Source organism: Streptomyces xanthophaeus (genome assembly GCF_000725805.1).
GTDB classification, from domain to species: Bacteria; Actinomycetota; Actinomycetes; order Streptomycetales; family Streptomycetaceae; genus Streptomyces; species Streptomyces xanthophaeus.
In genome coordinates, this window is record NZ_JOFT01000033.1 from 1 (window position 1) to 81,724 (window position 81,724).

Below are 81,724 nucleotides of genomic sequence, written 5' to 3' on the forward strand. Positions count from 1 at the left end.
CAGATCATCCGACTCGTAGAGGGCGATCCCGTCCTCACGCGTCAGCCGCTCGCCGGAGCGGACCTTCTCCTCCAGCTCGCGCTTCAGCCCAGCGTCCATACCGGTGGCCCGCCTTCCTCTGTGTCCTCGTGTCCCGCAGTACGGTCCTACTGCCGCGACCGGACCAACCGTACTCTCAGCCCTCTTCGGGAAGTTCCCCGACCCGGTTCTCCCACTTCGTGGAGAGCACGATCGTGGTACGGGTGCGCGAGACGCCCTTGGTTCCCGAGAGCTTGCGGATGATCTTCTCCAGCCCGTCCACGTCGCTGGCGCGGACCTTGAGCATGAAGGAGTCGTCGCCGGCGATGAACCAGCAGTCCTCGATCTCCGCCAGGTCGCGCAGCCGCCGGGCCACGTCCTCGTGGTCCGCCGCGTCGGAGAGGGAGATGCCGATCAGCGCCGTGACGCCGAGGCCCAGCTCGGCCGCGGCCACGGTGGCCCGGTAGCCGGTGATGACGCCGGCCGTCTCCAGACGGTTGATGCGGTCGGTGACGCTGGGGCCGGAGAGGCCCACGAGACGGCCCAGTTCCGCGTACGAGGCACGGCCGTTCTCACGAAGTGCCTGGATGAGCTGCCTGTCCACCGTGTCCATTACGTGGAGCCTTCCATTATTCGGCGATCCTGCAAGTCTAGGTATAGAATCTAAGGCACACAGGGTCAACACCCTGTGAATCTTTCAACAGATCAATGACGATCTTCAGGAGTGGTTCACCGTGTACACGATCGAGATGGCCTACGCACACATGCGGCAGCTCCAGGAGCTGGCCAACCGATCCCGTGCCCACCAGCCCGCCGCCGCGCACCGCGTGGACAAGACCCGCAAGCCCGGCCGCGCCAAGAAGGCCTAGCCAACGCTGCTTGCCCCCTCGGGAGGGCGCGAGCCCTCGGGCCCGCCCTCCCTCATGGCTCCACCGAGCTCCCCGTCCCAACGGCGGTACAGCCGGTGCGGCACCCCTGCCGCGTCCAGCACCCGCCCCGCGACGAAGTCCACCAGATCCTGGATGTGCGTCGCACCCGAGTAGAACGCCGGAGAGGCGGGCAGCACGACCGCGCCCGCCTCGTCCAGCGTCACCAGGTGTTTCAGCGTCTGACCGTGCAGCGGGGTCTCCCGCACGGCCATCACCAGCGTGCGCCGCTCCTTGAGCGTCACGCTCGCCACGCGCTGGAGCAGGTCCTTCGACAGTCCGAGCGCCACCCCCGCCACGCAGGCTGTGGACGCGGGGACGACGAGCATCCCCTTGACCGGGTACGAACCCGAGCTCGGGCCCGCCGCGAGGTCACCGGCCCCCCAGTAACGGATGTCGCCCGCCGGGACGTCGAAGGTGCCCGGCTTGCCGTCGGCCCCCCGGGCCAGCCACTGCGCCAGGTCCTCCCGCCAGTGCGCGTCCCGGAAGGCGATCCCGGTCTCGTCCAGGAGGGTGAGCCGCGAGGCCCGGCTCACCACCAGGTCCACGCTTTCCCCCGCCGCCAGCAGCCCGCGGAGCACGGAAGCCGCGTACGGGGTCCCGGACGCCCCGGATACCCCGACCACCCACGGGGTGCGCTTGCGCTCAGTCATACCTCCGAGACTATCCGGCCACTGCGGGCGGGCACTCGGTAAGGTGTCCCGACGTTCCTCGGTGGGACGGTACGAGGGGGCGCAGTTGAGTACGACCACGGTTCAGAGCTGGACGCGGAGCGACCGGGCGAAGGCCGCCGGGCAGCTGATGCTCGGCTGGATAGCCCTGCTCTGGCTGCTGGAGGCGGTCGATCTCGTCACCGGTCACGCGCTGGACCCGTACGGCATCAGCCCCCGCGACCCCGACCGGCTCATCGGCATCGTCGCCCACCCGTTCCTGCACTTCGGCTTCGCCCACGTGGCGGCCAACAGCCTCCCGCTGCTGGTCCTCGGCTTCGTCACCGCGCTCAGCGGGATCCGCCGCTTCCTCGCGGTGAGCGCGCTGATCTGCCTCGCCGTCGGCGTGGGCTCCTGGCTGGTCGCCCCGCCGCACACCCTGGGGGCCGGAGCCTCGGGCCTGGTCTTCGGCCTCTTCGGCTACGTGGTGGTCCGCGGCTTCGTCGAACGCAGCGCCCTGGGCATCGCGGTGGGCCTGACGGCCGCCGCCTACTGGGGCGGCTCGTTCCTCCTCGGCGTGGTGCCGACGGACTCCGGGGTCGGCTGGTACGCCCACCTCATCGGCCTCGTCGCGGGCGTGCTGACCGCCCTGTTCTTCCGTCGGCCGGCCCGGCGGAACGCCCTTTAGGGCCTCAGGCCGCGGACCGCCAGGTCGAGCACCGCGCACACGAAGAGGGCGATCCCGATGAAGCCGTTGACCGTGAAGAACGCGCGGTTCAGGCGGGACAGGTCGTGCGGCTTCACGATGGTGTGCTCGTAGCAGAAGGCGGCCGCGACGATCACCAGGCCCGCCCAGAACAGCACCCCCGCACCCGTGGCCAGGGCGAACCAGACCAGCAGGGCCGTGGTCACGACGTGCGCGCCGCGGGCCCCCCAGAGGGCGGCCGGGACACCGAAGCGGGCCGGGACGGACCTGACGCCCTCCGCGCGGTCCGCGGCGACGTCCTGGGAGCCGAAGATCAGGTCGAATCCGCCGATCCACACCCCGACGGCGAGGCCGAGGATCACCGCGTCCCAGGACCACTCCCCGGTGACGGCGAGCCAGGCACCGATCGGCCCTATGGCCTGGGCGAGGCCCAGGATGGCGTGCGGGAAGTCCGTGAACCGCTTGCCGTACGGGTACACGACCATCGGGACGACCGCGAGGGGCGCCAGCATCAGGCAGAGCGGATTGAGCAGCGCCGCCGAGCCGAGGAAGAAGACGAGCGCGATCCCCGCCCCGGTCCACGCGGACCGGACCGACACCGCACCGGTGACCAGCTCGCGGCCCGCCGTGCGGGGATTGCGGGAGTCGATCTCGCGGTCGATGATCCGGTTGGCGGCCATCGCGAAGGTCCGCAGCCCGACCATGCAGACGGTGACGAGCCCCAGGGTGCCCCAGTGCACCGAGCGGTCGGTCTGGAACATGGCGGTGAGCGCGGCGATGTAGGCGAAGGGCAGCGCGAAGACCGAATGCTCGATCATGACGAGCCGCAGGAACGCCTTGACCTTCCCGGTCACCTGCGGCGCGGGCCCGGACCCGACCACTTCGTCGGCGGTGGTCATCATGCGAGGCTCCTGCGGAAGGCTTGGAATTCGGTGCGCAGCTCGTCGGCCGCGACGTGGTCGAGGTCGAGGTCCAGGTGGACCACTGCGTCATCGCCGTTCGGCGTGAGCTGCGCCAGGAAGGCGAACGCGTCCTCCACGGGGAGCGCGCGCACCGTCAATGGGTTGTTCCGTCCCGGCGTCAGCCTCGTGGTGAAGGCCTCGTCCCCGTCCATGCCGGCGATCAGCCGGTCGGTGAAGGCGATGACCTCGTCGGGCTCTATGCCCTCGACCTCGAAGTCCGCGGACAGCTCGCCGTACCAGTCGGCGGTCAGCCGCCAGTGGTCCTCGTGGCCGGGCACCACGGAGAGCGCCACCTCGGCGCGGCCGTAACCGAGCCGGAGCTGCGGCGTCCCGGTCTCGGTCATGCGAGGCTCCGGCGGAAGGCTTCGAGGTCGGCCAGGAGGCTCGGGCGGGAGATCGTGCCCGTCTCCAGGGAGACCGTGGGCGCGCCCTCGGGCTCGGGCGGGGTGGCGTGGACCGTGAACACGTAGCCCTCGCCCGTGCGGACGTGGGTGCTCGGGCGGCCGTCGAGCCGCAGCACCGCGCCGGCCTCGACGGTGAACGGCTCGCCGGTGCCCAGCGCGGCCTGCAGCCGCTCGGCGAAGTCGTCGGCCTCGGCGTCGCGCAGGCCGGGCAGCTCGAAGCCGCCGTCGCACTCGAAGCCGTCGTCCAGCACCAGGGCCCACACGTTGCCCGGGCCCGCGAACTCCTCGGCGGAGACGCCCGCCTGTTCGGCGGCGGCCCGGACCCCCGGGTCCGCCGGGTCGAGCCTCGGGCGCGTGAGGAGCATGAACGTCGTGTCCCCGCCGATGAACAGCGCCGGTCCGCCGAAGTCGGAACTCACAGGCCGTACTCCTTCCAGCGGCGGTCGACGAGGGCCGCGGTCGCCGGGTCGGACTCGACCATGTCGGGCCAGCCGCCGTCGCGGGTGTAGCCCTCCTCGGGGAGCTTCTTCGTGGCGTCGATGCCCGCCTTGCCGCCCCAGAACTGTTGGTACGAGGCGTGGTCCAGGTGGTCGACGGGGCCCTCGACGATCGTGAGGTCGCGGGAGTAGTCCGTGTTGCCCAGGGCCCGCCAGGAGACCTCGTGCAGGTCGTGGACGTCGCAGTCGGAGTCCACCACGATGATCAGCTTGGTCAGCGACATCATGTGCGCGCCCCAGATGGCGTGCATGACCTTCTGCGCGTGCTTGGGGTACTTCTTGTCGATCGAGACGATCGCGCAGTTGTGGAAGCCGCCCGACTCCGGCAGGTGGTAGTCCACGATGTCCGGGACGATGATCTTGAGCAGCGGCAGGAAGAAGCGTTCCGTCGCGCGGCCCAGCGGACCGTCCTCCGTCGGCGGCCGGCCGACGACGATCGACTGGAGCAGCGGACGCTTCCGCATGGTCACGCAGTCGATCTTCAGCGCGGGGAAGGGCTCCTGCGGGGTGTAGAAGCCGGTGTGGTCGCCGAAGGGGCCCTCCGGGAGCGTCTCGCCCGGCTCCAGCCAGCCCTCGATCACGACCTCCGCGTTGGCCGGGACCTGGAGCGGCACGGTCTTGCAGTCGACCATCTCGATCCGCTTGCCCGCGACGAACCCGGCGAAGAGGTACTCGTCGATGTCGCCCGGCAGCGGCGCGGTGGACGCGTACGTGACGGCCGGCGGGCAGCCGAAGGCGATCGCGACGGGCAGCCGCTCGCCGCGCTTGGCGGCGACCGCGTAGTGGTTGCGGCTGTCCTTGTGGATCTGCCAGTGCATGCCGATGGTGCGCTTGTCGTGGCGCTGGAGGCGGTAGAGCCCGAGGTTGCGGACGCCGGTCTCGGGGTGCTTGGTGTGGGTGAGGCCGAGGTTGAAGAAGGAGCCGCCGTCCTTGGGCCAGGTGAAGAGGGCCGGCAGCTGGTCGAGGTCCACGTCGTCGCCGGTGAGGACGACCTCCTGGACCGGGGCCTCGCCCTTGATCTTCTTCGGGGGCACGTGGACCATCGAGCCGAGCTTGCCGAAGGCCTCGCGGACACCGATGAAGCCCTGCGGGAGCTCCGGCTTCAGCAGCCCGCCGATCTTCTCGCTGATCTCGGCGTACGACTTGAGGCCGAGGGCCTTCAGGAGGCGGCGGTCGGTCCCGAAGACGTTCATGGCCAGCGGCATCGCCGAGCCCTTCACGTTCTCGAAGAGCAGGGCCGGGCCGCCCGCCTTGTTCACCCGGTCCACGATCTCGCCGATCTCCAGGTACGGATCGACTTCGGCCTTGATGCGCTTGAGGTCGCCCTCCCGCTCCAGAGCCCGGAGCAGCGAGCGGAGATCGTCGTAAGCCATAGGGGTCAGTATCCGTCACCAACTACGCTGGAAGCGTCACCGGGCCCCTCGTGGGCCGCCGCCACTGCCTGGGAGTCGGTCCCGCACCGTGCTGCGCTATCTGCCGTTCCTGCTGATCATCGGGCTGACGATCTATGCCTTCATCGACTGCCTGAACACCCCCGAGGAAGAGGTGAAGCACCTTCCTAAAGTCGTCTGGGTGATCATCATCTTGCTGTTCTCGATCGTCGGTCCAGTGGTCTGGCTGTTCGCGGGCAAGAAGCGCACCCTCGCCTCCGGCGGCGGGGCGGGCGGCGGGCGCGCGCGCCGGACGCAGTGGGTGGCCCCCGACGACAACCCGGAGTTCCTGAAGTCCCTCAAGGACGAGCAGGACGAGAAGGACAAGGGCAAGGGCGACCAGCCGTAGGGCACTCGCAGGGCCGCCGCGCCGCGGCCTCAGGCGCCGTCCGCCGCCTGCTGGGCCGCGCGGGCGAAGGCCCGTACCGGCCCGGTGTGGTCGGCCGCGCGCCAGACCAGCCCGAAGCCGACCGGCTCGGCGTCCGCGAAGGGGACGTAGACCACCCCGGGCCGGGCGAAGTACGTCGCCGTGTGCGCCGAGGTCAGCAGCGCGCCCCGGCCCGCCGCGACGAGCATCAGCGCCTCCTGCATGTTCGTCACCTCCGGGCCCCGGCCGATGGGACGCCCCGACGGCGTCCGGGCCGGAGCCTGGCGCTCGCGCCGGTACGGGGGCAGGTCCCCGGCCACGGACAGCAGCGGGACCCCGGCCAGCTCCTCCAGCCGGACGGACTCCAGCGCGGCCAGCGGATGCCCGGCGGCCACGGCCAGCACCCGCGCCTCGGTGAACAGCGCGGGCCCCTCCCCCAGGTCGGCCTCCCGGACCGGGAACTCCGCGAACGCCACGTCGAAGGCTCCGCTGCGCAACTGCCCGTACGGATCGGACAGCGGCACCTCGCACACCTCGACGACCAGCGCGGGGTGGCTGACCCGCAGGGCTTCGGCGGCCTTCAGGACGAGCTCCCCCGCGGGCGGGGTGGTGAAGCCGACGTGCAGCGGCCCGGCCATCGGCCCCTCGGCGCGGGCGGTGGCCGCGGCCCGCTCCAGGGCGGCGGCGATGCCCCGGTGGTGGGGTTCGAGGTCGTCGCGCAGCTGCCGGCCCAGCGCGGTGAGGGCCACGCGGCGGCTGGTGCGCAGGAACAGCGGTGCGCCGACCCGGCGCTCCAGGCGCTGGACGAGCTGGCTGACGCGGGCCCGGGAGAGCAGCATCCGCTCGGCGGTCCTGCCGAAGTGCAGTTCCCCGGCGAGGATCAGGAAGCAGTCCAGCTCGTCGCGATCGGTCAGCATGACTGAACGAACGTTGCGTTCTTCGGAGTTGTTCCCCCGAGGGCGGCGGGCGAGGGTGGTGGAGCCGGCAGCGACCCCTTCCCTTCCACCCTCCTGTGAGGACCACCATGTCCACCACCACGTCGAGTCAGATCCGCGGGCGCCGCCTGGGCGTGCTGCTCGTGCTGTGCGGCGCCATCTTCCTCGAAGGCATCGACGTCGCGATGCTGAACGTCGCCCTTCCCTCCGTACGCGCCGACCTCGGTCTGGAGACCGGCGAGCTCCAGTGGGTGATGAGCGCCTACGTCCTCGGCTACGGCGGCTTCATGCTGCTGGGCGGCCGGGCCGCCGACCTCTTCGGCCGGCGGCGGATGTTCGTCGGCTGGCTCACCGTCTTCCTCCTCTTCTCCGGCCTCGGCGGTCTCGCCACCGAGGGCTGGCAGCTGATCGCCGCCCGCTTCGTGACGGGTGTCGCCGCCGCCTTCATGACCCCCGCCGGGCTGTCCGTCATCACCACCGGCTTCGACGAGGGGCCGCAGCGGGACAAGGCCCTGCTCGTGTACTCCGGCACGGCCGCCGGCGGGTTCTCCGTCGGCCTGGTCGCGGGCGGGCTGCTGGCCTCGGTGGGCTGGCGGTGGGTGTTCTTCGCCCCGGTGGTCCTGGCCGCGCTGGTGCTGCTGGGCGCGCTGGCCCTCGTACCGAAGGAGGCCCGTACCGGGCGGACCGGGCAGCGCCTGGACCTGACGGGCGGGCTGCTGGTGACCTCCGGGGTGATCCTGCTGGTGCTGGGCGTGGAGCGGGCCGCGCACGCCGGGGCGTCCTGGACGGCTCTCACGGTGGGGGCGGGGCTGGCGCTCCTCGCGCTGTTCGCCGCCGTCGAGCGGCGGGTGGCCGACCCGCTGGTGCGGCCCGGTGTGCTGCGCTCCGGGCCGCTGCTGCGGGCCAATGCCGGGGCCCTGCTGTTCTCGGGCGGCTTCTTCGGCTTCCAGTTCCTGATGGTGCTCTACCTCCAGGAACTGCGGGGCTGGTCCACGGTCCAGACGAGCCTGGCGATGATCGTGATCGGGATCGACGCCCTGTTGTCGCCGACGCTCGTGCCGCGGCTGGTCGCGCGGTTCGGCAACGGCCGGCTGATCTTCTTCGGGCTGCTGTGCGCGGCGCTGGCCTACGGGCTCTTCCTGCCGCTCGGCGCCGACTGGAGCTACCTGGTGATGCTGCCGGGCCTGATCCTGCTGGGGCTGGCCTTCGCCCTGGTCTACGGGCCGCTGACGATCGTGGCGACCGAGGGGGTGAAGGAGGAGGACCAGGGGCTCGCCGGCGGGCTGCTGTACACCTCGTTCCAGTTCGGGGCGGCCCTCGGGCTGTCCGCGGTGACGGCGGTGTCCTCGGCGTTCGCGGCCCCGCTGGACGGGTACCGGGCGGCCCTGCTGGTCCCCTTCGCGGCGGTCCTGGCGGCCGCGGCGGTCAGTGCGCCGGGGCTGCGCGCCACCCGGGCCGGCCGGATCGCGGCGGCGTCCGCCGCGGCGCCCGAGCCGGCGCGGACCTGAGCCCCGAAGGCCGCCGCCGCGGGCCCCTGAGGGGGCCCGCGGCGGCGGCCTTCGGCCGGGTCAGACGCCCGGGTACCGGGTCAGACGCCCGAGTAGGAGTGCAGGCCGTTGAGGACCATGTTCACGCCGTAGTAGTTCCAGATCCAGCAGGCGAAGGCGAAGAGCGCCAGGTAGGCGGCCTTGCGGCCCTTCCACCCGGCGGTGGCGCGGGCGTGCAGGTAGCAGGCGTAGGCCACCCAGGTCACGAAGGACCAGACCTCCTTGGGGTCCCAGCCCCAGTAGCGGCCCCAGGCGTCGCCCGCCCAGATCGCGCCCGCGATGATCGTGAAGGTCCACAGCGGGAAGACGGCCGCGTTGATCCGGTAGGCGAACTTGTCCAGGGAGGCCGCCGAGGGCAGCCGCTCCATCACCGAGGTGCGGAACCGGCCCGGCGTGCGGCCCTGCTCCAGGTGGCTCTCGTACGCGTCCCGGAACAGGTACAGGCCCGTGGCGGCCGCGCCGATGTAGAAGACCGCGCCGCAGAAGATCGCGGTGGAGACGTGGATGTACAGCCAGTACGAGTCCAGGGCCGGGACCAGCTGGTCACTGGCGGTGTAGAGCACCTGGACGGCGATGCCGAGGTCCACCAGGACGCTCGTGACGAGGATCAGCCCGAGCCAGCGGACGTTCTTCTTCAGGGCCAGCAGCGCCAGGTACGCGCCCACGGCCACCGTGGAGAAGGTGATCGAGAACTCGTACATGTTGCCCCAGGGGGCCCGCTGCACCGACATCGCGCGGGCGACGACGCCGCCCGCCTCGATGAGGAAGCCGAGCGCGGTCAGCGAGATCGCGATCCGCCCGTACAGGTCGCCCTTGACGGTGCCGCCGGCGGCGCCGGGGCCGTCCGGGACGTCGCGGCTGCCGGCCGCGGACCGGGTCACGACCTTGGGCTTGTCGAGGACGGCGGTGCCCCCGGCCTGGCCGCGGACCTGCACGGCGGGCGCAGCGGCGGCCTTGGCCCCGGACCCGGCCGTCAGCGCGGCGGCCGTACGGCCCACCTTGCTGCGGCTGCCGAAGACCCACTCGGCGATGTGCGCGAGGAAGGCGAGCGTGTAGACCGCCATCGACGAATAGATCAGGACATTGCTGATCTCAGCCAGGTTCTCGTTGGCTGCGGCTGCGAGCGGCGTCATCCGCGCTCTCCTTCTTCAGCTTCGACAGGTTGGGGCGCCGAGGGCGCCTGCTCGTGCAACGTGGCGGCGAGCACCGCCAGCTCCTCGGGGAGCCTGGCGGACTCGCTGCGGCCGAGGCCCGCCATTTCGACGACGGTCACGCCGTCCTTGCCGGTCACCGCGCGGACCCAGATCCGGCGGCGGCGGATGAACAGGGAGGCGGCCAGTCCGGCGATCGCGGCGACCGCGCCCACGAGCGCGAGGGTGTTGCCGGGCTGCTGGGACACCTGGAAGGTGGCCCAGCGCTCGATGCCCTCGAACTTCACCGTGCCCGCGCCGTCCGGCAGCGTCATGGTCTCCCCGGGCAGCAGCTTCTGCTTGAAGAGCTGGTTGTCGGAGTCCTTGAACTCCTTCATCTTCGTGGTGGTCAGCTGGTACACGTTCTGCGGCAGGCCCGAGTCCACGCCCAGGCTGCCGTGGTAGGCGCTCAGCGCGAGGACGGGGAAGTCCAGGGCCGGGAACTGGGAGAGCATCGTGCCCTTGCCCTCGCCGGCGAAGGTCGGCACGAACATGGCGTTGAAGCCGAGCTGCTCCTTCTCCCCGCTCGGGTTGCGGTAGCCGTCGGTGACCTTGACGGCGCCGGAGGAGCTGAGGTTGTTGTCGAAGGGCAGCATCGGCACGGAGTCCTTGAAGATCACCTTGCCGGTGGGGTCGGCCACCGAGATGACCGGGGCGTAGCCGTGGCCGAGCAGGTAGACCTTGGCGCCGTCGACCTGGAGCGGGCGGTTGACCTCGATCTCCGCCTTCTTGGGGGCGCCGTGCGGGCCCTCGCTGTAGGTGACGTACGCCTTGAACTCGCGCGCGGTGCCCTTCTGGGGGCCGGTCTTCTCGTACTCCGCGTCGAACCGGTCGAGCGTGAAGGAGAAGGGCGGCAGGTCGTCGGAGTCGAAGAGGCTGCCCGACTTGAAGTCGTCGTACTGGGTGAGCGTGTTCGAGAAGCCCTTGCCGCGCAGGACGAGCTTGCCGCCCTCGGACTTGAAGAGCTGGCCGGTGGCGAAGGCCACCAGGAGCACGATCAGGGCGATGTGGAAGGCCAGGTTCCCGGCCTCGCGCAGGTAGCCCTTCTCCGCGGCGACGGCGCCCGGGCCGGTCTCGGTGCGGAAGCGGCGTCCGCGCAGGAGCGTCTTCGCGTGGGCGAGCACGTCCTCGGGGGACTCCTGCGTGCGCCACGTCGTGTACGCGGGCAGCCGGTCGAGCCGCTTGGGCGCGCCGGGCGGGCGGCCGGTGAGCTGGCCGACGAACTGCCAGGTGCGCGGGACGATGCAGCCGATCAGCGACACGAACAGCAGGATGTAGATCGCGGAGAACCACACCGAGCTGTAGACGTCGAAGAGCTGGAGCTTCTCGGCGACGGGGACCCAGAACTCGTGCTGGCCCTTCCACTCCGCCACCTTCATCGCGTCGACCTGGGTCTGCGGGATGAGGGAGCCGGGGATGGAGCCCAGGGAGAGCATGAAGAGCAGGATCAGCGCGACCCGCATGGAGGTGAGCTGCCGCCAGAACCAGCGGGCCCAGCCGATCACGCCGATGCCGACGGGCGCGGTCGGGCTGTCCTCCAGGGGGGCGGTCGAGAGCTGCGCCCCGGCTTCGGCCTCGCCGCGCGCAAGTTCCTGTTCGGCCTGGTCGGCGGCCTGGTCGGCGCTCTGGCCGGCGGCCTGGTCCTCGGACCGGTGCGGCGCCTCGGTGGGCGTCTTGTCTGTCGTACTCATGTCCGTTAAGTCCTCAGATCCCCACCGTGAAGCCTTGGGTCCAGCTCTGCATGTCCGTGACGATGCTGTCCCACAATCCTGTGACGAGCAGGAGACCCGTGAGGATCAGCATGCCGCCGCCGATGCGCATCACCCATGCATAGTGCTGCTTCACCCAGCCGAATGCGCCGAGCGCCTTGCGGAAGGCGAGCGCGGCGAGGATGAAGGGCAGCCCCAGGCCGAGGCAGTACGCCACGGTGAGCAGGGCTCCGCGGCCTGCGCTGGCCTGGTCGATGGAGAGGGTGCTGACGGCCGCGAGGGTCGGCCCCATGCAGGGGGTCCAGCCGACGCCGAAGAGGACACCGAGCACGGGCGCGCCGAGCACTCCGGCCGCCGGCTTCTTGTGGAAGCGGAACTCCCGCATCGTCAGGCCCGGGATCGCCCCCATGAAGAAGAGGCCGAGGAGGATCACGAGGCCGCCGAGGACCCGGGAGATGACCGCCTTGTTGTCCTGGAGGGTCTCGCCGAAGTAGCCGAAGAGGGCGCCCGTGGAGACGAAGACGGCCGTGAAGCCGAGGATGAACAGGCTCGCGCCCGCGAGCATCCGCCCGCGCCGGGCTTCGGCGAGGTCGGCGCCGCTGATGCCGGTCACGTAGGAGAGGTAGCCCGGGACGAGCGGGAGCACGCAGGGCGAGAAGAAGGAGACCAGTCCGGCGAGCACGGAGATGGGCAGCGCGAGCAGCAGGGCGCCGCTCATGACGGTGGTGTTCACGCCGGCCGGCTCGGCGGCGAGCAGTATCCCGGGGACTGCGGTGACCGCGGTGACCACGAGGTCACTTCTCCGCGAGGAGGGGGTCGATCATCGAGCGCAGCTGCTCCTCGTTGACCGCGACCAGGGCGCGGGCGGCGATCTTGCCCTCCTTGTCGAGGACGATCGTGGAGGGGATGGCCTTCGGGTTGAGCGTGCCCTTGGGGAAGCGGAGCATCAGCTTGCCGTCGGGGTCGTAGAGGCTCGGGTAGGTGATCCCGTAGTTCTCTTCGAAGGCGGTGGCGTTCTGCTTGCTGTTGTCGCGGGTGTTGATGCCCACGAAGGAGACGTCCTGGCCCGCGTCGGCCAGCTCCTTGGAGACCTTCGCGAAGTACTTGGCCTCGCCGCGGCACGGCGGGCACCAGGAGCCCCACACGTTGAGGACGACGACCTTGCCCTTGAGCGTGGTGGTGTCGAGGGTCTCGCCGGCGACGGTCTCGCCGTCGAGCTTGGGGGCGTCGGTGCGTTCCCCGCGGGCCACGGTCGAGATGCCGCTCGGGCCCGTCACGTAGTTGCCTCCGGCGCTGCCGTTGGGCTTGTCGCCGTCGTCCGATCCGATGCAGGACGTCAGCGTCATGGCGCCCGCAACGGTCACCGCGGTCAGCAGGAGGGCGCGGCCGCCCGTCGAGCGGCTGCTCCGACGGACTCGCGCGCGGCTAAGGCTCATGTGAAAAGTTTCGCATGGGCGATGTGCGAACTTTCCGCACCCCCCGGGGCGCTGCGAAGGCCCTGGTCAGGCCTTGATCGGATCTTGATCCGGCCTCGGTCGGGCCGCGATCAGGGCGCGCCCAGATACGTGGCCCAGCCACCGGTCGGCGCCTGGCCGGGGGCGAGGGCGCGGAGCCTGGCGAGCAGGTTGGCGTCCTGGACGTCCAGCCAGTCGGTGAACTGCCGGAAGGATACGAGCCGTACGTCCTTTTTGTCCGCCATGCCCTTGAGGGCCTCCTCGACGGCGTCCATGTAGATGCCGCCGTTCCACTCCTCGAAGTGGTTGCCGATGAACAGGGGCGCGCGGTTGGTCTCGTAGGCCCGGCGGAAGCCGCCGAGGTAGGTGGCGGTGGCCTGGGTGCGCCAGCCCGGGTAGTTGGCGGGCACGCCGCGGGTGGTGTTCTTCGACTGGTTGGCGAGGATGTTGTAGTCCATGCTCAGCACCTCGAAGGAGTGCCCGGGGAAGGGCAGGGACTGCAGGGGCAGATCCCAGATGCCCGATTTGCGCATCGGCCAGACCTGGAGGCCGCCGGGCGAGCTGGAGTCGTAGCGCCAGCCCAGGTTCTGAGCCGTCGGCAGCAGGGCGCCCTGGCCCAGCAGGCAGGGGGCGCGGGAGCCCACCAGCTCCTTGCGGTAGTCGAAGGGCAGCGGTTCGAGGTCGGTGAAGCCGGTGTTCGTGCGCCAGTTGGTGACGAACGACACGGCCTGCTCGATCTCGTCCTCCCAGTCGTCCGGGGTCCACTTGCCGACGGAGCCGGCGCCGCCGCAGAAGTGGCCGTTGAAGTGGGTCCCTATCTCGTGGCCGTCGAGCCAGGCCTCGCGGACGTAGCCGAGGGTGGCCCGGATGTTCTCGTCCTTGAGGTAGCCGATGTCCGAGGCCCCGACGGGGTTGTTCGGCGGCCGGTACAGACTCCGCTTCGACTCGGGCAGCAGGTAGATGCCGGAGAGGAAGAAGGTCATGGCCGCGCCGTGGTCCCGGGCGAGCTTGAGGAAGCGCGGGAAGAGGCCGTTGCCGACCTCCCCCGCACCGTCCCAGCTGAAGACGACGAACTGCGGCGGGGTCTCCCCGGGCTGGAGCGGCACGGGGCGGGCCGGCTGGTGCGGCTGCGGGCCCGTGTCGGCGGTGGAGCCGTCGCCGATCGCCTTGACGGGGGGCGAGCCGGGCTTCGTACGGTCCACCGGCCCGGGGTTGCCCGGACCGGAACCCCCCGTACCGGCGCCGCAGCCCGCGATCCCTGCCGCGGCCGCGGCAGCCGCGGCGGCGCCAAGTCCGAGTCCGAGCACTCCCCTTCGACTGAAGTCGCGCATGTCACCGTCCCCGTCGTTCGCTCGCCAAGCCCATGCCAATGTCCATATAAACGGACAATCCGACAGAGCTTGCGGTACTAGAACGGTGATTCCCGCACGACTTGTATTTATTTAGGTAAAGCTGTAACGGTTCGTAACAGACGGTGGATCAGGCGCCGAAAGCCTTCGACTTGCCCTTCACCGGCTTCGCCCCCGCCAGCAGGTGCGCCGGGACCAGGTCCCGGGCCGGCTCGCTGTAGCCCACCGACACCAGCTGGTCCCCCTGGTACGTGAAGGACGTCAGCGAGGCCAGCGTGCACTGCCGCCGCCGCGGGTCGTGCCACAGCCGGCGCTTCTCCGCGAAGCTGCGCACGATCCAGATCGGCAGCTGGTGGCTGACCGCCACCGCCTCGTGCCCGCGGGCCGCGTCGCGCGCCGACTCCAGCGCGCTCATCATCCGCACGACCTGCTCGACGTACGGCTCGCCCCAGGACGGCCTGAACGGGTTCGTCAGGTGCTTCCAGTTGCCCGGCTTGCGCAGGGCCCCGTCACCGACGCCGAAGGTCTTGCCCTCGAAGACGTTCTCCGCCTCCAGCAGCCGCCGGTCCGTGGCCAGGTCCAGGCCGTGGCTCTTGGCGACCGGCGCGGCCGTCTCCTGCGCCCGCTCCAGCGGGGACGACACCACGTAGGTGATGTCCCGGCCCTCCAGGTGCTCGGCGACCCGGTCGGCCATCTGCCGGCCCAGCTCGGACAGGTGGTAGCCGTCCCGGCGCCCGTACAGGACCCCGTCCGGGTTGTGCACCTCACCGTGGCGCAGCAGGTGGACGACGGTGATGTCCGGGGTTCCGGGGGTTCCGGGAGTGTCGGTGCTGCTCATGCGGTGGCCTCCGCGGCCGCTCGGGCGGCGGCCGGCAACGCCGCCGCGATCCGCTCGATCGCCCGCTCGTCGTGGGCGGTGGACACGAACCAGGACTCGAAGGCCGAGGGCGGCAGGTACACGCCCTGCGACAGCATCGAGTGGAAGAACCCGTTGAAGCGGAAGCTCTCCTGCTTCTTGGCGTCGTCGTAGTTCTTGACCTCGTCCTCGGTGAAGAAGACGGAGAACATGTTGGACGCGGTCTGCAGCCGGTGCGCCACGCCTTCCTTGCGCAGCGCCTCGGTGACCAGGCCCTGGATCTCGGCGGACACCGCGTCGACCTTCGCGTACGCCGCGTCGTCGAGCAGGCGCAGCTGCGCCAGACCGGCGGCGGTCGCGATGGGGTTACCGGAGAGCGTGCCGGCCTGGTAGACGGGGCCCGCGGGCGCGAGGTGCCCCATGACGTCGGCGCGGCCGCCGAACGCCGCGGCCGGGAAGCCGCCGCCCATGACCTTGCCGAAGGTCATCAGGTCGGGCTTGACCCCGTCGACCCCGTACCAGCCCGCGCGGGAGGTCCGGAAGCCGGTCATGACCTCGTCGGAGATGTACAGCGCGCCGTTCTCCCGGCACGCGTCGGCGAGACCCTGGTTGAAGCCGGGCGCCGGGGTCACGACGCCCATGTTGCCGGGCGCGGCCTCGGTGATCACGCAGGCGATCTCGCCGGGGTGCGCGGCGAAGGCGGCCCGTACGGCTTCGAGGTCGTTGTAGGGGAGCACGATCGTGTCGGCCGCCTGCGCCCCGGTCACCCCGGGGGTGTCGGGCAGCGCGAAGGTCGCCAGCCCGGAACCGGCGGCGGCCAGCAGCGCGTCCACGTGGCCGTGGTAGCAACCTGCGAACTTCACCACCTTGGCGCGGCCCGTGAAGCCGCGCGCCAGGCGGATCGCCGACATGGTGGCCTCCGTCCCGGACGAGACGAGCCTCACCTGCTCGACGGGCTCGATGCGCGCGACGATCTCCTCGCCGAGCGCGACCTCGCCCTCGCCGGGCGTGCCGAAGGACGTGCCGCGGGCCACGGCTGCCTGGACGGCGTCGACCACGGCGGGGTGGGCGTGGCCGAGGATCATCGGTCCCCACGAGCACACGAGGTCGACGTACTCACGACCGTCGGCATCGGTGAGGTACGGACCGGTGCCGGACACCATGAACCGGGGCGTACCGCCCACGGCACGGAAGGCACGGACCGGAGAGTTCACGCCGCCGGGGGTCACGAGGGAAGCGCGCTCGAAGAGCGTCTGCGAAACTGGGGCTTCATACGGGTACGGGTAGCTCACACCAGCCATGGTCTCAGAGGCCGCGACAGACTTGCGGACGGGCGTTTCACCGCGCCGCCGCGGGGGAGGTCACTGCCATGATGATCAGGCTGCGTGGCGGGGGCCGCGGGGCCGGGGCAGGCAAGACCAGTCGGGTGGAGATATGCAACGCGGTGGTGGACCGGGCGAGGGTACGGACGGCCTGGACCCGCAGCGCGCCCGCGAGTCCCGCCGCCGGGGCAAGCACCGTCGCCATGCCGCCGAGGCCGCCGACGCCGTACCGGCACCCGCTCAGCCGCTCGACGACGCGCCCAGGGGCCGCGGCATGGGAGTGACGTACAAGTACTTCGGCGCCCCCGACGGCGCGACGGCGGCCCGGGTCCCGGTCACGATGCGCCCGGAGGAACTCGGCGGCGACGAGCTCGGCATGGGCGGCCTCTTCACCAAGATCAAGCCGGAGACGGTGGCCGCGATGGTCCTGACCGGCATCGAGGGCATACCCCTCCACAAGGTCCCCCCGCTGGAACTGGTCGTCCTCCACCCCGACTACGCCGTGGTCAAGCTCCCCATGACGGTCGTCGACCCGCTCCGCGGCATCGGCGAGGAATCCGTGGGCGCGGCCGCCTTCATCTGGTCCACGGTCCCTGACCGCGGCGGCCCGCGCGACGCGTTCAACGTCTACCAGCTGCTCCACGAGTGGCAGGACTTCTCCAACCGCCTCCACGAGGCCGGCCACCAGCCGTACTGCCTGGTCTGGCCCTGACCTCCCGCCCACCGCGAGACATCGGCCGCATCAGCGACGCCGGGTGCTCGGGTACGGCTGGGAACGGCACCCCGGCGGCGGACCGCTCATCGGGGCGGGTGTCGCACGGGGTGGACGGGGCCACCGTGGAATCGGGGGTGGCGCAGGTCGACGGTCGCCCCAGCCGGGTCCGCCTCCACGGCGTCGACTGAGCACCAGCCGGTGAGCGCCCGTCACGCCGGGCCGCCGAGCTGAACGGGCAGCCCGTCCGCGCCCCTCCCCAGGCACGTCACTCACATAGACCTTTTTTACTGATTTACGGCCTATTGCTCTGCAATATGCGTGATTCCTCCTTTCTGACGGCGTATCACTACCTCGGGCAGAGAGTCACTCCCGGTCCCCGCCCAGGGGGCCTTCCTCGGGAGGGCCGAGACCCGAAGCAAGAGGAAAGAGGTCCTGCTGTGGCAGCACATGTCATCCGGTCGGGTCCACCCGAAAGAAAACCTCAGCGCAATGCCCTCAAACGGGCAGCCTTCGTCATGCTCCCCGCAACGCTGCTGGCAGCGTCGGCCACCCTGCCGTCGAGCCTCGCTCACGCTGCCGAAGCGCCCGTGGGGCTGGGTACCGCCACCAACTACGCGGTTCTGGCCGGTTCGACGGTCACCAACACGAACACCCCCACCATCATCAACGGCGACCTGGGGCTCGCTCCGGGCACATCGGTGACCAACTTCCCGCCGGGCATCGTCAACGGGGTGCAGCGCATCGCCCCCGACCCCGCCGCCGTCCAGGCGAAGACCGACCTCGTCACCGCCTACAACGACGCGGCGGGCCGGGGGCCCGGGACCGTGCTCGCCTCGGCCGAGATCGGCGGTCTCACGCTGGCGCCCGGCGTCTACACGGCCCCGACGACCGTGGGCATCACCGGGACGGTCACGCTCGACGGCCAGAACGACCCGGCTTCCGTCTTCATCTTCCGGATCCCGTCGACCCTGATCACGGCTCCGGCGAGCGTCGTGGCCTTCATCAACGGGGCGAACGCCTGCAACGTGTTCTGGCAGGTGGGAAGCTCCGCCACCATCGACACCACCTCCCAGTTCAAGGGCAACATCCTGGCCCTGGAATCCATCACGGTGAACACCGGCGCCGTGATCGAAGGCCGCGCCCTGGCGCGCAACGGCGCGGTCACCCTGGACAACAACACGATCACGAGGGCGGCCTGCGCCGTCGGTCCGCCCGGACCTCCCGGACCGACCGGCCCTCCCGGACCCACGGGTGAGCCCGGCCCGACCGGCAGCCCTGGCCCGACCGGCAGCCCTGGTCCGACGGGTGCGCCCGGCCCCACCGGCGCCCCCGGTCCGACCGGCAGCCCCGGTGCTCCCGGTGCTCCCGGTGAGCCCGGCCCCACCGGCGCCCCCGGCCCCACCGGTTCCGCGGGACCCGTAGGACCGGCCGGACCGGCCGGACCTGCCGGGCCCGCCGGACCTGCTGGCCCCGCTGGACCCGCTGGACCCGCCGGCCCTGCCGGGCCCAAGGGACCCCGCGGTGACAAGGGCGAGAAGGGTGACTCGGGCGATCACGACCACGATCACGACCACGGTCACGGCCACGACGGCGACGGCGACGGCGACGGCGAGCACGGTCGCGGCGACGGCCATGACGACCACGACCACGGCAAGCCCGGGCACGGCCACGACGGTCGCGACGTCCGTGACGCCCCCGACCAGGGCAAGCCCCCGTGGGCCGGCCTCCTGCCGGGCGGTCTCGACGACGCCCTCGCCGGCATGGGGCCCGGCCACGCCAAGAGCGTCAACTTCGCCCACGTGAACGCCGCCACCGACCGGCAGCCGAAGGAGGCCCCGGCCGGCCTCGCCTCGCCCGGCTCGGGCAGCGAGGCCGGCATCGCGGCCGCCGCGGCCGCGGCGCTGGCCTTCATCGGAGGGTCGGCCTTCTTCGCCATGAAGAGGACCCGCCGGGGTACGGCGACCCGACAGGACTAGCTCGCTCCCGCCCGGTCGACGAGCCCCTGGACACACCGTCCAGGGGCTCCGCCGGGCTCGCGGGTGTTCAGCCCGCGTACGCCTCGACGGCTTCCTCGATGAAATCCCGGGTACGGTCCGGGCTCAGCGCCTGGGCCTGCAAGTGCGCGTACATATCGCTGTAGCGCCGCACGTCGGATCGTTTCTCCAGATAGAGGTCGCTGGTGAACCCCTCCAGATACACCACGGTCGCATCGGCGGCGTCGGCGAACTCCAGCAGTGAGAACTGTCCCGAGACGCCCGGATGTGCACCGACACCGTGCGGGAGCACCTGCAGGGTGATGTGCGGCTGGGTGCCGAGGTGGATCAGATGGTCCAGCTGCTCGCGCATGGTCTCGGGACCGCCGACGACCCGCCGCAGCACCGATTCGTCCACCACCGCCCATAAGCGGAGCGGGTTTTCGCCCGGGGCACGAACCCGGGCCTGGCGCCGCAGCCGTACCTGGAGGCGCGTGGCGGCCTGTTCGGCGGTCGCGTGAGGGATCGTTCCTGCGATGACTGCCCGCGCGTACGCGGGAGTCTGCAGCAGGCCGGGCACCACCAGGGGCTCATAGAACCGGATCGCGGCCGCCTCGGCCTCCAGACCGATGTAGGCGCCGTACGGGATGTCGCCGTAGGCGTTCCACCAGCCCTGCTGCCCCGATTCCCTGGCCAGCTGCATCAGTTGGTCGACGCGCCGCTGGTCCCGGAGCCCGTACAGCCCGCAGAGATCCCGCACATCGCGCGGCTTGATGAGGCGGCGGCCGTTCTCCAGCAGGCTGATCTTGGGCTGGGAGATCAGCAGGTGCGCCGCCACCTGCTGCGTCGTCAGACCGCTGACCTCCCGGAGCCGGCGCAGCTCCGCCCCCAGCCGGCGTCTGCTGACGGTGGGATTGACAGTGACACCCATGGGTCTGTTACCTCCGCTCCGAACGGCTTGTGCAGGCGAGCAGATTGCCACGGCCAGGAGCAGCCGGATCCGTCCTCGCGCCGTGTCGTGCCGCGCGGTACACCTCGGGTGGAAGACAACGGGCGAAATCGAATCCTCGCAGCTCAGACCATATGTTTGCGCGAAAGGATTCCGTACGGACAAGCCGCGGCCCGGTGCAGTTTACTCCGCAATATGCCAAGGGCCGGGGACCCTGCGGTCGAACTGGAATTCGATGCCGGTGTCCGGTCACATCCGTCGCTCCCCTTCCGTCAGGGAGGCAGAACGACAGGACGGCATGAGGAGAGAAGAAGACATGACCGCACCCATCCTCGTCACCGGTGGCACGGGCACGCTCGGCAAGCACGTCGTCCCGCTCCTGCGGGCCGCCGGTCACGACGTACGCATCCTGTGCCGGACCCCGCGCGAGAACACCCCCGGCATCGAGTACTTCGCCGTCGACCTCCTCGACGGCGAGGGCATCGACCCCGCACTGGAGGGCGTCGCCACCGTGCTGCACCTCGCGGGCGGCACCAAGGGCGACGACCACGTCACCCGCAACCTCGTCGACGCCGCCCGGCGGGCCGGTGTCGGGCACCTCGTCCACATCTCCGTCATCGGCGCCGACACGATGCCCATCGGCTGGTTCAGGACCCAGCTCGACGCGGAGAAGGCCGTCACCGGCTCCGGCATCCCCTGGCCCCTGCTCCGCGCCGCCCAGTTCCACGACATCGTCCTCACCATGGGCCGGAAGATGGCCAGGATGCCCGTCGTCCCGGCCCCCGGCGGGCTGCGGTTCCAGCCCGTCGACTCCCGCGAGGTCGCCGCCCGGCTCGTCGAACTCGCCCTCGGCCGCCCCGCCGGACGCGTCGCCGACATCGCCGGCCCCACGGCCTACCCCCTCGGCGAGCTCCTGCGCACCTACCTCGCCGCCACCGGCAGGCGCCGCCCCCTCCTGCCCGTCCGCGTGCCCGGGAAGGCCGGCCGGGCCTACCGCGCCGGGGACAACCTCGCCCTCACCGGCGCCCTCGTCGGCGAGCGCACCTGGGAGGACTTCCTCGCCGAACGAGTCGGCGCAGGGGCGTGCCGCCCGTAGGTGCACGTATCGCGGGCGTATCGAAAACCGCATACGCCACGGCAACGGCGCGCCGTCTTTCATGGGGACATGAACCTCGACGCATCCCCGCCGGCACCGTCCGGCCGCACGCGCCAGGTCGTGCTCCTCGGCCTCGCAGTCCTCGCCCTGGCGGGCGGGCTGTTCGTCGTGCGGCGGCCGCTCATGATGTCCGCTCCGATGTGCATGTCCGGGCAGTGGAACGGCTGCTTCGGCACGTTCAACGGAGTGGTGCTCATGACCCTGGTCGCGCTGCCGCCGGCCCTGCTGGTGGTGTGGGCCCTGGCGCGGTGGCGGCGGGCCGCGGGCGTCCCGTCGGCGTGGCGGCTGTCGCTGGCCGAGGTGGGCATGGTCCACGGGACGGTGCCGTTCGTGTGGATGACGATGATTCCGGGCTCCGGTGCGGGCATCGTCCCCGGCCGGGTGAGCCTGGTGCCGCTGCGGGACCTGGTCACCATGGGGCCGCTGGGGACCGTCGGCAACCTGCTGGTCTTCGCGGCGCTGGGGTTCTTCGCCCCGATGCGGTGCGCTGCGCTGGCATCCCTGCCGCGGATCCTCGCGCTGGGGGCGGGCTGCTCGGTCCTGGTCGAAACCGCGCAGTACGTCCTGCGCCTGGACCGGGTGTCGTCCGTGGACGACGTACTGGTCAACGCCGCGGGCGCCGCGCTGGCGGCGCTGGCGTCGCGCCGCTGGTGGCGCACCAGGGCGCAGGCGCCCTCGGACCGCCCTCGGACCGCGCCCGCACCCGCACCCGCACCCGCACCCGCACCGGAACCGGCACGTTGAGTCGCGTGGCCGTGTCGGCGGCGTGCGGGCTGCTTAGGCTTCGACCATGCGCGTACTGATCGTGGAGGACGAGCCCTACCTGGCCGAAGCCGTCCGTGACGGTCTGCGGCTGGAGGCGATCGCCGCCGACATCGCCGCGGACGGTCACACCGCCCTGGAGCTGCTCGGCGTCAACTCCTACGACCTCGCGGTCCTCGACCGCGACATCCCCGGCCCCTCCGGCGACGAGGTCGCCCGGCGCATCGTCGCCTCCGGCAGCGGCATCCCGATCCTCATGCTGACCGCCGCCGACCGGATCGACGACAAGGCGTCCGGGTTCGGGCTGGGCGCCGACGACTACCTCACCAAGCCGTTCGAGCTGCGGGAGCTCGTCCTGCGGCTGAGGGCGCTCGACCGCAGGCGCGCGCACGCCCGGCCCCCGGTCCGCGAGATCGGGGGCCTGCGTCTCGACCCCTTCCGCCGGGAGGTCTTCCGCGACGGACGCTACGTCGCGCTCACCCGCAAGCAGTTCGCCGTGCTGGAGGTCCTCGTGGCCGCCGAGGGCGGGGTCGTCAGCGCCGAGACGCTGCTGGAACGGGCCTGGGACGAGAACGCCGACCCCCTCACCAACGCCGTCCGCATCACCGTCTCCGCCCTGCGCAAACGGCTCGGCGAACCCTGGGTCATCGCCACGGTGCCCGGCGTCGGCTACCGGATCGGCACCCGTACCGACCCTGGCCCCGCCGGCCCCGGCCCCGTCGACCCCGGTCCCGCCGGCCCCGGCCCCGTCGACCCCGGTCCCGCCGGCCCCGGCCCCGTCGACCCCGGTCCCACCGACCCTGGCCCCACCGGGCCCGGCCGTACGCATGCCTAGACGCCCGGGGCTCAGCGCCCGGCTGAAACTCACCCTCAGCTACGCCGGATTCCTCCTCCTCGCCAGCGCACTCCTGCTGGCCGTGGTGTGGATGTTCCTGCTGCGCTACGTGCCCGACAACTCCCAGGGCCTGCTCGGGATCTCGCCCAACCGCTACCTCCTCCTGCACACCTTCGTCCCCGCCGCGGCCGTGGCGCTGGCCTGCCTGCTCGTCTTCGGCCTCCTGGGGGGATGGTTCCTCGCCGGGCGGATGCTCGCGCCCCTCACACAGATCACGGACGCGGCCCGGCTGGCCGGGGACGGCTCGCTGTCCCACCGGATCCGGATGAAGGGCCGCCAGGACGAATTCCGCGAGCTCTCCGACGCGTTCGACTCGATGCTCGAACGCGTCGAGTCCCACGTCGCCGAGCAGCAGCGGTTCGCCGCGAACGCCTCCCACGAACTGCGCACCCCGCTGGCGATCTCGCGGACGCTCCTCGACGTCGCCCGCAAGGACCCCGCGCGGGACCGGGGCGAACTCGTCGAGCGCCTGTACGCCGTCAACACGCGGGCCATCGACCTCACCGAGGCCCTCCTGCTGCTCAGCCGCGGCGACCGCGGCACCTTCCGCCGCGAGGACGTCGACCTCTCCCTCCTCGCCGAGGAAGCCGCCGAGACGCTGCTCCCCCTCGCCGAACAGCGCCGGATCACCCTCGACGTCACCGGCGGGGCAGCCCCGACCGGCGGCTCCGCGGAGCTCCTGCTGCGGATGGTGACGAACCTCGTCCAGAACGCCGTCGTCCACAACCTCCCCGCCGGCGGCGTCGTGACCGTGCACACCGAGGCGTACGGGGACACGAGCGTGCTGCGGGTCGAGAACACCGGTCCCCGGCTCCCGCCGGAGCTGGTGGCGACCCTGACCGAGCCCTTCCGGCGCGGAACGGACCGCGTGCGCACCGACGAGCACGCGGGGGTCGGCCTGGGCCTGGCCATCGTGCACAGCGTCGTCCGCGCCCACGACGGGACCCTCGAACTCCGCCCCCGCCCCGCCGGCGGCCTCCTCGTCACCGTCCGGCTCCCCGGCACGCCGTAGGCCGCACGCCGTAGGCCGCGCCCCGTAGGCCGCGCCGCCGGTCCGTCGGCTCACGCCGTCAGGACGATCCGCCCCCGCACGCCCGGCTCCGCGAGCCGGGCATGGGCCTCGGACGCTCGCGCCAGCGGAAAGGCCTGCGCGGTCCGCAGGGTGAGGGCGCCCTCGTCGACCAGGGTCACCAGCCGCGCCAGGTGCGCACCGTCGGCGGCCACCTCCTGCACCACCACCCGTACGCCGCGCTCCGCGGCCGGGGCGGCGTACGGGATCAGCCCGACGTAGACACCGCCGTCGCGGACGAAGGACAGCGCCGCCTCCCCCAGTACGGCCGCGTCCACGACCCCGTCCACCGGCCCGGCCGGAGCGCCGCCGCGCGGGACGAAGGCGGCCGCGCCCAGGCTGCGTACGAGCGGCTCGTCCGCCGCGTCGGCCAGGGCCGTGACGACCAGACCGGCCCGGGCCGCGAGCTGGACCGCGAGGCCGCCGACCATCCCGGCGGCGCCGGTGACCAGCACCGAAGCGCCGACGGCGAGCTCCAGCTGCGCCACCGCGCGGGCGGCGGTCAGCCCGCTCAGCGGCAGGGCGGCCGCGGTCACCTCGTCGACGGCGACCGGCGCCGCGGCCACGGCGGAGGCGTCCAGCACCGCGTACTGCGCATGGGTGCCGAGCGGCTTGACCGTCCCGTAGTGCAGCCCGACCACCCGCTCGCCGCGGCTCCACCCGGTGACCTCCGGGCCGACCTCGTCGATCTCCCCGGCCACGTCCCAGCCGAAGCCGATCGGCTGCCCAGCCCCGCCGAAGACGCCCGTGCGCACGGCCGCGTCGACCGGGTTGACCCCGGCGGCCCTGACCCGGACGCGGACCTGGCCCGCCGCCGGGTGCGGGACGGGGACCTCGGCCAGCTCGATCCGCTCGGGCCCGCCGAACCCGTCCACCACCACGGCCCACATCGTCGCCCCGGGCCGAGCCGCCTGCTGCGCCTGCTCTGCCTGCTCTGCCTGCTCTGCCTGCTCTGCCTGACTCGCCTGCTGCGCCTGCTCGTTCATCGTCGTGCTCTCCCGTTCCGGTCGGTTCCCTCGTTCCCGATGAGCACTAACCTAGGGAGAGGTACTCTCCTTTCGTAAGTACGCACTCCGGGGTGCGTACCCGACCCGGAAGTGGGGCTCCCATGGCCACCCGTACCGCTGCGGCCCGGCGCGAAGAGGCCCGCGCCGCCTACGACGCCTTCCTCAAGGAGTGCCCCACCGGCCAGCTCCTGGCCCGCATCAGCGACAAGTGGGTGGGCCTGATCGTCAGTGCCCTGCGCGAGGCCGAGGACCACTGCCTGCGCTACAGCGACCTCGGCCGCAAGATCCCCGGCGTCAGCCAGAAGATGCTCACCCAGACCCTGCGCTCCCTCGAACGCGACGGCCTCGTCACCCGCACCGTCACCCCCTCGGTCCCCGTCCGCGTCGACTACCGCCTCACCGAGCTCGGCCACAGCCTCGGCTGCCTGCTCGCCTCCGTGAAGCTCTGGGCCGAGAACCACTTCGACGAGGTCAACGCCCATCGCGAGACCTACGACGAGGCCTCCTCCGCCCCGTAATTCGGCCGCGGCCACCACCCCCTCGATGGCATGCTGACGGGGTGACCGGACCCGCTATCCACCTCACCCTCGCCCCCGAACTGCGCCTGTTCGCCCCGCCCAGCCGGCGGACCGAACGCGTACCGACGACCACCGACGGCGCCTCCAGCCTCGGCCACGTCGTCGAATCGGCCGGCGTGCCGCTCACCGAAGTCGGCCGCCTCCTCGTCGACGGCCGGGAGGTGCCCGTCTCCTACGTGCCCCGGGACGGCCAGTCCGTCGAGGTGTTCGGCGTCGACCGGCCCCAGCAGGTCCCCGGCGCGCCACTGCGCTTCCTCCTCGACGTCCACCTCGGCACCCTCGCCCGCCGCCTGCGCCTGCTCGGCGTCGACGCCGCCTACGAGAACGAGGACATCGGCGACCCGGCCCTCGCCACCCGCTCCGCCGCCGAGCAGCGCGTGCTGCTCTCCCGCGACCGCGGACTGCTGCGCCGCCGCGAGCTGTTCGCCGGGGCCTACGTCTACAGCGACAACCCCGACGACCAGCTCCGGGACGTCCTCGGCCGCTTCGCCCCCGTCCTCGCCCCGTGGACCCGCTGCACCGCCTGCAACGGCCCGCTCCACCAGGCCGACAAGGACAGCGTCGGCGACCGCCTCGAACACGGCACGCAGCGCTCCTACGACGTCTTCGCGCAGTGCGGCGACTGCGAACGCGTCTACTGGCGCGGCGCCCACCACGCCCGCCTGGAACGCATCGTCGACGAGGCCCTCGCCGAATTCGGCACCGTCCAGGGCGGGCGCCCGGCCTAGAACCGGTCCCGGGAACGGGCCGGGGAGCCGGCCCCGGGCAGGGCCCCGGCCCCGGGCAGGGCCCCGGCCCAGACCCCCGGTTCAGAAGGCGTAGGCGTCGCCCGTGTCCAGGGCCAGCACCACGTGCTCGTTGTTCGTACGGTTGCGGTCCGTCGCGCCGCCGTTCCACCAGGTGTCGACCCGGACCACCACCTCGGTGACGGGCTCCCGCAGGTCCAGCGCCAGCCCGATGTGCCGGCCCTGTCCGTGCAGCGGCATGGGGCCCGTCTCGCACACCACCTCGCGCTGGCCGGCCCGCGCGCAGCCCTCCGCCAGGTGCTGGCGGTCCGCGAGGCCGGCCGACAGCCGCACCCGCACCGTGGCGTTCGGCAGGGCCGCGGGGCCGTCGTTCTCCGGGACCAGCCAGATCCGCAACTGCCCCTGCGACAGGGCCACCCGGCCGTGGTAAGCCACGTCCGCCTCCGGCCCGGCCCAGGCCGCCCGCGCCTGACCGCTCGCTCCCAGGACCAGGACCCCGGCCACCACCACACTTCGTACGGCACCACGGCGCACCGACACCACCTCCTCGCGCGAACGCTAGACAGGGCCGGAGGCATCCGGTCAGACCATCACACGAACGAGGGCGCGCCCTGCCCCCATCTGCGCTGCGTACCTTTGGGCCATGCTGATCGTCCGCTCCGCCGCCCTGTTCTCCCTCGCCGCGCTGCTGGAGATCGGCGGCGCCTGGCTCGTCTGGCAGGGCGTGCGGGAGCACAGGGGCTGGGCGTGGATCGGCGCCGGGGTCATCGCCCTCGGTCTCTACGGCTTCGTGGCCACCCTCCAGCCCGAGGGGGACTTCGCCCGCGTGCTCGCCGCGTACGGCGGGGTCTTCGTCGCCGGATCGCTCATCTGGGGCGCGGTCGCCGACGGCTACCGGCCCGACCGCTGGGACGTCGTCGGCGCGCTCGTCTGCCTCGCCGGGATGGCCGTGATCATGTATGCGCCGCGCGGCCGCTGACCGCCGCCGCGCCCGCCTATGCTGGCGAGGAATCGCCCGTACGAACGAACGAGGAGCCCCGCACATGATCACGGCCACCCGCACCGCCGTAGTCACCGGAGCGAGCAGCGGCATCGGCGCGGCCACGGCCCGGCAGCTCGCCGCCGCCGGCTACCACGTCGTCCTCACCGCGCGCCGCAAGGACCGCATCGAGGCCCTGGCCGCCGAGATCGCCGAGGCGGGTCACTCCGCGGCGGCCGAGGCCCTCGACGTCACCGACCGGGCCGCCGTCGACGCCTTCGCCGCCGCCCTCGGCCGGTGCGACGTGCTCGTCAACAACGCGGGCGGCGCCATCGGGGCCGAGCCCGTCGCCACCGGCGACCCCGCCGACTGGCGCACGATGTACGAGGTCAACGTCATCGGCACCCTCAACGTCACCCAGGCCCTGCTCCCGGCGCTCACCGCGTCCGGCGACGGCACCGTGGTCGTGCTGTCCTCCACCGCGGGCCACTCCACGTACGAGGGCGGGGCCGGCTACGTCGCCGCGAAGAACGGCGCCCGCGTCCTCGCGGAGACCCTCCGCCTGGAGATCGTCGGCCAGCCGGTCCGCGTCATCGAGATCGCCCCCGGCATGGTCAAGACCGAGGAGTTCGCCACCACCCGCTTCCGCGGGGACGCCGAGAAGGCCGCCAAGGTCTACGCGGGCGTCGCGGAGCCCCTGTCCGCCGACGACGTGGCCGACACGATCACCTGGGCGGTGACCCGCCCCAGCCACGTCAACATCGACCTGCTGGTGGTCCGCCCGCGCGCCCAGGCCTCGAACACGAAGGTCCACCGCGAGCTGTGATCCGCCGGACCGGGCCGCTCGGGCCGCCCGGCCCGTCAGACCAGTCCGGCCGTCTTCAGGTGCGGCATGAGGGCCGCCGGCTTCAGCCCGGCGGCCTTCGCCGCATCCAGGGCCCGCTGGAGGTCGGCCGCCAGGGTGGGCGTGAAGTGCAGCAGGACGATGTCGCCGCTCTTGAGCTGGGGCGTCGGCGGGGTCGCGCTCCAGGTGGTGAAGTCGTGGGTCCAGGTGATCAGCGCCTTCACCCCGCAGGCCTTCGCGGCGAGCCGTACGTCGTCGTTCACGGCCCCGTACGGCGGCCGCAGCAGCTTGGGCTTGCGCCCGAAGGCCTCCTCGATCTGCTCCCCGGCCCCGCACACCTCCGCGTCCTTCCCGGCGGCGTCGAGGGTGGTCAGGTCGGGGTGGTTCACGGTGTGGTTCTCCACCGTGGCCCGGCCCTGCTCGGTGAGCCCGGTGAAGTACCCGGTGTCGTACGAGGTGGCCCCCGGCAGCAGGAACAGCGCGGCGGGCACGCGCTTCTCCAGCAGGATCCGCGCGGCTTCGGGGTCGTGGTTCCAGCCGTCGTCGATGGTGATGAAGACGACCTTCTCCTGGGTCGGCACGTGCGAGACGACGGGCGGCAGCCCGACCCCCGCCTGGGCCGGACCGGCGGCCCCGAGGGCGAGCGACAACGACGCGAGCGCGGCCAGAAGCGCGCGGGATCTCCACATGGCGCACACCTTGGTCTAGACCAACTGAACCCGTCAACCCCCGCGCCACAAGCGGAAGTTGCCCTCCGCCGTCCACTCCGGGCCCGTACGGGTGAATCCGCCCGGAATGCCTGCGCGCGCGGGCCGCGCCCCGAGAGCGTGAGCCGCGAAAGGGAGGAAGTCATGGCCGTGACACAGCACCACACCACGATCGCGGAGGCCGCCGATCGACTCTCCGAGGACCTTCCCGGCCACCGGGTGGAGATCCTCCAGGGGACGCTCACCGCGACACCGCCCGCCGACGGGACACACGCCCTCGCACTGAGCTGGCTGGTCGTGGAGGCGCACAAGGCCGGAGCCATCGAGGCAGGGCTGAGATACGTGCAGGGTGTCGGGCTGCGGCTGCCGTCCACGGCGGACGACCACGCCATCCCCGACTTCGCGCTCGTCGAGGCAGGCTTCCGGGAAGCGCACGTCGAGAAGAACCGCTACGCGCCCCACGCCTTCCGGATGGTCGTGGAGGTCACCTCCTGCGACTGGTCCGACGACCCGGGGAGCAAGGCCGACTGCTACGCCCAGGCCGGCATCCCGGTCTACCTGGTGGCCGACCGGCGCCACGACGAAGCCGTGCTCCACACCGACCCCCGCGGCGGCGAGTACCGCTCCCGCAAGGCCTTCAAGCGCGGCACGGCCGTCCCCCTCCCCGAGTCCATCGGCATCACGCTCGAACTCCCCGTGGACCGGCTCCTCGACGGCGACGAGGGCTGAGGGAGCTCCGATTACACGCGCAGGGGCCCGGACCGGTCTTGACCGGTCCGGGCCCCTCCACTCCCCCGAAGGCCGTGCGCGGACGTCAGCGCGGACGTCAGCGCGGGCGTCAGCCCTTGATGCAGATGACCTGCTTCAGCTTGGCCACGACCTCGACGAGGTCGGTCTGCTGGTCGATGACCTGCTCGATCGACTTGTACGCGCCCGGGATCTCGTCCACGACGCCCGCGTCCTTGCGGCACTCCACGCCCTTGGTCTGCTCCGCCAGGTCCCGCGCCGAGAACTTCCGCTTCGCCGCCGTACGGCTCATCTTCCGGCCCGCGCCGTGCGAGGCCGAGTTGAAGGACTTGTCGTTGCCGAGGCCCTTCACGATGTACGAGCCCGTGCCCATCGAGCCCGGGATGATCCCGTAGTCGCCGCTGCCCGCGCGGATCGCGCCCTTACGCGTGACCAGCAGGTCCATGCCGTCGTACCGCTCCTCCGCCACGTAGTTGTGGTGGCAGCTGATCTCCTGGCCGAAGGAGACCTTCGCCTTGCGGAACTCCCTGCGGACGACCTCCTTGGAGACGGCCATCATCGCGGCGCGGTTGTACTTGGCGTACTCCTGCGCCCAGAAGAGGTCGCCCCGGTACGCCTCCATTTCCGGCGTGGCGGCGAGGAAGACCGCGAGGTCCCGGTCGACCAGGTTCTGGTTGTGGTCCAGCCCCCGGGCCACGGAGATGTGGTGCGCGGCGAGCTCGTTGCCGATGTTCCGGGAGCCGGAGTGCAGCATGATCCACACGGCGCCCTCGGTGTCGAGGCAGAGCTCCCAGAAGTGGTTGCCGCCGCCCAGCGTCCCGATCTGCCGGGCCGCGCGCTCGCGCCGGAACTTCACCGCGTCGGTGATGTAGTCGAAGCGCTTCCAGAGGTCGTCGTACCCCTCGGCCGAGAAGCCGTACAGCCGCGACGGGTCGACGGCCTCCTTGTGCAGGCCCATCCCGACCGGGATCGCCTGCTCGACCTTCCAGCGGAGCTTGGAGAGGTCGCCCGGCAGGTCGTTCGCCGTCAGGGAGGTCTTCACCGCCGACATGCCGCAGCCGATGTCCACGCCGACCGCCGCCGGGCAGACGGCGTCCTTCATCGCGATCACCGAGCCGACCGTGGCGCCCTTGCCGTAGTGCACGTCGGGCATGACGGCCAGGCCCTTGATCCACGGAAGGGTGGCGACGTTGTGCAGCTGCTGCATCGCACCGGCCTCGACCGACGCCGGATCCGTCCACATCCGGATGGGCACCTTCGCCCCGGGCACCTCTACGTACGACATATGGAATCAATCCCCCGAAAACTACAGAAAAGTCAGAATGCGCAAAAAGCCTCGCTCTTGATCCCAAATACGACAGGGGACCGGCGCCAGCACCAGCGTGTGCGATAGACATTGTGTCCATCCGCGCCCGAGCCGCGGCAACGCATTTTCCTGACCGGCAGGCAGCCGGCCGGTCGAAGGGAGCCATTGGACGTGCAGCGCAAGGCGGTACGGGGAGTCCTGCCGGGCATCGCGATGATCACCGCGCTCCTGACCGGTGCGGCCGGTCTGGCCGCGTGCACCGGCGGGAACGGCACCGGGAGCACCAGCGACTCGAAGGCGGGCGGCAGCACCGCCGCGCCACCGGCCCCGCCCGGGAAGTACCGCAGCCTGCCGCAGCCCTGCAAGGCCGCCGACGCCAAGAAGATCAAGGCGATGCTCCCGGCCGCCGACTCGCTCACCGAGGAGCAGCTGGAGCAGCAGTACGCGGGCACCGCGGACCCCTCCTTCGACGGCGACCGGCACGTCGGCTGCCGCTGGAGCGCGCAGACGCCCGAGGAGACCCGGCTGCTGTCGGTCGTCTTCGAGCGCGTGGTCTCCTACGACCGGGCCGTCGCCAGCGACGACGACAAGGCCCGGCAGGTGTACGTACGCCAGCTCACCGATGCGCACCTGCCCTTCCCCGGCCCGACCGGCCCCACCGGCAGCCCGCCCCCCAGCACGGGTGCGGGCACCCCGGGCGCAGGCGCCCCGGCCGCCACCCCGGCCGCCCCGGCCCCCGCCGCGACCGGGAGCCCCGCCCCCGGAGGCAGCCCGGCCACGACCCCCGTCCCCGGTGGCAGCCCCTCCGCCCAGCCCGAGCTCGGCTCGCGGGTGCTGACGGGGCTCGGGAGCGAGGCCTTCCTCGACGACAAGCTGAGCCCCGCCGGGGCCACCGCGGCCCAGGCGCGCACCGTGCGGATTGTGTTCCGCACCTCGAATGTCATCGTCACCGTCGAGTACAGCGTGCAGCCCGCGCTGCCCGGCACGGTCCCGCCGAGCCCCGAAACCCAGGACAGCACAAGGGAGTTGGCCCAGGCCCTCGTCGAGCGGTTCAACGAATGAACGGCGTCCCGCCCGTCCCGGCGTGACGGCGCGCACAGCAGGCGGACTCCGGGTCGGGCTACCGTTGCCCGGGTTCCGCGCCCGAAGAAGACCACGAAGCTACTGAAGGAAACATGCACCGATCAGCCTCGCGCCGCCTCACTCGTGTTCTCGCCTGCGCAGCCGTCCCGGTGATCCTCACCGTCGCCGGGTGCTCCTCCGATTCGGGCAAGGCCTCGGGCTCGGACAGCGGCAAGAAGTCCGATTCCGCCGCATCCGCCAAGCCGAGCGCGAAGCCGTCGCCGACGCTGGAGAAGGCCGCGTTCGCCGCCCTGCCCGACCCGTGCAAGGCGGTCCAGACGAAGACCATCGAGTCGCTCGTCCCGGAGGCCAAGGACAAGAACGGCACCGCGACCAAGTCGAACGACCTGGCCAGCCGCGCCAGCTGCTCCTGGAACGGTCTGGACGAGGACGGCCTGAAGGGCTCGCAGTACCGCTGGCTGTCGATATCCCTCTTCCGCTACGACTCGCACGCCTCGCTCGGCTCCGCCAACAAGCGCGCCGAGGAGCAGTACGGCAAGCAGGTCGAGGCCGCGAAGGGCTCCGAGGGCGCGCAGAACGTCAAGGCGGAGGACGCCGGCGGCATCGGCGACCAGGGCACCTCGGTGACGTACAGCGTGAAGAAGGACGTCGACTTCTTCAACACCACGGTCGTGGCGCGCGCCCAGAACGTGGTGGTCACGCTCGACTACAACGGCGCCGCGTACGAGGGCGCAGCCGCCCCGGACCAGGCCAAGCTGCTCCAGGACGCGATCGCCGCGGCCAAGGAGGCCGTCGGTTCGATCGACGCCGCCAACCAGCAGGCCGCGCAGCCCTCGCAGGAGGCCTCCGCCCAGCCGTCGGCGCAGCCGCAGCAGTAGCACCGCCGGAAGGGTCCCGGCCGGGGCCGGGGGCCTACCGGAGCGCTGACATCCAGTCACCCGTACGCTGTGCCTGCCGCAGCTCGGTAAAGGCTCGGTAAGGACCCGACCAGGGGAGGGGATCGCGGGTGGCCGCGATGGAGCTGACTCGTACGCACCGGATACTCATCGGCGTCGTGGTCGCGGGAGCCGTGGTCATCGCCGCGATCGGCTTCGCCGGCTCGTACTCCGCGGTGCGGGCCCTGGCCCTGCAGAAAGGGTTCGGCAACTTTTCGCTGGTGTTCCCGATCGGCATCGACGCGGGCATCTGCGTCCTGCTCGCGCTGGACCTGCTGCTGACGTGGATGCGGATCCCCTTCCCGCTGCTGCGCCAGACCGCCTGGCTGCTGACGGCCGCGACGATCGCGTTCAACGGCGCGGCGGCGTGGCCGGACCCGCTGGGCGTGGGCATGCACGCCGTCATCCCGATCCTGTTCGTGGTGACGGTCGAGGCGGCCCGGCACGCGGTCGGCCGGATCGCGGACATCACCGCGGACCGGCACATGGAGGGCGTGCGCATCACGCGCTGGCTGCTCTCCCCGGTGCCCACCTTCAAGCTGTGGCGCCGGATGAAGCTGTGGGAGCTGCGCTCCTACGAGCAGGCGGTCGGCATGGAGCAGGACCGGCTGATCTACCAGGCGCGCCTCCAGGCCCGGTACGGCCGCGCGTGGCGGCGCAAGGCCCCGGTGGAGGCCCTGATGCCGCTGCGGCTGGCCCGGATCGGCGTGCCGCTGTCGCAGACGGCCCCGGAGGGGCTGGCGGCGGCGGGCATCGACCCGGTGCTGCTGCCCCCGGCGGCCTCCGCCTCCACGGCTCCGGCCCTGGAGGCCGGGACCGCGGGGACGGGACAGCAGACGGCAGTGCAGGCGTCGGCACAGGCCACCGCCCCGCAGACGGTGCAGCCCGTGCAGGCGGCCCAGGAGGCCGGGTCCGAGGTCTTCGCGGCCGCCGGGGCCCCTGCGGTGGCGCACGGCCCCCAGCAGGCCGTACAGGCCGCCGCGCAGGCACCGCACGAGGCCGCCGGACCCGTCACCCACGCGCCGCCGCCCTTCGCGGTGGACCCCACCGCGATGCCCGCGGCCCACAACAGCGCCTGGTTCGCCGCGCCGCTGGCCCCGCAGGCCACGTACGAGGGCGGCTACAACCCCCAGTACGTCGAGGGCCTGGAGCCGATCCCGGTCATGCCCCCGGCGGGCCCGGAGGAGCAGCACGGCCCCCAGCCCGACCTGCCGCTCCCGGCGCCCCGCCAGGGCGAGGCCGCGCAGGCCGCCGAGGTCCTGGAGACCCCTGACGAGGCCGAGTTCGCCGAGGCGGCGTACAAGGTGTTCCGGGCGCTGGTCGACGAGCAGAACGACTTCCCGACCGCCGAGGCCCTCGACATACACCTCTCGGACGGTTACAACGTCACCCACCCGCGCAGCGGCTCGCTGCTGCGCCGGATGATCCCGGCCTTCAAGCAGCGCTACCAGAAGGACCTGGAGAACGAGCACATCGCGTGACCCGGACCCGGGCGGCACGGCATGCGGAAGGGCCCGCACCCCGAGGGGTGCGGGCCCTTCCGCATGTACCGGGGGACCTCAGACGGCCAGCAGCTTGCGCACCCGGTCCGCGCCCACCGCCAGCAGCAGCGTGGGCAGTCGCGGTCCGGTCTCCCGGGTCACGAGGAGCCGGTAGAGCAGCGCGAAGAACGTCCGCTGGGCGACCTTCAGCTCCGGCGTCGGCTTGGCGTCGGGCTCCAGCCCGGCCATCACCTTCGGGACGCCGTAGACGAGGGTGGTCAGCCCGTCGAGGGACCAGTGCGAGTCCAGGCCCTCCAGGAGCAGCCGCAGCGACTCGCGGCCCTCGTCGTCCAGGGAGGACAGCAGCTCCGCGTCGGGCTCCTCGCGCACGAGGGTCCGCTGGTCGGCCGGGACCTGGGTGGTGATCCAGTTCTCGGCGCGGTCCAGGCGCGGCCGCACCTCGTCGAGCGAGGTGAGCGGCTGCTCCGGGTCCAGGTCGCTCAGGATGCGCAGGGTCTGCTCGTCGTGGCCGGCGGTGATGTCGACGACGGACGCGAGCGTCCGGTACGCCATCGGGCGCGCGGTGCGCGGCAGCTCGGCGGCGGCGGTGCGCACGGCACGGGTGTGCGCGGCGGCATCGGCAGGCAGCACGGAGCCGTCGGCGACCTTGGCCTCCAGCTTGTCCCACTCGTCGTAGAGCCGCTGGATCTCCTGGTCGAAGGCGATCTTGAAGGACTGGTTCGGGCGGCGGCGGGCGTACAGCCAGCGCAGCAGCTGCGGCTCCATGATCTTCAGCGCGTCGGCCGGGGTCGGGACCCCGCCCTTGCTGGAGGACATCTTGGCCATGCCGCTGATACCGACGAACGCGTACATCGGTCCGATCGGCTGCTCGCCGCCGAAGATGTGCACGATCTGGCCGCCGACCTGGAAGGACGAGCCGGGCGAGGAGTGGTCGACGCCCGAGGGCTCGAAGATCACGCCTTCGAAGGCCCAGCGCATCGGCCAGTCGACCTTCCAGACCAGCTTGCCGCGGTTGAACTCGCTGAGCTTGACCGTCTCGGTGAACTCGTCCTCGGTGCAGACGTAGGTCAGCTCGGTGGTCTCGTCGTCGTACGAGGTGACCTTGGTGAAGTCCTTGCCGCACTCGGCGCAGTACGGCTTGTACGGGAAGTACCCGCCCTCGGCGCTGCTGCCGTCGTCCTCGGCGGCCGCGCCGGAGCCCTCGGCGGCCTCCAGCTCGGCCTCGTCGACCTGCTTCTGCTGGGGCTTCTTGCCGCCCGGCTTCTGCTTGGTGCGGTACTGGTCGAGGACGGCGTCGATGTCGCCGCGGTGCTTCATCGCGTGCAGCACCTGCTCGCGGTACACGCCGGAGGTGTACTGCTCGGTCTGGCTGATCGGGTCGTACTCCACGCCCAGCTCGGCCAGCGCCTCGGTCATGGCGGCCTTGAAGTGCTCGGCCCAGCTGGCGTACTGCGACCCGGCCGGCGCGGGGACGGCGGTCAGCGGCTTGCCGATGTGCTGACCGAAGGTCTCCTCGTCCACGCCGGGGATGCCCTTGGGCACCTTGCGGTAGCGGTCGTAGTCGTCCCACGAGATCAGGTGGCGGACCTCGATGCCGCGGCGGCGGATCTCGTCGGCGACCAGGTGCGGGGTCATGACCTCGCGGAGGTTGCCCAGGTGAATGGGGCCGGAGGGGGAGAGTCCGGACGCGACGACGACAGGTTTGCCGGGTGCTCGGCGCTCCGCCTCGGCGATGACCTCGTCCGCGAAACGGGAGACCCAGTCGGTCTCGGTGCTGCTCTGAGCCACGACACGTCCTTCTATCTCGAATGCTGGCTTCAGCCATTCTCCCAGACGGAACAGGCCGCTCCGAGGTTGCTCGGTGCGGCGGTTATCCCGGGAAGCGGACAGCCCCCGCGTGGGATACTCGGCACTTGTCGGAACAACCAAGTGCACCCACCGGCACAACCTCACAGGAACGGCAGCTCATGGCCTCGGTCCCTTCCCTCGCTTCTTCCGTCGATCAGCGCGTCGCGGACGCCCTCGCCTCCGCCCTGCCGGAGGCCGGCGCCGCCGACCCGATGCTGCGACGAAGCGACCGGGCCGACTTCCAGGCCAACGGGATCCTGGCCCTCGCGAAGAAGGCGAAGGCCAACCCGCGCGAGCTGGCGACCTCCGTGGTCGAGTCCATCCCGACCGGCGGCGACACCGACGTGATCAAGGAGATCGAGGTCTCGGGCCCCGGCTTCCTCAACATCACCGTCTCCGACAAGGCGATCATCGAGACCCTGGCCGCGCGCGCCGCGGACGACCGCCTCGGCGTGCCGCTCGCGGCGGACCCGGGCACCACGGTGATCGACTACGCCCAGCCGAACGTCGCCAAGGAGATGCACGTCGGCCACCTGCGGTCCGCCGTCATCGGCGCCGCGATGGTCGAGATCCTGGAGTTCACCGGCGAGAAGGTGATCCGCCGCCACCACATCGGCGACTGGGGCACCCAGTTCGGCATGCTCATCCAGTACCTCCTGGAGCACCCGCACGAGCTGGACCACAAGTCGGAGCAGGAGGTCTCCGGCGAGGAGGCCATGTCCAACCTGAACCGGCTCTACAAGGCCTCGCGCGCGCTCTTCGACTCCGACGAGGAGTTCAAGACGCGGGCCCGGGCGCGCGTGGTGGACCTCCAGGCCGGTGACCCGGAGACCCTCGCCCTGTGGCAGCGGTTCGTGGACGAGTCGAAGATCTACTTCTACTCCGTCTTCAACAAGCTGGACATGGACATCCAGGACCCCGACGTGGTCGGCGAGTCCGGCTACAACGACATGCTGGTCGAGACCTGCGAGCTGCTGGAGAAGTCGGGCGTCGCCGTCCGCTCCAACGGTGCGCTCTGCGTGTTCTTCGACGACGTCAAGGGCCAGGACGGCAACCCGACCCCGCTGATCGTGCAGAAGTCGGACGGCGGCTTCGGCTACGCCGCGACCGACCTCTCCGCGATCCGCAACCGGGTGGGCGAGCTGGGCGCGACCACCCTGATCTACGTCGTGGACGCGCGGCAGTCCCTGCACTTCAAGATGGTCTTCGAGACGGCGCGCCGGGCCGGCTGGCTGAACGAGGACACCAAGGCCGTGCAGCTGGCCTTCGGCACGGTGCTCGGCAAGGACGGCAAGCCGTTCAAGACCCGTGAGGGCGAGACGGTCCGGCTGGTGGACCTGCTCGACGAGGCCGTCGAGCGGGCGACGACCGTCGTGCGCGAGAAGGACGAGAACCGCGGCCTGCTCACCGAGCAGGAGATCGTGGAGAACGGCCTCCAGGTCGGCATCGGCGCGGTCAAGTACGCGGACCTGTCCACCTCGGCGGCGCGCGACTACAAGTTCGACCTCGACCAGATGGTGTCGCTGACCGGTGACACGTCCGTGTACCTCCAGTACGCGTACGCCCGTATCCGGTCGATCCTGCGCAACGCGGGCGACCGTTCCCCGGTGGCCCACCCGGAGCTGGAGCTGGCTCCGGCCGAGCGGGCGCTGGGTCTGCACCTGGACGGGTTCGGCGCGCTGATCGAGGAGGCGGCCTCGGAGTACGCCCCGCACAAGGTGGCCGCGTACCTCTACCAGCTGGCCTCGCTGTTCACGACGTTCTACACCGAGTGCCCCGTCGTGAAGCCGGAGCCGGAGCTCGTCGTCGGCGAGAACCGCCTCTTCCTGTGCGAGCTGACCGCCCGCACCCTCGGCAAGGGCATGGCCCTCCTCGGCATCCGCACGCCCGAGAAGCTCTGACGCACCACCCGACGGCCCCCGGCGCACCCGCCCCGGGGGCCGTCGCATTTCCCGGACCGGGCTGCGGCCGCACAGCTAGGGTGGAAGGCGTCCGATCCGAGGAGGAACCGGAAATGACGACCGCGACGCCCGCACCGGGAGAATCGGTGCCGCCGATGCCCGAGTACACGCCGAAGGCCCTGCGCGCCGCCATTGCCGCCCACGCCCCCGCTCTGCTGCCGGACTTCGACGCCGCCTGGCGGCGGCAGATCGCCGACGCGTACGACATCGGGCCCGTCCCGGCGTTCATGGCCCGCTGGTGGGGCGAATACGCCCTCGCGCGTGACCCCCGGCTCGACCACCACGTCACCGGCCTCGAAGCCCGGGCAGCTGATGCGACGGACGCCGAAACGGCCCGCAAGCTCCTCGAAGAAGCCTCCCGCATCCGCCACGAGCTGCGCGGCCTGGAGCCCGGCGCGTGAGCGAGGAGTTCACCGGGCCGCCGTGGGCCCTGGACTGCACCCAGGACGCCGAGAAGTACCGGCTCACCCTCGCCGGCCCGCCCCGCGAGGCCCTCTGGGAGGCACTCTTCGAGCTGCGGACGGCACACAACCCGTACCGCGGGGACGACGTCGAACCGGCACGGTCCACCGTCCCCCGGGGCCCGCACATCGCTTACTTCGACAACAACCGCGGGTGGATCCGCTTCACCTTCCTCGCCCGCGTGGCCGAGCCGCAGATCGTGGTCGAGGAAATCTTCTGGCAGTAGCCCGGGACGCACCCTCCCGGCCGGTGGCGCCTGACCGGGGCACATGCCGCCCGCAAGCGGACCACCTCTGCCCGTAGCCCGACCCTGGGTGACGGGACCGCACAGATTTCGCAATCCTGTAGCCCTCTTCAAGGCCTTCCCGTCTCACTAGCCTTGGCGCCTCCCAAGGGGTTTGGGGTGGCTCCGGACGGATGTCCGGAGCCCGGGGAGGTAAAGAGCATGCAGTTCAAGCGCATGGCCGTCGTGGCAGCAGCCGCGGTGGCCGGCCAGACGCTCCTGATGGCCGCACCCGCGATGGCCGAGGAGCCGCCGGCAGTGACCGCGCCCGACGCGGTCCCCGCGGACGCCGACGGGCCGGGCGGAGCACCGCAGCCGCCGCAGGCACCGGCGAAGGCACCGGCGAAGGAAAAGGCCAAGGGCGAGGCGCAGGAGAAGGTTCCGGAGAAGGCGCAGGACAAACCCGGGGGGAAGAAGGCGGCCGAGGACACCGCCCCGCAGGCAGAACCCGCCGCCGCGGCCGTGGCCGCACCGGCCCCGGCCGAGGCCGCGGCCCCGGCGGCAGCGCAGGTGGTGCCGGAGACGGTGCCCGAGGCTGCGGCCGAAGCTCCGGCGGACGCTCCGGCGGAGGCTGCGGCCGAGACCGCCGAGGACGACCAGGGCGACCAGGACACCGGGGCCGACCAGCTCCTGATGGGGCCCGAGGTCACGGTCCAGGGCATCCCCGCGGACGGCTTCAAGGCCGACGGCAGCTGGACCGCGCTGACGGTGACCGTCGACAACTCGGGCCACGTCGCCGTACCGGGCTACACCCCGATGCTGGGCGTCTCACAGTCCGCCGGGCGGTTCGCTCCCGCCCACATCCAGGTCGAACACCGCACCGCGGGCGGGTCGTGGACGGCCGCCGCTCTGGTCCAGGACGCGGAGTCGGCCCCCGCGCTGGGCTACGCCCTCGGCAGCGCCGCCGCGGTCCCCTCCGGCCAGGTCCAGACGATCGAGGTCCGGATCAGCTTCGCCGCGGACACCCCGGTCGTACCGTTCGACCTGACGGCGGACGGGCGCAGCCGCGTCGGCACGTCCACCGGCAGCTCCCCCACGTCCTCGTACGCGACGAGGATCGCGGGAGCCCCCGGCGGTGACGAGGACCCGCTGTTCACCGAGGGCCCCGCCCTGACCGTGAGCGGGGTGCCGGGCGCGGTCGCCGCGGGCGGCGACTGGACGGCCCTCTCGGTCCGGGTGGACAACTCGGGGAAGGGCGAGCTCGCCGCCTTCGACCTGGGACTGGTCCTGGCCCGGCCGGACTTCGTCTCCATGCAGGTCTCGCAGATCGCGGTCGAGGTCCTGCGGCCGGCCGTGGGCGGGCAGGCGGCGGCCTGGGAGTCCGTCGAGATCACCTCGGACGAGGACGGCTACTTCTTCGCGGGCGGCCTCGTGAAGGGCCCGGTCGGAGCCGGTGCGGCGTTCGACGTCCCGGTCCGCGTCCGCTTCACCGCCGACGCCCCGACCGGCGCGGTCTCCTTCTTCGCCTGGGGCACGTCCCAGGTCGACGCGGAAACGCCCCCGCCCTGGGCCGGCTCCCGCTCGAAGCCCCAACTCACCACCCTCCAGGCCCCGGGCACCGTCCCGGGCGGGGAGACCCCGGGCGGAGAAACGCCGGGAGGCGGTACGCCTGGCGGCGGCACCCCGGGCGGAGAGACCCCAGGCGGCGGAACGCCCGGCGGCGGGACCCCCAGCGGGGAAACCCCAGGAGGCGGAACCCCGGGCGGGGAGACGCCCGGCGGAGGCACCCCCGGCGGGGAGACCCCGGGCGGAGGCACCCCGGGAGGCGGCACTCCCGGCGGGGAAACCCCGGGCGGGGGCACGCCCGGAGGCGGGACCCCAGGCGGGGGCAGCCCCGGCGGGGAGACCCCAGGCGGGGGCACGCCCGGAGGCGGCACCCCCGGCGGGGAAACCCCAGGCGGAGGAACGCCCGGAGGCGGCACACCGGGCGGAGAGACCCCAGGCGGAGGCACCCCCGGCGGGGAGACCCCGGGAGGCGGCACCCCCGGAGGCGGGACCCCCGGCGGCGAAACCCCAGGCGGGGGCACGCCTGGCGGCGGCACACCGGGCGGAGAGACCCCAGGCGGAGGAACGCCCGGAGGCGGGACACCGGGCGGGGAAACCCCCGGTGGAGGCACCCCAGGCGGAGGAACGCCCGGCGGGGAGACCCCGGGCGGAGGCACCCCCGGGAGCGGGACCCCGGGAAGCGGTACGCCCGGGGGCGGGACCCCCGGCGGGGGAACCCCGGGAGGCGGGTCCGGCGGGAACGTGCCCGGGCCTGACGGTGGCGTCGGGGGGACGCCGATCGGCACCTTCCCCGGCAGCGGCAGCGGAATCGGCAGCGGAATCGGGACCGGCCAGGCCAGCGCCAGCGGCACCGGCTCGGAGCTCGCCTCCACCGGCGCCGATCCGGCCAGCAGCTGGGCCCTCGGCGGCGCCGGGACGGCCCTGGTCCTCGGTGCAGCCCTGATCGCCGGCACCGGACGCCACCGCCGCCGCACCCACTGACCGCCCGACCCGGCGGCAGCAACAGCCGGGCCCCGGAACCGTCTCCGGGCCCCGGCCCGCCCTCCCGGCCGGCGCCGGCGATGCCGCGTACCGCCCGGTTTCACCCGTACGGCCCGGTTCGGGCCGTACGGGCCGGGTAGGGGACGGCCCGTCCAATCCCCATCCCCTCTTCCCCGGAGGCCTCCGTGCCCGACATGAACGGCCCCTACAAGCCCGGCACCCCGTGCTGGATCGACCTCATGGTCCCCGACCAGCAGGCGGCCCTCGACTTCTACTGCGACCTCTTCGGCTGGCAGGGCGAGGTCGGCCCGGCGGAGCAGGGCGGCTACTCCGTCTGCACCCTCAAGGGCAAGCCGGTCGCGGGGATCATGAAGGCGATGAACCCGGACGGCAGCATCCCCGACCCGATGCCGCCGATCGTCTGGACGACGTACCTGGCCACCGACGCCATCGACGCCACCCTCAAGTCCGTGTCCGACGCGCGCGGCCAGGTCCTCATGGGCCCCATGGACGTCATGGAACTCGGCCGGATGGCCGTCATCACCGACCCGACCGGCGCCGTCGTCGGCCTGTGGGAGGCCGGCTCCTTCGACGGCGCGGGCATCGTCAACGAGCACGGCGCGCTGATCTGGAGCGAGCTGAGCACCAGCGACGTCCCCGCTGCGGCCGCGTTCTATTCGAGCGTGCTGCCCGTCACCACGGCCGCCTCCAAGATGCCGGGGGCCGAGGGGTACACGGAGTTCATGGTCGGCGGCCGCGCGGTCGGCGGAATGATGAGCCTGGACCAGCTGCCGCCGGGCACTCCCCCGAACTGGCTGGCGTACTTCCACGTGGACGACGTCGACAGCATCCAGGCCGCCGCCACCCGCTCCGGGGCCAACGTCCTCGCCCCCGCCTTCGACATGCCGGCGGGCCGCATGGCCGTCCTCTCCGACCCGCAGGGCGCCCCCTTCGCGGTGATCACGGCCTCGGAGCCGGAACAGCCCGCCTGACGCGAAGCCCCCGACCGGGCCGGCGCCCGCCCGTATGCCGCCGCGTGACACCCGGAAGCCGGCGTGTCACGCGCGCAGCCAGGCGGCCCGGCTGCGCCAGCGGGCCGCCTCCTCGGTGTCACCGGTCGAGGCGTACAGCGCCGCCGCCCGGTCCCAGGCTTCCGCCGCCTCGGCGGGGCGGTCCAGCAGGGCCAGCAGCTCTCCGTACCCCGTCGCGGCGAGGGCCTCATGGACGGGGCCCGCCACCCCGGCCAGGAGCGCACAGGCCCGTTCCTGGGCCGCCAGGGCCTCTTCCAGCCGCCCCTCTTCCCGGTCGATCTGCGCCAGGTTGTGCAGGGTCCCGCCCTCCCCGTGCCGGTCGCCCTCCGCCACGAACACGGTGAGGGCCTCCTCGTTACGGGCCCGTGCCTCCTGCAGTCGGCCATCGCCATGGAGCAACCTCGCGAGCCCGTTGAGCGCCCAGCCCTCCCGCTTGCGGTTACCCAGTTGCCGCACGCGCGCGAGGACCTCCTCCCGTACGACGAGCGCCTCCTGCCGATGGCCCTCCTTCCAGAGCGCGTCCGCGAGGAACTCCCGTGCGGAAGCCTCACGGTGCGGATCGTTGGACTCCCGGAGGAACTGAGCTGCCTCCCGGTACACGGTGACGGCCTCCCCCGTCCGTCCCAGCTTCTCGTAGACCTCGCCCAGTCCGGTCAGCGTCGCGCCCAGCGCATGTGCGATCCCCAGCTCGCTGAGGATCTCCCGCGCGCCCTCGTACGCCTCCAGGGCCTCCCCGAAGCGGTGCCCGTCCCGGTGCAGACCGCCGAGCAGGTTCAGCGCCTTGCCCTCCCCCATCGGCAGGGGCACCTCACGGAACACCACGAGGGCCTCCGTCGCCTTCTCGGTCGCCTCCTCCTGTTCGTGCCCGTGGACCAGGACGAGCGCCAGGTCGTACAGCCCCACCCCGACGTCCTCACGGCTGCCGGTTTGCCTGGCCACGTCCAGCAGCCGCCGTGCCACGGCCACTGCTTCCTCCGCGTGGCCGTAGAGCTGGAGGTACGGCATCAGCAGCTGACCCAGTCGTGTGGCGATTTCCGGCAGGCCTTCGGCCGCGGCAAGGTCGACGGCGGCAACCAGCAGGGCGCGTTCGGCATCGAGCCAGCGCAGCGTCTCCGCCACCGGAGGCAGACCAGGCCCGACGGGCGCGCGGCCGCTCATCCCCAGGGCCTGATGCGCCCTCTTCGCCTCCGAGACCAGGTTCACGAGGAGGGCCTTGACCGCCGCCTCCCTGCCGTCCTCCTGCGCGCACGCCTCCCCGCACTCCCGCGCGTACAGCCGGACCAGGTCGTGCATCCGCCAGCGCCCCGAGCCGATGGGCTGTTCGGTGAGCAGGCTGGCCCGGACGAGGGCGGCCAGTCTGGAACGCAGGCCCACGGCCTGGCCGGTGACCAGCTGGGCGTAAGGGGTGGAGCAGTCCGGCCCGGGGTTCACCGTGAGGAGGCGGAAGATCCTGGCCTGGTCGGCCGGGAGCCGCTTGTACGAGAGCTCGAAGGCCGCCCGGACCCCGACCGGGACCCCGCCGTCACCCTCGTCGAAGGTCAGCGCCTCCAGGCGGGTCCGGGTGTCGGCCAGTTGGTCCGCCAGCTCCTGCGCGGCCAACCCCGGATCACCCGCCAGCAGCGCCCCGGCCACCGTCAGGGCCAACGGGAGCCGCCCGCAGGCCTCGGCGACGGCCGCCAGGGCGGCGGGCTCCCGCGCGGGCCGGGGGTCCTTCGGCCAGGTCCGCAGCAGCGCGCCCGTCAGGAGCTGGACCGCGGGCTGCGCCTCCAGTTCGTCCAGCGCGACGAGCATGGCGGGGAAGCCGGGTGCGACGAGCCGGTGCCGGGAGGTGATCAGCAGCCGGTGGGTGTCCCCGGCGGGTACGAGGTCCCGTACCTGGGCGACGGTCCCGGCGTCGTCCGCGACGATCAGCACCCGTTGCCCGGCGCGGGCGTACGCGGCCAGGCGTCCCTGGTACAGGGCCACTTGGCCTTGTGGCGAGGACGGTAAGTCGGTGTCCCTGATGCCCAGCCGGCCGAGGAGCTCCTGCACGGCCTGGGGGCTGCTCACCCCGCCGTCGGGGGCGTAGCCGCGCAGGGAGAGGAAGAAGACCCGGTCCGCGAACCAGCCCAGTTCCACGGCCCGGTGGGCCGTCGCCACGGCCAGCGCGCTCTTGCCGACGCCCGCCAGCCCGGCCACGACGGCCACGGGGGATCCGCCCTCGGCGAGCAGGTCGGCCAGTTCCCGGGCCGGGCCGTCCCGGCCGACCAGCGCGGCGGGCGCGTCGGGCAGGCCGAGGAGGGCCTGCGGTGCGGGCCCGGCGCCGGGCTCGTACACGTACTGGTTCCCGGCGATCTGCGTGATCTGCGATCCGCCACTGGCCTCGGCCTGCTGCTCGACACCCACCCGGCCGAAGCTAGCGCTTCAGCGGAACTCGCACCACACCACTTTGCCGGGCGCTCGGGGCAGCACGCCCCAGGCGTCGGCGAGCGCGGCGACGAGGTCGAGCCCGCGCCCGCCCTCGCGCTCTTCTCGGGCCGCGATCCTGGACAGCCCGGGCCCGCTGTCGTGCACCTCGATGCGGACGGTGGCGTCCTCGAAGCCGAAGAGGCGCAGGAGGTATCCGCGGCCGGGCGGGACGCCGTGGCGCAGGGCGTTGGTGGCGAGTTCGCTCACGCAGAGCAACATGTCGTCCTGGCGCGCGGGCACCCCCCACGCCCGCAAGGTGTCACGTGTGAACTGCCGTGCAGCCGCGATCGTTCGGGGTGAGCGCAGGTAGAGACGGTCGCGCACGAGCGCCGCCTGGATAGTTGGATTCACGGGACGATCGTCGCGTTGCGTGACTAGCCTATGGCTGAGCGCGGACCCGTACTCCTCGATGAGTACGGGTCGGCACGGGGTAGTCCACGTGCACAGGCGGGGAGTTCGCTGTCATGCCACCGAGGAAGCGCACACGGCCGAACGCGACGACCATGAAGATGGTCGGCGCGATGGTGGCCGCCGCCCGCACCGCCAAGAATCTGACCCAGAAACAGTTGGGCGAGCTGATCCGCCTGGACGCGGAGAGCATCGCCTCGATCGAACAGGGGCGCCGGGCCCTGATGCCGAATGTCGCTGAGCTGATGGACCGCCATCTGGGACTGCCAGGCCTTCTGACTGTCGCAGCGAACGAGATGCCCCTGATCGATACGATCCCGCCGTGGGCCGAGGACTACATGGACCTGGAGAAGCGCGCCATCGCCCTCTCCTGGTACGAGTCCGTGCGGATCCCCGTTCTGCTGCAGACCGAGAACCATGCGCGTGCACTGTTCCGTAACCGCGTCCCCGCCCACTCCGAGGAGGAGATCGAGGCTCTGACCCTGGGGCGCGTCACTCGGCAGGAGATCCTCCACCGCGCGGTTCCGCCCAGCATCAGCTTCATCGTCTGGGAAGCCGCGTTCCAGGTACGTATCGGCGGAAGCCATATCTACCGCGAGCAGCTGCGTCATCTGCTCGCATGTATGGAGCTACCTAACATCACGCTGCAGATTCTGCCCTTCGGTCAAGCCACGCACGCTGGGCTCAATGGGCCGTTCATCCTCCTGGAAACCCAGGACCACCAGCACCTCGGTTACGCCGAAACCCAGCGCGGCAGCCTGCTGATCTCCGACCCCAATGAGGTCAGCATCCTCGCGCGCAAGTATGCGATGCTGCGAACTCAGGCCCTCAACACCGAGCAGACACAGGGCCTGTTGGGCCGCCTGCTAGGAGAGACATGAGCGCCACGACGGCATTGAAGTGGTTCAAGTCCAGCTACAGCGGTGACGAAGGCGACGCCTGTGTCGAGGTCGCCGCGAGCGCTCACGGCATCCACGTTCGTGACTCCAAGGTCCAGGACGGCCCCGTCCTGGACCTCGCCCCCGCCAGCTGGGCGGGGCTCACCGGCTGGGTCAGCGGGAGCTGATCAGCGCGGCCAGGCCGTCCAGGATGCGGTTCAGGCCGAAGCCGAACTGGAAGTCCGGCTCGCCGGAGCCCGTGAACGCGTCGGACTCCAGCAGCCGCGTCACGGCCGGGTGCGTGTCCGGGCCGGTCATCAGCCGTAGCGTGCGCACGTACTGGCCCATCACCTGGTCCGGCGCGACGCCGGACTTCACGATGGCGTCGATCATGTCGGCGGCCATGACGGCCTCGTTCCGCACCAGCCCGCCGACCAGGACGATCGTCGAGATCTTCTCGCCCTCCTCCAGCGCCGTCCCGGCCAGCGCCGCGAGACCGCGTTCCATCCAGGCGAGCTGGTTCGGGCTGACCGGTGCCGCGGTGATGGGGATGCGCAGGATCCAGGTGTTGGCCATCAGCACGGCCCGCTGCGCGTACGCCCACTGCGCGAGCAGTTCCCGCCAGCCCCAGCCCTCCGCCTCCGGCGGCAGCGGCGGCGGCGCGCCCACCCCCGCGTCCGACATCAGGATGTAGAGCTCTTCCTTCGCCGTGACGTACCGGTAGAGGGACATCGTGGAGACGCCCAGCTCCTTGGCCACCCGGCCCATGGAGACGGCCTCCATGCCCTCGGCCGCCGCCAGGGCCACGGCCGCGTCCACGATCCGGGGGAGCGTCAGCGTGGGACGCGGGCCCTTGCCGGGGCGTTCGCGCAGGCCCCAGGCCATTTCCAGGCTCGCCGGAAGTCCGGTGTCGCCCGTGGGTTCCTTCGGCATCGCCGCCTCCTCCCTCCGGAGTCGTTGACCCACATCCTAGTTCTGTGTATTACTTACACAGAAGCGCGTACGACATACGCAGAAGGGAGCGTGGTCCCCATGACCACGGACCACCTCGGCATCCACGCCACCGGTCTGACCAAGTCCTACGGGGACCTCCGCGTCCTCGACGGCATCGACCTCGCCGTCCCCCGCGGCCACGTCCTCGCCCTCCTCGGCCCCAACGGCGCGGGCAAGACCACCGCGGTGCGCATCCTGGCCACCCTCACGGCCGCCGACTCCGGCAGCGCGCGCGTCGCCGGGTACGACATCGGCTCCGCCCGCTCCCGCGTCCGCGAACGGATCAGCCTCACCGGACAGTTCGCGGCCGTCGACGACCTCCAGACGGGCGCCGAGATGCTCCGCATGACGGGCCGCCTGTCCGGGCTCTCCGCCCGCGAAGCCCGCGTACGCGCCACCGAACTGCTCGACCGCTTCGGCCTCACCGAGGCCGCCGGCCGCACGACCAAGACCTACTCGGGCGGCATGCGCCGCCGCCTCGACCTCGCCGCCAGCCTGGTCTCCCGGCCCGAGGTGATCTTCCTGGACGAGCCCACCACCGGACTCGACCCGCGCAGCCGCCAGGACCTCTGGGACCTCGTACGGGAACTGCGCTCCGACGGCACGACCGTGCTGCTCACCACCCAGTACCTGGAGGAGGCCGACCGCCTCGCCGACCACGTCGTCCTGCTCGCCGAGGGCCGGATCGCCGCCGAAGGCACCCCGGCCGCGCTCAAGGCCCGCGTCGGCGAACACCGCCTCGACCTGACCCTCGCCAGCCGGGCCGCCTACGACGCGCTCGCCGCGCGCGCCGTCCACCACGCCCCCGACGAGCTCACCCTCGGCCTGTCCACCGACGGCAGCGCCGCCCACGTCCGGGCCCTGCTCGACGAACTCGACCCCGACCGCACCGCCGTGGACCGCTTCGCGCTCCGCAGCGCCACCCTCGACGACGTCTTCCTCAGCCTCACGGGAGCCACCGCGTGAACTCCGCCGCCCTCACCCTCGCCGGACGCAGCCTGCGCATCAGCCGCCGCCAGCCGGACGCCCTGATCACCGCCCTGATGCTGCCGGTCATGCTGATGCTGATCTTCGTCTACTTCTTCGGCGGCGCCATCGACACCGGCACCGCGTACGTGACGTACGTGGTCCCCGGAGCCATGCTGCTCTGCGCCGGCTTCGGCGCGGCGAGCACCGCCGTGAGCGTCGCCGACGACATGCGCAACGGGGTCATCGACCGCCTGCGCTCCCTGGACGTCGGAGGGGTCCCGATCCTGGCCGGGCACGTGAGCGCCTCGGTCCTGCGCAACCTCGTCTCCACCACCCTGGTCCTGGCCGTCGCCCTCGCCATCGGCTTCCGCCCGCAGGGGTCGGCGTCCGCCTTCCTGGCCGCGGCCGCGCTCCTCGTCACCTACATCACGGCCATCTCCTGGCTGGCCGCCGCGCTCGGACTGCTCGCCAGGACCCCCGAGGCCGCGGGCGGGTTCACCTTCCTGATGATGTTCCTGCCCTACCCCTCCAGCGCCTTCGTCCCCATCGACACCATGCCCGGCTGGCTCCACGGCTTCGCCGAGAACCAGCCGCTCACCCCGGTGATCGAGTCCCTGCGCGCGCTGCTCCTCGACCAGCCCGCCGGGAACGCACCCTGGGTGGCCCTCGGCTGGTGCGCGGCCGTCACGGCGGTGGCGGTGGCCCTGGCGGGCCTGCTGTTCCGCCGCCGGACCGCCTGAAGCCCAGCCGGCGCAACAGCCGCCGCCAGGCCCGGCACGGGGGTCCGGGCCTGGCGGCGGCCCGAGCCAGCGTGACGTCGAGGTCGCCCCGGACGCGGGCCTCCCGGTGCTCGTCGCTCGCCTCGCGGAGCAGTTCGATGGCCTCCCGCTGGGCAGCGGCGGCCTCCTCGTACCGCTCCCTCTCGCACAGGACCAGGCCCAGCACGGCGAGGGCCTGGCCCTCGCCGTGGCGGTCGCCGAGTCCGCGGCGCAGGGCGATGCCCCGCTCGACGGCCTCGTGAGCCTCCTCCAGCCGGCCCATGGCGAGCAGGCAGAGCGCGAGGTTGCCGTAGGCATCGGCCTCACCGTTCAGGTCACCCAGGTCCCGGAACAGTCCGGCGGCCCGCCGGTGGGTCTCGGTCGCCTCGGCGAAGCGGTCCACCCCCGGCAACGTGGCTGCCAGGTTGACCAGGGCCGAAGCCTCCCCGTGGCGGTGCCCCAGCTCCCGGAACAGGTCGCGGGCCCGCTCCAGGATCTCCGCCGCCCGCGCGAAGCTCGCCTGCATCCCGAAGGCGCAACCGAGCGAGTTGAGGGCCGTGGCTTCACCGACACGGTCCCCGCACTCCCTGAAGCCGGTCACCGCCGCTTCCAGGTACTCGATGCCGCGGTCGACGGCGTGCACCTCAAGGTGCATCTTCCCCAGTTCCTGGAGCGCCGCGCTCGCGTACCCCGGTTCGTCGAGCGTGCGCGCCCCCGCCAGAGCCTGCGTACCGACCGTGAAGGCCTCCTCGAAGTGCCGCCACTCGTTCAGGTAGGGCATCAGGGCCGTCGCGACGTGGACCATCTGTTCCAGGCGGCCCTCGGCCTCGGCCAGGGCCACCAGGGCGACGACCGTGGGGCGTTCCGCGTCCAGCCAGGCCAGTGCCCGGACCCGTTCGGACTGCGTGAGCTGCGAGACCGCTTCGCCCGTGGCGCCGCGGTAGTACCCCAGCAGCCGCCCCAGCGCCGCCGCCCGGTCGTCGGTCGCGGCCTCCAGCTCGCCCTGCTCCGCCGCGTACAGGCGGACCAGGTCGTGCATGCGCCAGCGGCCCGAGCCTGCCGGCTGTTCGGTGACCAGGCTGGCGGTGGCCAGCCGGGCCAGGAGCTCCCGTACGTCCTTCATCGGGGTCCCGTGCAGCCCGGCCACCAGCACCCGGGTGTCCCACTCGGGCTGGCGGTCCAGAGCGATCGCGGCCTCGGTGGAGCAGTCCGGCCCCGGGTTCACCGTCAGGAGCCGCAGCAGCCGGGCCTCGTCCGGGGCCAGCCAGCGGTAGGAGAGGTCGAACGCGGCGCGGACGCCCACCGGCAGCCCGCCGCCCGGCCCCTCGAAGTGCAGGGCGGCCAACCGGGTACGGGTGTCCGCGAGCTGCTCGGCCAGCGTCGTCGGGGACAGCCCCGGATCGCCCGCGAGCCGGGCGGCGACGACGGTCAGGGCCAGCGGCAGCCGCCCGCAGTACGTGGCGATCTCGGCGAGCGCGGCCCGGTCCCGCTCCGGCCGCAGGTCCGCGGGGCGGGTGCGCAGCAGGGTCCCGGTGATCAGCTCGGTGGCCGCGTCCAGGGACAGCTCGTCGAGGTCCACCAGCCGCCCCGGGAAATCGGGGGCGACCAGGCCGTGCCGGGAGGTCACCAGCAGCCGGTGGCCTCCCCCGCCCTGGGGGACCAGCGGTCGCACCTGGGACACGTCGCCCGCGTCGTCCGCGACGATCAGCACCCGCTGCCCCGCGGCGGCCCGGCCCGCCAGCTCGGACCGGTAGAGCGCCAGGTGCTCCTCGTACGTGGGCGGCAGGTCGGCGTCCCGGATGCCGAGGGCGCGCAGCAGCGCGGCCACGGCCTGGCCGGGGCTGACCTGCCCAGACGGGGCGTAGCCGTTGAGGGACACGAAGAGCACCCCGCCCGGGAAGCGGCCCTGCGCGACGGCCCGTTGGGCCACGGTCAGGGCGAGGGCGCTCTTGCCGACCCCGGCGAGCCCGGCCACCACGGCCACCGGGGTGGCCGCGGCGGGCTCCAGGGACTGGAGGAGGGCATCGACCTGTTCGGCGCGTCCGACCAGGTCGACGGGGGCGTCCGGGAGGCCGTACAGGGCGGCGGGCGCGGGGCCCGTGCCGGGGCCGAAGACGTTCAGGTCCCGGCCGATCTGCTGCCCGATCTGCTGCCCGATCTGGGTGACGTGGCCGCCGCGGTCGGCGCTGGCCCACTGCTCGGGCCCGCCGAAGCGCTGCGGCGCCTTCTCTGCGCTCACTACGGGGTGGACCCCGTCCCGCCGGGGGCGGTGGTCCCGGGGGCCGGGGCGGCCGGTCCCGGGGCGGGCGGTGCGGCAGCGGGAGGCGCGGGCGGTGCAGCAGCGGGCGGCGGTACGGCGGCGGGCGGTGCAGCGGCGGGCGTCACGGGCGGCTGGGGCGACGGGTCCCCCACCCGCTGTTCCACCTCGGCCCTGCGGTCCGCCTCGGCGTGCTGGTCGGTCTGCTCGGAAGCGCCACCCCCGGCGCCCACCTGCGTGATCTTGCCCTTCCGGTCCGCCTTCGCGACCTGCCGCGTGTACGGCGTGCCGGGAGCCTGCGGCGCCGGAGGAGCGGGGGGCGGCGGAGAGGTCGGAGGGGCCGGAGGGGTAGCCGGGGCTCCCGCGGCGGCCCACGCGCCGCCCGCGGCGAGCGCGATGGTGGTCATGGCCCCGGCGAACACCCCGGCCACGGCTATCGCGTCGCTGTCCTTGTCCGGCACCCAGCCGAACGGGTCGATCCGGCCCAGCCAGAAACACCCCCCGAAGACCACGACCGCACCCACCACGACGACGATCCAACGCACTGTTCGCGACATGACGGCCACATTCCACCAGGGGAACCCGCCGAAACGGCCGGAAGTGCCCCCGGTGGAGCGGCGGTTCGGGCGATCAGCGGTTCAGCGGGTAGGAGTGCCGGCCCGTCGCCTCGTCGATCTCCGCGTGTGCCTTCTGCAACATCTGCGAAGCGAGATCCATGAGCGCGCGAGCGCCCGCGATCTCTTCCCCGACCCTCAGTTGTTCCGGGTCGGAGGGGTGGCGCATGGCATACCCGTGCGCCCTGATCTCGGAACCGTCCCCGAGCCTGACCAGGGCCGCCGCACTGGTGCGGTGGCCTTCCTCGGTGAATTCGAGATCCACGTGCCATCCGACGAGCGTGGACATGGTGCATCGCCTCCAGGGGTCACTCCTCCAGGGTGCGCCCGCCGGGGCCGCTGCGCGAACCGGGGCGAAGGACACGGACGTTCGACCTCCGGATTTGCTTGCGCGAGCCCGGCTTGATTTCGTACACCCCGAGTGCCTACGGGGGCACCGGGAGGGGCGGCACCACGATGAGTACAGAGGCATTGCCTCCGCGCTGGGCAGAGGTGTTCGGCGAGCCGGCCGCGATGCGGCTCGCTTCCGTGGACGACGGCACGGGCGGCCACGGCCCTACGGGCGGTACGAACGGCGGGGGCAGCAGCAACGAGGACCTCGCCATCACCGGCGGCCCGTGGAGCAAGGCCGCCTCGGCGGCGGGCGAATTGGGCATCAGCATGGCCGGCGCCCTCGGGAAGATGGCGGGCGCCCACGAGGGCATCGCGGCCGGCACCACCGGGTTCCAGTCGACGGCCGCGCTGGCCACCGTACGGACCTCCTGGGAGAAGCGGCTGTCGGCGGTGCGCGACGAGTGCAGCGCACTGCGGCCCCAGCTGCTGGGCGTCGCCAAGGAGATCGGCGAGGTCAACGCACGGAACGAGGTCGCCTTCTCGCAGCTGATCAAGAAGCAGGAGCCCACGAAGTGACCGTGACCTGGCAGCAGCTGCGCGACCTGAAGACGGCGGAGTACACCGAGGCCGCCACCGCGTGGGCCGAGGCGAGCACCCGCGCCGACGCGGCCCGTGACCGCATCAGCATTCAGATGATCAAGCAGCTGGAGGAGCAGAAGGGCGTCACGGCGGTGGCCGTGAAGGACCGCCTCGTGCGGCTCGACCGCAACTTCGACTTCATCCACACCGAGTGCGGCCTGATCCGCACCACCCTCAGCTCGCTGGCCCACGAGCTCGGCGAGGAGCAGACCCGCCTGAACGCGGCGCTGGACGAGGCCTCGTCCCGCAGCTACACCGTTCACGCCGACGGGTCGGTCCAGTACCCGGAGGGCGGCGAGAACATGATCACCAAGCAGCCCATCCCGGGCGGCACGGTGCGCGGCGTCGCGAGGCTGCTGGACCCGCCCCTCGGCCAGCTGGGCCAGACCCCTCCGGGCCTCATCAACCCCAATCCGCACCACGCCGTCGCCGCGGAGATAGCCAACCGGATCGCGGGCGCGCTGGCGGCCGCCGTGGACGTCGACACGCGCTTCACCCGCATCCTGAACCGCCTCAAGGCCCCGGACGGCCTGGAGGTCACCGACGCCACCTGGGCGGACGCGGCGGGTGACGCGGCGGCGGTGCGCGCGGAGGCCACGGACTACCTGCGGGACACCATCCCGGAGAAGAGCTCCCCGGCCGACCGCGCCAGCTGGTGGAAGGGCCTGTCGGACGACCAGCGGGCCGAGCTGCTGGCCGTCTACCCGGACGTGATCGGCAACCTGGACGGCATCCCGGCCACGGTCCGCCACGACGCCAACCAGGACAACCTGCAGATGCTGATCGGCAAGCTGTCGGGCCAGGACGACGAGAAGTCCCAGACCCAGCTCGCGGGCATGCGCTCGCTCCACGACCAGATGTGGAACCCGAAGCCCCTGGAGCCGCCGATGTACCTGCTGGGCATCGGCGACCAGGGCGGCGGCCGCGCCATCGTCGCCTTCGGCAACCCGGACACCTCGCGCAACGTGTCGGCGTACGTACCTGGCCTGGGCACGGCACTGGACTCCCATTTCGCCCGCAACGACGTCCAGCGGGCCCGCGACACGGCGATGGGCGCCCAGGAGCACGACCCGAGCTCCGCCGCGATCGTCTGGCTCGGCTACGACGCCCCTCAGTTGCCTGCGGACGAGCTGCTCGACAACCTGGACGTCATGTCCGAGGACCACGCCCGCGCGGGCGCTCCCGCCTACAACCAGTTCATGGCCGGGATCAGCGCCACCAACGAGAACGCAGACCCGCACGTCACGGCCCTCGGCCACTCGTACGGCTCGCTGACCGTGGGCCAGGCGGCTCAGCTGAACGGCGGGATCCCGGGCGCCGACGACATCATCCTGGTCGGCAGCCCCGGCACCGGCGCGCAGCACGCCGACCAGCTGAACGTGGGCAAGGAGCACGTGTACGTGGGCGCCTCCGACCACGACCCCGTGTCCATGCTCCCGAACAAGACCGAATCCAACGGCATGCTGAGCGGTGCCGGTGGAGGCCTCCTCTCCGGAGGGATCCCCGGCGCCCTCGTGGGCGGCACCATCGGTTACTTCGTCGGCGACGCGCTCACCGACGACAACCAGATCTACTTCGGCATGGACCCTGCCAACAAGGACTTCGGCGCGAACCGCTTCAGGGTGGACGACGGCCCGATGCCGGTCATCGGGGGAGGCGGGCTCATGGACGCTCACTCCAACTACTTCAACCCGAACAAGGACCCCGAATCGGCCGACAACATTGCGCTGATCATCGCGGGCAAGCCGGGCGACATCACGACCGAGGGACACCGATGAGGGCGAACCTGCGGGATTCCCGTACGACAAGCACCCGGCGCGCCGCAGTCTCGCTGTTCGCGCTCACCGCCCTCGTAGCGGGCTGCGGACCCGGCAACGAGGCACCGGACGAAAGGAAGACCACCATGAACATGCAGCAGGGCGCCGGGCGCGCCGACGGCATCCTCCAGGAGACCCTGGCCGCGGTGAAGCCCGAACTGCGTTGGAACCACGGCCCTTCCAGCGATGCCGGGTGCACCAAGGGCATCGCCGGAGCGGCCACCGGCACCGGCTCCGCGAAGCGGAAGATCATCATCCTGACCGTCGTGTCCGAGCAGCGCCGCGGCGCGCTCCTCGGAGTGATCGAGCGCGATTGGAAGGGGCGCGGCTACACGATCACGAACGTCCGGGCCAGCAAGGACGTCCCGGCGATCTACGCGGAGACCCCGGACGGCTACATCCTCACGGCGAAGGTCGGCGGAGAGGGCCAGTTCTTCCTGGAGGCCGCCACGCCGTGCCTGGCGGACCACCCCGTCCAGGACCCCACCACCAAGCCCAACACCCCGACGCGCAACGGCCCGTACCCGCCCCGCCCGGACGTCCAGGACGAGTTCTGGTCCGCCACCACCCCGCTCCCCTCCGACAGCCCCACCCCCTGATGCACCCGACCAGACTCCCCCGCACGGCGCTCGCCCTGCTCTCGCTCGCCACCTTCGCCACGGGCTGCGGCCTGGTCGGTGGTGGTGGCGGGCAGCGGGGCAAGGACGCCGAAACCATGACCATGCAGCAGGGCGCCACGCGGGCGGACGGCATGCTCCAGGAGACCCTGGCGGCGTGACGCCCGAACTGCGCTGGAACCACGGCCCTGGCGGCGACTCCGGCTGCACCAAGGGCATCGCGGGCGCGCCCACCGGCACCGGGGCCGCCGACCGGCGCATCGTCGTGCTGACGGTCGTGTCGGAGCAGCGCCGTCCCGTCCTGCTCGGGGTCATCCAACGGGCCTGGAAGGACCGCGGCTACACGATCACGTCCGTCAATCCGCACAAGGTCTTCCCCAGCATCCACGCCGCGACCCCCGACGGCTACGTCCTGTCCGTCGAGGTCGGCGGCGAGGGCCAGTTCTTCATCGAGGCGGCCACTCCCTGCCTGAGGGACCACCCCGTCCAGGACCCCACCGCCAAGCCCAACACCCCGAACCGCAACGTCCCGTTCCCGGCGCGCCCCGACACGCAGGACGCCTTCTGGTCCGACACCACCCCCCTCCCTTCCGGCAGCCCCGAACCCTCCCCCGCCGCCCCCTGAGGGACGGCCGGGGGCCCGGCGCAGGATCGGGGCGCGGGTCAGTTGCGGGTGGCTCTGACGCCGTCCAGGAAGGGCTCCAGGACCGCGCGCCAGGCCGCGGGCTGGTCGTAGTGGAGGTAGTGGCCCGCATCGGGGATCTCCGCGTACCGCCCGGCCGGGAGGACGCGGACCATCTCCTGGGCCTCGGCCCGCCCCAGCTCCCCGTCCAGCCCGCGGACCACCAGGGCGGGGCAGCGGACCTGGGCGAGCTCTTCCCAGTGGGCGTCGTGCACCCACGTCTCGCGGGCCGTGAGCATCTGGCGGCGGGAGAACAGCGGGCGCCAGCCGTCCGGGGCCTGGTGCATGACCTCGGCGAAGAAGGCGCCGCGGCCGGGGTCGGGGCGCTCCACCCGGGGGTCGTCCTCACCGAACCAGCGGCGGGCGGCGTCCTGGGTGGGGAAGGGCAGGGGCCACCGGTGGAACCAGTCCTCCCAGTCCTGCTGGGAGGCCTCGCCGAGCGCCGAGGCCCGCATGTCGCAGATCACCACGGCCTCGACGAGGTCGGGGCGGCGGGCCGCGAGCTGCCAGGCGGTGAGGGCGCCCATGGAGTGGCCGATCAGGGTCACGGGGGCGAGGCCGAGCTGCTCGACGGCGGCTTCGGCATCGGCCACGAAGGCGTCGCGGCCCAGGGAGGTCAGGACGCCGGGGCCCGCGGGCGGGCGGTCGCTCTGTCCGTGTCCTCGCTGGTCCAGTGCCACGACCCGATGGCGCTCGGAGAGCCAGCGGGCGGTGCCGGCCCAGTGGAATGCGCGGCCCATCAGGCCGTGGAGTAACAGGACCGCGGGCCGCTGCGGGTCCTGCGGTCCGGGCTCGGCCGGCCCGGCGGGCTCCGCGGTCGCTTCGCGGAACTCCCAGGCGGCCAGGCGCACGCCGTCGGCCGCCGTCACATCGATGCGCTGTACCACCGCAGATGCACCCCCTTCGCTCCCGGCCAGACTATCGAACCCGTATTCGAAAACGGGCGTCTCGCCGACAACACCGCTCTTTCGAGTGACCTTGCTCAAGGATTGGCCGCCGCTGCCGATGGAGATCCTTTCAACAGGGAGGCGGGCCGCTCGGGGAAGACGGTCCGAAGGGGATGACCTTGAGAGCTCGGGGCTCCAGGTCACAAGGGGAGGACCGGTCCCGGCGCCGCAAGGCGCCGGGACCGTCCACACCACACTGCTACCAGGCTTGCAGGCCCCCACTGGACCGTACGGGCGAATCAGCGGCAATCAGCCGACGCACCCGCAGCCGGCACATGGCCGGAAATCAGCGCTTCGCGACGAACACGTGCGAAGCGACCTCCTCGTCCAGCTCGGCCGCCTCCCCGCCGCTGCCGACCAGCACACCGCCCGCGGACTCGGTCACGCTCACCACCGATCCGGGCTGCACGCCCGCGCGGCGCAGCGTGTACATCAGCTGGGCGTCCGTCTGGATCGGCTCGCCGATACGACGCACGACCACCGTCTTGCCCTCGGCACCCGGGTCCAGCTCGGCCAGACTGATCATGCCGTCCGCCAGGAACGGATCGGCCTCGGCCTTCTCACCCAGCTCCTCCAGCCCCGGGATCGGGTTCCCGTACGGGGACTCGGTCGGGTGACGCAGCAGCTCCAGCACCCGCCGCTCCACCGCCTCGCTCATCACGTGCTCCCAGCGGCAGGCCTCGGCGTGCACCTGCTCCCACTCCAGGCCGATGACGTCGACGAGCAGACACTCCGCGAGCCGGTGCTTGCGCATCACGCGCGTCGCCAGCCGCCGCCCCTCCTCCGTCAGCTCCAGGTGCCGGTCGCTGGCGACCGCCACCAGGCCGTCCCGCTCCATCCGCGCCACGGTCTGGCTCACCGTCGGGCCGCTCTGGTCGAGCCGCTCGGCGATGCGGGCGCGCATGGGGACCACACCTTCCTCTTCCAGTTCGAGGATGGTGCGGAGATACATCTCCGTGGTATCGATCAGTCCGGACATTCGTGCCCCTCGGATTGCGTGCGCTGGCCCTGCCCCCAATTCTGACGCATCGGGCGCAGAACCGTCCCGTGCGGAGGACAAGCCGGTCCCCGGACATCTCCCCCGGGACCTCCCAGGGACCCCTCGCACCCCTCCCGCATCCCTCCCGGCGTCCCTGCCGCGTCCCTCCCACGTCCCTGCCGCGTCCCTCCCCCATCTCCCCGGCGCCCCCTCGCGCGCCACCCTCTTGCGGACAACTGCGTGCACATCGCGCGGGGCTTTCGGCCCGGGATTGACGTTCGTATTGACACGCCCTTGGTCCAGACCGCACGGTGAGCGGCGGACACGGAAGCCCCCCACCCCCGGAAGGCCATCGGCGTATGAGCGAGAGCAAGCTGGCCGGTCAGTTCTTCGACGCGGCCATCGGCCTGCTGGAGCGGGTCCGGGACGAGGAGGCCGCACCCATCGCGGAGGCCGGCTCCCTCATCGCGGACGCGGTGGCGTCCGGCAACCGGCTGTTCGCCTTCGGCGCCGGACACTCCTCGCTGCCCGCCCAGGACGTCGTCTACCGGGCCGGCGGACTCGCCCTGATGAACTTCCTCGCCGTCCCCGGCACCGCCGGCATCGACGTCATGCCCGCCACCCTGGGCAGCGCCCTGGAGCGGGTCGACGGCCTGGCCGGCGCCGTCCTGGACAGCAGCCCCGCCTCGGCGGGCGACGTCCTCGTGATCATCTCCCTCTCCGGGCGCAACGCCCTGCCCGTCGAGATGGCCATGAACGCCCGCGCCATCGGCCTCAAGGTCATCGGCGTGACCTCGGTGGCCTACGCCACCGGGACCAGGTCCCGGCACGTCTCCGGCACCTTCCTCAAGGACCACTGCGACGTCGTCCTCGACAGCAAGATCGCCGTCGGCGACGCCGAACTCACCCTCGACGGCATCGACGCCCCCTTCGCCCCCGCCTCCACCGTCGTGACCAGCGCCATCATGCAGGCGGTCATGGCCGCGGCGGCCGGAGACCTCGCCGCCCGCGGGATCGAGCCCCCGCTGCTGCGCTCCGGCAACGTCGACGGCGGCCACGAGTGGAACGGCCGCGTGATGCAGGAGTACGGCGACCGGATCTTCTTCCGCCACTGACCCACCGCGGTCGCCGGGCGGGCGCCCCGTTCCTACGATGGTGGATACGGCACTCGGGTCCCCGCACACCAGAGGTGACCGGGCATGTCCTCCCACCCCGCCCCGACACCCCAGCCCCAGCCCCAGCCCCGCCGACGCCCCTACGCCGCCCGCCGGACGCTCCAGGCCGGCGCGGCGGCGCTGCTGCTCCTCATCACCGGCGTGGCCACGGCCCCGGCCGCCCCAGCCGCCCCCGTCCGGGCGGCACAGGACCTCGTACGCCAGGACCTCGTACGGCAGGACCTCGTGCGGCAGGACCTGCCGCGTCAGGACCTCGACCCGGCCACCGTCGCGAAGCTCGACGCCGCGATCACCGCGGCGATGGAGAAGGACGGCATCCCGGGCGTCACCGTCGGCCTGTGGATGCCCGGCCGCGGCGACTACGTGAAGTCCTTCGGCGTCGCCGACACCGGGTCCGGCACCCCCATGAAGACCGACCTCTACACGCGCATCGGCAGCGTGACGAAGACCTTCACCGTCACCGCCGTCCTCCAGCTCGTCGACGAAGGGCGCGTCGCCCTCGACGACCCGATCTCGATGTACGTGGACGGCGTACCGGGCGGCGCCGGGATCACCCTGCGGGAGCTCGCCTCCATGCGCAGCGGCCTCTACAACTACACCGAGGACAAGAAGTTCCTCGACGACCTGCGCGCCGACCCGCAGCGCGAGTTCACCCCCCGGCAGCTGCTCGACTACGCCTTCGCGCACCCCGCGAACTTCAAGCCCGGCACCTCGTGGGAGTACAGCAACACCAACACCGTCCTCCTCGGACTCCTGCTGGAGGAGATGAGCGGACAGCCCCTGGACGGCTACCTCCGCCACCACGTCTTCGACCCGCTGAAGCTGACCGACACCTCCCTGCCCGTCGGAACCGCGTTCCCCGAACCGCACGCCCAGGGCTACACGACCTTCACCCCGAACGGCGCCGTCACCGAGGCCACCGACTGGAACCCCTCCTGGGCCTGGGCCGCCGGAGCCGCCATCTCCACCCTCGACGACCTGCGCGCCTGGGTCCCCGCCCTGGTCGAGGGCCGGCTACTGACCCCCGCCACCCAGGCGCAGCGGATGCGTACCCGGTCGGTCGGCGTACCGGGTATCTCCTACGGCCTCGGCATCGCCGACGTCAACGGCTGGCTCGGGCACAACGGCGAACTGCCCGGCTACGAGACCATCGCGGCGCAGCTGCCCCAGCAGAAGGCCACCCTCGTCGTCCTGGTCAACTCCGACGCCGACCGGGGCGGCTCGTACAGCACCACCATCGGCAAGGCCGTCACCCGGATCGTCACCCCGGACCACCTGTGGGACCTGCCCGCCCCGCCCCAGGTCGGCCAGAACCACTAGCCGCGCCCGCGAGGTCCAGGTCGGCCGCGATCCGGGCCGCGACCTCCTCCGCGTACTCGGCGTCCACCCGCTCGAACGCCGCCCGGGACGCCCCGCGCAGGAACGTCAGCGCCCCCACCGTCCGGCCCCGGCTGCGCAGGACCGTGCACAGCGCGTGCACCGCGCCCTCGGGCCACTGGCGGGCCCGCGCCCACTCCTCGTCCGCCTCCCCGCGCGGGGCGCTGCTGCGCACCGAGCCGATCCGGTCCAGCGCCTGGAACACCGGGTGCCCGGCCTCGTACCGCACCGGGATCGACCCCGGCCCCGGCAGCACCGGCGGGGAGGCGGCCGACCGGACCAGGCGGCGGCGTTCCGGATCGGCCGAGCGGTCCAGTACGTCCAGCAGTGCGTGCTCGGCGAACCCGGCGAGGGCGAAGTCCAGGCGTACGGCCGCCGCCTCGGCCGGGTCCTCGCAGTCGGCGGCGACCCGGCCCGCGCGGTGCAGCTGATGGGCGCGGAACCGCAGCTGCGCGGTGTCCAGCTGCGCCTGCCGGGCCTCGGAGACGTCCTGGAACAGCCAGCCCACCCCGAGCGGGACGGGCTCCTCCGCCAGCGGTGAGGCCAGCCGCAGGAACCCGCACCGCCAGCAGCGCCGCCGCACCCCCTCCGCCGTGCGCACCGACACCCACAGCTCCACAGGCGCGGGCGGGGCTCCTTCGGCGAGGACGTGCTGGAGGGCGCCCTCCAGCTCCTCCACGCCCTGCGTCAGCAACTCGCCGAGGGGACGCCCGAGGAGGGCGGTGCGGCCGGTGCCGAAGGCGCGGGCCGCGTGCGCGTTGACCACGGCGGGCCGCAGGTCCACGTCGACGAGGACCACGCCCCACGAGGCGTCCTCCATCAGCGCCTCGCTCAGCGCGATGGACCGCTCCAGGTCGATCTGGGCGTGCACCTCGCTGAACGCGCAGTACACCCCGGCGGGCTTGCCGCCCGCTCCCGGGACCCCGGCGGACTGGGTCCGTACGAGGACCCGCCCGCCGTCCTTGGTCACCAGGGCGAACTCGTGGACCTGGCGGCCCGGCACGTCCTGGGCGGCCATCAGCCGGTCCTGGACGTCCTGCGCGTCGGCGGCCCGGACCGCCCACCCGGCGAAGCCCTTGCGTCCCACCGCCTCAGCGGCGGACCAGCCGAGGATCCGCTCGGCCTCCCGGTTCCAGTGCGTGATCACGCCGTCGGAGTCGAACGCGCACAGGGCGGCGTCCATCCCGTCCAACAGCGCTGCGAGCAGATCGTCGGCGGTCTCACTACGTCCGAAGGCACTCACCTGGCACCCCCTGCAGGTGTTCGCGTGTGCGGCACGTCAGATCATTGAACTGGAACGTGACGCACCCCACACCCCGTTCCCCCGAATACCCCGAAATGATCCCGTTCGGGCGGGAGGGGCTCGCGGACCGGCCCGGGAAATATCCGGTTGTGCCGTCCCGGAGGGGCTCCTAGGCTCTGCATTACACGAGAAGGGAGGTGGTTCCCGAAATGTACGGAAACCGGACGCGTGAGGTGACTGCGGGCTAAGCGCCCGTCGTCGCACGCACCCAGTGCGGTGCCCGGCGGGATCGCCAGGCGCCAATCCCAAGCAGTCACCCGACCCGCGGGCTCGCCGGTACGTCCGGCCGGCTTCTCTCACTGCAGGAGAGAAACCAGAGCCCGCGGGTCGTCTGCGTTTTCAGCGGCCTCCCCGCCGGCCCGGCCGCCCCCGCCCGGCTACGGGCAGAGGCGCTCGACGCGCCACTTCTCCCCGTCCAGGACGTAGCGCAGGCGGTCGTGCAGGCGGTTCTCGTGGCCCTGCCAGAACTCCACCGCGTCCGGAGTGATCCTCAGCCCGCCCCACTGCGGCGGCACGGGCACCTGCTCGCCCTCCGGGTAGCGGGCGGTGAGCTCCGCGTAGCGGCTGTCCAGCTCGGCGCGGGAACCGATCACGCTGGACTGCTCGCTCGCCCAGGCGCCCAGCTGGGAGCCGTGCGGGCGGGAGCGGAAGTACGCCGCCGTCTCGTCGCGGCCGATGCGGGCCGCCGTACCGGTGACGACGACCTGGCGGGCGATGGGGTGCCAGGGGAACAGCAGGGCGACGTGCGGGTTCGCGTCGACCTCGCGGCCCTTGCGGGAGTCGTAGTTCGTGAAGAAGACGAAGCCCCGCTCGTCGAACTGCTTCAGCAGCACGGTGCGGGAACTGGGACGGCCGTCGGGGGTCGCCGTCGAGACGACCATGGCGTTCGGTTCGAAGAGGTTCGCGTCGGCAGCCTGCTGGAACCACCGCGCGAACTGCCGCATCGGGTCCTCGGCGAGGCTCTCCTCGGCGACGATCTGCGAGCGGTATTGCTTGCGCATGACGGCGGGGTCAAGGTCATGGTCGGTCACACGTGCCATCCTGCCCCAGTACGACTTCCCGGGGTGTGCCGGACGTCACGCTTCCGCACACCATCGGGAGCGGACAAAATCTTGGGGCCGGTCCGGACGTCCCCATGCGGGTGACCTTCGGCCGTGCCGGGCATCAACGGGGATGACCGCGCCGGACCGCGAATCACGCCGGGAGCCGCGCGTGTTCGCACTATCTGAGGAGCCGCCTGATGTCCGACTTCGTACCCGGGCTCGAGGGTGTAGTCGCGTTCGAAACGGAGATCGCAGAGCCCGACAAGGAGGGCGGATCCCTCCGCTACCGGGGCGTCGACATCGAAGACCTCGTCGGTCACGTCTCCTTCGGGAACGTGTGGGGCCTGCTGGTCGACGGTGCCTTCAACCCCGGCCTGCCGGCCGCCGAGCCCTTCCCCATCCCGGTCCACTCCGGTGACATCCGGGTCGACGTGCAGTCCGCGCTCGCCATGCTCGCTCCCGTGTGGGGCCTGAAACCGCTCCTGGACATCGACGAGCGCACGGCCCGCGACGACCTGGCGCGGGCCGCGGTCATGGCCCTGTCGTACGTCGCCCAGTCCGCCCGCGGCCAGGGCCTGCCGATGGTGCCGCAGCGGGAGATCGACAAGGCCGAGTCCGTCGTCGAACGGTTCATGATCCGCTGGCGCGGCGAGCCCGACCCGAAGCACGTCAAGGCCGTCGACGCCTACTGGACCTCGGCCGCCGAGCACGGCATGAACGCCTCCACCTTCACCGCCCGCGTCATCGCCTCCACCGGCGCGGACGTTGCGGCCGCACTGTCCGGGGCGGTCGGCGCCATGTCCGGGCCGCTCCACGGCGGGGCCCCGTCCCGCGTCCTCGGCATGATCGAGGAGATCGAGCGCACCGGCGACGCCGTCGCCTACGTCAAGAAGGCCCTCGACAAGGGCGAGCGGCTGATGGGCTTCGGGCACCGCGTGTACCGCGCCGAGGACCCCCGCGCCCGCGTCCTGCGGCGCACCGCCAAGGAACTGGACGCCCCGCGCTACGAGGTCGCCGCGGCGCTGGAGAAGGCCGCGCTGGAGGAGCTGCACGCACGCCGCCCCGACCGGGTGCTGGCGACGAACGTGGAGTTCTGGGCCGCGATCATGCTGGACTTCGCGGAGGTCCCGGCGCACATGTTCACCTCGATGTTCAGCTGCGCCCGCACGGCCGGATGGTCCGCGCACATCCTGGAGCAGAAGCGCACGGGCCGCCTGGTGCGGCCGTCCGCCCGCTACACCGGGCCGGGCCGACGCAACCCGCAGGAGATCGAGGGCTACGCGGACATCGCCGAGACCGCCTGATCCGCCTCGGACCCCTCACCCGACGGGGGCGCCGCATCCGCAGGACCGGGATGCGGCGCCCCTGCCACGTCACGGAGCACCTGTGCGCACCCTCCCCTGCCTCGTCCTCGCCGCCGGCGCGCTGCTGCTCGCCCTGTTCCTGCTGCGGCGCCGGCTGGTCCTGCGCCGGCGCGGGGTCGCCGTCCAGGCCCGCTGCACCGCGTACCGGCCGCAGGAGGGCGGCGGAACCCGCGTCACCCTGCGCTACACGGTCCCGGACGGCCGCACCCTCACGCACCTGACGGACGGGGTCGACTGCCCTCCCGGAACCCGCGAGGGGGACCTGGTCGAGGTGCTGTACGACCCCCGCGACCCGTCCCGGGCCGCGACCGCGCTCCGCGCCCGCACGTCCCCCGGGCGCCACTACGACCTGCTCGGGCTCTTCGCCGTGTCCCTCGCGGCCGCGCTGGCGGCCGCCCTCGTCTGACGCTCAGCCGAGGGCCGCGTCCAGGATGCGGGACCACTGGGCGACGACACGGGCCCGGCGGGCCGTGTCGTCGGTGAGGACATTGGCCAGCCCCAGGCCGCGGGCCATGTCGAGCAGGCCCTGCATGGTCTCCCGTACGCCGGGGACGGACTCGTCCGCGCCCAGGAGTTCCACGGCGATGCGGTGGGTCTCGCGGCCGACCCGGGCCTCCAGCTCGGTGACCCGGGGGCGCAGCTGCTCCTCGTTGGAGGCGGCGACCCACAGCTGGAGCGCGGCCCGGAAGAGGGTGCCCGTGTACAGGTCCACGAGGGCTTCCACCACGGTGGGGCGGGCGGCCGGGGCGCTGTGGAAGAGCTCGCGCAGGGCCGTGGACCGTTCCTCGGCGACGTATTCGACGGCCGCCGTGAACAGGTCCTCGCGGGTCGGGAAGTGGTGCTGGGCCGCGCCCCGGGAGACTCCGGCGCGTTCGGCGACGACGGAGACGGTGGAGCCCGCCCAGCCGTGCTCGGCCAGGCAGGAGACGGCCGCCTCCAGGAGGTGGCGGCGGGTGACGCGGCTGCGCGCCTGCTTGGGGCCGCCGGTCACCGTGCCCATGACGGGTCCCGGCGCTCGAAGCGGGCGGTGATGCCCTCGCGGGCCTCGGCGGAGGCGAAGAGCTCGGCGGAGAGCCCCGTGAGGCGGGCGCCGTCGCGTTCCAGGGCCTCGCGCACGGCGGCGGAGGTGAGGGCCTTGGTGGCGGCCAGGCCCTGCGGGGAGGCCTTGCGCAGGCCGGTGAGGACGGGCTCCAGGGCCTGGTCCAGTTCGTCGGCGTGGGGGGCGCGCAGGGTGATCAGGCCGATCCGGGCGGCTTCGGCGGAGTCGAACTGCTCGGCGGTCAGGAAGTAGCGGGCGGCGGCGCGGGGGTCCAGGCGCGGGAGCAGCGGCATCGAGATGACGGCGGGCGCGAGGCCGAGGTGGGTCTCGGTGAAGGCGTACGTGGACTGCGGTCCGGCGGCGGCGATGTCGCACACCCCGAGCAGCCCGAGGCCGCCGGCCCGGACGTGTCCGGTGACGCGGGCGACGACGGGCTTGGGGAGCTCGGCGATCTCGCGGAGCAGGGCCAGGAAGTCGGCGGGGTCGCACGGGGTCTTGAGGTCGGCTCCGGCGCAGAAGGTGGTGCCGGTGTGGGTGAGGACGACGGCCCGGACGTCCGGGTCGGCGGCGGCTTCGGCGAGGGCGGTGCGCAGGGCGGCGACGAGGGCGGCGGAGAGCGCGTTGCGGTTGCCCGGGGAGTCCAGGGTGAGCGTGGCGATGCCGGTCGCCCGGGCGGCGTGCACGAGTGGGGCCATGTCTCCTCCGGAGCGGTGGTCGGTGGGGCGAGCCCCTGAAGGTCTGGGGGCCCTGGGGCCCTGGAGGCCCGGGGAGACCTGGAACCCTCGTAAGCCCCCTGAAGGCCATGGGCCGTTCCCGCTGCCGGGGCACGGGCCTTCCGGGAGGGTACGCGGGCGGTCCGGATACCGGGGAACCGGCCGGGGCGGCGCCCCGGCCCGGGACCCGGGCCCGGCACGGGGCCGTACCCCGGCGCGGGGGCCTGGCACGGTGCCGGGCCGTGGGGGCGGGGGGTCAGTAGGACTTGGGCAGGCCCAGGGTCTGGTGGGAGACGAAGTTGAGGATCATCTCCCGGCTGACCGGGGCGATGCGGGCCACGCGGGAGGCCGTGATGAGGGAGGCCAGGCCGTATTCGCGGGTGAGGCCGTTGCCGCCGAGGGTGTGGACGGACTGGTCGACGGCGCGCACGCAGGCCTCACCGGCCGCGTACTTGGCCATGTTCGCGGCCTCGCCCGCTCCCATGTCGTCGCCCGCGTCGTAGAGCGCGGCGGCCTTCTGCATCATCAGGCGGGCCAGTTCCAGCTCGATGTGGGCCTGGGCGAGGGGGTGGGCCACGGCCTGGTGGGCGCCGATCGGCTCCTTCCAGACCTGGCGGGTCTTGGCGTAGTCGACGGCCTGGGCGAGGGCGTAGCGGCCCATGCCGATCGCGAAGGCGGCGGTCATGATGCGTTCGGGGTTGAGTCCGGCGAAGAGCTGGAGGAGGCCCGCGTCCTCGTCGCCGACCAGGGCGTCGGCGGGCAGCCGTACCTCGTCCAGGACCAGTTCGAACTGCTTCTCCGCGGCCTGGAGTTCCATGTCGATGACCGAGCGGGTGAAGCCCGGCGCCTCGCGCGGGACGATGAACAGGCAGGGCTTGAGGCGGCCGCTCCCGGCGTCCTCGGTGCGGCCGACGATCAGGGTGGCGTCGGCGATGTCCACGCCGGAGATGAAGACCTTGCGGCCGGTGAGGACCCAATCGTCGCCGTCGCGGCGGGCGGTGGTGGTGATGCGGTGGGAGTTGGATCCGGCATCGGGTTCGGTGATGCCGAAGGCCATGGTGCGGGTGCCGTCGGCGAGGCCGGGGAGCCAGGCCTGCTTCTGGGCCTCGGTGCCGAAGCGGGAGATGACCGTGCCGCAGATGGCCGGTGAGACGACCATCATCAGCAGCGGGCAGCCCGCGGCCCCGAGTTCCTCCAGGACGATGGAGAGTTCGGCGATGCCGCCGCCTCCGCCGCCGTACTCCTCGGGCAGGTTGACGCCGAGGTAGCCGAGCTCGGCGGCGTCCGCCCACAGCTCGTCGGGGTGGCCGCCCTCGCGGGCGACGCGGGACAGGTAGGCGCGGCCGTACTTCTGCCCGAGGGCGGCGACGGCCTTGCGCAGGGCCTGGTGTTCCTGGGTTTCGGCCGTGGCGGCGGCGATGGCGGGGCTCATGCGTGCGGTTCCTCCTGGACTACGGCGAGCAGGGCGCCGAACTCGACCTGGCGGCCGGTGACGGCGTGGAGCGCGGTGAGCGTGCCGGAGGCGGGAGCGAGGATGCGGTGCTCCATCTTCATGGCCTCCAGCCAGAGCAGGGGCTGCCCGGCGGTGACGGGGCTGCCGGGGCCGAGGCCCTCGGCGACGCGGACGACGGTGCCGGGCATGGGGGCGAGCAGGGAGCCCGGTTCGGTGCGTTCCTGGGGGTCGGCGAACCGGGGGACGGGGACGAGGGTGTGGGCGCCGAGCACGGAGTCGACGTAGACCTCCGACCTGTTCGAATTTTGTTTCACGTGGAACAGGCGCCGGATGCCGTCGACTTCGAGGGTGACGAGGTCCGGGCGGGCGGCCAGGACCCGGACCCCGGGGTGGTCCACCGGGTGGTACTGGACCTCGTACGCGGTCCCGGCGCCCGCGGCCCCGGCTGCCGTGTAGCGGCGGGTCTGGGGCTGGGAGCGGATGTTGCGCCAGCCGCCGAGGCGGGCGGCGAGCGGGGCGCCGGGGGCGGGGGCGGCGTCGGCGAGGGCGGCGGCGAGGGCCGCCAGGCCGGCGTCCGGGGCGCCCTCGGTCAGGGAGGCGAGGTGGCGGTCGTAGAAGCCGGTGTCGGGCTGCCCGGCGGTGAACTCCGGGTGCCGCAGGGACCGTACGAGGAGCTCGCGGTTGGTGGTGAGCCCGTGGATCCGGGCTCGGGCCAGGGCGTGGGCGAGGATCCGGACGGCCTCGGCGCGGGTCGGGGCGTGGGCGACGACCTTGGCGAGCATCGGGTCGTAGTGGACGCCGACGCTGTCGCCGTCGGCGAAACCGGTGTCCACGCGGACCGCGCCGGGCACCTCCAGGGTGGTCAGTACCCCGGCCTGCGGGCGCCAGTCCTGGGCGGGGTCCTCGGCGTAGAGACGGGCCTCCACGGCGTGGCCGGCCGGTTCCGGGGGCGACAGCGGCAGGGCCGCGCCCTCGGCGATGCGCAGCTGGAGGGCGACGAGGTCGAGGCCGAAGACGGCCTCGGTGACGGGGTGCTCGACCTGGAGGCGGGTGTTCATCTCCAGGAAGCAGGGGCGGCCGTCGGCGGTGACGAGGAATTCGACGGTGCCCGCCCCCCGGTAGGAGACGGCGCGGGCGGCGGCGACGGCGGCCTGGTGCAGGGTGTCGCGCAGGCTCTCCGGCAGACCGGGGGCGGGGGCCTCCTCGATGACCTTCTGGTGGCGGCGCTGGAGGGAGCAGTCGCGGGTGCCCAGCGCCCAGACGGTGCCGTGGGCGTCGGCGAGGACCTGCACCTCGACGTGGCGGCCGCGTTCCACGTACGGCTCGGCGAAGACCTCTCCGTCGCCGAAGGCGGAGCGGGCTTCGGCGACGGCGCCTTCGAGGGCCTCCTTGAGGGTGTCGAGGTCGCGCACGACGCGCATGCCGCGCCCGCCGCCGCCTGCGGCGGCCTTCAGGAGGAGCGGCAGGTCGGCGGTGGTGGCGTCGGCCGGGTCGACGGGTTCCAGGAGGGGCACCCCGGCGGCGCGCACCAGTTCCTTGGCGCGGGTCTTGGAGGCCATCGCCTCGATGGCCTCGGGGGACGGCCCGATCCAGGTCAGGCCCGCGGCCTCGACCTCGCGGGCGAAGCCGGCGTTCTCGGAGAGGAAGCCGTAGCCGGGGTGGACGGCATCGGCTCCGGCGGCGAGGGCGGCCTTGATGATCAGGTCGCCGCGCAGGTAGGTGTCGGCGGGGGCCGCGCCGGGGAGGCGTACGGCCGCATCGGCGGTGCGGACGTGGAGGGCGTCGGCGTCCGGGTCGGAATGGACGGCGACGGTCTCCAGGCCCAGGGCGCGGGCGGTACGGAAGATCCGTACGGCGATCTCGCCCCGGTTGGCGACGAGCAGGGAGGTGATCGGCCGAGAGGGGATCAGCTGGGAGGTGATCGACTGGGAGGTGATCGGCTGGGTCATGTGCGGGCTCACATCCGGAAGACGCCGAAGCCGCCACGGGCGCCCTCGACGGGGGCGTTGTGGACGGCCGACAGGCACAGGCCGAGGACGGTGCGGGTGTCGCGGGGATCGATGACCCCGTCGTCGTACAGCCGCCCGGACAGGAACATCGGCAGGGACTCGGATTCGATCTGGGCCTCGACGAAGGCCCGCATCCCGGCGTCCTGTTCCTCGTCGTACGGGAGCCCCTTCGCGGCGGCGGACTGCCGGGACACGATGGAGAGCACCCCGGCGAGCTGCTGGGGTCCCATGACGGCGGATTTGGCGCTGGGCCACGCGAAGAGGAAGCGCGGCTCGTAGGCCCGGCCGCACATGCCGTAGTGCCCGGCGCCGTAGGAGGCCCCGATGAGCACCGACAGGTGGGGGACGCGGGAGTTGGAGACCGCGTTGATCATCATCGAGCCGTGCTTGATGATGCCGCCCTGCTCGTACTCCTTGCCCACCATGTAGCCGGTGGTGTTGTGGAGGAAGAGCAGCGGGATGTCGCGCTGGTTGGCGAGCTGGATGAACTGGGCGGCCTTCTGCGACTCGGCGCTGAACAGCACGCCCTGGGCGTTGGCGAGGATGCCGACCGGATAGCCGTGGAGGGTGGCCCAGCCGGTGACCAGGCTGGGCCCGTAGAGCGGCTTGAACTCGTCGAAGTCGGAGGCGTCGACGAGGCGGGCGATGACCTCGCGGGGGTCGAACGGGGTCTTCAGGTCGGGCGGGACGATCCCGAGCAGCTCCTCGGGATCGTAGAGGGGCTCGGCGGCCGCCGGCGGGTCCTGGTGCGGCTTGCGGTGGGCCAGTCGGGCGACGACGCGGCGGGCCTGGCGGATCGCGTCGTGCTCGTCGAGGGCGTAGTAGTCGGCGAGCCCGGAGACCCGGGCGTGCATCTCGGCCCCGCCGAGGGACTCGTCGTCGCTCTCCTCCCCCGTGGCCATCTTGACCAGGGGCGGACCGCCGAGGAACACCTTCGACCGGTCCTTGATCATGATGGTGTGGTCGGACATCCCGGGGATGTACGCGCCCCCGGCGGTGGAGTTGCCGAAGACCACGGCGACGGTCGGGATGCCGTCGGCCGACAGCCGGGTCAGGTCCCGGAAGATCGCGCCGCCGGGGATGAAGATCTCCTTCTGGGACGGCAGGTCGGCGCCGCCGGACTCGACGAGGCTGATGCAGGGCAGCCGGTTCTGCCGGGCGATCTCGTTGGCCCGCAGGGCCTTCTTCAGGGTCCAGGGATTGCTGGCCCCGCCGCGCACGGTGGGGTCGTTGGCGGTGACCAGGCATTCGACGCCCTCGACGGTGCCGATGCCGGTGACCATCGAGCCGCCGACGGGGTAGTCGCTGCCCCAGGCGGCGAGCGGTGACAGCTCCAGGAACGGGGTGTCCGGGTCGAGGAGCAGCTCGATGCGTTCGCGGGCCAGCAGTTTGCCGCGCCCGCGGTGCCGGGCGGTGTACTTCTCCCCGCCGCCGTCCAGGGCCTTGGCGTGCTCGGCGTCCAGTGCGGCGATGCGTTCCAGGGCGGCGGTACGGGCCTTCGCGTGCTCGGGGGTGCGGGGGTCGACGGTGGTGCCGAGGCGGGTCATGGGCCGCTCACTTCCGGTGCGGGCAGCAGGTGGGCCGGGATGTCGAGGTGGCGGGCGCGCAGCCATTCGCCGAGGGCCTTGGCCTGGGGGTCGAAGCGGTGGCCGGAGGCGACGCCGTCGCCGAGGATCCCGGTGACGGTGAAGTTCAGGGCGCGCAGCTGCGGGAGCACGTGCCGGGTGACGGGGAGACCTGCGGTCTCGGGGAGCAGGGCCTGGAAGGCCTCGACCGTGAGGGTCCGGTGCAGCCAGGCCCAGGCGGCTTCGGAGGTGACCCACACACCGACGTTGGCGTCGCCGCCCTTGTCGCCGCTGCGGGCCCCGGCCACCGCGCCGAGCGGTGCTCGGCGGGTGGCTTCCGGAGCTCCGCCCCACGCGCCTTCGGGGGCTCCCAGCGGGTCCGCGGGCAGGTCCGCGGGCGGCGGGTCCGCGGGCGGCGGGTCTGCGGGCGGCGGGTCTGCCGGCGGCGGGTCTGCCGGCCGGAGCTTCGTCCCGTCCGGGAGGACCGCCGTGTGGGGCGCCGACTCGCGCGGGACCAGGGCCGAGGTGAACACCCCGTACGGCTGGGCCGGTCCCGGCGGGGCCGTCACGTGGAAGCCCGGGTAGCTGCCCAGGGCCAGCTCCACGGCCGCCGAGGTCAGGGCCCGCCCCACCCGGTCCGGCGACGGGTCGCGGACCACCAGGCGCAGCAGGGCGCTCGCGGTCTCCTCCGTCGCGGCGTCCTCGTGGTCCGTACGGGCCAGGGTCCAGGTCGCGTCGTCGACGCCCTCCAGGGCTTCGGCCAGCTGCGCGCGGACCAGGGCCGCCTTCGCGTCGACGTCCAGGCCGGTCAGCACGAACACCACCTCGTTGCGCCAGCCGCCCAGGCGGGTGATGCCCGCCTTCAGCAGGGCGGGCGGCGGCTCGCCGAGGACGCCCGAGACCCGGACCCGGTCAGGTCCGTCCTGCTCCAGCCGGACGGTGTCCAGACGGGCGGTCACGTCCGGGCCGAGATAGCGCACGCCCTGGGTCTCGTAGAGGAGTTGGGCGGTGACCGTGCCGGTGGTGACCGCCCCGCCCGTGCCCGGATGCTTGGTGATCACCGACGAGCCGTCCTCGAAGACCTCCGCGAGGGGGAAACCCGGGCGGCGGACGTCGTGAGCGGTGAAGAAGCAGTAGTTGCCGCCGGTGGCCTGGGTGCCGCATTCCAGGACGTGGCCCGCCACCACCGCCCCCGCCAGCCGGTCGTGGTCCTGCGGCGCCCAGTCGAACCACCAGGCCGCCGGTCCGCTGACCAGCGCCGCGTCCGTGACGCGGCCGGTCACGACCACGTCCGCGCCCGCCCGCAGGCAGGCCGTGATCCCGGCGCCGCCGAGGTAGGCGTTGGCCGTCAGCACGCCGTCCCCGTACGGCATCAGGTCGTCGCCCTCGACGTGGGCGACGGTGACGGGCACGCCCACCTCGGCCGCCAGCGCGCGGACGGCGTCGGCGAGCCCGGCCGGGTTGAGGCCGCCCGCGTTCGTGACGATCCGTACGCCCCGTTCGTGCGCGAGGCCCAGCCCCTCCTCCAACTGCCGCAGGAAGGTCTTGGCGTAGCCGAGGCCCGGGTTCTTCAGACGGTCGCGGCCGAGGATCAGCATGGTCAGCTCGGCCAGGTAGTCCCCGGTCAGCACGTCCAGCGGGCCGCCGGTGAGCATCTCGCGCAGCGCGGAGGAGCGGTCCCCGTAGAAGCCCGACGCGTTCCCGATGCGCAGGGGCCTGCGTGTCACCGGGCGTCCTGCGGGGCGCGCCCGGGGCCGGCGGGGCCGGCGAAGGCCTGGGCGATGTCCAGCCAGCGGTCGGCGTCCGGGCCCTCGGCGGTCAGCGCCAGATCGGCCCGGTGGGCCCGCTGGGTCACCAGGAGGCAGAAGTCGAGCGCGGGGCCGGTGATCCGCTGCGGGGCGTCCGGCGGGCCGTACGCCCACACACCGGCGCCGTCCGGGGCGCTCAGCTCGACCCGGAACTCCCCGTCGGGCGCGGGCAGTCCGCGTACGGCGTAGGCGTAGTCGCGGGCCCGCACTCCGATCCGGGCCACATGGCGCAGCCGGGCGGTGGGGGCGCGGTGCACGCCGAGCGCGTCGGCGACGTCCTGGCCGTGCGCCCAGGTCTCCATCAGACGGGCGCTGGCCATCGAGGCGGCCTTCATCGGGGGCCCGTACCAGGGGAACCGGGTGTCGGGCGAGGCCTCGGCGAGCGCCTCGCCGAGGGCGGTGCGCCCGGCCCGCCAGCGGGCCAGCAGCAGCTCGGGCGGCAGCGCGGCGCCCTCCTCGGCGCCTTCGTCCACGAAGGAGTCGGGCGCCTTCAGGGCCTCCTCGACCATGTGGCCGAAGCCGGTGGAGTCGGTCAGGGAGAGCAGCGCCGCCCGGTCGGTCCAGTGCAGGTGGGCGATCTGGTGGGCGATGCTCCAGCCCGGCGCGGGGGTGGCCCGGGCCCAGTCGGCGGCGGTCATCCCGGCGACGAGGAGGTCGAGCTCGCGCCCCTCCTCACGCAGGTCGACGAAGACTGCGGCGGCATCGGCGTCGGAACGGACGGCGGACGGATCGGGCACGGTGCGCTCCCCTCTCGGCGTGAGGGGAACAGTGGCAGCCTCCACCAAAACAATCAAGCATGCTTGCATGATTTGGCCGCAACCCGGCGCGTTCCCGCCACCGGCGCCAACCCCCCACCCCCTGAAGCGACTTGCGACGACGCGCGAGGACCGCAGGCCCCGCGCCCCGTCGGCCGCCCGGTACGGAGGGGGCGATTCAGGCCGTAAGCGGGAAACGCGCGATACGTCACCGGATGTCCCGTCGATACTGGACGTTCCGCTCCGGGCCCGGGCGAGCACACCACGTTCATGTCACTCGACGCAGAGGATGAACCGACGTGACCGCAGCCGGACGAACCCCCTTCTCCCTCTATCCCGAACTCGACGCGACCGCCCTCGGCGCCTTCGTCGGCGCCCTGGAGTCCGGTGACCTCACCGGACTCGCGCCCGCCCGCGCCGCCGAGGTCGCCGAGGCCCGCTCCCTCGCCGTCTTCACCCGCGGCAAGGTGACCGGCGCCGACGGAGACCTCCTGGACGCCGCGATGTGGCGGCACACGGGGGTCCAGCCGCGGCCGGTGATCGTGATGCCGTCGCCCTGGACCGACCTGGGCTGGCTCGCGTACGCCGTCCAGGCCACCCTGTTCGCCTCCCGCGGCTACAACGTCCTCGCCTACACCACCCGGGGCTTCGCCGCCTCCGAGGGCCAGGTCGACGTGGCGGGCCCGCTCGACGTCGCCGACGGCAGCCGGGCCCTGGACCACCTCATCGAGCGCAGCACCGGACCGGTGACGAAGATCGGCTTCCTCGGGGACTCGTACGGCTCCGGCATCAGCCAGCTCGTCGCCGCGCACGACACCCGCGTCGACGCCGTGGTCGCGCTCAGCAGCTGGGGCGACCTCGGGGAGGCCTTCTACGAGAACTCCACCCGCCACGTCGCCGCCGTTCGGGCCCTGCTCGACGCAGCCGGGAGGGCCCGGCTGAGCCCGCAGACGCGCAGCGTCTTCGACAACGTCCTCGCCGACCGCGACATCCGCGGCACCCTGAGCTGGGCGGAGCCGCGCTCCCCCTTCAGCCACATCAAGGAGCTCAACCGCCGCCAGGTCCCCGTCTTCTTCTCGCACGCCTGGCACGAGACGCTCTTCCCGTCGAACCAGACCCTGAAGATGTTCAACGAACTGACCGGCCCCAAGCGCCTCGCCCTCTCCATCGGCGACCACTCGGGCCCCGAGGCCCCGGGCATGTTCGGTCTGCCGAACCGGATCTGGACGGACGCCCACCGCTGGTTCGACCGCCACCTCAAGGGGATCGACAACGGCATCGACGCCGAAGGCCAGGTGCTCAACGAGGTGATGTGGAGCAAGACCCTGGAACCCCGCCCCACCTGGCACTCCGTCACCGAGGAGGTGCACCGGCTGCACCTGGCGGGCGGCGGTGAGCTCACCGAGGAGCCGGAGGCCGGGTGGACGGCGGGCGTGCTGTGCGGGGTGGACACCCCGGCCACCGTCGCCGACTCCGTCGTCACCTCCGGGTACCCGGAGATCGCCGGCAATCCGAAGGTCTACCCGACGGCCGACATCGACCGCACCGTCGCCGCCGTGTGGGCCGCGGCCCCCGGCCGCGAGACCACCCGGCTGCGGGGTACGCCCCGCCTGCGCGTCACATACCGGGCGGCGAACCCCGGCTCCACCTTCGTCGCGTACCTCCTGGACGTGGCGCCCGACGACTCCGCCCACATCGTCACGCACGCCCCGTTCACCGATCTCGACTCCCCGCCGGACAGCCTGATCAGCGCGGACATCGACCTCCAGGCCACGGCGTACGACGTCCCGCGCGGCCACCGCCTGATGCTGGTGATCGACGCCCGCGACCCCTTCTACGGCGACGCCAACCTCCCGCGGGCGACCCTGTCGTTCACCTCGCCGGAGACGACGCCTTCGTACCTGGACCTGCCGCTCGGATAGCTCAGGGGCAGGAGGTACGCCCGCCCGGCCGGTCCGGCCCGGCGGCAATGAACCGGAAGGGCGGCTCGAACGGGCCCATGACCAGCAGCTGTTCCGTTCCGTCGCGGCTGTCGACCAGCTTCTGGTACGAGGCGGCGGTGCTCTTCACATGGGGCGGCGGAACCGTCTCGCGGGCGACGCCCACCAGCGTCACCCGGCCGGCGCTCTCGTCCTGAACGCGGCGCCGGAACTCCTCCAGCCAGCCCTGATCGGGCCCGTTCCGGCCGAAGGCCTTGAGCATGGCGACGGTGGTCTGTTCCCGGGGCAGGTGCGACAGGTCGGGCTGGAGCATGCGTGCGAGATCCGCGGCCGCCTTCCGGTAGACCGCGTCGTCCTCGGCTCTGGACATCGGCTCTCCTCCGGCGGCGTGGCCGCCGTGGCGGCCACGCGATTCGAGGGGGGGCTCACTGTGGTGGCTGCGCCGGCATGCGGCGCAGCCACCACGCGGGCCTCCGGGTCAGGTCAGGAGAGGGCCCGGATGAGGGGCGGCAGGCAGTCGGCGGCCACGTTGAGGGCGGCGGAGAGCCAGTCCTTGCGTTCGGCTTCGGACAGGCCCGCCGGCAGCGGCAGGTCGATCTGCCCGTTGCTGCCGACCTGGTGGCCGTTCTCGTAGCCGTTCTTGTAGTCCTTGCTGAACGCCTGGATGGCCAGCGGCAGGCCGACGGACACCAGCGTCTCGACGAGGCCGAAGAACTTCTCGTTGCCGCGGAACTCGGCCGGGATCTTCTGCGCGATCTGCGCGTGGACGTCGCCCTTCGCGGCGCCGGTGGGAGCGGCGCTCTTGGTGAGCTCGTTGATCACCGCCGGGACGATGATGCGGCCCGCGTCGAAGATCGCGCCCCAGAACTTCGGGTCGGCGAGGTTGTCCGGGTTGTCCAGTGGCTGACGGACGGCCTTCCCGGCAGCCGACGGCGCCGCCGCGGCGAGGGCCGGGGCGAACAGGGCACTGGCCCGCTGGACGTCGGCGTACCAGCCGTCGTCGGAGATGAAGCCCTTGCCGGCGGTCTTGGTGCTGGCCTTCTTCAGTTCGCCGAGGAAGGTGTCGACAGCCTTGTCGACGTTCAGGGTGGTGGTCATCGCGGGTGTTCCTTTCGTCGCGCTTCCTCCGGATCCGAAGGAAGGGAGGTCCTTTGCTGCTGCGCCCGTCTCGAAGGACGCGGACTTGAGGAGGTCTTCGACCCTCCTGATCAGCTCCTTGCTCACCTCGGCCATCGAGATGAGCGTCCGGGCGAGCTGCTCCTCCCGGCCGTACGGGGCGAACACGCACGGGGTCTGGCTCATGTTGAGCGACGCCAGCCGGTCCGCGGCCCGGGACACCAGGTCGGCAACCGGGATGTCCCCGTCCATCTCGCGCAGGAGGGCGAAGGTGAACGCCGAGAGCCAGTCGGTCACCGCGCTTCCCGCGGCGGCGGTCTGGTCCGCGCGGGAGGCCGTGATCAGAATGCCGTTCAGTTCACCGGTACCGGGCACGACCCCCTTCGGCACGAACGCCTTGCCGGGCGAGTTCGCGAAATTGAAGAGCAGGGAGGACTCGTCGCGCAGCGCGGGCCGGCCGAACGGCTTGACCGCACGACAGGCCGTCAGCGAGTTCGCCTTCGAGAGGGCCTTTTCCGGCGGCGCCGTGAAGACCTTGGTCCGGACGAGACGAGTCGCCTCGTCGACGAAGAAGGTCTTCTCCATGCCCCCGGAGTGGCAGGCGTCGAGGATCACGGTGAGCACTCCGGACGGCAGCCCCGCGGTGCGCTGGACGAGCTCCGTGTCCTCCAGGAACTCGTCGTAGCAGCAGAGGACTTCCGTCATCACGTCACCCTTGAGATAGCGGTATCCGTGGGACGACTGGAAGAAGACCCGGCGATCGCCCGACTGCGCCCCTTGGCAGAGCCAGTCCAGCCCTTCCCTGGTCCGGTCCAAGGTGGCGTCGGCGTCGTGCAGGACGCGGATCTCCGAAGCGGCGAAGCCGAGCTCGCCCAGCAGGCCCTTGAAAGCCTCTGTGTCGGCGATACAGCTGTTCAGACGGTTTGCCGGATCTGGGTATTCGTCGATCCCGACGAGCAGTGCGCGATCTGTCATCTCTGCCCCTTTCTTCGTCGTGCGGATTGTTTGTCACGGCCCCGAAGGAAGAATCGTTTGCTCGTCCCGAGAGATGCGGAATCGATTCTCCCGTGCAACCGGACAGCAACTCCTCGCGTCGGTCGAGACAAAGGCTCTCGTTGAGCACAACTTCATGCTTCGCCGTATCCGATTGCCGGGCAACATGGAACGATTGCCTACCGCTGACTTAAGAAATCCGTCGAGGAGACCGAGGGAGGCGACCAGGTGCCACGGGCAGGGCAGTCCCGAAAGGCAGCGGACGACACACTCACCGATCGCATTTCTGTAGGGCTGATCATCCGCACGTTTCCCCCGGAAATGGTGGACGCGGCGGTCGCCTCCTGTGACCGGACGGAACACCGCCGAAGACTGCTGCCGTCGCGGACCACCGTCTACTTCATCCTGGCGATATGCCTCTTCACGCAGGAGGGGTACTCACGCGTCGCCGAACTCCTCACCGACGGACTGATCTGGGCCGGCGCGGACCCCGCGGCGCGCCGGCTGCCCACCACCGCCGCCCTCTCCCGCGCGCGAGCCCGTCTGGGACCGGAGCCGCTGGCCACGCTGTTCACCGAGGCGACCCGCGCGTCCCGCGCCTCTGCGGCCTCGGCATCCGGCGACCGGTACCGGCACTGGCGCGTGGTGACGGCCGACGCCGCCGCGATCCCGGTCCCGGACAGCAGGGAGAACCGCTCCTGCTACGGAGGGGAGCCCGCCGCCGTACCCGCCCAGGGCCGCCGGCCCCCGCACTCCCGCCGGGCGGACCTTCCCCGCGTACACGTCCTCGCCCTGGGCGGGGACACCAGCCACACCATCCGCCACGCAGTGCTGGCACGACCGCCCGACCACTCCCCCGGGACGCTCGCCCGGGAACTGTGCGGCGCCATGGGAACCGGTGACCTCCTGCTCGCCGACGACGGATTCGACGATCCGGCCGCCCTGGCCGGCGCATGGGCCACGGGAGCCGACCTGGTCTGGCCGACACGCCTGCGCACCTCCCTGCAGACCGACGCCCCGCTCCCCGACGGCTCCCGCCTCTGCGAACTGGCCAGCTTCCCGGGCACCGTCCGCGTGATCGGCGCGGCTCCGGCCCTGAGCGTCCCTCTTGCGACCACCGTCCTCGACCACGAGAAGGCTCCCGCCTCGGAGCTGATCGCGCTCCACCGCCACAGGTGGCGCCTGCACGCCTCTCTCGCGTCCCTCGGCACCCTGTCCCCCGACCGTCCGCAGGTCCTGCGCTCGCGCTGGCCCGACGGCGTCGAACAGGAGGTGTGGGGGCACCTCCTGATCCACCACACCATCCGCACCCTGAAGCAGCCGACGGAGCGGACGGAGCCGACGGAGCCATGACCGCCCGTTAAGTCAGCGGTACACCATGCCCCTTCCGACGCCGGGAGCCATCACCGCACCACCGGAGCGCCGTTCCGGACCAGTTCGGCGGCCCGTCCACGTGACGGCCGCACGGCGCGGCCGCCACGAGGGCACCTGACCCCGTCAACTCCGCTGCGTACGCGCACTGGAGAGACAAAAGGGGCATAGCGTGGCATGGTGATGAGTGAACGTGAGGTAGCACCTCAGCTGGAGCACCTCAGCTGGAGCACCTCGGTTGGGAGGTCTCCCGATGGTCCCCTTGGATCTGGTCGGACTCACCCCGCTGATGGGACTCACGAGCGGCGAGCGCGAGATCGTGATCGGGCTGCTCGACGGACCCGTCGCCACGGATCACCCCGCACTGACCAGCGAGAGCATCCGGCAGCTTCCCGGTGGCGGCCCGTGCTCCCTGCTGGAAAGTCCGGCATGCCGGCACGGCACCTTCATCGCCGGCGTCCTCGTGGCCCGCCGCGGCGGAGCAGCTCCGGCCATCTGCCCCGGCTGCACCGTGATCGCGCGTCCCGTTTTCGCGGAGACGACATCCGACGGACAGCCGCTTCCGAGCGTGACGGCTCCACGGCTGGCCGCGGCGATCTGCGAATGCGTCGACGCAGGAGCGCGGGTGCTGAACCTGAGTGCGGGGATGTCCCGGCCCTCCACCAGGCAAGAGCGGGAACTGCACATGGCCCTGGACCACGCGGCCGGGCACGGCGCACTCGTGGTCGTGGCCGCAGGCAACCAGGGGACACTGGGCAGCAGTGCGCTCACGCGCCATCCCTGGGTGATCCCCGTCGTGGGATACGGCACGGACGCGCAGCCCATGGCGCGGTCGAACCTCGGGAGCTCCATGGGCCGGCGCGGGCTGGGCGCGCCGGGTGAGAACGTGACCAGCCTCGGCCCGGACGGCGGGCTGCAGACCCAGGACGGCACCAGCGTCGCGGCCGCGTTCGTGACCGGGGCGATCGCCTTGCTGTGGTCACGGTTCCCGAAGGCGGGCGTCCTGGAGCTCAAAACGGCCCTGACGGGCGGTCACGGACCCCGGCGCACCAGCGTCGTCCCGCCCCTGCTCGACGCCTGGGGGGCTCACCAGACGTTGTCAGCCACGCAGTCAGCGAGGTCCACGCAATGAGCGAACACGTGGGAACGCACGGGGGAACGCCTTCCGAAACGGGAGGCAGGAAGCCGCACAAGGTGCGCCTTCCCGGATTCATCAACGACGAGGAGGTCGGCCTCGGGGACGTCATCCGGAGGGCGACGTCCACCGTGGGGATCAAGCCGTGCGGTGGTTGCGCCGAGCGCGCGAGGCGGCTCAACGACTGGATGGTCTTCTCCCCGCAGGGCTCACCCGATTCATGAAGTACCGGTAAGTAACGGTACGCAACGGTACGAGGAGGTTCGTCATGGCGCCGTCACCCGAGCACGTGAGCACCCCTGACCAGCCCACACCGGCTCCCGCGGATCCGCCCGCGCATCGATGTCCCTCGGCCGGAACAGCCGCCGCGCCGCCGGCACCGCCCTCGTTCGTCTACGCGGTCGGCCAGGTGGAACCACGGTTTCCGGGCCTGTCGGCGGAGCGGGAATTCGCGCAGGCCATGGGCCGCATCGAGACCGCGGGCCAAACCGACCGGCAGGCGCTCAAGTCGGTCCTGGAGGAACGGTCCGGCAGGTACCTCGCCCGACAGATCTGCTGGGTGTTCACGATCGAAGGACTGGAGACCTACCTCCTGGCTCCTCGTGATCCCGCGGATTTCGATCTCCTGATCGAGGCCGTGCGGCCCGATCCCGGCACACATGACGTGGACGTGGTCGTGGGCGTGCGCGGCCCCAACGCCCCGCCGGAGAAGTGCAACGGGCTGATGGTTCCCATCGTGGCCTTCGACCAGCTGTACTCGTTCGACCGCGACGCCCTCATCCGCGAGATACCACGACCGCAGGACCAACCCGAGGAGAAGTTCCAGGCCACCGCTGCCGAACTCTTCGACAGGATCGGCCAGGTGGCCGACAACGCGGGGGCGACCGACGAACACCGGGCCCTCAACTACCTGGCGGTTCGCTATCACGCGATCTACACCAGGGCCGCCGAATCGCACGCCGCGGAATCATCTCTCAGCGGGGTGGAGGTCCGGCCCTCGCGACTCGGGGGCGCACGGAACATCGTGGACGTCATCTTCTCGTACACGCATCGGCGCGCCGACACGACCGAGAAGTACTTCGTCCGCGTGGACGTGACCGAGGAATTCCCCTTCCTCGTCACCAAACTCTCGCCGTTCTACGAGCGATGACGCAGGCCGATCCCCGATCCTCACCTGCGGTGAAGGAGGCAAAGATGACGAATCCCGGATTCTCTGCAGAAGCAACACTCGAACGGAGATCGCCACTTCTCCGTAACCCTCGGATCGAGGTCCGGTGGGCCGAAGGAGAAGGCGGCATCGTTCCGCAGTCGTACCCGTCGCAATGCGCGGGCGCGAGCGGGTACAGCAAGGCCGAGTGCTACGGCGTGGTGGAAGTCTGCGAGGACTGCTGCCAGCGCTACGACTTCGGGTCCGGGTACCACGAAGTCTGCGGCACCCCGTACGTCTGCGGGGCATGCGTCGGCCTGCCCTTCTAGCGCCACTTCGAGCGCCACTGCGGGCTGCGCCCGGACGGGCGCCTGCCCCGCCGATCCCCGAGGGTCGGCGGGGCGGGGGCTTCGGGGGCCTGTTACCCCTTGGCCTGATCAGAGAAGTCTTGGGGGATTCCCGTCAGTCCCACGGTCCTTCCGTGCCGGGCCGGGCCCTCAAGGGCGCTCCTGACCGCCCGTCCCGACACGGAAAGACAAGGACTGTCGGGAAGCCCCCAAAGGAACGGTTTCCTGGGCAGCCATCTATAGACGGGGCATCAGGGTCCCGGCGGGCAAGGCTTGCGGTGAGCCCAGTCGCAGCCCGGGCCGGTCCCAGTCCCCCCGGCGGGGCCGGTGGGCGCGTCTAATCGCTACGCGCTCCTCATTGCTCAGCGTCTGCGGCCCGTCTGGG

General features: G+C 72.3%; 80 protein-coding genes. 41 read left to right on the forward strand and 39 right to left on the reverse strand.

Features of this window, described 5'->3' with window-relative positions; genetic code table 11:
• Window positions 1–175 precede the first annotated feature (175 nt).
• On the reverse strand, window positions 176–631 hold the full coding sequence (locus tag IO30_RS0121050) for an Lrp/AsnC family transcriptional regulator (protein ID WP_031145086.1): 456 nt from the start codon (window positions 629–631) through the stop codon (window positions 176–178).
• Window positions 632–752: 121 nt separating this feature from the next.
• Here IO30_RS0121050 and IO30_RS47655 point away from each other — a divergent pair, with 121 nt between their 5' ends.
• Window positions 753–887, forward strand: coding sequence for a hypothetical protein (locus IO30_RS47655; RefSeq protein ID WP_267886500.1), 135 nt, complete (start codon window positions 753–755; stop codon window positions 885–887).
• Here IO30_RS47655 and IO30_RS0121060 read toward each other — a convergent pair.
• Window positions 884–1,597, reverse strand: coding sequence for a UbiX family flavin prenyltransferase (locus IO30_RS0121060; protein WP_051859978.1), 714 nt, complete (start codon window positions 1,595–1,597; stop codon window positions 884–886). The two genes, IO30_RS47655 and IO30_RS0121060, sit on opposite strands and share 4 nt — an antisense overlap.
• 85 nt (window positions 1,598–1,682) lie before the next feature.
• Between IO30_RS0121060 and IO30_RS0121065 the strand changes: the two genes are divergently transcribed.
• Window positions 1,683–2,282 carry a rhomboid family intramembrane serine protease gene (locus IO30_RS0121065; RefSeq protein ID WP_031145088.1) on the forward strand — a complete coding sequence of 200 codons (600 nt, stop codon included), beginning with the start codon at window positions 1,683–1,685 and terminating at the stop codon, window positions 2,280–2,282.
• On the opposite strand, the gene mqnP is transcribed toward IO30_RS0121065, so the two are convergent.
• Genes mqnP through IO30_RS0121085 form a run of 4 tightly spaced genes read right to left on the reverse strand, consistent with a single transcriptional unit; the run spans window position 2,279 to window position 5,536 of the window.
• Window positions 2,279–3,199: a menaquinone biosynthesis prenyltransferase MqnP gene (gene mqnP, locus IO30_RS0121070; protein ID WP_031145089.1), complete on the reverse strand. Its 921-nt coding sequence runs from the start codon at window positions 3,197–3,199 to the stop codon at window positions 2,279–2,281. The genes IO30_RS0121065 and mqnP overlap by 4 nt on opposite strands.
• Entirely contained in the window at window positions 3,199–3,606 is a 408-nt protein-coding gene (locus IO30_RS0121075) for a hypothetical protein (protein ID WP_031145090.1), read from the reverse strand. The genes mqnP and IO30_RS0121075 overlap by 1 nt, the downstream gene beginning before the upstream one ends.
• A complete protein-coding gene (locus tag IO30_RS0121080) occupies window positions 3,603–4,085 on the reverse strand; it encodes a hypothetical protein (RefSeq protein ID WP_234321954.1) in 483 nt (160 codons plus the stop codon). Before IO30_RS0121080 ends, IO30_RS0121075 begins: the two co-directional genes overlap by 4 nt.
• On the reverse strand, window positions 4,082–5,536 hold the full coding sequence (locus tag IO30_RS0121085; RefSeq protein ID WP_031145091.1) for a menaquinone biosynthesis decarboxylase: 1,455 nt from the start codon (window positions 5,534–5,536) through the stop codon (window positions 4,082–4,084). The genes IO30_RS0121080 and IO30_RS0121085 overlap by 4 nt, the downstream gene beginning before the upstream one ends.
• Window positions 5,537–5,627: 91 nt before the next feature.
• On the opposite strand from IO30_RS0121085, the gene IO30_RS0121090 reads away from it, so the two are divergent.
• Window positions 5,628–5,942: a PLD nuclease N-terminal domain-containing protein gene (locus IO30_RS0121090; protein WP_037894752.1), complete on the forward strand. Its 315-nt coding sequence runs from the start codon at window positions 5,628–5,630 to the stop codon at window positions 5,940–5,942.
• Between the two features lie 29 nt (window positions 5,943–5,971).
• Here IO30_RS0121090 and IO30_RS0121095 read toward each other — a convergent pair whose 3' ends face one another.
• Window positions 5,972–6,877, reverse strand: a complete 906-nt coding sequence (locus IO30_RS0121095; protein ID WP_037894727.1) for a LysR family transcriptional regulator — start codon at window positions 6,875–6,877, stop codon at window positions 5,972–5,974.
• A gap of 107 nt (window positions 6,878–6,984) precedes the next feature.
• Here IO30_RS0121095 and IO30_RS0121100 point away from each other — a divergent pair, with 107 nt between their 5' ends.
• Window positions 6,985–8,403: an MFS transporter gene (locus tag IO30_RS0121100; RefSeq protein ID WP_031145094.1), complete on the forward strand. Its 1,419-nt coding sequence runs from the start codon at window positions 6,985–6,987 to the stop codon at window positions 8,401–8,403.
• 80 nt (window positions 8,404–8,483) lie between these two features.
• Here IO30_RS0121100 and ccsB read toward each other — a convergent pair whose 3' ends face one another.
• The 7 genes from ccsB to hemL form a co-directional block, all read right to left on the reverse strand.
• Entirely contained in the window at window positions 8,484–9,575 is a 1,092-nt protein-coding gene (gene ccsB / locus IO30_RS0121105; protein ID WP_031145095.1) for a c-type cytochrome biogenesis protein CcsB, read from the reverse strand.
• Window positions 9,572–11,323, reverse strand: coding sequence for a cytochrome c biogenesis protein ResB (gene resB, locus IO30_RS0121110; protein ID WP_031145096.1), 1,752 nt, complete (start codon window positions 11,321–11,323; stop codon window positions 9,572–9,574). Before resB ends, ccsB begins: the two co-directional genes overlap by 4 nt.
• Window positions 11,324–11,336: 13 nt before the next feature.
• Window positions 11,337–12,059: a cytochrome c biogenesis CcdA family protein gene (locus tag IO30_RS0121115; protein WP_051859998.1), complete on the reverse strand. Its 723-nt coding sequence runs from the start codon at window positions 12,057–12,059 to the stop codon at window positions 11,337–11,339.
• Between the two features lie 76 nt (window positions 12,060–12,135).
• Window positions 12,136–12,777 carry a TlpA family protein disulfide reductase gene (locus IO30_RS0121120; protein ID WP_031145098.1) on the reverse strand — a complete coding sequence of 214 codons (642 nt, stop codon included), beginning with the start codon at window positions 12,775–12,777 and terminating at the stop codon, window positions 12,136–12,138.
• A gap of 110 nt (window positions 12,778–12,887) precedes the next feature.
• Window positions 12,888–14,126, reverse strand: coding sequence for a polysaccharide deacetylase family protein (locus tag IO30_RS0121125; RefSeq protein ID WP_031145099.1), 1,239 nt, complete (start codon window positions 14,124–14,126; stop codon window positions 12,888–12,890).
• A 148-nt stretch (window positions 14,127–14,274) separates the two neighbouring features.
• Entirely contained in the window at window positions 14,275–14,982 is a 708-nt protein-coding gene (locus tag IO30_RS0121130; RefSeq protein WP_031145100.1) for a histidine phosphatase family protein, read from the reverse strand.
• Window positions 14,979–16,301, reverse strand: a complete 1,323-nt coding sequence (gene hemL / locus IO30_RS0121135; protein WP_031145101.1) for a glutamate-1-semialdehyde 2,1-aminomutase — start codon at window positions 16,299–16,301, stop codon at window positions 14,979–14,981. Before hemL ends, IO30_RS0121130 begins: the two co-directional genes overlap by 4 nt.
• Window positions 16,302–16,596: 295 nt before the next feature.
• On the opposite strand from hemL, the gene IO30_RS0121140 reads away from it, so the two are divergent.
• The gene (locus tag IO30_RS0121140; RefSeq protein WP_031145102.1) at window positions 16,597–17,034 is read left to right on the forward strand and encodes a hypothetical protein; all 438 of its coding nucleotides are present in this window, start codon (window positions 16,597–16,599) and stop codon (window positions 17,032–17,034) included.
• Window positions 17,035–17,552: 518 nt separating this feature from the next.
• Window positions 17,553–19,013, forward strand: coding sequence for an ice-binding family protein (locus tag IO30_RS0121145; protein ID WP_078904780.1), 1,461 nt, complete (start codon window positions 17,553–17,555; stop codon window positions 19,011–19,013).
• A 67-nt stretch (window positions 19,014–19,080) separates the two neighbouring features.
• On the opposite strand, the gene IO30_RS0121150 is transcribed toward IO30_RS0121145, so the two are convergent.
• Window positions 19,081–19,941: a helix-turn-helix domain-containing protein gene (locus IO30_RS0121150; protein WP_031145104.1), complete on the reverse strand. Its 861-nt coding sequence runs from the start codon at window positions 19,939–19,941 to the stop codon at window positions 19,081–19,083.
• A 334-nt stretch (window positions 19,942–20,275) separates the two neighbouring features.
• On the opposite strand from IO30_RS0121150, the gene IO30_RS0121155 reads away from it, so the two are divergent.
• The 4 genes from IO30_RS0121155 to IO30_RS0121170 all read left to right on the forward strand — a co-directional run bounded on the left by IO30_RS0121155 (window position 20,276) and on the right by IO30_RS0121170 (window position 23,784).
• A complete protein-coding gene (locus IO30_RS0121155; protein WP_031145105.1) occupies window positions 20,276–21,055 on the forward strand; it encodes an SDR family oxidoreductase in 780 nt (259 codons plus the stop codon).
• A 69-nt stretch (window positions 21,056–21,124) separates the two neighbouring features.
• Complete coding sequence (locus tag IO30_RS0121160; RefSeq protein ID WP_051902470.1) at window positions 21,125–21,859, forward strand: VanZ family protein; 735 nt, start codon at window positions 21,125–21,127, stop codon at window positions 21,857–21,859.
• 46 nt (window positions 21,860–21,905) lie between these two features.
• The gene (locus IO30_RS0121165; RefSeq protein WP_051902472.1) at window positions 21,906–22,712 is read left to right on the forward strand and encodes a response regulator transcription factor; all 807 of its coding nucleotides are present in this window, start codon (window positions 21,906–21,908) and stop codon (window positions 22,710–22,712) included.
• Window positions 22,705–23,784 (forward strand): sensor histidine kinase, encoded by a 1,080-nt coding sequence (locus IO30_RS0121170; RefSeq protein WP_031145108.1) that lies wholly within the window; start codon window positions 22,705–22,707, stop codon window positions 23,782–23,784. Before IO30_RS0121165 ends, IO30_RS0121170 begins: the two co-directional genes overlap by 8 nt.
• Window positions 23,785–23,834: 50 nt before the next feature.
• Here IO30_RS0121170 and IO30_RS0121175 read toward each other — a convergent pair whose 3' ends face one another.
• On the reverse strand, window positions 23,835–24,731 hold the full coding sequence (locus tag IO30_RS0121175) for an NADP-dependent oxidoreductase (protein ID WP_031145109.1): 897 nt from the start codon (window positions 24,729–24,731) through the stop codon (window positions 23,835–23,837).
• A 218-nt stretch (window positions 24,732–24,949) separates the two neighbouring features.
• Between IO30_RS0121175 and IO30_RS0121180 the strand changes: the two genes are divergently transcribed.
• Window positions 24,950–25,366 carry a winged helix-turn-helix transcriptional regulator gene (locus tag IO30_RS0121180; RefSeq protein WP_031145110.1) on the forward strand — a complete coding sequence of 139 codons (417 nt, stop codon included), beginning with the start codon at window positions 24,950–24,952 and terminating at the stop codon, window positions 25,364–25,366.
• A gap of 41 nt (window positions 25,367–25,407) precedes the next feature.
• The gene (locus IO30_RS0121185; protein WP_031145111.1) at window positions 25,408–26,154 is read left to right on the forward strand and encodes a Mut7-C RNAse domain-containing protein; all 747 of its coding nucleotides are present in this window, start codon (window positions 25,408–25,410) and stop codon (window positions 26,152–26,154) included.
• Window positions 26,155–26,235: 81 nt separating this feature from the next.
• Here the strand turns inward: IO30_RS0121185 and IO30_RS0121190 are convergent, their stop codons facing one another.
• Window positions 26,236–26,706 (reverse strand): hypothetical protein, encoded by a 471-nt coding sequence (locus IO30_RS0121190; protein WP_031145112.1) that lies wholly within the window; start codon window positions 26,704–26,706, stop codon window positions 26,236–26,238.
• A 109-nt stretch (window positions 26,707–26,815) separates the two neighbouring features.
• On the opposite strand from IO30_RS0121190, the gene IO30_RS0121195 reads away from it, so the two are divergent.
• Window positions 26,816–27,151: a YnfA family protein gene (locus IO30_RS0121195; RefSeq protein ID WP_031145113.1), complete on the forward strand. Its 336-nt coding sequence runs from the start codon at window positions 26,816–26,818 to the stop codon at window positions 27,149–27,151.
• A gap of 64 nt (window positions 27,152–27,215) precedes the next feature.
• Complete coding sequence (locus IO30_RS0121200; RefSeq protein ID WP_031145114.1) at window positions 27,216–27,977, forward strand: SDR family NAD(P)-dependent oxidoreductase; 762 nt, start codon at window positions 27,216–27,218, stop codon at window positions 27,975–27,977.
• Between the two features lie 35 nt (window positions 27,978–28,012).
• Here IO30_RS0121200 and IO30_RS0121205 read toward each other — a convergent pair whose 3' ends face one another.
• The gene (locus IO30_RS0121205) at window positions 28,013–28,684 is read right to left on the reverse strand and encodes a polysaccharide deacetylase family protein (RefSeq protein WP_031145115.1); all 672 of its coding nucleotides are present in this window, start codon (window positions 28,682–28,684) and stop codon (window positions 28,013–28,015) included.
• Window positions 28,685–28,846: 162 nt separating this feature from the next.
• On the opposite strand from IO30_RS0121205, the gene IO30_RS0121210 reads away from it, so the two are divergent.
• A complete protein-coding gene (locus IO30_RS0121210; RefSeq protein WP_031145116.1) occupies window positions 28,847–29,431 on the forward strand; it encodes a Uma2 family endonuclease in 585 nt (194 codons plus the stop codon).
• A gap of 109 nt (window positions 29,432–29,540) precedes the next feature.
• Here IO30_RS0121210 and IO30_RS0121215 read toward each other — a convergent pair whose 3' ends face one another.
• Window positions 29,541–30,734, reverse strand: a complete 1,194-nt coding sequence (locus IO30_RS0121215) for an RtcB family protein (RefSeq protein ID WP_031145117.1) — start codon at window positions 30,732–30,734, stop codon at window positions 29,541–29,543.
• Window positions 30,735–30,926: 192 nt separating this feature from the next.
• Here IO30_RS0121215 and IO30_RS0121220 point away from each other — a divergent pair, with 192 nt between their 5' ends.
• From IO30_RS0121220 to IO30_RS0121230, 3 genes are all read left to right on the forward strand, one after another.
• Complete coding sequence (locus tag IO30_RS0121220; protein ID WP_031145118.1) at window positions 30,927–31,817, forward strand: hypothetical protein; 891 nt, start codon at window positions 30,927–30,929, stop codon at window positions 31,815–31,817.
• Window positions 31,818–31,930: 113 nt separating this feature from the next.
• Complete coding sequence (locus tag IO30_RS0121225) at window positions 31,931–32,716, forward strand: DUF3558 family protein (protein ID WP_031157516.1); 786 nt, start codon at window positions 31,931–31,933, stop codon at window positions 32,714–32,716.
• A gap of 137 nt (window positions 32,717–32,853) precedes the next feature.
• The gene (locus IO30_RS0121230) at window positions 32,854–34,254 is read left to right on the forward strand and encodes a DUF2637 domain-containing protein (RefSeq protein WP_063768460.1); all 1,401 of its coding nucleotides are present in this window, start codon (window positions 32,854–32,856) and stop codon (window positions 34,252–34,254) included.
• A 78-nt stretch (window positions 34,255–34,332) separates the two neighbouring features.
• On the opposite strand, the gene lysS is transcribed toward IO30_RS0121230, so the two are convergent.
• On the reverse strand, window positions 34,333–36,063 hold the full coding sequence (gene lysS / locus IO30_RS0121235) for a lysine--tRNA ligase (RefSeq protein ID WP_031145121.1): 1,731 nt from the start codon (window positions 36,061–36,063) through the stop codon (window positions 34,333–34,335).
• A gap of 179 nt (window positions 36,064–36,242) precedes the next feature.
• On the opposite strand from lysS, the gene argS reads away from it, so the two are divergent.
• The 5 genes from argS to IO30_RS0121260 all read left to right on the forward strand — a co-directional run bounded on the left by argS (window position 36,243) and on the right by IO30_RS0121260 (window position 42,308).
• Window positions 36,243–38,024 carry an arginine--tRNA ligase gene (gene argS, locus IO30_RS0121240; protein ID WP_031145122.1) on the forward strand — a complete coding sequence of 594 codons (1,782 nt, stop codon included), beginning with the start codon at window positions 36,243–36,245 and terminating at the stop codon, window positions 38,022–38,024.
• 113 nt (window positions 38,025–38,137) lie between these two features.
• On the forward strand, window positions 38,138–38,485 hold the full coding sequence (locus IO30_RS0121245) for a DUF6247 family protein (RefSeq protein WP_031145123.1): 348 nt from the start codon (window positions 38,138–38,140) through the stop codon (window positions 38,483–38,485).
• The gene (locus tag IO30_RS0121250) at window positions 38,482–38,772 is read left to right on the forward strand and encodes a hypothetical protein (RefSeq protein ID WP_031145124.1); all 291 of its coding nucleotides are present in this window, start codon (window positions 38,482–38,484) and stop codon (window positions 38,770–38,772) included. Before IO30_RS0121245 ends, IO30_RS0121250 begins: the two co-directional genes overlap by 4 nt.
• 219 nt (window positions 38,773–38,991) lie before the next feature.
• Window positions 38,992–41,316 (forward strand): hypothetical protein, encoded by a 2,325-nt coding sequence (locus IO30_RS47660; RefSeq protein ID WP_051902474.1) that lies wholly within the window; start codon window positions 38,992–38,994, stop codon window positions 41,314–41,316.
• A gap of 194 nt (window positions 41,317–41,510) precedes the next feature.
• Window positions 41,511–42,308, forward strand: coding sequence for a VOC family protein (locus IO30_RS0121260; protein WP_031145126.1), 798 nt, complete (start codon window positions 41,511–41,513; stop codon window positions 42,306–42,308).
• 66 nt (window positions 42,309–42,374) lie between these two features.
• On the opposite strand, the gene IO30_RS42100 is transcribed toward IO30_RS0121260, so the two are convergent.
• Window positions 42,375–44,732, reverse strand: a complete 2,358-nt coding sequence (locus IO30_RS42100) for a tetratricopeptide repeat protein (RefSeq protein ID WP_051902475.1) — start codon at window positions 44,730–44,732, stop codon at window positions 42,375–42,377.
• Window positions 44,733–44,750: 18 nt separating this feature from the next.
• Window positions 44,751–45,146 carry an ATP-binding protein gene (locus IO30_RS0121270; RefSeq protein WP_031145128.1) on the reverse strand — a complete coding sequence of 132 codons (396 nt, stop codon included), beginning with the start codon at window positions 45,144–45,146 and terminating at the stop codon, window positions 44,751–44,753.
• Between the two features lie 152 nt (window positions 45,147–45,298).
• On the opposite strand from IO30_RS0121270, the gene IO30_RS0121275 reads away from it, so the two are divergent.
• Window positions 45,299–46,084: a helix-turn-helix domain-containing protein gene (locus IO30_RS0121275; RefSeq protein WP_237403432.1), complete on the forward strand. Its 786-nt coding sequence runs from the start codon at window positions 45,299–45,301 to the stop codon at window positions 46,082–46,084.
• Entirely contained in the window at window positions 46,081–46,269 is a 189-nt protein-coding gene (locus tag IO30_RS0121280) for a DUF397 domain-containing protein (RefSeq protein ID WP_031145130.1), read from the forward strand. The genes IO30_RS0121275 and IO30_RS0121280 overlap by 4 nt, the downstream gene beginning before the upstream one ends.
• Here IO30_RS0121280 and IO30_RS0121285 read toward each other — a convergent pair.
• Window positions 46,256–47,014, reverse strand: coding sequence for a TetR/AcrR family transcriptional regulator (locus tag IO30_RS0121285; RefSeq protein ID WP_031145131.1), 759 nt, complete (start codon window positions 47,012–47,014; stop codon window positions 46,256–46,258). The genes IO30_RS0121280 and IO30_RS0121285 overlap by 14 nt on opposite strands.
• Before the next feature lie 99 nt (window positions 47,015–47,113).
• Here IO30_RS0121285 and IO30_RS0121290 point away from each other — a divergent pair, with 99 nt between their 5' ends.
• Complete coding sequence (locus tag IO30_RS0121290; RefSeq protein ID WP_031145132.1) at window positions 47,114–48,040, forward strand: daunorubicin resistance protein DrrA family ABC transporter ATP-binding protein; 927 nt, start codon at window positions 47,114–47,116, stop codon at window positions 48,038–48,040.
• On the forward strand, window positions 48,037–48,783 hold the full coding sequence (locus IO30_RS0121295; protein ID WP_031145133.1) for an ABC transporter permease: 747 nt from the start codon (window positions 48,037–48,039) through the stop codon (window positions 48,781–48,783). Before IO30_RS0121290 ends, IO30_RS0121295 begins: the two co-directional genes overlap by 4 nt.
• Here the strand turns inward: IO30_RS0121295 and IO30_RS40715 are convergent.
• The 3 genes from IO30_RS40715 to IO30_RS0121310 form a co-directional block, all read right to left on the reverse strand.
• Window positions 48,728–51,040, reverse strand: a complete 2,313-nt coding sequence (locus IO30_RS40715; RefSeq protein WP_037894737.1) for an ATP-binding protein — start codon at window positions 51,038–51,040, stop codon at window positions 48,728–48,730. The genes IO30_RS0121295 and IO30_RS40715 overlap by 56 nt on opposite strands.
• On the reverse strand, window positions 51,040–51,615 hold the full coding sequence (locus IO30_RS46435) for a hypothetical protein (protein ID WP_157853350.1): 576 nt from the start codon (window positions 51,613–51,615) through the stop codon (window positions 51,040–51,042). Before IO30_RS46435 ends, IO30_RS40715 begins: the two co-directional genes overlap by 1 nt.
• Window positions 51,616–51,688: 73 nt before the next feature.
• A complete protein-coding gene (locus IO30_RS0121310; protein ID WP_031145136.1) occupies window positions 51,689–51,961 on the reverse strand; it encodes a DUF1876 domain-containing protein in 273 nt (90 codons plus the stop codon).
• A gap of 167 nt (window positions 51,962–52,128) precedes the next feature.
• On the opposite strand from IO30_RS0121310, the gene IO30_RS47080 reads away from it, so the two are divergent.
• The 5 genes from IO30_RS47080 to IO30_RS40725 are packed head-to-tail and all read left to right on the forward strand — an operon-like array spanning window position 52,129 to window position 55,703.
• Window positions 52,129–52,581, forward strand: coding sequence for a hypothetical protein (locus tag IO30_RS47080; RefSeq protein ID WP_063768276.1), 453 nt, complete (start codon window positions 52,129–52,131; stop codon window positions 52,579–52,581).
• Window positions 52,578–54,422, forward strand: coding sequence for an alpha/beta hydrolase (locus tag IO30_RS0121320; RefSeq protein WP_031145138.1), 1,845 nt, complete (start codon window positions 52,578–52,580; stop codon window positions 54,420–54,422). The genes IO30_RS47080 and IO30_RS0121320 overlap by 4 nt, the downstream gene beginning before the upstream one ends.
• Window positions 54,419–55,060 (forward strand): hypothetical protein, encoded by a 642-nt coding sequence (locus IO30_RS0121325; protein ID WP_234321952.1) that lies wholly within the window; start codon window positions 54,419–54,421, stop codon window positions 55,058–55,060. Before IO30_RS0121320 ends, IO30_RS0121325 begins: the two co-directional genes overlap by 4 nt.
• Window positions 55,060–55,239, forward strand: coding sequence for a hypothetical protein (locus IO30_RS43690; protein ID WP_051902477.1), 180 nt, complete (start codon window positions 55,060–55,062; stop codon window positions 55,237–55,239). Before IO30_RS0121325 ends, IO30_RS43690 begins: the two co-directional genes overlap by 1 nt.
• On the forward strand, window positions 55,236–55,703 hold the full coding sequence (locus tag IO30_RS40725) for a hypothetical protein (protein WP_051902479.1): 468 nt from the start codon (window positions 55,236–55,238) through the stop codon (window positions 55,701–55,703). Before IO30_RS43690 ends, IO30_RS40725 begins: the two co-directional genes overlap by 4 nt.
• Before the next feature lie 38 nt (window positions 55,704–55,741).
• Here IO30_RS40725 and IO30_RS0121335 read toward each other — a convergent pair whose 3' ends face one another.
• Together IO30_RS0121335 and IO30_RS0121340 are read right to left on the reverse strand one after the other, a co-directional pair.
• The gene (locus tag IO30_RS0121335; RefSeq protein WP_031145140.1) at window positions 55,742–56,647 is read right to left on the reverse strand and encodes an alpha/beta fold hydrolase; all 906 of its coding nucleotides are present in this window, start codon (window positions 56,645–56,647) and stop codon (window positions 55,742–55,744) included.
• Between the two features lie 346 nt (window positions 56,648–56,993).
• Window positions 56,994–57,686, reverse strand: a complete 693-nt coding sequence (locus IO30_RS0121340; protein ID WP_031145141.1) for an iron-dependent transcriptional repressor DtxR — start codon at window positions 57,684–57,686, stop codon at window positions 56,994–56,996.
• 359 nt (window positions 57,687–58,045) lie between these two features.
• Here IO30_RS0121340 and IO30_RS0121345 point away from each other — a divergent pair, with 359 nt between their 5' ends.
• Complete coding sequence (locus IO30_RS0121345; protein ID WP_031145142.1) at window positions 58,046–58,801, forward strand: SIS domain-containing protein; 756 nt, start codon at window positions 58,046–58,048, stop codon at window positions 58,799–58,801.
• 84 nt (window positions 58,802–58,885) lie between these two features.
• Entirely contained in the window at window positions 58,886–60,181 is a 1,296-nt protein-coding gene (locus IO30_RS0121350; RefSeq protein ID WP_078904781.1) for a serine hydrolase domain-containing protein, read from the forward strand.
• On the opposite strand, the gene IO30_RS0121355 is transcribed toward IO30_RS0121350, so the two are convergent.
• Both IO30_RS0121355 and pdxH read right to left on the reverse strand, forming a co-directional pair.
• Window positions 60,123–61,481, reverse strand: a complete 1,359-nt coding sequence (locus tag IO30_RS0121355; RefSeq protein ID WP_051902481.1) for a PAS domain-containing protein — start codon at window positions 61,479–61,481, stop codon at window positions 60,123–60,125. The genes IO30_RS0121350 and IO30_RS0121355 overlap by 59 nt on opposite strands.
• A 437-nt stretch (window positions 61,482–61,918) precedes the next feature.
• Window positions 61,919–62,581, reverse strand: a complete 663-nt coding sequence (gene pdxH / locus IO30_RS0121360) for a pyridoxamine 5'-phosphate oxidase (RefSeq protein WP_031145145.1) — start codon at window positions 62,579–62,581, stop codon at window positions 61,919–61,921.
• Between the two features lie 200 nt (window positions 62,582–62,781).
• Between pdxH and IO30_RS0121365 the strand changes: the two genes are divergently transcribed.
• On the forward strand, window positions 62,782–63,888 hold the full coding sequence (locus IO30_RS0121365; protein ID WP_031145146.1) for a citrate synthase 2: 1,107 nt from the start codon (window positions 62,782–62,784) through the stop codon (window positions 63,886–63,888).
• An 82-nt stretch (window positions 63,889–63,970) separates the two neighbouring features.
• Window positions 63,971–64,354, forward strand: coding sequence for a DUF3592 domain-containing protein (locus tag IO30_RS0121370; protein ID WP_031145147.1), 384 nt, complete (start codon window positions 63,971–63,973; stop codon window positions 64,352–64,354).
• Window positions 64,355–64,357: 3 nt separating this feature from the next.
• On the opposite strand, the gene IO30_RS0121375 is transcribed toward IO30_RS0121370, so the two are convergent.
• From IO30_RS0121375 to IO30_RS0121405, 7 genes are all read right to left on the reverse strand, one after another.
• Complete coding sequence (locus tag IO30_RS0121375; RefSeq protein WP_031145148.1) at window positions 64,358–64,948, reverse strand: TetR/AcrR family transcriptional regulator; 591 nt, start codon at window positions 64,946–64,948, stop codon at window positions 64,358–64,360.
• Window positions 64,936–65,682 (reverse strand): enoyl-CoA hydratase family protein, encoded by a 747-nt coding sequence (locus tag IO30_RS0121380; protein WP_031145149.1) that lies wholly within the window; start codon window positions 65,680–65,682, stop codon window positions 64,936–64,938. The genes IO30_RS0121375 and IO30_RS0121380 overlap by 13 nt, the downstream gene beginning before the upstream one ends.
• Before the next feature lie 274 nt (window positions 65,683–65,956).
• Window positions 65,957–67,132 carry an acyl-CoA dehydrogenase family protein gene (locus IO30_RS0121385; protein ID WP_031145150.1) on the reverse strand — a complete coding sequence of 392 codons (1,176 nt, stop codon included), beginning with the start codon at window positions 67,130–67,132 and terminating at the stop codon, window positions 65,957–65,959.
• Window positions 67,129–69,102 carry an acetyl/propionyl/methylcrotonyl-CoA carboxylase subunit alpha gene (locus tag IO30_RS0121390; protein WP_051902483.1) on the reverse strand — a complete coding sequence of 658 codons (1,974 nt, stop codon included), beginning with the start codon at window positions 69,100–69,102 and terminating at the stop codon, window positions 67,129–67,131. Before IO30_RS0121390 ends, IO30_RS0121385 begins: the two co-directional genes overlap by 4 nt.
• Window positions 69,103–69,110: 8 nt before the next feature.
• Window positions 69,111–70,709, reverse strand: coding sequence for an acyl-CoA carboxylase subunit beta (locus tag IO30_RS0121395; RefSeq protein WP_031145152.1), 1,599 nt, complete (start codon window positions 70,707–70,709; stop codon window positions 69,111–69,113).
• Complete coding sequence (locus IO30_RS0121400) at window positions 70,706–72,382, reverse strand: acyclic terpene utilization AtuA family protein (RefSeq protein WP_237403506.1); 1,677 nt, start codon at window positions 72,380–72,382, stop codon at window positions 70,706–70,708. The genes IO30_RS0121395 and IO30_RS0121400 overlap by 4 nt, the downstream gene beginning before the upstream one ends.
• A 68-nt stretch (window positions 72,383–72,450) precedes the next feature.
• Window positions 72,451–73,272 (reverse strand): TIGR03084 family metal-binding protein, encoded by an 822-nt coding sequence (locus IO30_RS0121405; RefSeq protein WP_037894744.1) that lies wholly within the window; start codon window positions 73,270–73,272, stop codon window positions 72,451–72,453.
• 317 nt (window positions 73,273–73,589) lie between these two features.
• Here IO30_RS0121405 and IO30_RS0121415 point away from each other — a divergent pair, with 317 nt between their 5' ends.
• Window positions 73,590–75,212 carry a CocE/NonD family hydrolase gene (locus IO30_RS0121415; protein WP_031145155.1) on the forward strand — a complete coding sequence of 541 codons (1,623 nt, stop codon included), beginning with the start codon at window positions 73,590–73,592 and terminating at the stop codon, window positions 75,210–75,212.
• Window position 75,213: 1 nt separating this feature from the next.
• Here the strand turns inward: IO30_RS0121415 and IO30_RS0121420 are convergent, their stop codons facing one another.
• The gene (locus IO30_RS0121420; RefSeq protein ID WP_031145156.1) at window positions 75,214–75,600 is read right to left on the reverse strand and encodes a hypothetical protein; all 387 of its coding nucleotides are present in this window, start codon (window positions 75,598–75,600) and stop codon (window positions 75,214–75,216) included.
• A gap of 113 nt (window positions 75,601–75,713) precedes the next feature.
• Window positions 75,714–77,321 (reverse strand): caspase family protein, encoded by a 1,608-nt coding sequence (locus IO30_RS0121425; RefSeq protein WP_031145157.1) that lies wholly within the window; start codon window positions 77,319–77,321, stop codon window positions 75,714–75,716.
• Window positions 77,322–77,567: 246 nt separating this feature from the next.
• Here IO30_RS0121425 and IO30_RS0121430 point away from each other — a divergent pair, with 246 nt between their 5' ends.
• The 4 genes from IO30_RS0121430 (at window position 77,568) to IO30_RS0121445 (ending at window position 80,995) form a co-directional block, all read left to right on the forward strand.
• Complete coding sequence (locus IO30_RS0121430; protein WP_272933193.1) at window positions 77,568–78,692, forward strand: transposase domain-containing protein; 1,125 nt, start codon at window positions 77,568–77,570, stop codon at window positions 78,690–78,692.
• A gap of 271 nt (window positions 78,693–78,963) precedes the next feature.
• The gene (locus IO30_RS0121435; protein ID WP_031145159.1) at window positions 78,964–79,842 is read left to right on the forward strand and encodes a S8 family serine peptidase; all 879 of its coding nucleotides are present in this window, start codon (window positions 78,964–78,966) and stop codon (window positions 79,840–79,842) included.
• Between the two features lie 62 nt (window positions 79,843–79,904).
• Window positions 79,905–80,069, forward strand: coding sequence for a hypothetical protein (locus IO30_RS0121440; protein ID WP_234321951.1), 165 nt, complete (start codon window positions 79,905–79,907; stop codon window positions 80,067–80,069).
• A gap of 44 nt (window positions 80,070–80,113) precedes the next feature.
• A complete protein-coding gene (locus IO30_RS0121445; RefSeq protein WP_157853351.1) occupies window positions 80,114–80,995 on the forward strand; it encodes a cyanobactin maturation protease PatG family protein in 882 nt (293 codons plus the stop codon).
• The last annotated feature ends 729 nt before the right edge of the window (window positions 80,996–81,724 follow it).

Bases quoted from the DNA above. Each gene is read 5' to 3' on its own strand.
- IO30_RS0121125 (WP_031145099.1), bottom strand. From the start codon at position 14,126: ATGCGCGACTTCAGTCGAAGGGGAGTGCTCGGACTCGGACTTGGCGCC.
- IO30_RS0121145 (WP_078904780.1), top strand. From the start codon at position 17,553: ATGCTCCCCGCAACGCTGCTGGCAGCGTCGGCCACCCTGCCGTCGAGC.
- IO30_RS0121350 (WP_078904781.1), top strand. From the start codon at position 58,886: ATGTCCTCCCACCCCGCCCCGACACCCCAGCCCCAGCCCCAGCCCCGC.
- IO30_RS0121140 (WP_031145102.1), top strand. From the start codon at position 16,597: ATGGGAGTGACGTACAAGTACTTCGGCGCCCCCGACGGCGCGACGGCG.
- IO30_RS0121085 (WP_031145091.1), bottom strand. From the start codon at position 5,536: ATGGCTTACGACGATCTCCGCTCGCTGCTCCGGGCTCTGGAGCGGGAG.
- IO30_RS0121275 (WP_237403432.1), top strand. From the start codon at position 45,299: ATGAAGATGGTCGGCGCGATGGTGGCCGCCGCCCGCACCGCCAAGAAT.
- ccsB (WP_031145095.1), bottom strand. From the start codon at position 9,575: ATGACGCCGCTCGCAGCCGCAGCCAACGAGAACCTGGCTGAGATCAGC.
- IO30_RS0121230 (WP_063768460.1), top strand. From the start codon at position 32,854: ATGGAGCTGACTCGTACGCACCGGATACTCATCGGCGTCGTGGTCGCG.
- IO30_RS0121395 (WP_031145152.1), bottom strand. From the start codon at position 70,709: ATGACCCGCCTCGGCACCACCGTCGACCCCCGCACCCCCGAGCACGCG.
- IO30_RS0121345 (WP_031145142.1), top strand. From the start codon at position 58,046: ATGAGCGAGAGCAAGCTGGCCGGTCAGTTCTTCGACGCGGCCATCGGC.
- IO30_RS0121280 (WP_031145130.1), top strand. From the start codon at position 46,081: ATGAGCGCCACGACGGCATTGAAGTGGTTCAAGTCCAGCTACAGCGGT.
- IO30_RS0121170 (WP_031145108.1), top strand. From the start codon at position 22,705: ATGCCTAGACGCCCGGGGCTCAGCGCCCGGCTGAAACTCACCCTCAGC.
- IO30_RS0121390 (WP_051902483.1), bottom strand. From the start codon at position 69,102: ATGACCCAGCCGATCACCTCCCAGTCGATCACCTCCCAGCTGATCCCC.
- IO30_RS0121200 (WP_031145114.1), top strand. From the start codon at position 27,216: ATGATCACGGCCACCCGCACCGCCGTAGTCACCGGAGCGAGCAGCGGC.
- IO30_RS0121260 (WP_031145126.1), top strand. From the start codon at position 41,511: ATGAACGGCCCCTACAAGCCCGGCACCCCGTGCTGGATCGACCTCATG.
- IO30_RS47660 (WP_051902474.1), top strand. From the start codon at position 38,992: ATGCAGTTCAAGCGCATGGCCGTCGTGGCAGCAGCCGCGGTGGCCGGC.
- IO30_RS0121210 (WP_031145116.1), top strand. From the start codon at position 28,847: ATGGCCGTGACACAGCACCACACCACGATCGCGGAGGCCGCCGATCGA.
- IO30_RS46435 (WP_157853350.1), bottom strand. From the start codon at position 51,615: ATGTCGCGAACAGTGCGTTGGATCGTCGTCGTGGTGGGTGCGGTCGTG.
- IO30_RS43690 (WP_051902477.1), top strand. From the start codon at position 55,060: ATGCACCCGACCAGACTCCCCCGCACGGCGCTCGCCCTGCTCTCGCTC.
- IO30_RS0121075 (WP_031145090.1), bottom strand. From the start codon at position 3,606: ATGACCGAGACCGGGACGCCGCAGCTCCGGCTCGGTTACGGCCGCGCC.
- hemL (WP_031145101.1), bottom strand. From the start codon at position 16,301: ATGGCTGGTGTGAGCTACCCGTACCCGTATGAAGCCCCAGTTTCGCAG.
- IO30_RS0121165 (WP_051902472.1), top strand. From the start codon at position 21,906: ATGCGCGTACTGATCGTGGAGGACGAGCCCTACCTGGCCGAAGCCGTC.
- IO30_RS0121100 (WP_031145094.1), top strand. From the start codon at position 6,985: ATGTCCACCACCACGTCGAGTCAGATCCGCGGGCGCCGCCTGGGCGTG.
- IO30_RS0121060 (WP_051859978.1), bottom strand. From the start codon at position 1,597: ATGACTGAGCGCAAGCGCACCCCGTGGGTGGTCGGGGTATCCGGGGCG.
- IO30_RS0121290 (WP_031145132.1), top strand. From the start codon at position 47,114: ATGACCACGGACCACCTCGGCATCCACGCCACCGGTCTGACCAAGTCC.
- argS (WP_031145122.1), top strand. From the start codon at position 36,243: ATGGCCTCGGTCCCTTCCCTCGCTTCTTCCGTCGATCAGCGCGTCGCG.
- IO30_RS0121215 (WP_031145117.1), bottom strand. From the start codon at position 30,734: ATGTCGTACGTAGAGGTGCCCGGGGCGAAGGTGCCCATCCGGATGTGG.
- IO30_RS0121205 (WP_031145115.1), bottom strand. From the start codon at position 28,684: ATGTGGAGATCCCGCGCGCTTCTGGCCGCGCTCGCGTCGTTGTCGCTC.
- IO30_RS0121325 (WP_234321952.1), top strand. From the start codon at position 54,419: ATGAGGGCGAACCTGCGGGATTCCCGTACGACAAGCACCCGGCGCGCC.
- IO30_RS0121225 (WP_031157516.1), top strand. From the start codon at position 31,931: ATGCACCGATCAGCCTCGCGCCGCCTCACTCGTGTTCTCGCCTGCGCA.
- IO30_RS0121445 (WP_157853351.1), top strand. From the start codon at position 80,114: ATGGCGCCGTCACCCGAGCACGTGAGCACCCCTGACCAGCCCACACCG.
- IO30_RS0121160 (WP_051902470.1), top strand. From the start codon at position 21,125: ATGAACCTCGACGCATCCCCGCCGGCACCGTCCGGCCGCACGCGCCAG.
- IO30_RS0121420 (WP_031145156.1), bottom strand. From the start codon at position 75,600: ATGTCCAGAGCCGAGGACGACGCGGTCTACCGGAAGGCGGCCGCGGAT.
- IO30_RS0121365 (WP_031145146.1), top strand. From the start codon at position 62,782: ATGTCCGACTTCGTACCCGGGCTCGAGGGTGTAGTCGCGTTCGAAACG.
- IO30_RS0121050 (WP_031145086.1), bottom strand. From the start codon at position 631: ATGGACACGGTGGACAGGCAGCTCATCCAGGCACTTCGTGAGAACGGC.
- IO30_RS0121130 (WP_031145100.1), bottom strand. From the start codon at position 14,982: ATGAGCAGCACCGACACTCCCGGAACCCCCGGAACCCCGGACATCACC.
- IO30_RS0121400 (WP_237403506.1), bottom strand. From the start codon at position 72,382: ATGCTCACCGGCGGCCCGCTGGACGTGCTGACCGGGGACTACCTGGCC.
- IO30_RS0121310 (WP_031145136.1), bottom strand. From the start codon at position 51,961: ATGTCCACGCTCGTCGGATGGCACGTGGATCTCGAATTCACCGAGGAA.
- IO30_RS0121175 (WP_031145109.1), bottom strand. From the start codon at position 24,731: ATGTGGGCCGTGGTGGTGGACGGGTTCGGCGGGCCCGAGCGGATCGAG.
- IO30_RS47080 (WP_063768276.1), top strand. From the start codon at position 52,129: ATGAGTACAGAGGCATTGCCTCCGCGCTGGGCAGAGGTGTTCGGCGAG.
- IO30_RS0121120 (WP_031145098.1), bottom strand. From the start codon at position 12,777: ATGAGCCTTAGCCGCGCGCGAGTCCGTCGGAGCAGCCGCTCGACGGGC.
- IO30_RS0121180 (WP_031145110.1), top strand. From the start codon at position 24,950: ATGGCCACCCGTACCGCTGCGGCCCGGCGCGAAGAGGCCCGCGCCGCC.
- IO30_RS0121425 (WP_031145157.1), bottom strand. From the start codon at position 77,321: ATGACAGATCGCGCACTGCTCGTCGGGATCGACGAATACCCAGATCCG.
- IO30_RS0121195 (WP_031145113.1), top strand. From the start codon at position 26,816: ATGCTGATCGTCCGCTCCGCCGCCCTGTTCTCCCTCGCCGCGCTGCTG.
- resB (WP_031145096.1), bottom strand. From the start codon at position 11,323: ATGAGTACGACAGACAAGACGCCCACCGAGGCGCCGCACCGGTCCGAG.
- IO30_RS0121380 (WP_031145149.1), bottom strand. From the start codon at position 65,682: ATGGCCCCACTCGTGCACGCCGCCCGGGCGACCGGCATCGCCACGCTC.
- IO30_RS0121385 (WP_031145150.1), bottom strand. From the start codon at position 67,132: ATGAGCCCCGCCATCGCCGCCGCCACGGCCGAAACCCAGGAACACCAG.
- IO30_RS0121340 (WP_031145141.1), bottom strand. From the start codon at position 57,686: ATGTCCGGACTGATCGATACCACGGAGATGTATCTCCGCACCATCCTC.
- IO30_RS0121115 (WP_051859998.1), bottom strand. From the start codon at position 12,059: ATGAGCGGCGCCCTGCTGCTCGCGCTGCCCATCTCCGTGCTCGCCGGA.
- IO30_RS0121375 (WP_031145148.1), bottom strand. From the start codon at position 64,948: ATGGGCACGGTGACCGGCGGCCCCAAGCAGGCGCGCAGCCGCGTCACC.
- mqnP (WP_031145089.1), bottom strand. From the start codon at position 3,199: ATGACCACCGCCGACGAAGTGGTCGGGTCCGGGCCCGCGCCGCAGGTG.
- IO30_RS0121435 (WP_031145159.1), top strand. From the start codon at position 78,964: ATGGTCCCCTTGGATCTGGTCGGACTCACCCCGCTGATGGGACTCACG.
- IO30_RS0121150 (WP_031145104.1), bottom strand. From the start codon at position 19,941: ATGGGTGTCACTGTCAATCCCACCGTCAGCAGACGCCGGCTGGGGGCG.
- IO30_RS0121095 (WP_037894727.1), bottom strand. From the start codon at position 6,877: ATGCTGACCGATCGCGACGAGCTGGACTGCTTCCTGATCCTCGCCGGG.
- IO30_RS0121245 (WP_031145123.1), top strand. From the start codon at position 38,138: ATGACGACCGCGACGCCCGCACCGGGAGAATCGGTGCCGCCGATGCCC.
- pdxH (WP_031145145.1), bottom strand. From the start codon at position 62,581: ATGGCACGTGTGACCGACCATGACCTTGACCCCGCCGTCATGCGCAAG.
- IO30_RS0121155 (WP_031145105.1), top strand. From the start codon at position 20,276: ATGACCGCACCCATCCTCGTCACCGGTGGCACGGGCACGCTCGGCAAG.
- IO30_RS0121285 (WP_031145131.1), bottom strand. From the start codon at position 47,014: ATGCCGAAGGAACCCACGGGCGACACCGGACTTCCGGCGAGCCTGGAA.